Below are 112,882 nucleotides of genomic sequence, written 5' to 3'. Positions count from 1 at the left end.
CGTTACGCCCGTCTTGGTGATAATCGCTTTCCAGCTTTGCGCTTCGTCGCGCATCCGGTCCGCAAACTGTTGAGAGGAACTGGCAACAGGAAGTGTTCCCTGCTCAACGAACTTGCGTTGCACATCTTGATCGTTCACCGCGCGCTTGAACGCTTCGGCTAGCCGATCGACGATTTCCTTGCCCGTTCCCTTGGGCGCAGCAATCCCCCACCAGTTGGACAAAATGAGCCCCGGCGGCAGGCCAACCTCGGCCGTGGTAGGGACTTGCGCCAATGCCGGCAATCGTTGGTCCGCCGCGACGGCCAAGGCGCGAATGCGACCTGCGGAGATCTGCCCCGCCACGATGCCATAGCTCGCGATGAAGAGTTGGACGTCGTTGGCAATGAGCGCCTGGACTCCCGGCTGAGAGCCTTTGTAGGGTACGTGCACCATGCGCGCGGCGAGGTGATCGGACAGCATCAGGGCGGAAATGTGGGGCACCGTTCCGGATCCCGGCGAGCCGTAATTGAGTTTTCCGGGGTTCGCCTTGGCGTAGGCCGCGAATTCGGCAAAGTCCCGCGCCGCCAGGGCTCCGGATACCGTAAGCAGATACGGCTGCTCAACCAGCAAACTGACCGGGCTCAGGGAGGTGAGTGGGTCGAAGCCCATCTTGGGGAAGAGGAACTGATTGATGACGAAATTGTTGGTCGGCGCCATCAAGAGCGTGTAACCGTCGGGCGCGGCATTGACGACCTCCATGGTGCCGATGTTCCCGGCAGCTCCGGACTTGTAGTCGACGATGACAGGTTGCCCGAGATGCTTTTCAAGGGACGGCTGCAAGTTGCGTAACACGAGGTCCCCGCCGCCACCGGGCGGATAGGGGAGAACGATTCTTATCGGACGTTCTGGATAGGCGAACACCGCAGCCGTCGAAAACAGGAGGCCGGCGAACGCCAGCGTCCGGAGGAACCCACTACATGGCTTGCTCATGAGAACCACTCCATGAAGTTGAAGAAACCCTGAGATCACGTCAGGGCGAAGCGTTGTCCCCGGTTCTGCTTGTCGGCCCGGCGGAAAACTTCCCATGCCACGGCCATGTCTATGCTTCCTATGCCAGTCATGAAGGCCAGGATCCGCTCAGGGGCGGACATCCGTCCTGGCTTGTCTCCACTCACGATGTCCTGCATGTCGACCAACCGTGCCTGGTCGATATCCAGGCCCGGCCTATATCGCTGAAACGCCAGTTCGAGATTGCCGCGGTGATCGCAAACGATGCGTTGTGCCGAGGCATACACGGAATCGTCCCAGGAACCGGTGACGTCAAGCGGAATCATCAGCGTGCCGGTCGACAACCAAGCCCCGTGCACAGGATGGGTTTGCAGTTTGGGCACCGACGATATGACGATGTCCATTCCCTCTACCGCCTGCCGGACATCGTCCACGGGCACGAGTGTCCAATTGCCTTCCCCGTGCATTCGCGCGCAAAAGGCAGCCCGCGACTCCGGATGACGCGACGCGACATATACCTCCTCGATGGAGGAAAAGACCGCCGCCAAACAACGCAGCGACCATTCACCCAGCCCTCCGCAACCCACCAAGCCGATACGACGAGGAGCGGGATTGGCGCAGTACTTGGCGGCAAGCGCGGCGCAGGCACCCGTTCGCGCATAAGTGATCCACATCCCTTCCATGATGGCCACGGGCACGCCCGTATCAGGATCGTTAAGAACGATCAATGCGCTCGAATCCACCTGCCCCCTAGCCGCATTGCCGGGAAAAAAGGATACCCACTTCATGCCCAACGCCCCGAGCCCGCCTACCCATGCGGGCATGGCGTGCAAAAAGCTTTGCGGACCGTGAGGATGGAGCGCCACCTTGGCCGGCACGTCGACCTCGCCCCGCGCATCGCAGCAGTACGCCTGCTCGACGATGTCAATGATTTCGCGCAGCGACGGGGCCGCATGACTGACGTCGTCGGCAGACATGAGAAGCAGGCGAATAGCTGTGGGCATGGTTTCCCCCGGTGCGATCCGGCGATGTTTACGAGATCGTATGGAGTGTCCAGTCGAGCGCGTCTCCCGAGATCACTTCGCAGCAATCCGCGCGCACAATGACGTGCTCTTCCGCATTGAGCAATCCTTCCTGCGTTTCAATCTTGGGTTCGGGAGTGATGCTCATGCCTTCTTGGATGACGTGCTCGTCGAAGGCATTGATATAGGGTGGTTCACTGGTCAGGCCGATGCCGTGACCAATCCGTTTGGCGGGATGGTCGGAATAATTCGTCCATTGGGTCGCGGCCAGCAATGACTGCGAAAACTCGAAAATCGAAGCGGTCGTGACGCCCGGGCGGATTCTATCCATCACCTTGAATAGAATTTCCCACATTCCGTCGTGCTCGGCCCGTTGCCGCGGAGACGGCGGACCGAAGACTGCGCGCCGAGTAATGTCCATCTTGTAGCCGTTGACGCTGCAGCCACCGTCCACGTAAAGAATGTCTCCGGATTGGAACACCCCACCTTTACCCGTCGCACCCAGCACCATAGGCGGGGGCGAGTCGAGGTCCGCCCCCAGCTCTGCATAGTGCGCTAGGATCCAGCGTTGCACCTCGCGCTGGGTCACGCCCGGTTGCAATCGCTCGAAGCATCGCTTCCATGCTAAGGAGCCTAGCGAACAGGCAGTCTTGAGCTGCGATATCTCCCATTCGGACTTGATCATCCGGCAAGCCCAGACGACAGGGGAGGAATCGACCCAGCTTATCTGGGGCACCTTCGACCGGAGCGACTCGAAGTCTGCCACGGCCCACCCCAGGAGCGGCTCGGTTCCCAGCTCGATGCCCACCCTTCCGTGCGCCAGGCCCCGCTCGACGAGAACCTCTGCCACTCCCCAATCCGTCGATGCGAGCTTATTAAGCGGCACTTCAGGATAAATGCGCCGGTCCGCGACAACTAGTGTTCGGTTCTGGCGGTACACGCGCGCGAACATGTCGGGACCGCTCCAATTGATCAGGGCTGGCTCGCCACTCGCCGGCAATACGAACGCAGCGGGGCGCCCCGCGCTTGCCTTCTCTCCGGTGAAGTACTGGAAAGAAACGGGATCGGTAACGATCAACCCGTCCATGCCTGCCGCGCTCATGTGCATGCGCGCCCGGCTAATTCGTTCTCCGTATTCTTCCCGCGGCACGCTCATGCATTTCTCCGTTATCAGAAACCGACGGCCGCGCCGTCTTTGCGATGGTCAGAACCAGCGACATAGCCTTGACGCTCCCGCACGATGATCTGCGCGCCCCCGAACGCGAAAGCCGCCTGGGGCGCCTGCTTTCGGACAACGTGCCCTCGCGCCTGCAAGCCCTCGACGACAGATTCGGGCATGGCAGCCTCGACCAGCACCTCCCGCCCGCTCACGACTTGCCATCGGGGCGCATCCGAGGCCGCCTGCGGGTTTTGCCCGAACAACTGAGTACGAACGATCAGCTGGACATGCCCCTGGGCCTGCATCGGCCCGCCCATCACGCCGAAGCTCATGGCGGGTTGACCTGCGCGAAGGACGAAACCCGGGATGATGGTATGTAGGGGGCGCCGGCGCGGGCCGACCTGGTTCGGATGCCCGGCTTGCAGAGAAAAGCCCATTCCCCGGTTCTGCAGGCTGATTCCCGTTCCGGGCACGACGATGCCAGACCCGAATCCTTCGTAGTTGGACTGTATGAACGACACCATCATGCCGGCCTCGTCGGCGGCAGTGAGATAGACCGTGCCGCCCTGCCTAGGCGCGCCTGCACCGAAATCTCCCGCCCGATGCAGATCGATCAGTGCGGCACGGGAATCCAGGTACGCGTCGCTCAGCAACTCAGTGGGCGCTATGCTCATGGACTCGGGATCGCCGACGAAGGCCTCGACGTCCGCGAAGGCCAGCTTCATCGCCTCGATCTGCAAATGCATCGCGTCGACACTGTCGACTGCGTAGCGGCCGAGGTTTAGCCGCTCCAAGATGCCCAGCGCGATCAACGTTGCAATGCCCTGAGTGTTCGGTGGGATCTCATGCGCCTCGATGCCGGCAAAGCGCTGAGACAAAGTCCCGCACCACTCCACGCGGTGGGATGCCAGGTCATCCATGGTCATGGCACCGCCGTGCTGCGCAGCATGTCGGACCAGGGCTTCTCCCAGCTCTCCCTGGTACAGCGCTTTGCCCTGCGTGACGGCGATTTTTTCCAGGCTGTCGGCTAACGGCAGATTGCGGAAGACTTCGCCGGCAGCCGGCGCACGGCCACCCGGCAGAAAAGCGTCAGCAAACCCGGGTTGGTCGGCATAGTTGGGAGCGATTCTTTCCCACAGCGCGGCGATGATGGGACTTACCGCAAACCCGCGCCGGGCGTAGTCGAGCGCCGGTTCGAACAGTTTCTCGAACGGGAGTTTTCCGAACCGATGGTTCAGTTCAACCCAGGACGAGACCGCACCCGGCACGGTGACGCTATCCCATCCGCGGCGAGACATGGCCTGCATGCCTACGAAACGGTCCGGCGTCCATTGGGCAGGAGCTCGTCCGCTCGCGTTCAGCCCGTGAAGCTGGGTACCATCCCAAACGATGGCAAAGGCGTCGCTGCCGAGCCCATTGCCGGTCGGCTCCACGACCGTGGACGCGATGGCCGCCGCTACCGCGGCATCCGCGGCATTGCCTCCTAGCCAAAGCGTGCGCAATCCTGCCTGTGCGGCGAGCGGCTGCGAGGCGCAGACGACGTTCCGGGCCAGCACCGGCGAACGCTGGGACGGGTAGGGCTGGGCGTAGTCGATGGCCATGGCTAAATCCCGCGTCAGGCCATGGCCCGCGACACGGGTGTCACCCAGTGGCCGAAACGCTTGTTGCGGCCACGCACAGTCTCGAAATAGAGGGATTGCAGTTGTCGTGTCAGCGGCCCGGGCGTGCCCCTGCCGATGAGGCGGTTGTCGAGCGCGATCACCGGGGTGATCTCGGCTCCAGTGCCGACGAAAAATGCTTCGTCCGCGGTGTACATCGCGTCCCGTGTGAAGAACTCCTCCCGTACTTCAAGCCTTTGGCTGCGCGCCAATGCGATGATCGAGTCGCGAGTAATGCCATCGAGGATGTAGGTGAGGGGCGGCGTGATCAGCGCTCCGTTGCGAACGATGAAGACGTTTTCCACCGACCCTTCTGCCACGTGCCCCTGCGAGTCGAGCAAAAGCGCTTCATCGTAGCCATCGCGCAGCGCATCGGTCCGGGCCATCTGGAAGAGCATGTAATTGCCGCAGGCCTTCGCCTTGGACATATTGGAATTAATGTGATGGCGCGTGTAGGAAGACGTCTTGACGCGAATGCCTTGCTCGAGCTTTCCTTGTCCGAGGTACTCGCCCCAGTACCAGGTGGCGATCCCCACGCTCACGCGGCAATCGCCGTAACTCAAGCCCATGCCGCCGTAGCCGATATAAGCCACCGGCCTCAAGTAGCACTGCGTGTATCCACTTGCAGCAACCGTTTCGCAGCATGCTTCGATGATCTCGTCGCGACCGTACGGGATGTCCAACCCGATGATCTTGGCCGAGTTGAAGAGGCGATCGATGTGTGCGTCCAGGCGAAAGATGGACGTTCCTGCTTCGCCTTCATAGGCTCGTATGCCTTCGAACACGCCGAATCCATACTGGAAGCTATTGCTGACGAAATGCACCGAGGCCTCGGACCAGTCGACGAGCTTCCCGTCAATCCAGATGGGCGAGCCTTGCGTTTCCATGACCATCTCCTCTTCGAACTCCGGCGCATAGCGGCGGACGCGGCCGAGCAGCCGCCCAAGGGGTGCTCGGTTACTTAATTGGGGAAATCTTCAGGTTGCGCAGCATGCGCTGCAGGGTTCGCCTCATGACCTCCAGATCGGCAGGAGGAATGTCGTGCACCGACCATTCATACTGTGCCGACACCGCTGGAAGCATTTCGTCCAGCAGGTCACGCCCAGCGTCCGTGATGGAAATAATGACCGCCCGGCCGTCGTCGTCGTCTTGCTCTACCGTCACCAAGCCCTGCGCTTCCATCCGGCCGATCGTGCGACTGAGCGTGGACGATTCAATCAGCGTCAGCTCGATCAGGTCGCGCATGCGGGCATGGTTGCGCCGCGTCAGGGCGATCAACACCCGGTAGACGCTCGCCGTCTGATTGAAGGGCTTGAGTGCCTCGGTCAGGCTGATGGCCAGCCGTTCCGACACTTGCCGCAATAGATAGGCCGTTTTTTTCTCGCTGCGCCGATCGCTAATCGCGTCGAGCTCCTCTTCGAGGGGCTCGATCGGCTTGCGCTGGGTGGAACGCGAATTCGAAGCCATGGGAAGTCACGCGTCGTCTAACTATTCATGGCGTATTAACTCACAAATAAACTTGCAAATGCAAGTACTTTTTCATTAAATATTAAGGTTGATTTTGCATCAATAGAAGCGACAGAGGCTTCCCCAGATGTGTGGCATGGCGTCGGGCCCTAGCGATTGGTGAAGGAGACTATCGGCCTACGTCAGCTGATACACGTGAAAGGAACCAGGCCGTCCCTGGAGGCAACGCGCACATGGCCAGTGCCTACGTCGCCACGCTCGCTCGACTAGGAAGACAGCGCACCGCAAGCATTACGCGCGCGTCACGCTCCAGGAAGGACGTTCGTTCAGGGTCTTTACGTCAAAGCCCGCCAACTGCCTATATCGCTGCTCCACGCGTGCCAGCTCGGCAGCGGCGGAAGCGTGATCGCGTGCGCGTGCAAGGTCGCTGACCCGCTTCATCACGTCACCCGCCATGGTACGGTTGGCCTGCTGCACGGCGGCGACGGCTTCCCGGCGATCCCGTTCATATGCCGCCAATGCTGCTTCTGCACTAGGCTGGGTGGCCAAGTGATAGGCCAAGACGCGTGCATCGATGATCGCCTGCGAAGCGCCATTCGAACCAAAGGGATACATCGCATGCGCCGCATCCCCCAATAGGGTGGCCGCTCCGAACGTCCAACGTGGCAGGGGATCGATGTCCGCCATGGGATATTCGTAGGCCGCTTCGGTCCTGCGCACGAGCGCAGGAATATCCAACCACTCGAAGTCCCAGTGTTCGACGTATTTCGCCACGACCTCCGGCGAGATCGGCCGGTTCCAATTGCCCAGTTCTCCGGTTGCGCCCTCCGTGGGGCGCACGATCAACCAGTTCAGGATGCCGGGACCGATGGGATACACCACGCAACGCAAGTGTTCGTCACCCACGATCACCATCGAACGACCGCCGCGAAATGCCGGTCCGGGCCCGGCACCGCGGAACATGGTCCAACCGTTGGTCGCAAGAGGCTGCCCCCCTTGGTACAAGGCGGTACGGACGGCTGAACGAATGCCGTCGGCGCCAACCAGCACGTCGGCCTCGTAGGCGCTTGGCACCCCTTCGGGATCGACGGCCGCGATGCGTACCGTACCGTTCTCCTGGATGACGTGCTGCACGCGACGCCCCGTATGCACGGCCCCGGCGCCCAGCCGGTCGATCACGGCGTTCAATAGCAACTCTTGTAGTTTGCCCCGGTGCACCGAATACTGCGGCCAGCGATAACCCGCGTCCAGCCCCCGAGCCTCGGCATTGATGAGCTGCCCTGCGCTGTCGATATAGGCAAGCTCTGCGGTGGGAATGCCGAACGAGGCGACCCCTTCGCCCAGCCCCAGCTCGTCCAGCTCGCGTACCGCATGCGGCGGCAAATTGATGCCGACTCCCAGCTGCTGGATTTTGCGAGCTGCTTCCAGCACGGTGACATCGGTAAAGCCGGCAGCGTGCAGGCTGAGCGCAGCAGTCAGTCCACCTATGCCAGCGCCCGCGATAACGATCCTCATGGTGCCTTCCTCCTGCATGCCATCACGGCTGGCGCACCAATTTTGCGAGCTCGACGAGTTTTCGCTCGGAGACGTAATAGTCGGCGGCAAACTTGCCGTATTCCGAAGGCGGGCTAAACCAGTAGGTCTGGCCCAGTTTTTCCAGGAGCTTGGTGTATTCGGGGTCGTCCACCGCAGCTTTGAAAGCGGCCGCCAGTTTGTTCACGACGCTTTCGGGCATGCCCTTGGGCCCGATCAATCCATACGGTGCGGAATTGACGATTGCATAGCCGAGGCTGCGGGCCGTAGGCACATCCTTGAGCAATGGCGTGGGCTCAGCATCGAAGGACATCAGCAGGCGCAGCGCTCCCGATTGCACGTGAGGCAACAGGCTCCCGATCGCGTCCAAGGCTGCCACGGTCTGGCCGCCCAGCAGGCTGACAGCTGCTTCGCTGCTGCTCTTGTAGCCGACGTGAGTCAATTCGGTGCCGGACTCGGCGGCGAACGCTTCCGTCAACAAGTGCATGCTGGTACCGGCACCGGCCGTTGCCACAGACACCTTGCCAGGATTGGCCTTGGCGTACTTCACCAAGTCTGCCACCGTGCGGTAGGGTGAATCGGCCTTGACCGCGAGCACGAAGGTATAGCCGCCCAACCCTGCGATCCAAGTAAAGTCCCGGATCGGATCCCAGTCGACCTTTTGCATATAGGGAACCCGGAACAGGCCTGCCGTCGCCGACGCAATGGTGTAGCCATCCGGCTTGTCCTGCCTGGCCATGGTCGAGGCTGCCAAGGTAGCCCCCACGCCCGGCTTGTTTTCCACAATGATGGGTTGGCCCAAATGCCGGGCTGCCAGCTCCGCCAGTTTGCGGAACGTCAAATCGGTCGGTCCACCGGGCCCGAATCCGACGAGCAACCGGATGGGGCGACTGGGATAGTCGTCTGCCGGTGCCGCGCCCACCACGGATGCTCCCATGCACAACGTCAGGCCGAGCGCACAAATCCTCAGCCGGGTCAGTATGCCTCTCATCTCCACGCCTCCTTCGCCTTAAATTATCCGCTTAGCGGTTACTTATGACCGCTTAATGATCATATTGAGCGAAGGAAATCGGCGTTGTCAAGAAAGTGAGAACGCCAAGGAGGGAAAGCTCCGGACCACGGGTAACGTCATGGAGGGATGTCGCGGGCGCGCAATCCAGCAGTACCGCGACGGCGTACAACTAGCTCTCTTGGGCAATGCCAGGATGACGCGGGCCGGGCCTGCCCCGGGCCGCGAGGAGCCTACGCCAATCGATAATCGCCGTCGGCAAAGGCCCGGATCAGGTGATGGGCGATGGCGAACGGCTTGGGTGCCGAAAGTCCGCCTGGATGCGTGCCGTCCAGCATCCTGCGCGCTTCGTCGCGGCTGAACCAGCGCGCATCTTCGAGCTCGGCTTGGTCCACGACCACGGCGGTGTCGCACGCGCGGGCGAAGCAGCCGATCATCAGCGAAGCCGGAAACGGCCAAGGCTGGGAGGCGAAGTACGCGACTTCGGCGCAGGAAACACCGGCCTCTTCCCGGATTTCGCGGCGCACCGCATCTTCGATGGTTTCGCCAGGCTCGAGAAAGCCTGCCAAAGCCGAATACATGCCCGGCGCGAAGCGGGCCTGCCGGCCCAGCAAGCAGCGGTCGCCATCGACGGCAAGCATGATGACCACTGGATCGACGCGGGGAAAATGCTGCGCGCCGCAGGCGTCGCAGTCGCGCCGCCATCCGGCGGAAGAGACTCGGCTCGGCGCGCCGCAGTTAGCGCAATAGCGATGCCGGGCGTGCCAGCTCAATATGGATTTGGCGGCACCGAGTTCGCCCAGTACGTCTGGCGGGAAAAGTCCCCGCGTAGCGATGGAACGTAGGTCCAGCAGCTCGAGACCCGGCCGCTCGCCCGCGGTTTGCGCCGGTACGCCGTCTAGCGACACAGCGAACAGCGCCACGCCGTTTTCATCTTGTCCCATGAAGATCTCGTGTCCTGCGGGACCGAAACCGCTCCAAGCCTGGGCAGGAAAGAAGGGATTTGGTTGGGCGCCGCGCACGTCGAGCAGGGGAACGTCGTCGATGAAGACCATGAAGCGCGTGGCGGGATCACTCCGCAGGCCCTGGATGAGCTGCTGGTCGCCGCGGGATTCGGAGAGGCGATTCAAGGGATTGAAGCCAAAACCCACTGCGGCGGAGCGATCGAATATTTGCATGGGGAACCCAAAGGCGAACGGTCGAGGGCGAGCACGGGACGCTCGGTGACGGTCGATTCTACAGCGCCCCGCTTGCCGGAGATAACGCTCCTCAGCCCACGGCCGCGCCATCGCCCAGCAAATGGCGCAACTTGCGCCGCATGGGCGTTTCGACCGAGGCTTCGTCGCCCAGTGCGCGGCGTGCGAGGACCCGGCTGGAGCCGTCGCGCACGTTCACTTCTTTGACGATTTGTCCGCCTTCGTAAATAAAGGCGACCTCGGCAAGTTCGAGCACGTCGTCCACATCGTGGGTGATCATCAGCACCGGGATCTTCCATTGGCGGGCGACCTCGGCGAGCTCTTTGCGCAGCGCGCCGCGCAGCATCGGGTTCAATGCCGCGAACGGTTCATCGAGGAGCAGCGCATCCGGTTCGCATGCCAGCGCGCGCGCGAGCGCCACGCGTTGCTGCTGGCCGCCCGAGAGCGCAGCGGGACGGCTACCCGCCATGTCGGTGAGGCCGAATCGCTGCATGAGTTCGTCGACGCGTCGTTCGTCTGCGGGCGAGGGGCGACGGCACCAAGAACCCAATCCGAAGCCGATGTTCTGCCGGACCGTCAAATGCGGGAACAAGGCATAGTGCTGGAACAGGTAGCCGATACGGCGCCGTGGCGGTGGCACGTCGATGCCGCGCTCGGCGTCGAACAGGGTCCGGCCGCCGAGGGCGATGCGCCCGGCCGTCGGCTTGCGCAGGCCGGCCACGGCCTGCAGCGTCAACGTCTTGCCCGACCCGGAGGGCCCGTACAGCGCCACGAACGAAGCCTCGGTGGCAAAGCGGGCGGCAAGGTCGAAACGCCTTGCGCCGTCCTGGATCGTCAGCGTGATGTCGACGTCGATCATGGATTTTCGAATCCGTAACGCCTCAGCGCTTCGCGGCCGGGCTCGGAAAACAGGAAATCGATGAAAGACCGGGCCAACCCTGGGGACCGGCTTTCCGGCGTGGCGGCGACGGGATAAAGAACCGGAGCGTGTCCGGCGACCGTCAGCACGACACGCGCCTTGTCTCGCGCGAGTGCGGCATCCGTGCGGTAAACGAAACCCGCGTCGACCTCGCCGCGGCCGACATAGTCCAACACCTGCCTCACGCTGTCTGCGAGGATGAATTTGGCCTCTAGCGGCGTCCAGAGCCCAGCGGCCTCAAGCGCCTGTTTCGTGTAGCCGCCCACCGGCACGGTGGCCGGTTTGCCGACACCGATGCGTTCGACAGCCGGGGAAAGCAGGTCCTGCAACGTGGCCAGGTCGGGCCCGCCGCGCGCCGGAGCGACCAGGACGACGCTGTTGGCGGCGAAGTTGCGCCTCGTGAGGCCATCGACGAGTTTTTCTGCCGCCGCACGGTCCATCGTGGCCTGGTCGGCGCTGGCGAAGACATCCGCCGGCGCGCCCTGGCGCAACTGCTGGAGCAGAATGCCCGATGCGGCAAAGTTGAACCGGACGACGGTTCCGGGATGCTGCTGTTCGAAGCGCCGTCCGATGTCCCGGAATGCGTTGGTCAGGCTCGCCGCGGCCGACACCATGAGCTCGGCCGCAAGCGTCGACGCCGGCAAGCACGCCATGCACAGGAACACGGTGAAACGGCGGATGAACGGCATCGCTCGACCTTAGCGGAAAGACAAATAACGGTTGCAAGCCAAGAGAATGGCAACGGATATGGCTGACGCGATCAACACCAGCAACATCGCCAGCTCGTCCTGGCCCGCCTGGGCCGCATCGTAGATGGCCATGGACAAGGTTTGCGTGCGATTCGGAATAGACCCGGCCACCATTAGCGACGCCCCGAACTCGCCCATGGCCCGGGCGAACGCCAGCAGGGTACCGGCCAAGATCCCAGGCCAGGCGAGCGGCAGGGTCACGCGCAGGAACACCGACCAGCGCGACTGCCCGAGCGTGCTGGCCGCGGCCTCGAGCGTGCGATCGACGCCGGCGAACGCCGCGCCGGCGGACTTGAGCACAAGCGGCAGTGCCACCAATGCCGAGGCCACGACCGCCCCATGCCAGTTGAAGATAAGGGTGTAGCCAAAGCTTTCGTACAGCCATTGCCCCAGCGGGCTGCGCCTGCCGGCGGCAAGCAAGATGCCATAGCCGATGACCGTGGGCGGCAGCACGAGGGGCAGCATGAACAGCGCTTCGATGACGCCGCTGCCGGGAAACGGCTTGCGCGCGAACAGCCAGCCCAGCCCCATGCCTGCCGCCAACGCGAGCAGCGTGGCCAGGGTTGCGACTTTGAGGGACAGAACCAGCGGAAAAGCGTCGAAGCTCTCGAACAGCGCACTCGTCATATTCCAAAGAATATAACGATTCCGGTTGGCGTGAACAGCCCCTGTTTTTTCGCGCACACGTCCGGCGCCGCGGCAAGACGGGCATCGCCCGGAATGGAAACGGCAGCCGAACTAGCAGCGGGGAGGGTTGCCTGGAGGAACAGCGCGCGGCATCAAGGCGCGAGCATCCGGCTCACCGCGTCGATATCGTCCGCGGCGGCGGCATGCGCCGTGGCTTCTATGGAACGGTAACGGCGAATGAGCTCCTTGCCCATTTCGGTCACCACGGTACCGCCGCCCCGTGCGCCGCCCACGGCGCTTTCCACCGCGGGCTCGCGCAGCGCGCGGTTCAATTCGTCCACCAGCAACCAGGCGCGACGGTAGGACATGTTCATTTGCTGGGCAGCAGCAGTGATGGAGCCGGTCTGGAGAATAGCCTCCAGCAAGGCGATCTTTCCCGGACCGATGGCGATGCCGGCATCCCGGTAGACGCGCAGCCGGAACTGGAACCGAGGCGGAGTCGAAGCGGCCATGGCGGGCGTGGACGAACGAACGACGGACATGTCAGGATTGTAGGCTGGGCAAGCCCGTCGTCCAGCACCGCGTGAACGCCCGCACCGGGCCGCGCGGCGGCCCGGCATTCCCTCCCGCAGGTGCGGGCCCGCGCATGGAACCGCCTACTTGGCGGTGGGCATGACGAACTCCGCCCCCTTGCCGATGCTGCTCGGCCAGCGCTGCATGATGCTCTTCTGCCGGGTATAGAACCGCACGCCTTCTTCGCCGTAGGCGTGCATGTCGCCGAACAGCGACCGCTTCCAGCCTCCGAATCCATGCCAGGCCATGGGAACGGGAATCGGCACGTTGATGCCGACCATGCCGACCTGGATGCGCCGGCTGAATTCCCGCGCCACGTTTCCGTCGCTGGTAAAGCAGCTCACGCCATTGCCGTATTCATGGGCGTTGATGAGTTCGACTGCAGCGGCGAAATCCGGCACGCGGACGCAAGAGAGCACGGGTCCGAAGATTTCTTCGCGATAAATCCGCATGTGGGGCTGCACGTGATCGAACAATGTGCCCCCCATCCAGAAGCCCTTCTCACACCCAGGGCCGGCCGAGGCGGGATCGAAGCGGCGGCCGTCTACCAGCAACTGGGCGCCTTCCTCCACGCCTATGCCGATGTAGTCGCTGATGCGGCGGTGGGCGGCGGCATGCACGATGGGGCCCATTTCGGCATCCAGCTCCATGCCATTCTTGACCTTGAGCGCGCGGGTGCGCTCGATCAACCGAGGCATGATGCGATCGGCCACGTCGCCCACCAACACGCCCACCGAGATCGCCATGCAGCGTTCGCCGGCCGAACCGTAGGCCGAGCCGATGAGCGCATCCACGGCCTGGTCCAGGTCCGCGTCCGGCATCACGACCATGTGGTTCTTGGCGCCGCCCAGTGCCTGCACCCGCTTGCCGTATCGCGCGCCGGCCTCGTAAATGCTTTGCGCAATGGGGGTGGAGCCGACGAAAGAGATCGCCGCCACGTCGGGATGCGCGATCAGCGCGTCGACCGCTTCCTTGTCGCCCTGCACGACGTTGAATACGCCGTCCGGCAGGCCCGCTTCTTTCAAGAGTTCCGCCATCATCAGCGAGGGCGAGGGATCCACGGGGCTGGGCTTGAGCACGAAACAGTTGCCGGCCGCGATGGCAACCGGGAACATCCACATCGGCACCATGACCGGAAAGTTGAACGGCGTGATGCCGGCGACTACGCCGAGCGGCTGGCGCAGGGTCCAGTTATCCATGCCGGTCGAGACTTGGTCGGTGAACTGGGTCTTGAGCAGTTGCGGAATGCCGCAGGCAAATTCGACGATGTCGATGCCGCGCGCGACCTCGCCCTGCGCATCGGTGAACACCTTGCCGTGCTCGGCCGTAATGACGCGCGCCAAGTCGTCCTTGTGGCGGTTCAGCAGTTCCAAGAAGCGGAACATGACGCGGGCGCGACGAATGGGCGGAATATCGGCCCAGGCGGGAAACGCGCGCTTGGCGCTGGCGACGGCGGCATCGACGTCCGCGGCGCTGCCCAGGACGACTTGGCCCGTGACGCTTCCGGTCGCGGGATTGTAGACGTCGGCCGTGCGCGTGCCGGCGGGTTGGGCAGGCGCGCCGTCCACCCAATGGACGATGCGGGAGGGGCGCTGGGCAAAAGTAGCGGGATCGATAGGCATGGCAAGCATCCTGACGAGAAAACAGCAAGGCCCTCAGTCTAGGGCCCCCGTTCCGGATGGATAAGCCGTCCAAATCCAATTAAAGTGTTCATTATTTTGAACAATCCATCGTCATGGCATCCGATTCGATTTCTCAGTGGGTGGCGGACATTCATCTGCTGACGATATTGGCGCAGACCCGCAGCTTCACCCAGACCGCCCGCCGCCTGGGCGTGTCCAAGGCCTCGGTCAGCATGCGCATCGGCGCCCTCGAGCGGGCGGCCGGGGTACCCCTGGTGCAGCGGACCACCCGGTCAGTGGTATTGACGGATGCGGGCCGCGAGCTGGTCATGGACGCCGCGCCCGCCTTCGAGCGCATCGATGCAGGATTCACCGCGGTCAAGGATTTGTCCGGCACCCCGCGCGGCACGGTGCGTGTCACGGCACCCGTCGCACTGGGCAGGCAGCACATCGCGCCGCGCCTGTCCGCCTTCATACGGCGCTATCCCGACGTCCGCATCCACCTGGACCTGACGGATCAGTTCGTGAACCTCGCCCAGGAGGGCTACGATCTGGCCATACGCCACACCGGCGTCGCGCCGGAAAGCTACGTGGCTTGGCCGTTGTGCGAGACGCGATCACTGCTGGTGGCCAGTCCCGCTTATCTCAAGCGGCGCGGGACGCCGCTACATCCGCGCGAATTGGCGGCACATGATTGCCTACTGTACCTGCGCCCCGGCGCCGACACCTGGAATTTCGTGCCAGAAGACGGCGAGGCAGGCGAGGCGCTGTCCGTCCCCGTTCAGGGGCCGTTCAAGGCCAACAACAGCGAAGTCTTGCGCGAAGCGGTGCTCGACGGCCTGGGCATCGCGCTATTGCCGGACTTCAGCGCGGCGCCCAGCCTGCGCAGGCTGAGGCAGGTCCTGCCCGGCTGGCGCGTGCAAGGTTTTTTCGGCCATCACATTTATGCGCTCCGGCCGTGGGCGCCCAGGGTCCCGCGAGCCGTCCAATGTTTCGTGGAATACCTGCGCGAGGCACTCGCGCAGGGTTTTCCTTTGGTTCAGCAATCCGGAGCTACTTGAGCGCGCGTTCCTGCGCCGAAGGCAGGAATTTGTCGGTGAAGAGCTTCTCGGCGTCGGGATAAGACTTCAACCCGAAAGCATCGGATACCTGCACGATGTTCATCCGCAGGCGGGCCATGTCCACGCCGCCCAAGCCGTCGGCGCGCGTTGCGGGCGTATCGACGCTGGAAAGGAACATGCGCAGGCGGCGCTCTTCGATCGAACTGTCGATGATGCCATCACGCGCCTTCAGGTACTTGATCGCCTCTTTGGGGTTGGCCAACGTGTCTTTGACCGCGCGGTTGAATGCCCGCAGAAAGGCCGAGACGAGAGCGGGATTTTCGGCGGCGAATTTGGGCGAGGTGACCACCATGTTACCGTACAGGTTTCTTGAGCGAGAAGACCGAAGCCGGCAGCTGCTCGAGCAGCATGTACACGCCGAGGACGGAAGGCGTGGAAGGGTTGTTCGCCATGTACTCGATCATGGCGCTCGTATCAGCGGTGCCCATCTCGTGCGTGCCGCCGATGACCCGCTGGATGGCCGACACGGATCCCGTTCCCGTATCCACGGTCACTTCCAGCCCCTCCTTGGCGAAGTAGCCCTTGCCCTGGGCCATCAACACGATGGCCGACGGGCCGTCGAAGCGCCAGTCGTGGCTGTAGCGGATTTTGGTCAGGGGCTGTGCCTGGGCGGACAACGCGCCGGCCAGGGCGAAGCCTGCGACGAGCACCTTGGCGCCGCAGCGCCGCAACGAGTGAAAAGCGAATGGCTTCATGGCACACCTTCAATCGATTAATGAACGAACCCGCGCGGTACGAAACCTGCACGGCATCTGGCCGGGCCTCCCGGAACGCTTGCTCATCGCGCCCCTTCCTGTCCCGGTGTTCGCCCCGGGTCCATATGCATGTCGAAATCGGCCGCCGCGCCGCTGGCCAGCGCAGCCAGTTGAAACGCATCGAGCCAGGCTGTGCGGTCATGCCTCAGGTCGTCGATCCTCAGCCTGGGGCTTTGCCCGCTCGTATCGATGCTGAGGCGAACCGCGGCAAACTCATTGCTCAGCACGGTAAAGCGCGGGTGGATGTCCGAAGCCATGGGCGCGCTACGCTAGAGCAAATACGCAATGCATTCGAGCGGCTCTGCGCTGCGCAGCAAGTTGATCTTCTTGCGGCGAATGCGCCAGTGCGGACGAGAGCCGATCAGCGTGAACTCGCAGCGCGCCGAATGCATGGTCTGCCTGTGGCGCGCCAGTTCCACCAGCAGCATCATGCAGTGGACTTCGCAATCGTTTCCGTCGCCGGATGCCTTCGCCACCTCGACGTTAGAGATGATCCGATGTACCCGCGAGGCGGGTTCCTGGGCGAAGGCAAAGCCCGAACGCAGCCGCTTGACTCGGCGGCCCATCGCCGCCTTGTCATCGTGAATGATGGAAACGTGGCGGGTGGGATCGATGTCGTCGCGCCCGGCCGGCGCCCAGTACACGGCATCGTCGGTGAACAGGTCCAGCCATTCCTCGAAGCGCTGCGTATCCAGCAGGCGTGCTTCGCGATAAAGAAAACTCTCCACGTCGGCGCGCAGTTCATACGGATTCATGCGCGAGCCTCCTGCTCCGCTGTCATCATGCGCAGCCAATTGCGGTACAACCCGCGGTGCTGCGTCTCGTCGGTGATGTCGCCGGTCAAATAGCCATTCTTCATCTGTTCGGTCTCGAGGCCGCGCGAAAAATTCAGCCATTCCACGGCTGAGCTTTGCAGCCCGTACTGCGTGCGCTCGAAGATCTCCAGGTCGTCGGTGAAAAAGGTGCCAGCGGCGCCGAACTCGAACTCTTGATCGCGCATGCGGCGCAAGTTGACGTCTTCCGGCGCACCCTCGAGCCTGACCACCCGTGTATGGATCTCAGTGCGATCGGCCGCAATCGGCCGGATGGTGCGTATCTGGCTTCGCAACACGATCAAGTTCGGGAAGATGACAAGGTTGAATCCGCCCGAGAGGCTGGCATCCAGCGGCATGGGACCGTAGTCCGTGTGGTCGGTCACGCCGTGGCCATCCATGGCAATGACGCAGCCGCCGCCTTGCTGGTAGATCTCCATGGCCTTGGGCGTAACGGCGCTGATGTGCAAGGCGCCGACGTGATAGGGGTCGACGCCGTTCTCCATCTGCAACTTCCAGTTGCCTTGGTACACGCATTTCTGCGATCCCTCGAAGAGCGCGAGCTTGCCACCTGGCGCAGCGTCCACGTAGGCGTCGAGGAAACGCGCGACACCACCCAGGTGCTCGCGCAGGCTCGGCCCGCTCTGGCTCATGCTGCCGAAGATGAACCCCTGGTAGCAATCCACGCGCGCAACCCGCTGCAGTCCCATCGTCTCTTTATTGAATGAACTGCCATACGCTTCGCGCGAAGGCACGCCTATCAATTCTCCCGAGCTGCGGTATGTCCAGAAATGGTAGGGGCACCGGAAATACTTGCTGTTGCCGAACTCGCTCTCGCACACGGTGGGGCCCCGATGCCGGCAGCGATTGATCACCGCGGCGATCTCGCCGTCCGGCTGGCGCGACACAATGACGGGATGCCGTCCCAATTGCGTGGTCTTGTAGTCGCCCGGTTCGGGAATCTCCGCTTCGTGGGCAAGATATACCCAGGTCGTATCGAATATCCTGGACATCTCCAAGTCGAAGATGCCGGGGTCCGTGTACACCGACCGATGGACGGCGCCAGGGCGTATGAGTTGATCGATGGCTGGTCTCATGGATCAGGAAGCCGAAAGGAGTTGAAGAAAGCGATCGAGATCGCCAAGGCACTCGAGATCGCGCACGGCAGCGACGAGGCCGTCGATCGCGCCGGCGGACATCTCCGGCCTCGCAAATGCGACGTTGCGGGTGAATTTGTCGGCGGTGTCTTCGAACGACAGCGGCCGTGCCGGCTGTCCGCGGGCAACCTCGACCCGTTCGCGGTAGACCGAGCCATCGTGACAGCGGAGGGTGACGATGCCCGGCTCGACGGCGCCTGGTGCCGCCAGCTCAGGATCCACGTCGTGTTCGATGCGCGCCGCCATTCGCAGCACGGCTTCATCGGCCCGGGCCTCGGCGTTGAAATCACCGACGCCGACCGAGCCTTTCACCAAGGCCGTCGCCACGGCGTAGGGAATGCTATTCATGGCCGCAGACGCACTGGGAGGCCGCCGCCTGACATCCAAGGGTTCGCACATGGCGCGCCCCCACGGGCCGACATGCAGCCGCACCCATGCGATGTCGGCGGCCGACAGGCCGTAACGCCGCACCAGGTTGAGCGCCGCTTCGCAAAAGGGATGGCTCACCAACGTCCCTGGCTGGGGCTTGAAGCAGCGCCTCAGCGCTTCGTAGCGGGAGCCGAGGCCATCGGTTAGCGGCGCAAGCTCGAACGCTCCGGGAAAACACGCGTTCAGCAGCCCCGCCCGGCCTCCCAGCGGGTCGCCCAAGGCGGCCAGGCCGGCCAAGCTCATCATGGCGCTTTGCACGCCGCCCTGGTTGCACAGGCCGGCGTACAGGATTTTTCCGTCGCTCTGCGCGGCATGGACCACCATCTCTTCGGTGCCCGCCGCCTGCATCTGCGAAAGGCCGAGCGCGCTGAGCATGCGCGTCGGGTCGAAGCCGAGGACGCTTCCACAGGCTGCAGCAGCCGATACATAGCCGAACAACTGGCTCGCCAGCATCACCGGTAGCCCGGATCCGAAGCCGGGCGCAATGGCGGCCGCGAGCCGGGCCTGGATCTCCGACCCGACGGCGAGTGCAGCCAGTAGTCGCTCCCCTGGTCTATCCACCCTGGCAGCCTGCGCCACGGCAATGGCCGCCGGCGCGAAGCAGACAGTCACGTGGACCTGCGGATAATCGATGATGTCGTCGTAATCGAGCACGCGGGCGTGCGCCGCGTTGACGAAGGCTGCAACCCCCGGCGAGGCCCGGCGGCCCGTCGCCCAGATCAATGCTGGGCCATCGCCGCCCTGGGCGGCATAGCATTCCAGCGCACGGGCGGCCTCGCCTGCGCGCTCGCCGGCAAGGGCGATGCCCAGCAGGTCGAGCAACGCCTGCTTGCACTGCCGGACCACGGCATCGGGCACGTCGCGCGCAGTCAACGCGGCCGCGAAGCGGGCTAACTGGGTCGATACGTCGGATGGGGTGTCGTCGCGCTGCATACGGTCACATTAAAGAGGGTATGCAGCGCAAAGCGATTCGGATTCGTGCAGGCCTGGATCACATTTTCTGAATTAGTGCGACGGGCCAATACGGGCAACGTGCGCGATCGCGATTGGTTCAGCAAAACTAAACTAGTCTCCTGCCGATTGTTTGGTAGGCGGCCGCGGCGCGTACGTATGATGGAGCGGTTGCCCTTCATGGGAGCTTCGAAATGCCTATACCCGCACGTTTCAACGGCGTCGATCACCTAGTGCTGAAAGTCACCGACATCGATAGAACCGTCGCCTTTTACGAATCGGTGCTGGGCCTGCGCGTAGAACGGATCTTCAAGAAAATCCATTTGCACCAGGTTCGGTGCGGCGCGAACCTGATTGACCTCATCGCCCTGCAGCCGGGCGACACCTTGCCGCCGCCTGCCCAACGCGGCATCGAACATTTCTGCCTCAGCATAGAAGCCGACATGGACGCCTTGCTGCAAAGCCTGCGCGACATGGGCGTGCAGGTCATCCGCGGCCCCATGGAGGTCTATGGCGCCAAGGGCTTTGGATCGTCCATCTACATCGCCGACCCCGATGGCTATGAGATCGAACTGAAGGTCGGCTATTCGATCAACCCCGTCACGTTTCCATGACCGCCATGTCCGCCCGATCGACTCATATCACCAGCCGAGGTTTGTCGCTCCACGTCGTCGAATGGGGAGCCGAGGACCTGCCCGCGGTCGTCCTGCTACATGGGCTGCGTGCCTACGGCCATTGGTTCGAGGAGTTCGCGGAAGCCGCGGCCGACCGGTTCCACTTGCTCGCGCTCGACCAACGCGGGCGCGGCGGCTCGGATTGGGCGCCCGCAGGCCGCTATACGACGGACGACTACGTGGCCGACATCGCTGCCCTAATCGAGCAAAAGCAGTTGAAGCGATACGCGCTGGTCGGGCATTCCATGGGGGGCACCAATGCGTTGAACTACGCTGCCGGTTGCCCTGCCGGGCTCGCGGCGCTGGTCATCGTGGACAGCGCACCGGAACTCGATCCGCGCGGCCTTGCTCGCATACGCGAAGAACTGGGCCGCACGCCCGGCTCGTTCGCAACGAAGGACGAAGCGCTGGCATTCCTGGGTCCGCTGCATCGGCGCGCCGGTGCCCGCAGCCTCGCCACGCGCCTTGAATGGATGCTGAGGCAGGACGCGCAAGGCCGCTGGCAATGGCGCATCGACCCCAATATCTTCGATCCGCGCATGACGCCGGACCCGCCCGAGCGCTCGTGGAATGCGATCCGCAACGTTGCGTGTCCGGCCTTGATCGTGCGCGGCAGCGACTCCGATCTCGTAACCGCGGAATGCGCGGACCGCATGGCCGCGGAATTCCGGCAGGCGAGCCGCGCCGAAATCCCGGATGCCGGCCACATGGTGGTGGAAGACAACCCCAAAGCATTCACCGCGGCCGTGCTGCCATTCCTGGAACGCACCCTAGGCGCCGGCCAGCGTTAATCGCTGGCCACCCCGTCAGGCGGCCAACGCATCGGCCAGGCGCGGGGGAAGCACGCCGGGCATCACGATGAAACCGGGCAGGCGCTTGAACGCATGTGCCCATCGCCACAGCGCAGGATAGTCCTCGAGGGCCAGGCCGCAGTCGGCCATCAGCGCAACGCCAGGAAACGCGGCGACGTCGGCGACGGTGGGATGCTCTCCCACCAACCAACGCCGGCCGCACAGCTCACCCTCGTAAACGTGGTCTTCTAGCACACCCAGCGCGCGCCGGCACTCGGCTTCGACGACGCTGCGACCGGACACGGGCGCGGCTTGGATATCGGCCATGCGCAACCTCAGGAGCGGCGCCATCTCACGCCCGGCGAAGCCCAGCCACATCATGACGCGACTGAATGCTTCCGGCTCGACCGGTAACCACCTGCGGGAGACGTCGTACCGCGCGGCAAGGAAACACAGGATCGCCTGCGCATCGTGCAAGCGGAAGTCGCCATCTTCCAGCACAGGCAGCGTGCCAAGCGGGTTGATCGCCAGAAACTCCGGCTCGCGGTGCATGCGGCCGGGATGCACGTCGACTTTGACCGGCTGGTAGGAAACGCCGAGCATGCTCATCAACAGCCGCGCTTTATAGCCCTCGGCTGACAGGATGTAGTCGTACAAGCGGATCATGTTCGTTCCTGTCAGGTCAGGTTGCGCTCCAGCCCGAACTGCAGGCCGGAACGGTCGAGCCAACGGCGATACGCCACTGAACTGGCGTCGGAAGCCGCGGGGACTTCCTGGCGTGGATGGACGGGCAGCTTGCGGGGCCGCTGGTGGACCAAGATCATGCGATCCTGGGCGAAGATTTCGTGATAGAAGTGCAGAATGTGTTCGTCGCTGTTGGTTTCGTCGAAAACCCGCGCGAACGAGTGCACGGTGCAATGTTCTTCGCCGCAAGGCTGCACGAACAGGCCGATCAAGTCCTTCTTGCCGGGCCGGACGAGGCTGTCCTTGTAGATGATCGCGATGCAGGGCGATGCGATGCGGTAGTCGTAATACACCTGGGTCCCCAACCCGGCCGCGGCCGAGGCCTTGGGCTGGAAGAAACTGCAGCCTACTGCCCACAACTCACGCCCGTCTTCCCGGTACTCGACCCGATAAGGCGGGACCTCCGCCGCGTCATATCCCCCGAGCGTGCCGGTGTGCACGAAAGAAAAGTGGGAGAGATCGAAGAAGTTCTCTATTACCCGCTGGGCCGAAGACGGCACGCCTATGCGCCCGCGGTGGATAAAGCGGCGCGGCTCTCCGTCGTCGAACTCGGCAATGGTCAGGATGTCTCGCGTCGGCCGCCCCAGTGATACCCAAACGAACCCATACCGTTGCCGGATGTGCTCCAGAGGTTCGGCGGTTTCATCGCGCTTGTGCCACAGGCAGCGGAACCGGCCATCGCGCTCCCGCATGAGCTCGAGCTCTTCGCCCAGCAGCTGCGTCTGTTCGCTTTTGCCCAGGCCAAGTTCGTCGACATAAGCCACGACATACCAATCGTTCAAGGCCACCGGATCGTCACACACATTCATGGTTCATCCCCCATTTGGGCTCACATGCGGTAGACCGGGAAATCTCATGGCGCAGCGCCACCAGCGCCCGGTTCAGCCCCAGCCGGGCCTCGGCCGACAGAGGCTCCTGGGCGGCCAAGTGCAGCATGCACGTTCCGCCGTGCGTCGGTTGCACGATTCCCACATAGTCCACGCCCAAGCCTGCCGATTGCCACTTGCCATGCAGGATGCTCCCACTCCCTTCCACGTAGCTCTGGAAAAGCGCCGTCTCCGGGCAACTCGATTCCACGCGGGAAAAACGTCCCGTCGCATGCAGGCAGGCCCGCGTCCAAAACCCCGCCAGGCGTTCGCCGCTCACCGGCATGTGCATGCTTCGGACCGGGGTTACGCCCGCGGGCAGGGATGGCGGCTCGACCGACGTATCCTGCCGGGCAACCCAGATGTATCCGTTGCGCTCGACGGCGGGATAAGGCCGCACCCTTGCGGCAGCCGGTGGCGTGCCGCCGGGATGGGCCGGAATGAAATTACATTGCGCATCGCCGCCAAATCGCCAGCCGTGATAAGGGCAGACCAAGCCCTTTTCCGCGACGTCTCCCATAGACAACCGCATGCCGCGATGAGGACACCGGTCGTGCCAGGCGTGGATGCTTCCGTCGGACGAACGCCACACAGCCAACGATAGTTCTTCCAGCATGACCGGGATCACGGACTGGACTGGTACGTCGCGAGAGGCCGCCACCGCGCACCAAGGGTGGGCCTCAGAATGAGGCGCATGATTCATGAAAGTGCCCGTTCCTCAAATCGAATCGTCGAAACCAGCATCCCATAGCCGGCGATTCAGGAAAAACGGATTTCCTGGGCTCTGATTCGGATTTTTCTTTCCGGCGGCGGCATGGCGCAGATTTTGCGTGGGTGAACCCGTCTGCCCACGATGCCAATGCGCCATGTTCGAAACCCTAGATTCCCACGCTGCCGTGCCCCCGCCTCCCGGCATGCCCCACGGATTCGATGCGCCTGGCGGCCGATCCGGCCCGGCGGAACACCTCAGCGGCATTCCCCGCATTACGCTCCGGCAACTGGTGTACTTCGCCGCCGCTGCGCGACTAGGCAGCGCCTTGCGCGCGGCCGAGGAGCTGAGCATTTCCCCGCCTGCCATATCGAGTGCGATCGCCGGGCTGGAGTCCTTACTGGGCGAGCAATTGTTCGTGCGCTGGCATACGGATGGACATCCACAGCTCATGTCCCAGCTCGAAGAAGATACCTTGGACGTCATCTTCGTGCTGGACTTCGAAATCTCGCCGACCCTATCGACGACGGTACTGTGCCCCGGTCCGGTGCGCTGCGTCCTGCCTGCCTCGCATTGGCTCGCGAACGACACCGTGGACCTGGCGCAATTGGAGGACATGCCCTTCATCATGCTGGACATTCCCAAGACCCGGGATTATTTTTTGTCGGTCTTTGCCTCGCTGGGCCTCAAGCCCAACATTGCCCATCGCGTCACTTCCGCGGAAATGGTACGGGGCCTGGTGGCCAGCGGCTTTGGCTACTCCCTGCTGAATTTCGGCAGCCATGAGCGCAAGGACATCGTGTACCGCCCCATACGCGGCTACACGCGCACGTCTCAATTGGTCGCCGTCAGGCAGTACCGGCACCCATCATCGGAGCTCATCGAGGCTTTCGTGGCAAAAGCCGGCGAATTCCTGTCGCAGCACGGGATCAATCCGGATCGCTGACGCCCCAAGGCTAGAAGGGAAACGCGGGCGGCGGCCGCCGCTCGGCCCACGAGGTCGCGTCGTCGTAAGCGCGCGCCATGTCGAGGCAACGCAATTCGCCGTGCATGGGCCCGATGAGCTGCAGCCCCATCGGCAAACCGCGCGCATCGAATCCCGCGGGCAGCCCGATGACCGGGCAGCCAGACATCGTCCCAGGGATGACGACCTCCATCCAGCGGTGGTAGGTGTCCATCGTTCGACCCGCGATCTCGGTGGGCCAGCCCAGGTTGGCGTCGAAGGGAAACACCTGCGCCGAAGGCAAGGCCAGGACATCGTATCGCTGGTGAAGTCCCGCGACGAAGTGGAACCAGCGCGTGCGGAAGGCCTCCGCTTCAGCGATCTTGTCCGGCGTCAGGCGCAAGGCGTTGTCCAGCTCCCACTGCGCTTGCTCGCCCAGCAAGGCGCGCTTGCCCGGAGCGTCGAGAAGCGGACGCAACTGACGATAGATGGTCCACGCCCGCAATACCAGCCATTGCTCGAAAATCGCCTCGACCGGGAAGTCGAGGACGAGCGGCTCGACCACGCAACCCAGCCCTTCGTATACGGACAGTGCCTGCTCGCACACCTCGATGATGCCTGGCTCCATGGGCAGGTGGCCGTCCAAGGATCCCAGCCACCCGATCCGCCTACCCCGCAGCGACGGAGACGGCGCATCGGCATGGTCGGCGAAAACCGCGGCCGACTGGCGCACCGAGAGCGGGGCGCGAGGATCCGGACCGGCCTGGACGGCCAGCAGGCGCGCGAGGTCGCGAGGATTGCGGGCGATCGGGCCAGCCACGCCCAAAGTGCTCCCGAACACGTCGGCCTGCAAGGCGGGAACCCGGCCATAGGAAGGACGCAGCCCGAACACATTGTTAAAGGCAGTGGGGTTGCGCAGGGAACCGGCATGATCGCTGCCATCGGCCACCGGCAACATGCGCAGCGCGACCGCCGCCGCCGCGCCGCCGCTGCTGCCGCCCGCAGAGCGCGTGGTGTCGTACGGGTTGCGGGTCACGCCATATACGCGGTTATAGGTATGCGAACCCAACCCGAATTCCGGCGTATTGGTCTTGCCAATAATGATGGCGCCACTCGCACGCATGCGCTCGACCTGGATACTATCCGCGCCTGCCACGCGATCCCGGTGGGCCAGGGAACCTTCTGTCCACGGCAAGCCACGAACCGGATCCAGGTCTTTTACCGCGATGGGAAAACCATGCATCCATCCACGCGGGCCGCTACGGGCCATTTCGGCATCGGCCTCAGCCGCTTGCGCCTCCAGCTCTTCCCGCGGGCGCAAGGCCACGATGGCATTCACGCCGGCATTGCAGCGTTCGATGCGATCCAGGAAAGCCGTCATGACTTCCCGGCACGACACCTTGCGCGCAGCGATGGCCCGCGCGAGTTCCGTGGCGTCCAGAGAAAGGAGGTTCGAAGACATGGCCAGGACGAAGATATGCGATCACGCCAGCTTAACCGACGCCTCCTGGCGCATGAATCGCGTTTTATGGAGAATGGCTCGCCTTTGCTGACTCAGTCCGCGCAGGCCTCTTCAAAGACGAAGGAAAGGGCCTGCGCGCAAGGCAGCTCCACCTTCAGGGCCAGCAAATCGTCTGCGCGCGTGCGGCCTAGATTGACGGCGGCCACGGGCAGCCCGGCCTGGGCACCGGCGCGTACATACCGATAGCCGGAATGCACCATCAGTGACGATCCCACGACCAGGATCGCGTCAGACACCTGCAAGGCGGCTAATGCGCTGGATATCCGCTCCGCCGGGACGGGTTCGCCGAAAAACACGACGTCGGGCTTGAGTATCCCGCCACATGCCAGGCACGCCGGGACGCGGAAGCCACTGAAATCGACGCTTTCCAGATCGGCGTCGCCATCCGGAGCCATGCGCCCCGACAGGCCCACCCAGCCGGGATTCCGAGCCTCCAGCCGCGCCTGGAACACCTTCCGGGGTTCGCGGCGCCCACATTCCATGCACCGGACGTGATCCAGCCGGCCGTGCAGGTCGACGACGGCACGGCTACCCGCCGCTTGGTGCAAGCCGTCAACGTTTTGCGTGACGAGCCGCTCGACACGTCCCGCGGCTTCGAGCTTGGCCAGTGCCCGGTGCGCATCATTCGGCTCGGCTTTGCCGAAATGTCGCCAGCCCGCCATGCTGCGCGCCCAGTACCGCGAACGGGCGAGGGGGCTGCCCATGAAGGCCTGGAAACTGATGGGCGGTGTCCGTTTCCACTGTCCATCAGCATCCCGGTAGTCCGGAATTCCAGATTCTGTGCTGCATCCAGCGCCAGTGAGCACAAACAAACGTCTATGCCGGCCGACGAACTCGGCAAGCGCGGAAAGTGGTGAAGCAAGCATAGTAGACCCCATTCACCGAACCAAGCATACCCAAGGCGGGGCTGGAACGACATCATCCACCTTGGGCTAGTACCACTGGGCGCGCCATGCGCCAGGACGGGCAAACGGCCTGTGGATAACCTCTAGGGAGCGGGGTTGTGCACAGGCTGTGGGTGCTTTCTGGATAACTGCCTTTTTCGACCGACCCAAAAAACTTGTCCAGTTTTGGGGTACACCGTGTGGACAAGGTTATCCACATGCACAAAAAATGTGCAAATCGTTGAATCGAAAAGGTTTTTTTCAGGCTCACAAGTTATCCACAGGCTCCTATTACCTGCTACCAGTGAGATAGATAGCTTTAGGTAAAACCCAAAACACTTTGCCTACTACGACCTTCGACCCGGCCCCATGTGGCTTCGCTTCCATAGACATCTGTCGTCCGGGCGCCTAGCATCTGCCTTCCGCTTTTCCAGTTTCCCGCATGCGTATCCTCCTGGTTGAAGACGAGCCCGACCTAGCCCGCTGGCTTTCAGGCACCCTGGCGCGCCATGGGGGGTTCGTCGTGGAATGGGCAAATGACGGCGCTATTGCGGAACGACGGCTCCAAATCGAAGACTTCGACGCCGTCGTCCTGGACCTCGGGTTACCCGGCCTGGACGGGCATGGGTTGCTGGCCAAGCTTCGCGCACGGGACGACCGCACACCTGTATTGATATTGACTGCCCGGGATTCACTGAGCGAAAGAGTCAGTACCCTGCACGAGGGGGCCGATGATTTCTTGCCCAAGCCGTTCAACGTGGCCGAGCTAGAGGCTAGGCTCATCGCTTTGATACGCCGCAGCCGGGGCAGGGAACATCCTCGCCTCGCCTGCGGCCCGTTGACGTTCGATACCGCCGCCCAGAAATTCATGCTCGATAACCAGGTGCTTGCGCTGTCGCCACGCGAACATGCCGTGCTGCGGGCATTGATCCAACGTAGCGGCGAACCCGTCACCAAACAGCAAATCCTGGACCGGGTCTTTAGCGACGATCAGGATGTGAATCCCGACGCGGTAGAAGTGCTCATCCACCGGCTGCGCAAGCGCCTGGGCGACAACGGTGTCCGCATCGTGACCCTGCGCGGCCTGGGTTATTGCCTGGAGCCTGCATGACCGGGCATCGAGGCAACCGGGCCAGGCGGCGTAGCCTGAAATCGACGCTGCTGTGGTGGATGCTGCCGGCCTTGGCCATGGTCGCGGCCGGCGGCTTATGGCTATCCGTCCGCCTGCTAGACGATTTGGCCAACGCTGCCTACGATCGTTCGCTCGCGGGCGCGTTGCGTGCGATAGATCTCAATATATCGACGGACAGCGGCGGATTGGCCGTCGAACTGCCGTACCGGTTGCTGCAATTCTTCGAATTGACCGCGAGTGGCAATGTGTATTTCCGGGTCGCGACGGAAGACGGGCTGGCGGAAATCGGCAATCCAGACCTCCCCCTGCCCGACCACCCGCTGCGGTCCGGCAGGGCGGAGTTCTACAACGCGGAGTATTTCGGCGAACCGGTCCGGGTCGGCGCCATGGCGCGTCGGTTGGAGCCTCCGCTCTATGGTGCAAACGAAGGGCAGCGCATCGTCATCCAGGTCGCCGAGAGCGTCCGGTCACGCTTGGGTTTTACCCGTACGGTGATCATGCGGGCCATCGAGCGCGACGCGCTGCAAATCCTGCTCAGCGCTTTGTTACTGACGGCGGGCGTCATCATCGCATTGCGGCCGCTGGTTCGCTTGAGCGAAGAAATCAACGCCCGCGGACCGGAGGACTTGCGACCGGTCGACGACAGCGAGGTACCGTCGGAGGTGCAACCGCTGGTGGCGGCCATCAATCGTCACATAGCCCGTCATGAAGCCCAGGCCAAAGCGCAGCGCCAGTTCCTGGACGATGCCTCGCATCAGCTCCGTACGCCGCTGACCGTGCTCAAGACACAAGTGGATTTCGCGCTGCGTGAATCCGATCCCCAAGCGGTGCGGCAGGCGCTGCAGGCCATGCATACGGGCATAGACCGGTCCATCCGGATGGCCAACCAGATGCTGGCGTTGGCGAGGGTACACGATGCTTCATTGGGGGAAAGCAGTGTGCCCTTCGCCCGGATCGACCTAGTCGAACTGGCGGGCGAATGCGTGCGCAGCCTGCTGCCCGCTGCGCGGGCAAAGCGGCTGGACTACGGTTTCGATACCCGGGCGGAACGCCTGCCGTTCTTCGGATCGGCGTTCTTGCTGCGCGAAGCGCTCGTCAACCTATTGGACAATGCCATTCGCTACAGCCCTGAAGGCAGCGTGGTGACGTTGTCGGTCGGGGTCGAGGACGATTGCGCCGTATTGCGGGTAGAGGATAGCGGGCCGGGGATGTCGGCATCCGACATCGAGCGGGCCGGGGTGCGTTTTCGGCGTGGACAAGCGGGCAAGGACAAGCCCGGGGCGGGATTGGGGCTGGCCATTGCAGAGCGCATCGCCAAGCTTCATAAGGGGCAACTCGTGCTCGAGAATCGCGACCCGGGGCCGGGTTTGCGGGCATCGCTCGTGTTTCCACGGAGCAAGTACCAAAACGGGGTCAGTCCATGACACCTAGGGTTTATCCTCAGTGAAGAGGCCTCGACCAGACGCCCTGCAGGCGTCCCAAGTGTTTCATTGAAAGCTGGTTGAAAGGCATGGGTTCGTACAGTCGGGCTGGTGCGGCAGCCTAGCCGCTCGATCAAGAACAAGGGAGGTGACTGATGAAACCCACAGTCCGACTTCGCGCTGCGGCATGTGCCGCGGTCATGTTTTTTGCGGGATTGGCGGCCCAATCCGTTTCTGCCGCGCCCGATCGGCCCGAATGCATCGCCCCGGCCAAACCCGGCGGCGGTTTCGATTTGACCTGCAAGCTGGCCCAGGCCGCCCTGCAACAGGGCAAGTACCTGGACGCGCCCATGCGCTCGGTGTACATGCCCGGCGGCATCGGCGCCGTCGCTTACAACACCATCATTGCCCAGCGTCCGGCCGAAGCCGGTACCATCGTTGCGTTTTCGGGTGGTTCGCTGCTCAACATCGCCCAAGGCAAATTCGGCCGCTATACCGAATCGGACGTGCGCTGGGTGGCCGGCATCGGCACCGACTACGGTGCAGTCGTGGTGCGCAAGGATGCGCCATGGAAAGACCTCAAGAGCCTGATGGCTGCCATCAAGGCCGACCCCACCAAAGTCGTGTTCGGCGCGGGCGGCACCATAGGCAGCCAGGATTGGATGAAGGCCGCTTTGACTGCGCGGGCCGCCGGCATTGACTACAAGACCATGCGCTTCGTCGCGTTCGAAGGGGGCGGCGAAACGCTGACCGCTCTGCAGGGCGGCCACGTCCAGGTGTATTCGGGCGATGCCGGCGAAGTCGCGTCCATGTTGGACGCGGGCGTTCCCATCCGCATCCTGGCCGTGTTCTCCGAAGAGCGGCTGCCCGGCAAGCTGGCCGACGTCCCGACCGCCAAGGAACAGGGGTTTGACATCCAATGGCCCATCGTCCGCGGCTTCTATGTCGGGCCCAAGGTCTCTGATGCGGATTACCAGTGGTGGGTCGCTACCTTCGACAAAATGCTGGCCACGCCTGAGTTCGCGAAGTTGCGCGAAGAGCGCGGCCTGTTCCCGTTCAGCCTTACCGGCCAGGCCCTGGATGCCTACGTCAAGAAGCAGGTTGCCGAATATCGCAAGCTGGCCAACGAGTTCGAACTGGTGCGTAAATGACGGGTAGCCGTGTCGTATTGAACGACCGGCTGCTCGGCGCGGTGGCACTGCTGTTTGCCGCCGTGATGGTGTGGCAGGGCTACGGCCTTGAAGCACCTTTCGCTTACGAGCCGGTCGGTCCCCGCGCTTTCCCCATGCTCTTGTCGCTGGTCATCGGCCTGTGCGGCCTGTGGCTGGTGGTCAAGGGAGGCAACCCGGTGGAGCCCGCCTCCCCAGGCGTCAAGGGACGGATCGCGGCTGTTGCCATTTCGTTGGCGGCATATGCTTTCTTGTTCCAGTGGCTGGGGGTCGTGATTGCCACTTTCCTGATGAGCTTGCCCGTGGGCCGGGCCTTTGGCGGCACCTGGCTGAAGTCGGGCACGGCCGGGTTGATCCTGGGCATCGGGGTTTTCCTGTTGTTCGATAAGGTACTCGACGTGGTGTTGCCCACCGGGGTGCTGGGAGGATTGTTGTGAGCGAGATCCTCAGCCACTTGGGAACTGGATTCTCCGTCGCGCTGACGCCTCTCAACCTATTGATTGCCGCGATCGGCGCGTTCATCGGGACGATCGTCGGCGTACTGCCGGGATTGGGGCCGATCAACGGCGTGGCCATCCTGATGCCGCTCGCGTTCGCCATGCAGCTGCCGCCCGAAAGCTCGCTCATCTTGCTGGCATCGGTCTACATCGGCTGCGAATACGGCGGCCGGATCAGTTCTATCCTGATCAACGTGCCGGGCGAGGCCTCGGCCATCATGACCGCGCTCGACGGTTATCCCATGGCGCGCCAGGGCAAAGCCGGGGTGGCCTTGTCCATTTCCGCGTGGAGCTCTTTCGTGGGCTCGGCTGTCGCCACCGCCGGCATCGCGGTCGCGGCGCCGCTCCTCGCCAAATGGGCGCTTGCCTTCGGGCCGGCCGAATATTTCGCGCTCATGGTGTTCGCGTTCTGTTGCCTGGCTGGCCTGCTGGGAGAACAACCGGTCAAGGCCTTGTTGGCTGCGGCCGTGGGGTTGGCCTTGTCCACCGTGGGTATCGACGAGAACTCAGGGGTATACCGTTACACCTTCGATTCGCTGCACTTGAGCGACGGCATCCAGTTCGTGGTCGTCGTGATCGGCTTGTTCTCCGTCAGTGAGATGCTATTGCTGCTCGAGCAGTCGGTAACCGGTTCGAGCGCGGTCAGGCCCACGGGCCGCACGCTATTCAACCTGCGCGAAATGGCCATCACTTGGTGGGGAACGGTGCGCGGCGCCTTGATCGGCTTCGTGGTCGGGGTGTTGCCCGGTGCGGGCGCGACGGTGGCTTCGGCCATGGCCTATTCCACCGAGAAGCGCCTGGTCGAGCAATCCGATCCGGAGGGTGCGCAGTTCGGCAACGGCGATATCCGCGGCTTGGCTTCGCCGGAAGCCGCCAACAATGCGTCGGCCACCGGGTCTTTCGTGCCCATGCTCACGCTGGGGGTTCCCGGCTCGGGCACTACGGCGGTCATGATGGGCGTGCTCGCGCTCTATAACATCACGCCGGGACCGGCCCTGTTCGACCAGCGGCCGGAAATCGTCTGGGGCCTGATCGCGTCCTTGTTCATCGGCAACGCCATGCTGCTGGCCATGAACATTCCGATGGTAGGGCTGTTTGCCCGCATGCTGTCGGTACCGACCTGGGCCCTCGTGCCGTTCATCGTCACGGTCAGCGCCATAGGCGTGTACTCCGTGCATTCCACGACCTTCGACCTCGTCATGATGGTGGCCTTGGGCGTGGTGGGCTATCTGCTGCGCAAGATGTCCGTGCCCATGGCGCCGCTCATCTTGGGCTTGGTCCTGGGCAATATGATGGAGCAGAACCTGCGGCGCGCCCTGTCCATCACGAACGGCGATGCCTCCATCCTGTGGGAAAGCCCCGTCAGCATCGGCCTGTGGGTATGTGCCATTGCGGTGCTGACCGTGCCGGTGACGCTGCGCATGCTGGCGCGCCGGCGCCGGAGCGCCGCGGCGGCTACGCCTTCGGCCTGATGTTCTTCCGCGCCCGACGGCTGCCGCGCGGCGCCGTCGTCGTGACCCCTCCCCGGAGGGGTCATATTTCTTGCAGGCGCTCCAAGGCTGCGTCCAGCGTGGTGTCTTTCTTGGCGAAGCAGAAACGCACTAATTGCCGGTTCGAGGAGGGGGCCTGCGGATCAGCGTGGAAGGCTGCGATGGGGATGACGGCCACGCCGTGCTCCGTGGTGAGCCAACGTGCGAATTCGCTTTCCGGCGCATCCGAAATCTCGCTGTAGTCGGCCAATAGGAAGTACGTGCCCGGGCAGGGCAGGGGCTTGAAGCGCGTTTGCCGCAATCCCGCTTCGAGCCGGTCGCGCTTGGCCTGGTAGAAGGCGGGCAGGTCCAGATAATGCCGCGGGTCTTCGAGAAAAGCGGCCAACCCATACTGCATGGGCGTCGATACCGCGAACACCATGAACTGGTGGATCTTGCGGAACTCTTGCGACAAGGGGGCCGGCGCGCAGCAATAGCCGATTTTCCACCCCGTGGTGTGGAAGGTCTTGCCGAACGAGGAAATCAGGAAGCTGCGCGAGGCGAGCGCCGGCCTGCGCGCGACGGATGCGTGTTGCCGGCCGTCGAACACGATGTGTTCGTAGACCTCGTCGGAGATCAGCACGATGCCTGTGCTTGCCAGGATGCGCTCGAGCTCATCGAGGTCGGCGTCGTTGAGCACGGCCCCGGTGGGGTTGTGCGGAAAGTTGATCACGAGGGCCCGCGTGCGTGGCGTGATCGCGCGCTTCACTGCCTCCCAGTCGGGTCGATACCCGGGCGCCTGCGGCGTGGGCGCGAGCAGCTGAACCGCGATGGGCGTGGCGCCGGCCAGCTTGATGGCCGGCACATAGGAGTCGTAGGTCGGCTCGAGCACGATGACTTCATCGCCCGCGCCAGCCGAGGCCAGGATGGCCGTCATCAGGGCCTGCGTCGCGCCGCTCGTGACGGTAATCTCGGTTTCCGGATCGTAGGCCGCGCCGTACAGGCGCTGCGTCTTGGCCGAGATGGCCCTGCGCAATTCAGGAACGCCCGCCATCGGCGCGTATTGGTTATGGCCCGCCGACATGGCCGCGGCGACTTTTTCCAGCAAGCCGGCATCCGGATCAAAGTCCGGAAAGCCCTGGCCCAGGTTGATGGCCCGGGTTTCGGTCGCCAGCCGGCTCATGACCGTGAAAATGGTGACGCCGACGTCCGGGAGTTTGGAGTTGATCATTAGATTGCTCGTACCTTGGATGTACCATTTGCCTTTCGGCCCAGTCTACACTTGCGCATTTCCCGGCGGACATGCCGGTTTCTCCCTTCTCTCCATGCCCGCCCGCCTGCTACTCGGTTTCGTCATCGCGCTCTGCGGTTCGCTTGTCGCCGTCTATCTGAACCTGCCGTTGCCCTGGATGCTGGGCGCGCTGGTGGCAACAGCGGCCACCAAGATCGGGGGCGTGCGGTCCGAGAGCCGCACGGCGTTGCGCTGCGCCGGGCAATGGGTACTGGGCGTCGGCCTGGGCCTGTACTTCACGCCGGCAGTCATCGAGGAAATCGCGCGGAACATCCTCCCGCTCATGGCCGGTGCCATGTTCGCAGTCGTCCTGGGCCTGGCCGGCGCATGGTTTCTCCGGCGCGCGACGGGCGTCGAATTCAGCACGGCGTTTTTCTCCTCGACCATAGGCGGTGCCGCCGAAATGGCGAACCTGTCCGACCGCTACGGGGGCAAGGTGTCGCTCGTCGCGTCGGCGCACAGCCTGCGCATTTTACTGGTGGTCGTGCTGGTGCCATTGGGCTTTCGGCTGTCCGGGGTCAATGGCACCGGTGTTTTTGCGCCGGCGGTGCAACAGGTCGATCCTGCCGGGCTTGCCATTTTGTTCGCGTTGGGCGCAGGCGGGGCATTGCTGGCGCAGCGCTTTCAGATTCCGAATGCGTGGGTATTGGGGCCGATGGCGGTCACCATTTTGCTGACCTCCCAGGAGATGGCTTTGTCGGCCATGCCGTCTTTCCTGATCAATGGTGCGCAGTTAATGATCGGCTGGTCGTTGGGCGATCGTTATCGTCCCGATTTTTTCAAGACCGCGCCCCGCTTCATGATGTTTATCCTGGTATATACCCTTATAGCGATAACCCTAGCTATCGGGGTGGGCGCGATATTGTCACGGCTGAGCGATATTTCCGTGCCTACGCTCATTCTGGGCTTGGCCCCGGGTGGCGTGGCAGAGATGTGCCTCACGGCCAAGGTCTTGCAGCTAGGCGTGCCGCTGGTGACGGCGTTCCAGGTGTTTCGGCTCGCCTGCGTGCTGCTGGTGAGTGGGCCCCTTTATCGAATTCTGCTCAGGCATTTTCCGGCCCTGGCGGCGTGATCGATTTCTGTTGCGGGAGTCTTATGCGTCATTTGCGAGACGCCCGCTAAAGTTATTGATTCAGGTTCAGCGGCCGGGTATGCTGCCATTCGCAGTTGAATTCAAGCAGCACGCAAGTCCCGTCTGCCATTTGCGGATGTCCGCCATTACCGCATTTCAGTTCGTGTCGGCGTTCTTGGTTCATTGCATTGTTTATTGAGATTTAGAGGACGCCGGATATGGCACAGAAGGGCAAGGTCAAATGGTTTAACGCGGACAAGGGATACGGCTTCATCACGCCGGATTCCGGAGGTCCGGACGTGTTCGCTCACTTTTCCGCCATCGTTGGCCGCGGCTATCGCAGCCTGACCGAAGGCCAGGAAGTCGAGTACGAAGTGAAAGACGGTCCCAAGGGCCCGCAGGCCGCGGACATCAAGCCGCTGTAAGCACGACGATCGCTATCGCGCGGCGCAGGCGCGTCGCGTTTTTTCTTCCCCGCCGCGTGGCGGGGCAGTTTTTCTTCTTCTCCGGCTTGGCGCACACCCAGCGCATCGGCCGCATTCCACAGGCAGTGGGCCTGCTGGCGCACTCCTGGCAGGCAGGCGTTGCTCGCCCCACCCTTACTGCTTTGCCAAGGCTTCCTCGTTCACGATATTTTTCGGCGTGCCTGCCACCCAGGCCACGATGTTCTCGAACGCCGCCCGGAAATAGAGCTCGTAGCTATCGGCCTCCACGAAACCGATGTGGGGCGTGCAGATCACGTTCTCCATGCGCAGCAGCGGGTGGCCTTGGAGAATGGGTTCCGACTCGAACACGTCGACGGCTGCCATGCCAGGACGACCGCGATTGAGCGCAAGTACGAGCGCGTCAGATTCGATCAATTCCGCGCGCGAGGTGTTGACCAACAAGGCTTCGGGCCCCATGCGCTGGAGATCCGCCAGGGTCACGATGCCGCGGGTTTCTTCGGTCAGCTTCAGCAGCAGGCAGAGTACGTCGCTGTTTTCGAACAGCGCCTCCTTGCTCGGCGCCGTCTCGATGCCGTCGGCGCGCGCGCGTTCCAGCGTGGATTCCCGGCCCCAGGCCGTGACGGACATGCCGAAGGCCTTGCCGTAGTTCGCGACCAGCTTGCCGATCTTGCCGTAGCCGAACAGGCCCAGCCTGCGGCCGTGGAGACGGCGTCCCAGTCCGAAATTGGGAGGCATGGAGGAGGCCTTCATGCCCGATTGCTGCCATGCGCCATGCTTGAGGTGCGCGGCGTATTGAGGAATGCGCCGCATCGCGGCCATAATGAGCGCCCATGTCAACTCGGCCGGCGCGATCGGCGAGCCGACTCCCTGGGCGACGGCGATCCCGCGCTCCGTACAGGCGGCCACGTCGATGTGCGACCCGACCCGGCCCGTCTGCGAGATGAGCTTCAAGTTGGGGAGCTTGTCGAGCAGCGCCCGGGTAATCGGCGTGCGTTCGCGGATCAACACCAGCGCTTCCGTGTCTCGCAGCCGAACGGCCAATTGGCCTAATCCCTTGACCGTATTGTTATAAACCTTGACTTCGTGGCCTTCTAACAAATTGAAGCAATCGAGCTTGCGTACTGCGTCTTGGTAGTCGTCGAGAATCGTGATGCGCATGGGCTTTCCTTCGATCAGACGCGATCGTAGTCCAGTTGGTCTCGAATGCGTGAGCAGCCAACGGTAACCATCCCTTTCGAGCCGGAAAGGCTTGGAAGGAGGTGCCGGGGTATATTAAGTTAACCGATCCGTCTCTATCGCAGCCGGATCTTTATTTTTCATAACTACTAGCAGGCGCTTCGAAAAGCGTCGAGGAGAATGTCACCCATGAACGCCGTGGCCAAAACAGCGGGATCTCAACATAATCTTGCGACGCTCAATGCACCCGAGTGGGTCCGTCATGAGCGCCTCAAAGCTTGGGTGGCCGAGATTGCCGCGCTGACGCAGCCCGACCGCATCGAATGGTGCGACGGCTCGCAGGAGGAGTACGACCGGCTCTGCGAACAAATGGTGCAAGCCGGCACGCTACGCCGGCTCAATCCCGCCAAACGCCCCAATTCGTACCTTGCGTGGTCTGATCCTTCCGACGTGGCGCGCGTCGAAGACCGGACCTTCATCTGCTCGGAACGCAAGGAAGACGCCGGTCCGACGAACAACTGGGTCGATCCCAAAGAGATGCGGGCCACGCTCAACGGCCTGTTCCAGGGGTGCATGCGCGGCCGCACGATGTACGTCATCCCGTTCTCGATGGGGCCGCTCGGGTCGCCCATCGCGCAGCTTGGCGTCGAGCTCAGCGATTCCCCCTACGTCGTTTGCAACATGCGCATCATGACGCGCATGGGCCGGAAGGTTTACGACGTCATGGGCACCGACGGTGAATTCGTGCCCTGCGTGCATTCGGTGGGCAAGCCGCTCGCGGATGGAGAGGCCGACGTTCCCTGGCCTTGCAATGAGACCAAGTACATCGTGCACTACCCCGAAACGCGCGAAATCTGGTCCTTTGGTTCGGGCTACGGCGGCAACGCGCTATTGGGCAAGAAGTGCCTGGCGCTGCGCATCGCCTCGAAAATGGGCCGCGACCAGGGCTGGCTGGCCGAGCACATGCTGATCCTGGGCGTGACGTCGCCCGAAGGCAAGAAGATGCACGTTGCCGCGGCCTTCCCCTCTGCGTGCGGCAAGACCAACTTCGCGATGCTCATTCCGCCGGCTTCCATGCCGGGCTGGAAGGTCTCGACCATCGGCGATGACATCGCGTGGATCAAGCCCGGCCCCGACGGCAAGCTGCGCGCCATCAATCCCGAAGCAGGCTATTTCGGCGTTGCGCCCGGCACCAACGAGAAGACCAACTACAACTGCATGGCCACCTTGCGCGAGAACGTGATCTTCACCAATGTCGCGCTCACCGACGACGGCGACGTGTGGTGGGAAGGCATGAGTGAGCCGCCTGCGCACTGCATCGACTGGCAAGGCCAGGACTGGACGCCCGAGATCGGCAAGGCCACCGGCCGCAAGGCAGCGCATCCGAATGCCCGCTTCACCGTCGCCGCGGACCAGAACCCGGCCATCGATCCGGATTGGGACAACCCCGCTGGCGTGACCATCGACGCCTTCGTGTTCGGCGGCCGTCGCTCGACCACCGTCCCGCTCGTCACCGAAGCACGCAACTGGGTCGAAGGCGTGTACATGGCGGCGACCATGGGTTCGGAAACGACCGCCGCCGCCACCGGCAAGCAAGGCGTCGTCCGGCGCGATCCGTTCGCCATGTTGCCCTTCTGCGGCTACAACATGAGCGAGTACTTCAATCATTGGCTCGAGCTGGGCGCCAAGTTGCAGGCGGCCGGTGTGGTACTGCCGCGCATCTTCTGCGTGAACTGGTTCCGCACCGACGAAAACGGCAAGTTCGTCTGGCCGGGGTTCGGCGAGAACATGCGTGTGCTCAAGTGGATGCTCGAGCGCATCGAGGGCAAGGCGCAGGGCGTGGATCACGTGTTCGGCGTGTCGCCTTCGTATGAAGACCTGACTTGGGACGGCCTCGACTTCAGCCGCGAGCAATTCCACAAGATCACCGCCATCGACAAGGAGGCGTGGCAGGAGGAGTTCCGGCTGCACGATGAACTCTTCGATCTGCTCAAGCACGGCCTGCCTGCGCAGCTGCTGGAGGTGCGGAAGAAGCTTGCGGAGCGCTTGCACGCCTGAGGGCGCCTTTCGCTCCGTTCCTACCCGGGCCCGCGTCGAGACGCGGGCTTTTTTCATCGGGCGCGGAGCTCGAGCGCCCGGGCATCCCTGTTGCGCCCCCTTTCGAAGCGACGGCCCTGGTTACAGTGTACCGGGCCACCATAATCATTCATGGCTGAACCCATACCGGGGTTTGGGCCGTTCGTTTTCAAGGAGACGATTATCGCTTGGGAGAATCGCATGCAACTCATGCAGGGGGCACGAAACGCGATATTGCTGATGGCTCTGGCCGTTGCTGGTGCGATGCCGGTCCATGCCCGAAACATCATCGATACCGCCGCGACGGCGGGCACCTTTAGCTCATGGTTGAACGCAGTACGGGAGGCGGGTCTGGAACAGGCGTTGAAAGAGCAGGGACCCTACACCGTATTTGCTCCGTCGGACGAAGCTTTCGCCAAATTGCCTGCCGCGCAGCGCGATGCCTTGAAGGACAAGGAAACCCTGGTGAAAGTCGTCAAGCTGCACATGGCGGCCGGGAAAATCCTGCTCAAGGAAGCAAAAGAAGGGACGCAAATCAAGACGGAAGCGGGCGAGATCCTCACTATCCATAGAAAGAACCGGGCAGTGCTGCTTAATGAGGCGGAAGTGCTGGAGCCCGACGTCGAAGTGGATAACGGCGTCATCAACGTCCTTGACTCAGTGCTGTTTCCCTAAGGGCAGCCATTAGGCGGCCTTGGCAACCGGGGATGAAGCACGCCCATATGCATGATAAAATCATGGAAATGGGGCGCCTGGTAGCGCTTGGGATGACGTCGGAGTAGGCAATATACCCCCTATGCTGGGGATTGCGCAGGCGTGCGATCGTCGTTCAGACTGAATATGTTGAGGGGGAGCGACGACGCGGCGCCGTACTCACCCGCTCCCGCATTGCGTCTCTGCCCGTTCTGTCATACGAGGATTCGTTGATCATCCCAGATGAATCGGGGCCGCCTGAGCCTCAGCCTGGAGAGCCGGCGCCGCCGGGTTCCCTCCACCAAGGAGCTTTGCTTGCTCCCAAAGTTGCGATGTTGAGCAAGGCACTGATGAGGGCGGCCGTCTACGAAGCGCGAGGCCGTTTCGGTCTCTCCCAGGTAGAGTGGCAGGTGGTCTCGCTGCTGCATGGCCTGGAGCCGATTTCCATTCGCGAACTGGCCTATGCAGCGTTTGTCGATGCGGCGCAGGTAAGTCGGGCAGTAAGTGCGCTCGGCAAGCGTGGATTGGTGGAAAGGCGCCGGTCGCTGCGGGACAGCCGGGAGGCTGAGTTGCGTTTGACGCCAGCTGGCTCGGCCATTGCGGAGGCGCTCAGGGCAACGTCGGAAGAACGAAACGTTCGTATGCTGCAGGGACTGGCGCCGCATGAGGTCGCGCAGCTCTACGAACTCCTCGACCTGTTGATCGCACGGGCGCGGCGGGAAGAAGGGCGGGGAAGGGACGAACCTCCGGGAGCGATGAGGCCCGACGCATAACGCCAGTCGGCGATGTTTCACGTGAAACATGAGCCCGGAGTTCAGTGGTGTCTGGGCTCGTCTCGGCGGATCGCCGGGGTTCGTGTTGGCAGGGTGTGCCGGTCGTCCTTTAATTCAAGATTGCGCCTGCGGATGAATCTTGCGTGGTGGATAGTCTGCGAACCGGCTTGCGACGCGAAGACGCGTCATTCCTATAGTGGTGTTGGGCAGGGGTTTGTAGGCGCGGTCTTGAAGTCGCTGGCGTAATCCACCGTCCGGGAGTGCCCACCGGGAAGGCCAGGCAGCAGATGGGCGGCCGAAAAACAATCATCGCTTCAGCATCCGTGCTCGGTACTTCTTCACCAGGCGCGCGATGGTGTGTCCCCAAGCCTTGGCGTAAGACCAGTCGCCGCCACGGCATTGCGGCGTAGGTGGCAATGCTCCGGACTGGCCGGGAGGACGGCGAGGAGGAGAATGCCGGGGTTCTCCGGAGAGGCCAACGCATCTGTCGCGGGAAGGGAGAGGGGGGAAGGCGGCGTCCATAGATGGTCCCGCGACGTTTGATCACCTCAAGGTAAATGCCTAGATGGGCCGGGGGGGCTGAGCGGTGGCGAGATCCTGGTGGGTGAATGCTCCATGCCGGTGAAGCAGCACGAGGCTTCCCTGTGCATCGCGCGCCAAAGAAATGGATGAACGCACCGGCCTCGCTTGGTGCCTGGCCTTGGGCTGCGGGTGCCTCTCGGGCATGACTTGGCTTGGCAGGGGGGCGGGAGAGGAATGCTGGCATGTTTCCAGCTGGATGGACAGAGGGGGTGGCGTGGCCTAGGGTCGGTCGATCGGCGGCCTGGGTCGTTTCCGTGGCGAGATCACGAAGCGCGGGCGAGAAGTGGGGCGCAGGCGCATTCGTGGGCAAGCGCGCCCTGTTCGTAGGAGTCTCGAGGGAAACGCGTTGGAGTGGGGCGTTCCGAGCTGCAAGCATCCGGGTTTCGCTTCTGGAATAGGGTGTGGCGGGAGGCCGCGGACCGGCCGGGGTAGGGCCGAACTTGGTCGGGGAAAAGAAAACCTGATCGGGTGGTGAAAGGTAGATCCGGTGTGCGCCAGGCGGCGCAGTAGAGTGCCCGCCGCGCACGCCATACGGCGGCATCGAGCGATGCCGAGTGGCCGCCACACCACTGTTTCACGTGAAACAGTGCCCTAGGGACAATGGTGGCTCGCTTTGCAAGGTAGGGGGTCCTATAATCATGAGTGGTCGCCCCCCGCGACGCGCTCAGTCTTCGCCGCTTGCCCGTAGCGGCCGATCCGGAATCGTCCGGCATCCCTCTGGACCTCACCATGCTGTATCCGACCGAATTTGATGTCATCGTCGTAGGCGGTGGCCACGCAGGCACTGAAGCCGCCCTTGCTTCTGCTCGATCGGGCTGCAAGACGCTGCTGCTTACACATAACATCGAGACCTTGGGCCAAATGTCATGCAATCCCTCGATTGGGGGGATCGGCAAGGGACATTTGGTGAAAGAAGTGGATGCGCTGGGCGGGGCCATGGCCTTGGCCACGGACGAGGCAGGCATTCAATTCCGCATCTTGAATGCGTCGAAGGGCCCGGCCGTCCGGGCCACTCGTGCCCAAGCGGACCGCGTCCTGTATCGGCAGGCGATTCGCCGGCGACTCGAAAACCAGCCGAATCTCTGGCTGTTCCAGCAAGCCGTCGACGACTTGATTTTGGAGGGCGATCGGGTCGTGGGTGCCGTGACCCAGATCGGCATCCGGTTTCGCGCTCGCGCCGTCGTCCTGACGGCTGGCACCTTCCTCAATGGCCGGGTGCACGTTGGTCTTGAGAATTACTCTGCGGGGCGGGCAGGCGATCCGCCCGCCATATCGTTGGCCAAGCGCCTGCAGGAACTGAAGCTAGGGCAGGGACGGCTGAAAACCGGTACGCCCCCGCGCATAGACGGCCGGACCATCGACTTCAGCGTGTTGGAGGAGCAGCCCGGGGACCTGGATCCGGTGCCGGTGTTCTCGTACATGGGGCACGCCAGCATGCATCCGAAGCAGCTTCCGTGCTGGATTACCCATACCAACGAACGCACGCACGAGATCATACGCGGCGGCCTGGATCGTTCGCCCATGTACACGGGGGTGATCGAAGGGGTTGGCCCGCGTTATTGCCCGTCCATCGAGGACAAAATCCACCGATTTGCGGACAAGACTTCGCACCAAGTGTTCTTGGAGCCCGAAGGCCTCACCACCAACGAGTTTTATCCGAACGGGGTCTCGACCAGTCTTCCCTTCGACGTCCAGCTCGAGCTCATCCACTCCTTGCCGGGGCTGGAAAATGCGCACATCCTGCGCCCGGGCTACGCCATTGAATACGACTATTTCGATCCGCGCGGGTTGAAATCCTCGCTCGAGACGCGCGCGATCTCCGGCCTGTTCTTTGCCGGCCAGATCAACGGTACGACGGGCTACGAAGAGGCTGCCGCGCAAGGCCTGCTCGCCGGCATCAACGCGGCATTGAAGGTCAAGGGAGAAGAGCCCTGGGTGCCTAGGCGGGATGAGGCTTACCTCGGCGTGCTCGTGGACGACCTCGTCACTCGGGGCGTAACCGAGCCTTACCGCATGTTCACCTCACGTGCCGAGTACCGCCTGAGCTTGCGCGAGGATAACGCCGATTGGCGCCTGACCGAGACCGGCCGCCGGCTGGGCTTGGTCGACGATGCGCGCTGGGACGCGTTCAACCGCAAGCGCGATGCGGTTGCGAGCGAGATCGAGCGCCTGCGGTCGACCTGGGTGAATCCGAAAATCTTCCCCGCAGCGACGGCCGAGGCACTGCTCGGCAAGGCGATTGAGCGTGAGTACTCACTCTTCGACTTGCTCAAGCGTCCTAACGTTTCCTATGATGCGTTGATGCGAGCGAAGAATGCCGACGATGAATTGCTGGCCGGGCCGGGCGTGACCGATAAGGTCATTGCCGAGCAGGTGGAAATCCAGGTCAAGTACGCCGGCTACATCGCACGCCAGCAAGCAGAGGTCGAAAAGCAAGCCGTGCATGAGAACCAGCGCATTCCGGAAGACATCGACTACGATTCGGTGCGCAGCCTCTCGTTCGAGGTTCGGCAAAAGCTCAAGGCCCACCGGCCGGCAACCATCGGCCAGGCTGCCCGCATCTCAGGCGTCACGCCTGCCGCCATTTCCCTATTGCTGATCCATTTGAAGCGCCGCCAATACGGGCGGATTCCCTCGGACACTGTGAATGCGGATCGGGCGGCATGAACGCAAGCCAGAAACCCACCCGCCCCCAGGAACCCTTCAATGGCGCTGTTTTTGCCGCCCAGCTCGAAGCAGACTGCGCCACGTTGCGCTTTCCGCTGGATCATCGGCGCATTGACCTGCTCCTGAATTACCTCGCGCAGATGGCGCGCTGGAACGCCACCTACAACCTGACGGCCATACGCGATCCCGAGCAGATGCTTTTGCATCACATAACAGATAGCTTGGCCGTGGTTCCGGAGCTAGCGTTCCGTCTCTGCGGGCAGGATGCACGCATCATGGACGTCGGCTCAGGCGGCGGGTTGCCCGGCGTCGTCCTGGCCATTTGCCGGCCGGAATGGCAGGTGTGCTGCGTCGACGCGGTGGAAAAAAAGACGGCCTTCGTGACTCACGTGGCGGGCATGCTGGGCATTCCCAATCTGAGTGCCCGGCACGCCCGGGTGGAAGAGCTCCAGCCTGCCGGCAACGACATCGTCATTTCGCGCGCATTCGCCTCGCTGCAGGATTTCGCCGCGCTGGCCGGGCGGCACGTCAAGCCAGGGGGACGGCTGGTCGCCATGAAAGGTCATCCGCCCGAAGACGAAATGCAATCCGTGAAAGAGCAGGGCGTCTGGCGCGTGGAAGCCGTCACGCCGCTGCAGGTGCCGAGATTGTCGGCGCGCCGGTGTTTGGTATGGATGAACCGCATCGCAGACGATGCGTCGCCCAGCGGCGACTAACCGGCGCGAGGCGTCCGAGAGACGAATTCAACACCCATCATCAGGCAGTCATTCGATGTCTTCCCATTCCACCATGGTCAACCAGGCAGCCCAGGCAGATGAACGATCCGACGAACTGGCCGCCATTTCCGGCGAGGAGTCCCTGGCCGCCAAGAGTCGTCGGGCGACTGCCCGCATTTTCTGCATCGCGAACCAGAAAGGGGGCGTGGGAAAAACGACGACTGCCGTCAATCTGGCAGCCGGGCTCGCGGCCCAGAAGCAGCGCGTGCTGCTGGTCGACCTCGATCCCCAGGGCAACGCCACCATGGGCAGCGGCATCGACAAGCATGACTTGCAGGCCACGCTTTATGAGGTGCTGATCGGCGAGGCGGGCATCGTCGAGGCGACCAAGGCATCGGAAAGTGGGGGCTACGATGTATTGCCTTCCAATCGCGAACTCGCGGGCGCCGAAATCGACCTAGTGGAGCTCGAAGAGCGCGAACGCCAGCTTAAGAACGCGTTGGCGGCGGTTTCTGGTCGCTACGATTTCGTGCTCATCGACTGCCCGCCGACCCTCTCACTGTTGACCTTGAACGGGCTGGCCGCGGCCCATGGCGTCATCATCCCGATGCAATGCGAATATTTCGCGCTCGAAGGGCTGTCGGATCTCGTCAATACCATCAAGCGCGTGCACGCCAACCTCAATCCGGATTTGCGCGTGATCGGTTTGTTGCGGGTCATGTTCGATCCCCGGGTTACCTTGCAGCAGCAGGTGTCGGCGCAGCTGGAAAGTCACTTCGGCGACAAAGTCTTCAAAAGCATCATCCCACGCAACGTGAGGCTGGCCGAAGCGCCGAGCTATGGCATGCCTGGCGTGGTATTCGATCCCGGGTCCAAGGGAGCGCAGGCCTATTTGGCGTTCGGGGCGGAAATGATTGAGCGGATGAAAACGCTGTAGCGTCGGGAAAACATCATGGAAATGAAAGCAGGAAAGGGCGTCAAGAAGCCCAAGGGACTCGGCCGTGGCCTGGATGCGCTGCTGGGCGCCGATATTCCGGCAGTCAGCACGCTGGGCGACAAACCGTCCAAGGACGGCGCATCGAAGGACGGCCCGCCGACCAAATTGCCCGTCTCCCGGCTGCAGGCAGGCAAATATCAGCCGCGTTCGCGCATGGACGAGGGAGCGCTGGCAGAGCTGGCCGAATCGATCCGGACCCAGGGGGTGATGCAGCCCATCCTGGTCCGTGCGATCGAAGGCGAACGCTACGAAATCATCGCTGGCGAGCGTCGCTTCCGGGCGGCCCAGCTGGCGGGGCTGACCGAGGTGCCGGTGTTGGTGCGCGAGGTCAGCGACGAAAACGCGGCCGTGATGGCCCTGATCGAGAACATCCAGCGCGAGGACTTGAATCCGCTGGAGGAAGCGCAGGGAGTACAGCGCCTGATCGGCGAGTTCGGCATGACACACGAGCAGGCCGCGCAGGCCATCGGCCGCTCCCGCTCGGCGACCAGCAACCTCTTGCGCCTGTTGAACCTCGCCGGCCCCGTGCAGACCATGCTGTTGGCGGGCGACCTCGACATGGGCCATGCCCGGGCGCTACTTGCAGTGGACGCAGCGACCCAGATCCAGCTTGCCACCCAGATCGTCGCCAAGCGCTTGTCAGTGCGCGAGGCGGAGAAGCTGGTTGCCCAGACCCTGCAGGAGTCCGCCCGCAGGTCCAGCCGCAAGGCAACCGAGAAATCCCGCGACGTGCTCCGCCTGGAAGAGGCTTTGTCCGATCGCCTCGGTACGCAGGTCGTCTTCAAGATCGGCGCCAAGGAACGTGGCCAGATCATCATCGATTTCCACGGCTGGGACCACCTGAATTCGCTGCTCGAGAAGCAGGGGCTGGCGGACGTGCTCGAGAACAACTAGGGGCCGGGCCTAGCCGCTCGATGCGGCGGGGCGGTTAAAGGCCGCGGCGACGCGCTGGGCATCGGCATGCAGCGCGATGACGGTGAGTCCGGGCTGCGCCGGTGCCGTCGACGCCGGATCGTGCGGCGATACGTCGAAACGCCGGGCATCAGGCGCGTACTGGACGACGTAGCGCCGGCCGTCACCGAGTACGACGGCTCCCTTCACGCGCAGCAGGTCGTCCCCCAGTGCGGCGGCTAATCCGTGTAGACGGATCAATAGCCAGTCGCGCGCAACCGGCTGTCCCAAGGGAATGAAGCAGGCCTGCGCCGCGTGATGGTGGTCATGCGGGCCATCGTGGTCGTGGTGGTGATCGTGGGAGTGGGGGCTCTGGTCGGCCTGGCCGCGCCCGTGCCCTGCATGCTGCGCCGGCTTCCCAGCGACTGGCGAGGCACCGGGTCCGGACGACGCCGTTTCTCCCGTTTGTACTTGGCCGGTATCCGCCGCCCGCAATACGGCCTCAAAGGGCAGGTCCGCGTGATTGGAAACCAGGACTGCGGCGTGCGGGTTCAGCTCGGCGAAGCGGGCGCGCAGCGCCTGCTCCTCGTCGTCGGCAGCGTCGCGGGTCTTGGTCAGGATCAGCACCCCCGCGGCGCGAACCTGGGCTTGCGCTTCGGGATGGCGATCGATGACCGCAGCACCGCCCGGGGCGCCGGCGACCGCGATGACGGGTGCCAGGCGATAGCGCTCCCGCAGCAGGGGATGGTCGTCGAACGCCCGGATCACCGGCGCAGGGTCGGCCAGGCCCGTGGTCTCCACCGCGACCGCCGGGAACGGCGGAATGCGGCGTTGTAGCCGTGCCCAGAACAAATCTTCCAGTGCCTGCTCCAGGCCGGGCAGGCCGGTGCAGCAGACGCAGGCGCCGGAAACCAGCGAGGCTTGGTCGGTGACGCCCAGCAGTGCCCCGTCCAGCCCGACTTCGCCCAGCTCATTGACGATGACGGCCGCTCCGTGCAGTGCGGGTTGGCCGAGCCACGCGCCGAGCAGCGTGGTCTTGCCGCTGCCGAGGAAGCCGGTGAGCAAGTAGACGGGAATGCGCGTGCGGGGAGGCATGGCCGTGGCACCAGGTTCAGGCTTGGTGGCCCAGGCGGGCCGAGACGGCGTCCGCAATTTGCACCACGGGGGCGATGAAACCCCGGATAGCCTTCTTGCTCAGCCGCTGGATCGGCCCCGCGATGCCAATGGCCGCGATCACCTGCCCGCTGTGGTCGCGGACGGGTGCGGCGATGCCTCGCATGCCCACTTCGCTTTCCTCGTCATCCACGGCATACCCGTCGCGGCGCACCTGTTCCAGGATCTTGCGCAATTCCGCCGGGTCGGTCTGGGTATGGGGCGTGCGCGCCACCAAGCCGTCCTTGAGGACGCGCGCCAAGACATCCGGCCCTTGGAAGGCCAGCAGCGCGCGGCCTTCGCTGGTGCAGAAAGCCGGCTTGCGTGCGCCGACATACGAACGCATGCGTATCGCTTGGTGGCTTTCCAGGTTGAACAGGTAAATGATGTTGCTCTGTTCCAGGGTCGCCAGGTGCACGGTTTCGCCCGTGGTTTCGCGCAGCTCGTGAAGGTACGGAAGGGCCTGGGTAGAGATGTCCATGCGCCGCCGCACCAGTGCGCCGAGTGCGAAGAGACCCAGTCCGAGCCGGTAGCGGCCGCTTTCCGGATTCTGTTCGAGCAGGCCTTCGGCAGTCAGCGTGCTCACCAAGCGATGAACCGTGCTCTTGGCCAGTCCCAGCCGCTTCGCGAGCGTGCTGATGCCGATTTCCACTTCCGTTTCGGAAAACGCCTTGAGAACCCGTATCGCCGAAGCGACTGAAGAAAGTCTTCCTTCGGTGCCGCCTTGAGAGTCTTGCATGAGTAACGAAGAAGGTTGCACGAATCCTCCTTTATACCCGAGCGGGATCTCGGGCGGCAGCGTGCGCGTGAGTTACTTCTTGTCCGAGGTTTGCTTGATGTACGGGCTCCAGTGCGCGATTTGGTCCACGACGAATTTATTGAATGTCGCGGCATCCCAGTCGAAGGTTTCCATGGTCTGGCTACGCAGTTCTTTTTGTCCTTCCGGGGACTGCAGTGCCTGCCGCACGGCGCGGTTGAGTTTTTCGACCAGCTGCGCATCCATCCCTGCCGGGCCCGACAGCGAGAACCACGTGGTCCCGGTGAGCTGCGGATAACCGAGCTCCTTGAACGTCGGTACATCGGGGAAATCCGGCAGGCGCTGCGCGGACGTCACGGCCAATGGGCGCAGCTTGCCAGCCTTGATGTTGCCGGCCGCGGTGGTGAGGGTGATGAAGGCGGCCGGCACTTGGTTGGCCGCGACGTCCGCGACTGCCGGGCCCGCGCCCTTGTAGCTGATGTGCACCAGGTTCAGGTTGGTGACCTGGCGGAAGGCCTCGCCGATGAGCGCGCCGTGGGTGCCTTGGCCCGGAGACGCCCAGCTCAGGCCCTCGGGAAGCGAGCGGACATGCTTGATGAATCCGTCCACGTCTTGGATGGGCTGGGCGACGTTGACCGTGAGCACGGTGGGAGGGCCGCCCAACAGCGCAATGTGGGTGAAATCCTTGACCGGATCGAAGTTCGTCACATTCGTCAGGGGCGCGACGACGTGTGACCCGATGCCGGACACCACGAGGGTGTACCCGTCCGGCTCGGCCCGCGCCACCATTTGCGACCCGATGACGCCGCCCGCGCCGCCGCGGTTTTCGACCACGAAGCTCTGTTTGAACGTTTCGGCAAGATGGCGCGAGATCAGCCGGCCCAGGGTATCGGCGCTGCCGCCGGGGGCGTAAGGCACCACGATCTTGACGGGACGGTTGGGCCAATCGTTTTGCGCACAGGCGGGCGCGATGACGCCCATGGCCAGGGTTGCGCAGAGCACGTGCGTAAGGGATCGGATCCTCATTGAAGTGTCTCCTTGGGGTGGGTGCGTTGGCCTGGCGACAGCGCAGGCCGAATTGACATGTTGTTGGAGCGAATGATACCTTTGTTTCCTATCAAGGAACAACGTTCTTTTATACGGAACAACCCGCAATGAGGGGACTCAAATGCTGAAAAAAGAACAGAACGATTTGCTCACCCAAACGGGGCCCGGAACCCCCTTGGGCGAATTGTTCCGCCGTTATTGGCTGCCCGTGCTGCTGAGCCGTGAATTGCCCGAGCCGGGCTGTCCGCCGGTTCGCGTGAAGCTGCTGTCGGAGCGACTGCTCGCCATCCGCGACGAGGAAGGCAACGTCGGCCTGATCGATGAATTCTGTGCCCACCGCGGCGTTTCGCTGTGGTTCGGGCGCTACGACGAGAAAGGGCAGGGCGGGGGCATTCGCTGCCCCTACCACGGCTGGAAGTACGCCGCGGACGGCAGCTGCCTCGATGTCCCTTCGGAGCCGGAGGAGAGCGATTTCCGCCACCGCATCAAGCTCAAGGCGTATCCGCTGGTCGAGCGCGGCGGCATCTACTGGACATATATGGGTCCCCCGGAATTCCAGCCTCCTCTGCCCGAATACGAGTTCGCGATGGTTCCGCCGGAGCATCGTTTCGTCTCCAAGCGCCTCCAGGAAAACAACTGGCTGCAGGCGCTCGAAGGCGGCATCGACTCGAGCCACGTCTCTTGGTTGCACCGCGACAGCCTCAAGTCCGATCCGCTGTTCAAGGGTGCCGCCGGCAACCAGTACAACCTCAAGGACCTGAAGCCGGTATTCGAAGTGGTGGACACCGATACCGGCCTGCTCGTCGGCGTGCGCCGCAATGCGGACGACGATACTTATTACTGGCGCATCACCCCGTGGCTCATGCCGTGCTTCACCATGGTCCCGCCGCGCGGCGACCACCCGGTGCACGGCCACTTCTGGGTGCCCATTGATGACGAGAACTGCTGGGCCTGGAGCTTCGACTACCATGCCGCCCGCCCGCTCACCGAAGCGGAGGTCAAGGCCATGGAAGATGGCAAGGGCATCCATGTGCGCTACGTACCAGGCACGTTCCGCCCCCTGCAGAACAAGGACAACGATTACCTCATGGACCGGGCCGCGCAGAAGGCAGGCAAGACCTTCAGCGGGGTGGAGGGGATCGGCATGCAAGACGCCTCGCTGCAGGAAAGCATGGGGCCCATCCAGGACCGCACCAAGGAGCACCTGACGTCCACCGACATGGGCATCGTCAAGATGCGGCGTGCGCTGCTGAAAGCGGTCAAGGCCTTGGCGGAAGAGGGCGTACCTCCTCCGGGGACGCATCCCTCTGCGCATCATGTGCGTTCGGCTGCCGTCATCCTGCCGCGCGACAAGCCCTTCAAGGAAGCTGCTGCCGATGCGCTGAAAGTGCAGCCCGGCAAACCCCACGCTTCGGTGTAAGGCCATGGAGCACACCGTACGCGCCGCGGTGGCGGTCGAGGCCGGCAAGACCGAGTTGCGTGAACTGGCGGCTCCGCCCACGACGGAAACGAGCGGCCTGCTCAAGGTCGCCGTCACCGGCGTGTGCGGCAGCGACTGGCCTTACTACCAGCAGCTCCCCGCCAGCCGGGGGCCGTTGGTGCTGGGTCACGAAACCGTGGGCTATGTGGCCGAGCTGGGCGACATCGCGCGCGCGAAGTGGGGCGTGCGCGAGGGCGACCTGGTGGCCCTCGAGGAGTACCTGCCCTGCGGTCACTGCGAATTCTGCCGTAGCGGTGAGTTCCGGCTGTGCGATGCGACCGACTGGCGTTTGGGAGGCTTGCGTTATGGCGCGACTGGCTTGTCGGTTGCGCCGGGCCTGTGGGGCGGTTTCAGCCAGTACCAATTCCTGCATTTGAATACGGTGTTTCATCGCGTGCCCGCGGGCGTGTCGCCGCGCCACGCGGCGCTCGCGCTGCCGCTCGCCAATGGGATCGAGTGGACTTATCTGCAGGGCAAGGCCGGGCCCGGCCAGACCGTCGTCATCCAGGGGCCCGGACAGCAGGGGCTGTCATGCGTGGTGGCGGCGCGCGAAGCCGGGGCCGAGTGCATCATCGTGACCGGGTTGTCGAATGAAACCGACAAGCGCCGGCTTGCGCTCGCGCGCGAACTCGGGGCGCACCACACCATCGACATCGAATCGCAGGATCTGCTCGAGACGGTTGCCGACCTCACTGGCGGACACATGGCCGATCTGGTGATCGACTGTGCGGCCGGCGGCACGGAATCCGTGGGCACCGCGGTCCAGCTCGCCCGCAAGCGCGGGCGCGTCATCCTGGGTGGGCAGAAGCGTCGCCGCATTCCCGAGTTCGACAGCGACCGCATCATCGCCCGATTCCTGACCGTCAAGGGCATGCGCGGCCATAGCTATGAGTCGGTGGAGCTTGCGCTCCAGCTCATCGCGGGCAATCGCCACGGCGTCACGAAAATGAGCACGCACAGTTTCGGCCTGGAAGACACCGACCTGGCACTGCGCAGCCTGGCAGGGCAGGGTGTGGACGGCGCGATCCACATGACCATCGATCCCTGGGCCTGAACTGTCGCGCTCCGGCGCGACGGGTAGCGCAGCGGGCGTTTCCGTCAAGGCTCGCCCGTGCGCCCGGCCCGCGCTTGCTCTAGGCCTGCCCTCGCGAACGCGCTTGAAGTAAGCTTGGGCCCAGGCACTGTTCGCACTCGGAGTAGAGACGTGGAATACCGGAAACTTGGCCGTACCGATCTCGAGGTCAGCGTGATCGGTTTGGGAACCATGACTTGGGGGGAGCAAAACAGCGAGGCCGAGGCGCACGAGCAGCTGGACTATGCGTTGGCCCAGGGCGTCAACCTCGTGGATACCGCCGAAATGTATCCTGTGCCGCCCAAGCCCGAGACCCAGGGCCTCACGGAGACCTACATCGGCACCTGGCTTGCCAAGACCGGCCGTCGCAGCGAGATCATCCTGACCAGCAAGGTGATCGGGCCCATGCGCGATGCCAAGCGGCCCGGCCACATCCGCGACGGCAAGACCTACCTGGACCGCAAGAACCTCACCGCTGCGCTCGACGCCAGCCTCAAGCGGCTGCAGACCGACTACATCGACCTTTACCAACTGCACTGGCCCGACCGCACCACCGCGACCTTCGGCAAGCTCGCTTATCCCTGGGTGAAGGACGACTACACGGTGCCGATCGAAGAAACGCTATCGGTACTCCAGGATTTCGTGCGGGCAGGGAAAGTGCGGCACATCGGCGTCTCGAACGAAACGCCGTGGGGCGTGGCGCAGTACCTCAAGCTCTCCGAGACCAAAGGCCTGCCGCGCATCGCGTCGATCCAAAACGCGTATAGCCTGCTCAACCGCGTGTTCGAGATCGGGTTGTCGGAATTCACGCATTGGGAAGACGTGAGCCTGCTGGCCTATTCGCCACTGGCCATGGGCGTGCTGACGGGCAAGTACCTCGACGGGGCGCGGCCCGAGGGCGCGCGGCTGACGCGCTTCACGCGCTTTACCCGCTATGAAGGGCCCGAGGCCGAGTCGGCTGCCCGGCAATACGTGCAGCTGGCGCGCGAACACGGCCTGTCGCCGGCACAGATGGCCCTGGCATGGGTGAATAGCCGGCCCTTCGTCGCCAGCAACCTCATCGGCGCAACGACGATGGAACAGCTCAAGGAAAACATCGCCAGCGCGCAGGTGCAGCTCTCGCCCGAGGTCCTCGAGGGCATCGAGCGCATTCACCGCAGCCAGCCGAATCCCTGCCCCTGAAGGCGCTCACGGCCCCGGCTGCCGCATGCCGCGGCGAGGGGCCTGGCACATATGCGGCGCCCCGGGGGGCGCCGCGATGCGTTGTAAGCCTGCTCAGATCTTGAAGGCTTCGAAGGTTTCGGGCGCGAACAGGTCTTCGGGCTTGAGCAGGGTCTTCGACAAACCGCTTTCGTGGTGATAACGCAGGAAGGTTTCCAGCGTCTTGCGGTTGTTCTCGAACCCGTAGGCCCAGAAGTCTTCGCCCATTTCCTCGACCACTTTCTCCATGTTGCCCAGGAGCCACGGGTGCATGATCTTGAGCGCCGCGGTTTCTTTCAGGTTTTGGTAGGCGATCTGCTGTGCCTGCACGAAGGCCTTGTACAGGGATTGCGCCACCCAGCGGTTGGCCTCGTAGACTTCGCGGCGGATGACCACCGTGTGCATGATGGGGAAGATGCCGGTCTGGCGGAAGTATTCGCGTTCCACCGCCTCGAAGTCGGGGAACAGGCGCTTGACCTTGCCCTTGCCGGTCAGGAAGGTGGACGGCATGCGCGCGGTGTGCAGCGCGTCGATCTCGCCGTCGAGCAGCATTTGCGACAGCGTCTGCGTGGGCCCGATCTGCTCGATCTTGATGTTCGGGGGCAGGTCCAGCTTGAGTTTCTCAGGGCGCCCGGGCTCTTCTTCGCCGCCCGTGACGTAGGTCACGCTGTCGACCGGCACGCCGTAGTGCTCGGCGAGGATGCCGCGGATCCACACCGGGGCGGTCATCTGGTACTCCGGCGTCCCGATGCGCTTGCCGATCAGATCCTTGGGCTCGCGAATGCCGGCGTCCGCATTGACGTAGATGCAGGAGTGGCGGAAGAAGCGAGACGGGAACACCGGAATGGCGATGAACGGCTTCTCCGGCTTGAACAACGACACCGTATACGACGACAGCGACATTTCGGCCACGTCGAACTCGCGGTGGCGGAGCATGCGGAAGAAGGTTTCTTCCACCGGCATGTTCAGGTAGTTCAGGTCGATCCCGTCGGGAACGACGGTGCCGTCCATCAGTGCGCGGGTACGGTCGTAGTCCCAGCAGCCAAGCGAAAGTCTCAGTTTGGACATGGTTTTTCTCGATGCAATGACGGTGGAGGAAATCATTCGATGCGGATGCCGGCCTTCTTGATGACGGCTCCGTAGCGTTCGATGTCGGTGCGGATTTTTTCGGCGAACTGCCCGGGCGTGCCGCCCACCGGCGTCAGGAAACTCGTGCCGAGGGACGTTTGCACTTCGGGCTTTTTCAAAATGGCGTTGACCGCGGCGTTTAGCTTGTCGACGATCTCGCGCGGCGTGCCTGCGGGAGCCAGCATGCCATACCAGATGTCGATGTTGAAGCCGGGGAATCCTTGCTCGGCGCCGGTGGGCAGGTCCGGGGCAAAGGGTGTGCGCTGGTCTGCCGCGACGGCATAGACGCGCATGCGGCCGTCCTTGACGTAGCCCGCGATGTTGGTGAGCGTGATGAAGATCAGGTCCACTTGGCCGCCCAGGACGTTGGGCACGGAGTCCGAGCAGCCCTTGTATGGCACGTGGGTGATGTCCACGCTCGCCTGCTGCTTGAACATCTCTCCGGCCAGGTGCAGCGCCGAACCGGTGTCGCAACCGGCGTACGAAAGCTTGCCCGGATTGCGCTTGGCGTATTCCACCAGGTCTTTCAGCGACGCCGGCCCGAGGTCCGCCCGGGCGCCCAACACGGCGGGCGTCGTCCCGATCTGCACGACCGGCGCGAAGCTCTTGATGGCATCGAACGGCAGCTTGGGCATCAACGTATGGTTGATGGTCATCGTATTGGGAATGATGGCGAGGGTATAGCCGTCGGCCGGCGCTTTCGCGAGCTGGTCGAGCCCGATGTTGCCGCCCGCGCCCGGCTTGTTCTCCACCACGAAGGTTTGGCCCAGTTCGCTGCGCAGATGCGTCGCGATCAGGCGCGCCGCGGTGTCCACGCCGCCGCCGGCGGTAACCGGGACGATGACGCGTACGGGCTTGGCAGGATAGTTGTCCGCCATCGCGGCAGGCGAGGCGGCGGCCACGGCCAGGGAAAATGCGGCAAACAAGGCGCGTGCCGGTAGGGGCATGAGTTATCTCCTTCGTACTTCGTGATGCTTGAGGAAACGCCCGTGCCAGGGCTTGGAGGCGCGGGACGTTCGCGCCCCGGCGCGCTGGGCCGCATCTGATGCCGGTTCCGGCGCCGGGTGCTGCGACCCGGCGAAGCAGGCGGCCATGGAGGCCCCGCGTGCGGCGCTGGGGAGATTCTAAGGCGGCAAAGGGTGCTCAGGCCCCGCAAAGGCCATGATTAATAATGATCGCAGCCATCACTGAACGATATTGCCAAGGCGCCGGGCGTGCCGGCCGCGGGCGGGGCGTGGCAGGGGCGGCTTCAAGGGGAAGCGCTGCGCTACGGCTTCGCTCCCGGATGCCGTCCCTCAGCCTCGGCAGGCGTTGCGGACAATCCCCGTACGTGCTTGCGCAATACCTCCACGAATAGCGACGATGCCGTGCCGAGCGGGCGGCGGGGGTGGGTGACGCAGACGATCTGGCGCGTCATGGCGGGGGCCTCGATGGTGCGTATGCGAAGCGAGGCGCGCCGGGCGTGGCGGCGCACCACCGACAGAGGAAGAATGGCGTATAGGCCGGCGTCCTCGACCAGGTTGAGCATCGCCGTCATCGAGTAGATTTCGAACACGGGCTTGAATACGACGTCCTCCTGGCGTGCATAGTCTTCCAAGATTTCGCGCAGGTTGTGTTCGCGCGGCGTGAACACCAGCGGCAGGGACGCCGCAGCCGATAGCGGCATGGAGGCGGGCACGGTGTCGTCGTCCGGCCCCGCCAGCACGAGCTCTTCGTCGATGATGGGCGCGACGCTCAGCGAGAAGTGCCGGCGCGGTTTGTCCACGATGGCGGCGTCGATCTTGCCGGCCGCGACCCAATCGAAGAGCGGGCCGTTGGTGACCGTGACGTTGACCTTCGGGTAGGTGCGCGAGAATTCGATGAGCGCGTCACTGAGCACGCTTTCGGCGAGCGAGGAAATCATTCCGACCACCACCTCGCCCCCGACCTCGCCCTTGCGCAATGTCATCTGTTCGCGCGCGTGGGTCAGGTCCCGCAGGATGGGCAGGTACAGCTGGTACATGCGCCGCCCCGCGTCGGTGGGTTCCATGCCGCGGGCGCTGCGGACGAACAGTTTCTGCCCGAGTTCTTCTTCCAGCTTGACGATTTGCGCGCTGAGCGCAGGCTGCACCACGTTCATGCGGCGCGCCGCGCCGGTGACGGTGCCTTCCTCGAACAGGCAGATGAAGTACTGGATCTGGCGGAGTTCCAACTCGACCTTCTTTGCCTCGACGGCATAAGGCCCGGCAGGGGATGGGCCGGGGATGAGCCCGATTTTATCGGCATGGCGGGCGGCCCGCCGGCCAAGCTGGGGCCGGCGCCGCCGTCCCGCGGCGAAGGGCTGGCGGGCGACGCGGATGCGCCACGCATCCGGCGCACCGCGCCTACTGGTTTGCCTGAAGGGGGTAAACCCGCTATACTCGTATGGTTTGTCGGAAAGCAGGTCTTTGAGAGGGTGCCCATCGTCCGATGAAAAAAATCGAAGACGATCCGCGCCCCTTCGATGCTCGCACAAACGCTCGAGGAGGGAGGCAGCGGCAGGGGCATCGCCCGGCCCGGGTTGCTCCGCCTTGCGGCGTAGAGAACTCGAGGCAGGCCGACGAGCCCGATCTGTGGGGCTGGGAGGCCAGGGACGCCGAGCGCCTGCGGTCCAACGAACCGGTCGAGCCGATTCGGCTGACCGAGGCAGAAAGGATAGCGTTGCGTCAGCAGGCCGTGCGGGGCTTGCTGCATGCGATAATTGTTCAGGTTGCCGTCAGCTTGGTGGTTGCCGTGCTGGCTTACGCGGTGTCAGGGAGCGCTGCGGGAGGGTCGGCACTGGCTGGCGCCGCGGCATACGCCATTCCCAACGCCTTGTTCGCATTCACGCTGGTTTCGAGTGTGCACAAGCCGGGGGGAGCAAACCCCGCAACGTTTTTCTTCGGCGAGTTCTTCAAGATCGCCATCGCCGCCGTGTTCATCGTCGCGGTTGCGAAGTTCGGTCGCGAATGGCTCGTCTGGCCCGCCTTCCTGGCGGGTTTGGTGTGTGCGCTCAAAAGCCAGTGGCTGGCATTGGCTTTCGGCAAGAAGAATTGACGATGACGGCGCGGGCGGGACACCCCGGCCGGCATCATGAGTATTTCAAAAATCAGGTCGTAGGATAGAACCCCCCGATATGGCTTCCACCACAGCGCCGACCGCGTCCGAGTACATCGTCCACCACCTGGGACACCTGAACAACACCGGACAGAAGCAAACCCTCATTGCCGATTTCTCGGTCGTCAACTTCGACACGCTCTTCTGGTCCATCTCCATGGGCCTGCTGGCCGTGTTCCTGATGTGGCTGGGCGCCCGTCGCGCCACTTCGGGCGTGCCCGGCAAGATGCAGGCGTTCGTCGAAATCTTGGTGGAAATGGTGGACGAGCAGGCCAAGAGCATCGTCCACAACGCTACTTCCCGCCAGTTCGTCGCGCCGCTCGCGCTCACGGTGTTCATGTGGATCATCTTCATGAACGCCCTCGACCTGCTGCCGGTGGACCTGCCGCACTACCTGTTCGGCCTGCTCGGGCTCGATCACGTCATCCACTACCACCGCATCGTGCCGACGGCCGACCTGAACGCCACGATCGGCATGTCGCTCGGCGTGCTGCTGCTGATGCTCTACTACGGCATCAAGATCAAGTCGCCCGGCGGCTTCGTCAAAGAACTGTTCACCGCGCCGTTCCACGCGCACGGCGTCGGTGCCATCATCCTGGCACCGTTCAATTTCCTGCTGAACCTCATCGAATACGCAGCCAAGACGGTTTCGCTCGGCATGCGGTTGTTCGGCAACATGTTCGCCGGCGAGCTGATCTTCATGCTCATCGCGCTGCTGGGCGGCGCCTGGGCCGGGTTCAACGCCACCAGCGTTTTCCTCGGCATCGGGCACGTCATCGCCGGATCGATCTGGGCCATCTTCCACATCCTGATCGTCGTGCTCCAGGCATTCATCTTCATGATGCTCACCCTGGTGTACGTGAGCCAGGCGCACGAAGGACATTGATCCGGAGCGTCCCCGGCCGGGGAGGAACGTGTTCCGCCGCGGCCCTGGGGGTGGAAGGGTGTAGCAAGCGTTTCAGGAATACCGGAGTGCGGCAGGTTCGCCGTGATCCAGTAGCAAGTTAGCAGTATCCGTCGTTCCAATCTTCAACATAATTAGTCGTTTTTCGATTCACATATCAAGGAGTTGTCATGACCAACGTCGCTCTCGTCGCTCTCGCTTGCGGTCTGATCATCGGTCTGGGTGCCATCGGCGCTTGCCTGGGAATCGCGATCGTCGGTGGCAAGTACATCGAGGCTTCGGCTCGTCAGCCTGAACTGATGAACCCCCTGCAAACCAAGCTGTTCCTGCTGGCCGGCCTGATCGACGCGGCCTTCCTGATCGGCGTTGGTATCGCCATGCTGTTCGCCTTCGCGAACCCGTTCGTCGGCTAAGACCTCTATTCGACATGACCGCTCCGTGACGCGGCCACCGCCTCCGTCACGGATGATGTTCTTTTCCGAATAAGGAAACACCGTGAATCTGAACGCGACACTCGTCTTCCAGATGCTCGTGTTCTTCATTCTGGCGTGGTTCACGATGAAGTTCGTGTGGCCGCCTCTGATGAAGTCCATCGAAGAGCGCCGTCTGAAGATCGCCGAAGGCCTTGCCTCGGCCGAGAAAGGCAAGACCGAGCTGCTGCAGGCCGAGGCCCGCATCAGTCAGATCGAAGCTGCCGCCAAGGCCGAGAACCAGGCCCGTCTGGCCCAAGCCGAAAAGCAGGCTGCCGCCCTGATCGAGCAAGCCCGCAAGGAGGCCGAAGCGGAACGCGCCCGTATTCTCGAGCAGGCTCGCCAGGAGGCCCAGCAGGAAGCCCAGCGCGCTCGCGAAAGCCTGCGCGATGCCGTGGCCGAGCTGGCCGTCAAGGGCGCCGAGGAAATCCTCAAGCGCGAAGTCAACGCCCAGGTGCATGCCGAACTGCTCGGCCAGCTCAAGGCGCAGTTGTAAATGAACCCGCGCGGGTGGTACGGCAGCGTGCCGCTCTCGCGTTTGCGAATCACCTCGCTAACCGTATCAGGCATCGAGAGCCACCATGGCTGAACTGTCCACCATCGCCCGGCCATACGCTGAAGCGCTGTTCGGCGTTGCCCGTGCAGATAGCGCAGGCCTTGCCGCCTGGGCCGAGCTTGTCGCCGACATGGCGCAGGTCGCCGCGCACCCGGACGTGCGCAGCGCCATCGCCGATCCCAAGCTCGACAACGCACAGCGAGTCGAATTGTTTACGGCCTTGCTGAAGACGCCGCTGTCGCAGGCCGCGCGCAATTTCGTGACGCTGTTGGTCGAAAACGGCCGCTTGCTGCTGCTGCCCGAGATCGCATCGCAATTCCAGTGGCTCAAGAATCGCCACGAAGGCGCCGCGGATGCCGAGATCACCAGCGCGTTCCCGTTGACCGATGCCCAGGTTGCCGACCTGGTCGCCGGGCTGGAAAAGAAATTCGGCGTGAAGATCAAGCCCACCGTCCGGGTCGACGCTTCGCTGATCGGCGGCGTGCGCGTGTGCGTCGGGGATCAGGTGCTCGATACCTCCGTGCGAGCGCAGCTTGATCGCATGCGCGACGCGCTCGTCGCATAGTTCGGTCGCTGCGCCCTTATCGGCACCGAGAGTAAGGATTCCAGGAGTCAACCATGCAACTCAATCCGTCTGAGATCAGCGAATTGCTCAAGAGCCGCATCGAGGGCCTGAGCAGCTCTGCTGACATTCGCACCCAAGGCACGGTCGTTTCCGTGACCGACGGCATTACCCGCATCCACGGCCTGTCGGACGTGATGCAGGGCGAAATGCTCGAGTTCCCCAACAACACCTACGGCATGGCGCTCAACCTCGAGCGCGACTCTGTCGGCGCCGTGATTCTGGGCGACTACACCCACATTTCCGAAGGCGACACGGTCAAGACGACCGGCCGCATCCTGGAAGTGCCGGTGGGCCCGGAACTCAAGGGCCGCGTGGTCGACGCGCTGGGCCGTCCCATCGACGGCAAGGGCCCGATCAACACCAAGCTCACGGACGTGATCGAGAAGGTCGCCCCGGGCGTCATCGCGCGCAAGTCGGTGTCGCAGCCGGTGCAGACCGGCCTGAAGGCCATCGACTCCATGGTGCCCATCGGCCGCGGCCAGCGCGAGCTGATCATCGGCGACCGCCAGACCGGCAAGACCGCCGTCGCCGTTGACACGATCATCAACCAGAAAGGCAAGGGGATGACGTGTATCTACGTGGCGATCGGTCAGAAGGCGTCCACCATCAACAACGTGGTGCGCAAGCTCGAAGAGCACGGTGCGATGGAGTACACCATCGTGGTCGCGGCCTCGGCTTCCGAATCGGCCGCCATGCAGTACATTGCTGCCTACTCGGGCTGCACGATGGGCGAGTACTTCCGCGATCGCGGTGAAGACGCCTTGATCATCTACGACGACCTGACCAAGCAAGCCTGGGCCTATCGCCAAGTCTCGCTGCTGCTGCGCCGCCCGCCTGGCCGCGAAGCCTACCCCGGCGACGTCTTCTACCTGCACTCGCGCTTGCTCGAACGCGCCGCGCGCGTCAACGAAGAGTACGTCGAGAAGTTCACCAATGGCGCCGTGAAGGGCAAGACCGGATCGCTGACCGCGTTGCCCATCATCGAAACGCAGGCCGGTGACGTGTCCGCCTTCGTTCCGACTAACGTGATCTCGATTACGGACGGCCAGATCTTCCTCGAGACCGACCTGTTCAACGCTGGCATCCGTCCCGCCGTCAATGCGGGTATTTCGGTGTCGCGCGTGGGTGGTGCCGCGCAGACCAAGATCATCAAGAAGCTGTCCGGCGGTATCCGTACCGACTTGGCCCAGTATCGCGAACTGGCTGCGTTCGCGCAGTTCGCCTCCGACCTCGACGAGTCGACCCGTCGCCAGCTCGAGCGCGGCCGCCGCGTGGTGGAACTGCTCAAGCAGCCGCAGTACCAGCCGCAACAGGTCTGGGAACTGGCTGTCTCGCTGTTCGCTGCCAACAACGGTTACCTCGACGACGTCGAAGTCAAGGACGTGCTGACGTTCGAGAAATCCTTGAAGGAATACCTGAAGTCCAAGTATGCCGAGCTCGTCGGCCGCATCGAGGATACGAAGGATTTGTCCAAGGACGACGAGGCTGCGCTGCACGAAGCCATCAAGGATTTCAAGAAGAACGCTATCTGAACCCCCCTTTACGCGCCTAGGGGCCCGAGCGGGGCTCGGCGGCCGGCCTGACCGGTCCCGGCTCCCGCGATAGCAGGGCGGCAGCGGTCAGAGGGAAACAGAGAAGGGAAGATAGATGCCCGGAATCAAGGAAATCCGAACCAAGATCAAGAGCGTGCAAAACACGCGCAAGATCACCAAGGCGATGGAGATGGTCGCCGCATCCAAGATGCGCAAGGCGCAGGACCGGATGCGCGCGGCCCGCCCGTATGCCGACAAGGTGCGCAACATTGCCGCGCACATGGCGCAAGCCAACCCCGACTACGAGCATGCCTACCTGGCCAAGCGGGAAGAGATCAAAGCCGCCGGCCTGATCGTGGTCACGACCGACAAGGGCCTGTGCGGCGCGTTGAACACCAACGTCCTGCGCGCGGTGCTCAATCGCCTGAAGGAATCCGAAGCGAAGGGCATCAAGGTTCAGACGACGGCCATCGGCAACAAGGGCCTGACCTTCCTGACCCGCCTCGGCTCCAATGTCGTCTCCCAGGTGGTGCAGCTCGGCGACGCACCCAATCTCGAGCGGCTGATCGGCGCGATCAAGGTACAGCTCGACGCCTATGCCGAGGGCAAGGTCGACGTGGTGTACCTCGCGTACAACCGCTTCATCAACACGATGAAGCAGGAGCCCGTGGTCGAGCAGCTGCTTCCGCTGTCGGCCGAGCGTTTCGCGCAGACCGAGGAAGAGAAGAAGGCTTACTCGTGGGACTACATCTACGAACCGGACGCCAAGTCGGTCGTGGACGAGCTCCTGCTGCGCTACGTCGAAGCGCTGGTGTATCAAGCCGTTGCCGAAAACATGGCGTCCGAGCAGTCCGCCCGGATGGTGGCCATGAAGGCTGCATCGGACAACGCCAAGAAGGTGATCGACGAACTGCAACTGGTCTACAACAAGACCCGGCAGGCGGCCATCACCAAGGAAATTTCGGAAATCGTGGGCGGTGCGGCGGCCGTATAAGCCGACGCGACGTCTTAAAGAATCAGGAATCGAGGAATCGATATGAGCAACGGAACCATCGTTCAGTGCATCGGTGCCGTGGTGGACATCCAGTTCCCCCGCGACAGCATGCCCAAGATCTACGAGGCCCTCACGCTGGCTGACGAGAGCTCGGCTTTCGCCGAGAAGGGCTTGACCTTCGAAGTGCAGCAGCAGCTGGGTGACGGCGTCGTCCGTACCATCGCCATGGGCTCGTCGGACGGTCTGCGCCGCGGCATGAAGGTCGTCGCCACCGGCGCTCCCATTTCCGTGCCCGTGGGCACCGGCACGCTGGGCCGCATCATGGACGTGCTGGGTCGTCCCATCGACGAAGCCGGCCCCATCAAGTCCGAAGAGCGTCGCGCCATTCACCAGGAAGCGCCGAAGTTCGACGAGCTGTCCCCTTCCGTGGAGCTGCTCGAAACCGGCATCAAGGTTATCGACCTGGTCTGCCCGTTCGCCAAGGGCGGTAAGGTGGGCCTGTTCGGCGGCGCCGGCGTGGGCAAGACCGTGAACATGCTCGAGCTCATCAACAACATCGCCAAGCAGCACAGCGGTTTGTCGGTGTTCGCCGGCGTGGGCGAGCGTACCCGCGAAGGTAACGACTTCTACCATGAAATGGTCGAAGCGGGCGTTATCAACCTGGACAAGATCGAAGAGTCCAAGGTGGCGATGGTGTTCGGCCAGATGAACGAGCCTCCGGGCAACCGCCTGCGCGTGGCGCTGTCCGGCCTGACGATGGCCGAACGGTTCCGTGACGAAGGCCGGGACATCCTGTTCTTCGTGGACAACATTTACCGTTACACCCTGGCCGGTACGGAAGTGTCGGCCCTGCTGGGCCGGATGCCCTCCGCGGTGGGTTACCAGCCGACGCTGGCCGAGGAAATGGGTAAGCTGCAAGAGCGTATCACCTCGACCAAGACCGGCTCGATTACCTCCATCCAGGCCGTGTACGTGCCGGCGGATGACTTGACCGACCCGTCGCCCGCCACCACCTTCTTGCACCTGGACTCGACCGTCGTGTTGTCGCGCGACATCGCCGCGCTGGGTATCTACCCTGCCGTGGACCCGCTCGACTCCACCAGCCGCCAGCTCGACCCGCAGATCGTGGGCGAGGAGCACTACACCGTCGCGCGTGGCGTGCAGCAAACGCTGCAGCGCTACAAGGAGCTGCGCGACATCATCGCCATTCTGGGCATGGATGAGCTGTCGCCCGAAGACAAGCAGACCGTCAGCCGCGCCCGTAAGATCCAGCGTTTCCTGTCGCAGCCGTTCCACGTGGCCGAAGTGTTTACCGGTTCGCCCGGCAAGTACGTGCCGCTGAAGGAAACCATCCGCGGCTTCAAGATGATCGTCGAAGGCGAATGCGACGCACTGCCCGAGCAGGCGTTCTACATGGTCGGCACGATCGACGAAGCGTTCGAGAAGGCCAAGAAGCTGTAATCCTCACCGACGCCCTGACGGCCGCCCGCGCGGCGGCTTCCCGGGGCCGGTATTCGCCTTGGGGCGGCCCGGCGGTTCTTGCCGCGGGGCGGCGCCGAGGGGCCGGATCAGCGGCGCCCCGGGTCTAGAGAGGCGGTTTTAGGATGAGGTGCAGGTGCTGCGCCGGTGCGCGGCACAGGAGAATTGAGTATGGCAACTATTCATGTAGACGTCGTGAGTGCGGAAGCGTCGATCTTCGCCGGCGAGGCGAAGTTTGTGACGCTGCCCGGCGAGGCTGGCGAATTGGGGATCCTGCCCGGCCACACCCCGCTGATTTCCCGCATTCGTCCGGGCGTGGTGAAGATCTCCCGCGCGGACAACGGCGAAGAAGAGCACATCTTCGTCGCCGGCGGTCTGCTCGAGATCCAACCGGGCGTCGTGACCGTGCTGGCCGATACGGCCATCCGCACCCGCGATCTGGACGAAGCCAAGGCCGAGGAGGCGCGCAAGGCAGCGGAAGAAGCCCTGCGCAACGCCAAAGACAAGGCCGAAGTGGCGGTCGTCGAGGCCGAGCTGGCGATGCTGGCTGCCCAACTCGCCGCCATTCGCAAGCTGCGGGGCGGCCGCGGTTAACGCGTTCAACCGGCACATCTTCCGTTGCATGGAAAGCCAGGCCGTTCGGCCTGGCTTTTTTTCTGAGTTGTAACCAATCGGCAAGACCTCGGTTCGCCGGGCCAGGGTTTTTGCATCGCGTATTCCGCGCCGGCAGGGCCGGCGCTGCTTCCTCGCCGCCAACAAATCGAAAACAAACCACGCCCCTGCGCGTGCTGCGGTGCAGGCCATGCTTGCTAGCATGAGCGCTGAGTCGACCAAGACGAGGCGTCGATATGTTGGCTTTCCTTCCGCTCGACTTCTTGCCGGCGGCGTACCGGGCCTGGTTCGTATTGGCCATCGCCATGGTGCTCGCCGCAGCAGTGGCGCTGATCGTTCATCACATCGGCTTCTTGGTGCTGCGGCGCATTACTGCACCACGCCCGTATCTGCATGCGGCGGTGACGGGCGGCGCCATCCCGAGCCGGTTCGTGTTCGCGCTGCTGGCAATCCGGATGGTATTGAGCGGAGCGCCCGGGGAGATGCTCTTTACCCGGGGGCTCTCTTATTTGACGACGGTGTCGTTCATCCTGTGCCTGACCTGGTGGGCGAGCCGCTGTGTCAAGGCACTGAGCGACACGGCCATCCGGCTCAATCCGTATGACGTGGCCGACAATCTGCGCGCGCGCCGTATGTTGACGCAGACCCGGGTGCTGGCGCGCAGCGCCCATGCGGTGATCGTGCTGCTGGGCTTGTCTTTCGTATTGCTGACGCTGCCGGGGGTGAGGCAGATCGGTGCCAGCTTGCTCGCGTCGGCCGGCGTGGCGGGATTGGTCGCGGGCATTGCGGCGCGTCCCGTGCTTGGCAATTTCATTGCGGGGCTGCAGATCGCCTTCACGCAGCCCATACGCATCGACGACGTGCTCATCGTCAACGGGGAGTGGGGCAGGGTGGAGGAAATCACCGGCACATTCGTGGTCGTGCGTATTTGGGACGAACGACGCATGATCGTCCCCCTGCAATGGTTCATCGAGAATCCGTTCGAGAATTGGACGCACCGTACGTCGTCGCTGCTGGGCACGGTTTTCCTTTGGCTGGACTTCTCCGTTCCACTGGCGCCCGTGCGCAAGGAGTTCGAACGTCTATGCAAGGCGTCGCCGCTCTGGGATACGCGCGTGGCGGTGGTCCAGGTTACCGATACCACCGAGCGCGCCATGCAGGTCCGCTTCCTGGTCAGCGCCGCCAATTCCGGACAGGCGTTCGAGTTGCGCTGCTACCTTCGTGAGAGGTTGATCGCCTTCATTTGCGAGCATTACCCGGGCGGATTGCCGCGTGTGCGCGCGCAAGTAGGAGAAGATCGCGACGCCCCGCGCCCCCAAGGCAAGGTGGTTCCGGTGTAGCGCCGGTCAAGTGCACGGGCGCCCTGCCTTTGCACCTTAGGGTACCGCCATCTTACTTGCTTAGATAGCGTCGCCTTCGCTGCGAGCGCCGTCGCTCCTCACGTCGGAAACGTCGGTCCGGGCGCCACCATCCTGCTGGTGCTGCGCGTGGGCACCGCCGGAGCGTCCTTCCCGTTCTGATTCGAGCACTCGCACGTCATGGGCGCGCACGGGCAAGCCCCAGGCCAGCGCCGTAGTGACGAGAATCATGGAAGCGGCGGTGCGTAGGTTCTTGGGCTTGGTCATGCTGCGGTTCCTGCGTCGGACGGGCTCCAGTGTGCCGCAGAAATATTGCAGGAGCGCGGAGTGAAACACCCAATTTGTAGCAGGATATGAATCGCCGGGGGCGTTGAGGCGGCCAGGGATTAACGGCCGGCGCCCGCCGGGCTGAATAGGGGTTTTTGCGTTTGTGTATTGTGCGAATTGAGGGTTCCCGCGCGTCGCTCTAGCCTGAGGCCTCGGACAATATGGGATATGGCCATGAGGGGAACAATCGATTGCGCCGTATTGATGGTGCCTGATCACGTTCAATGGATGCTCGAGCTTACGGAGCGCTGGTCCGCTCCAGAGCGCATCGCCTTGCATTGTGTCTACCTGGAATCCGACCACACATCCCTGTGCTCGGCCGATGCCTTGCAGCGGTTGGCCCTGGCGCTCAAGCGCTACGACGCCTGCCTGCTCCCCGTGACGCTCGGCACGCTGGGCTGGACCCGTACGGCATTGGCCCTGGCGCGCGATTCCTTGCAAACGCCTGTGCTTGGCCTAGTGCGGGACATGAGTGCGGTGGGCTTGCAGGATTTGCTTTCGTTCGGCCTGCACGACTTCGTGCGCTATCCGATCTGCCCGGAAGAGTTCAAGACGCGATTGGCACATGCCGTCCGGTTGGGCGGGGAGCGGGGCTTCTCCAGCGAGGGCATGGCTTCCGGAGAAGACGAGCCGCTCGAATCCATGGATGCTGCGCCTGTGCTCGAGGAAGGCGAGCGCGAAGCTTTCCAGATCGCCAAGGCGCGGGTCGTGACCGAGTTTGAGCGCGGCTACATCGCCGACATGCTTGCGCGCTACCAAGGCAACATTTCCCAGGCCGCGCGCGCCGCCAGCAAGAACCGGCGCGCGTTCTGGCAGCTGATGCGCAAACATGCGATCACGGCCGAGCCGTATCGCAGAAAAGAGAGCGGGTGTCGTCCGTAACGGCGGGGTTGCCTCCGGTCGCCCCCCTGCGCTGTCGAGCATCCGGCCGAAGGGCGCGTGGGGGCCTGGCCGCCCCGGCCTACATGGCGCGCGGGCAGCGTAGGGATGCCCGGACGGCCGGGCTCAAGAACGGCCGGTTGCGAACACCGACGCGAGGAAATCGACGAAGGCCTTGACGTGGGGAGGGGCGGGCCGCCGCGCGGTATACAGCGCGGCGATGGGCGGTCCGGGGCGCTTCCAGTCTGGCAATACCTGGATCAGCCGTTTCTCCGCCAGGGACTGGGCAAGCAGGAAATCCAAGTCTTCGTAAATGCCCAACCCGGCCAACGCGCAGGTCAGGCCGGCGCGGGTGTTGTCCACGATGAGATGGCCTTGGGCCGGCACGCTCGCTTTGTGTTTGCCTTTCACCAATTGCCAATCGTAGGGGCGGCCGGCATCCGGATCCCAGAACTCGATGAGCCGGTGCTGGCGCAGTTCGTCGGGGTGTCGGGGCGGCGGGTAGAGCTGGAGATAGGCGGGGCTGGCAGCCATGATGTAGTTGCCGCGGCCGAGCAGTTTGAACCGAAGGGTCGAGTCGCGCAGCGGACCGACGCGCAACCCGATGTCGGCACCCGATACGGTGGGGTCCACCACGCCTTCGTTGAGCGAAATGCGCAGCGAAATGTCGGGATAAGCGCGCACGAACTCGGGCAAGCGCGGGATGACCCGGGCATTGGCCACCGATTCGGCCATCTCTACGTGCAAATGGCCTTCGGCCCGGCCGCTGCGCGATTGCATTTCCGCATCCAGCGCTTCCAACCCTTCGAGCAGGCGGCCCGCGCGGTTGGCGTAGCGCTGGCCTTCCCGGGTGAGCCAGACGCGGCGCGTAGTGCGGTTCAAGAGGACCGTGCCGAGGTGGCGTTCGAGCTCTTGGATGTGGCCGGTGACGGCCGAGCGCGACACGCCGAGCTTGCGGGCGGCCGCAGTGAAACTTCCGCTTTCGGCGACGGCGAGGAAGGCGCGCAGCGGCGTGAGACGATCCATTGTTCAATGATACCGAATAATCATGTTACGGCGCGCGAGCAATGACGGGCTATACTGAATAAGCCAAAACTGTCCTTCTTGAAAGGAGCGACCCCATGTTCAGCCCGCAATCCGGCGGACCGAGCGCAAGGCGCCCTGTCACGCCCGGTACAGAACCGTTCAGCCATCGCATGCCGCTGTCGCATGCGGCAGGCAATCGCTTTTCTGCCCGCGTTTCCCGCGCTTCCTCGGTCCCCGAACCTTACCGTTAGGTCCGGCCGTGTCTCCCGGCGCATCTGCGCCGCAAACCAGAGGTCTTACGCATCGTAGTGCCCGCTGCCGTTGGCAGGCGCGCGCACGCCTTTTACCGAGGAAGTTCATCATGACGCCGCATACCATTCATACTTCTATGTCACCCGGAGCCGTTGCGGCCCCGGCCGTCAAACGTTTCCAATTCAGCGCCGCCGAAGTGTTGACCGCCGCGGCGCGCGTGCTGCTGCCGTTCCTGGTCATGGCTGGGATATTGTTGCTGGCACGATAACAATCGAACCTGAATCGCGCAGGCACGGCGCTCCTGCCGGGGGGTAAAATCCCTGGCTTCCCTTTGCTGAGGTGTGACGTGTCTGAGCCCACTCTTCGGAACGATGTCTTCTTGCGGGCTCTTGCGCGCCAGGCGACCGAATACACGCCGGTCTGGCTGATGCGCCAGGCCGGCCGCTACCTTCCCGAATACAACGCCACCCGCGCCCGTGCGGGGTCGTTCATGGGCCTGGCCAAGAACCCGGACTACGCAACCGAGGTGACCCTGCAGCCGCTGGATCGCTATCCGCTCGACGCGGCGATTCTCTTCTCCGACATCCTGACGGTGCCCGATGCCATGGGCCTGGGCCTGGATTTCGTTGCCGGGGAAGGGCCGCGGTTCGCCCGGCCCCTGCGCACCGAGGATGACGTCGCCAAGTTGGCGGTGCCGGACATGGCCGATCTCGACTATGTGTTCGCCGCCGTCTCCCAGATCCGCCGCGAGCTGCATGGACGGGTGCCGCTGATCGGTTTCTCGGGCAGCCCTTGGACCCTGGCCTGTTACATGGTGGAGGGTGCGGGATCGAGCGACTACCGCACCGTGAAGTCGATGATGTACAGCCGCCCCGACCTGATGCACCGCATCTTGGCGGTCAATGCCGAGGCCGTGGCGTTGTACCTCAACGCGCAGATCGAGGCCGGCGCCCAGGCCGTGATGATTTTCGACAGCTGGGGTGGGGTACTGGCGGACGGCCTGTTCCAGCAGTTTTCGCTGGATTACACGCGTCGCGTGCTCGGGCGCCTAGTGCGCGAGCGCGAGGGGCGCAGGGTGCCGGCCATCGTGTTTACCAAGGGTGGCGGGATCTGGCTGGAAGAAATTGCGTCCTCGGGCTGTGATGCCGTGGGCCTGGACTGGACCGTCAATCTGGGCGCTGCCCGCCGGGCCGTGGGCGATCGCGTCGCGCTGCAGGGCAACCTGGATCCCATGACGCTATTCGGCGGGCCGGAGGCGATCCGGGCGGAGGTCATCCGCACGCTCGACAGTTATGGGGCCGGGCCCGGGCACGTCTTCAATCTTGGACACGGCATTTCCCAGTTCACCCCGCCTGAGGCAGTAGCCGTGCTCGTGGAGACCGTGCATGCGTATAGCCGCGAGCAGCGGAAAGCCGCTGATGCGGCGCTGTGAATAAGTGTTGCCCCGGGCTAGGGCTAACCCGGCTTGTGCCCAGGCCTAATTCGACTTATGCACAATTTCCCGCCGCCCGGGCACACCACTTGCGAGTTGATATCCACATTGGAATGTCGTTGTAAGCCATTGAAATAAAAGAAGTTTTTGCTCGATTTTTTGCTTGTGCCCGGAGCCGACGCATGGCCATGCCAGTTATCAACGGTTTTTTCTCCCGGTTTTCCCCAAAGTTATCCACAGGCTTTCCGGGGAGAAAAAATGTTGATGGGGGACGGGTTTAGGAAGGTTTCAGAGGTTTTACTTTAAGTTTTCAGCCGTTCGGCTGGCCTCTTGCGCCGGAGCTCCCAGTTGTCCACATCGCCCCCCTTCACATGCCAGTGATTTCGCCCACCGAAACGGAAACGCCGGTTTGGGTCCGCGTTGCGCTGGACGTTCCCCTGCCCGGACTGTTTGACTATCGGTCGCCGCGGCCGGTGGACCCGGGGGTACGGGTCATCGTGCCTTTCGGTCGTCGGGAGATGGTGGGCATCGTCCTGGAAACACCCGGCGCGCCCGCCGTGGACCCTGCGCAGGTCAAGGAAGTGGTGCGCATCCTCGACGACACCCCTCCCTTGCCGGCAGACTGGCTTAAGTTAGCGGCATTTGCCGCGGACTACTACCACCGGCCGGTCGGCGAGGTCATGTTGCCGGCGCTGCCCGGGCCGCTGCGTAAACCGGCGGCCTACCAAGGCAAGCGGGCCGGGGGTGGGCCGGTGGCGCGCCTCGATGCCCGCGCGGCGCGCGCCAAACGGGCAGCCAAGGTCCAAGAGAACGAGGCACAGCAAGATAGTGAGCAAACACTTTCGAAGCGTCCGTCGCTGAACCGGGCGCAGCAGGAAGCCGTCGACGCAGTGGCGGAAATTTCCGGCTTCAAGCCCGTCCTCCTCCATGGGGTGACCGGCAGCGGCAAGACCGAGGTCTATCTTCACGTCGCCGAGCGCGTATTGGCGAGGGGCCGCCAGGTGCTGCTGCTGGTGCCGGAGATCAACCTGACACCGCAACTGGAGAACGTGTTCCGCCGCCGTTTCGAGGCCATTGCGGGCCCGGCCGGCGTGGCGGTGCTGCACAGCGGCCTGGCTGACGGCGAGCGGCTGGAAGCCTGGCTTCGGGCCGTCCGGGGCGAGGCCCGGGTGCTCTTGGGCACGCGCCTGTCATTGTTCACGCCGTTGCCCGAGCTGGGGCTCATCGTAGTAGATGAGGAGCACGATCCCTCGTACAAACAGCAGGAAGGCCTGCGGTATTCCGCGCGCGACCTCGCGATCTGGCGGGCGCGCGATCGGAACGTGCCTATCGTGCTGGGCTCGGCCACGCCCTCATTGGAAACCTGGCACCACGCGCAGAACGGTCGCTATCTGCTACTGAGCCTGCCGCAACGCGCGCTGGCAGCCGAGCCGCCCCGCATCCGGTTGCTGGACACCCGCAATCAGCCGCTGAAACAAGGCCTGGCGCCGCAGCTCGTGCAAGCCGTGGCGCAGCGGCTCGCGCAGGGCGAGCAATCGTTGATCTTCCTGAATCGCCGAGGCTATGCGCCGGTGCTGCACTGCGATGCCTGCGGCTGGGTCAGTGGTTGCCACCGCTGTTCCGCCTATATGGTGTTGCACCGCCATCCGCCCCGTACGCCCGGCGGCCTCGCCCGCCACGAGCTGCGTTGCCACCACTGCGGCTGGCAGCATCGCGTGCCTGCCGCGTGCCCGGACTGCGGGAACCAGGATCTCCAGCCCATGGGGCGGGGGACGCAGCGATTGGAAGAACACCTGGGGGAGCTTTTTCCCGGCGCCCGCATTGCGCGGATCGACGCCGACAGCACGCGGCGCAAGGGCAGTGCTCAGGAGTTATTCGGGCGCATGCATGCGGGCGAAATCGATATCTTGGTCGGCACCCAGATGGTCGCCAAGGGACACGACTTCAAGAACTTGGGGTTCGTCGGCGTGCTCAATGCCGATGCGATGCTGTTCTCGCATGACTTCCGTGCGCCCGAGCGCCTGTTCGCGCAGCTGATGCAGGTGGCCGGCCGTGCGGGGCGCGCCGGCACGCCGGCCGAGGTCTACATCCAGACCGGTTATCCTGAGCAACCGCTCTACCAGGCCCTGGTGCGCCATGACTACCCGGGATTCGCCCGTTACGCGCTCCGGGAGCGCGAGGCCGCAGGCCTGCCACCGTTTGCCTACCAGGCCCTGTTGACGGCAGAGGCCCGCGAACTGGCGCAGGCCCTGGCGTTCCTGGCCTGCGCGCGCCGCCTGGCGGAGGGGCCCGATCCCGAAACCGGGACGGATTTGTCCCAGTCGACGGAGCTGTCCCGGATTACGCTCTATGATCCCGTACCGCTGCGCGTCGTGAGGGTGGCGAACGTCGAACGGGCCCAGCTGCTGGTGGAAAGCAACAGCCGCCCGGCCCTGCAGGGGTTCCTGCGGGCCTGGATGGCCGCGCTGCCCCAGCTTTCGGCCGCTTCCCGGGTGCGTTGGTACCTGGAAGTCGACCCGCTGGAAATCTGATGGCTTTCGGCCGCCGCCTGCCCGCCGCGAGATTCTCCTGCGTCATTCTTACCTGCGCATTTGCGCGCCCTCGATTTACCCGACCTGCATGACTTCTTCTCATTCCGCCGCGACTCGAGCCATGGACCGCGCCGCCGCGCGGCTGAACAAATCGAAATCGGACACGAATGCATCTTTCGCCCTGCCTCCGATCGACGCGGGCATGAACCCGGCGCAGCGCGAAGCGGTGAAGTATCTCGATGGGCCGTGCCTGGTCTTGGCCGGCGCGGGCAGCGGCAAGACGCGGGTCATTACGCAGAAGATCGGCTATCTGCTGCGCGATTGCGGCTACGATGCCCGCAACGTTGCGGCGCTGACCTTCACCAACAAGGCAGCGCGCGAAATGGCCGAACGGGTCAAGGCCATCGCGCCGCCCAATGCGATCAAGGGGCTGACCATCAGCACCTTTCATTCGCTGGGAGTGAGGATCTTGCGCGAGGAGGCCAAGCTCGTCGGGCTCAAGCCCCAGTTCTCCATTCTCGCGGCCGATGACGCGATGGCCATCGTGCAAGACCTCGTCGCCAGCACCGACAAGGGGCACATACGCGCCGTCCTGAGCGCCATTTCCCTATGGAAGAACGCGTTGATCGAACCCGATGAGGCCGAGCGTCGTGCATCGACCGAAAGCGAGCGCGACGCGGCGCGGGTATACCGGAGTTACAACGCCACCTTGCGCTCTTACCAATCAGTCGATTTCGATGACTTGATCCGCCTGCCGGCGCGCCTGCTCGAAACCGATGCCGAGGTGCGCGAACGCTGGCAGTCCCGGCTGCGCTATCTGCTAGTGGATGAATACCAGGATACCAATGCGTGCCAGTACCGGCTGGTGCAGTTGTTGACCGGGCCGCGCGCCATGTTCACCGCCGTGGGCGACGACGACCAAGCCATCTACGCATGGCGCGGCGCGACCATCGAGAACCTGGCCAAGCTCACCACCGACTATCCCAACCTGCGGGTCATCAAGCTCGAGCAAAACTACCGCTCGATGCAGCGCATCCTTGCCGCGGCCAACAACGTGATCGCGCACAATCCCAAGCTATTCGAGAAAAAGCTCTGGTCGGACCTCGGGGTTGGCGATCCGATCACGGTCGTCCCCATGGAAGACGAAGAGGCCGAGGCCGAGTCGGTCGCCATGCGCATTTCGGCGGCGCGGTTCGAGCTCAAGGCGCATTGGCGCGACTTCGCCATCCTGTACCGCAGCAACCACCAGGCGCGCGTGTTCGAACAGGCGTTGCGGAACTTGAAGATTCCCTACATGGTCTCGGGCGGGCAAAGCTTTTTCGACAAGGCCGAGGTGCGCGACATCATGGCGTATCTGCGGCTGATCGCCAATGACGACGATGATCCGGCATTCATCCGCGCCGTGACGACGCCCAAGCGCGGGGTCGGGCAGTCTACGCTCGAAGCGCTCGGCGCCTATGCGGGCGAGCGGGAAATCTCGCTGTTTGCGGCCGTGTTCGAAACCGGGCTCGAGCAGCGCCTCTCGGCGCGCCAACTCGCGCCGCTGCGCGAGTTCTGCGAGTTCATCAACCGCCTGCAGTGGCGGGCTGGGGCCGCCAAGGGCGACGGTGCGCCGACCGGCGAAACCGCCTCCGAAATCCTCGACGACCTGGTCCGCGCCATCGGGTACGAACGCTATCTGTACGACCATTTCGACGAGCGTGGCGCCCAGGCGCGCTGGCAGACGGTGCTCGACCTGCTCGGCTGGCTCAAGCGCAAGGCCGAGGAAGACAAGATGAGCCTGATGGAGCTAGTCCAGCACATTGCGCTCATCACCATGCTGGAGAAGAGCGACGACGAAGACCCCGACGTCGTGCGGCTGTCCACGTTGCATGCGTCCAAAGGGCTGGAATATCCGCACGTCTTCCTGGTCGGTGTCGAAGAAGGGCTGCTGCCCCACCTCGGCAAGGACGATGAAGAAGGCGACCCGGCCAAGGCGGCCGAGTCGTTCGAGGCGCGGGTTCAGGAAGAGCGCCGCTTGATGTACGTCGGCATCACCCGCGCGCGGCGCACCCTGACGCTTACCTGGTGCAAGAAACGCAAACGGGGCCGTGAAGACATCCCGCGCGAGCCGTCGCGGTTCATCAAGGAAATGGGCCTGGAAGACGACAAAGTGGCGGACGAAAATCCCGGCCTCACGGCCAAGCAACGCCTTGACCGCTTGAAGTCCCTGCTCAAGAAGGAATAGGGCGGGGCCAGGCCCCCCCATTTCCCGCATTTCTCCACGGCTCCTCCAGACGACGGGAAGTGTAGCCCCAAAAGGGTAATTACCTATACTTTTAACTTTCTATAGTTCTATACATAGAATGTTTTTCGGGTTCTAATGAGGCCTGTTTTGGAAGCTGCGATCCGGCGCACCCGGGCGCCCCTTTCGGCGACCCGATCGCCCCGGCAGGGCGGCACTTGGAGGAAAGGCTTGTGTCTTACATAGGTACGGATATCGGGGGAACGTTTACCGACCTCGTTCTTCTGTCCGACGGCGGCGAAGTGCGCATCTTCAAGGCGTTGACGACGCCCGAGGACCGCACGCGCGGCGTGTTGGACGCAATGAAATTGGCCGCCGAGGAGCTCGGCATTTCCACCGACGAGCTAGTGGCGGGACTGAAATACTTTTCTCATGGCACGACGGCCGCTACGAACGCGTTCATCGAGCGCAAAGGGGCCAAGACCGGATTGCTTATCACCCGTGGGTTTGAAGACACACTGCGCATCCAGCGCGCCATGGGGGGCTGGATCGGAACGCCACCACACGAGATTTCGCATTTTTCGAAGCGGCGAGTGCCCGATCCCATCGTTCCTCGGGACCTAATCAAGGGCGTGGTCGAACGGGTGGACTATAAGGGCGACGTCATCGTTCCGTTGGATGAAGCGCAGGCCAGGCAAGCAATACGGGAGCTGCGCGCCGCCGGAGTCGAAGCGATCGCGATTAGCCTGTTATGGTCGTTTCGTAATCCGGAGCATGAGCGTCGCTTGGCCGAGCTCGTCGAGGAAGAGGCCCCAGGTACCTTCGTCACGACCTCGTCGCTGCTGGTGCCCATCATCGGGGAATACGAGCGCACGTCCACGACGGCCATCAATGCGTATTTAGGGCCCGTCATTCACCGCTACATCAACGGCTTGGAAAGCGCGATCCGGCGCTTTGGCTTCAAGGGGCCGATTTCTATCATGGAATCGGGAGGGGGCGTGCTTCCGGCGGCCGAGGCGGCGTTCCAGGCTGCCAATCTTCTCACCTCCGGCCCGGCAGGCGGCGTACTCGCGTCGCAAAAGCTTGGGGAGCTGCTGGGCTATCGCAATGTATTGACCGCCGACATGGGGGGTACCAGCTTCGATGTAGGCCTGATCGTGGACGGCCAGCCATTGCTCGAGACCGTACGCGAAGTAGGCCGTTTCCATGTGGCGCTGCCGTCCATCAAAGTCACGGCCATCGGCGCGGGTGGCGGTTCGATTGCGCGCGTCACCGACGGGCACCTCACCGTGGGTCCGGAAAGCGCTGGGTCGATCCCGGGCCCCGCCTGCTATGGGCGCGGCGGCGTCGAACCGACGATCACGGATGCCGATGTGGTGCTGGGCATCATTGATCCGCGTTACTTCCTTGGCGGACGCATGAATCTAAACCTCGAGGCTGCGCGCGAGGCAGTGCGCAAGTATGTCGCCGAGCCACTGGGAATGACCCTGGAAGAGGCGGCGGCCGGCATACGGGAAGTGGCCAACAATCAAATGGCCGATCTTCTGCGGCGGGTGACGCTGCGCGCAGGCTACGACCCGCGCGATTTCGTGTTGATGGCATACGGGGGAGCCGGGCCTACCCATGCGCATCAGTATGCCGAAGTTGCGGGAATCGGGACCATTGTCGTGCCGAATACGGGGCCCGCCCATTCTGCCTATGGCACGGTGACCGGCGATCGCCACCGGTCGTTTTCGCTTGCGATCGCCCAACATGCGCCGGCGCGTTTCAAGCGTGCGTCCGACCATATCGACATCGCGGCGTTGAACGAAGGCTTTGCGCAGATCGAGGCGCGCGCACGCGAAGCGCTGGGTGACGAGGTGACGATTCATCGCTACGTTGGCATGCGCTTCCGGCAGCAGGTTCACGAACTGGGCGTAGAAGTGCCGCCCGGTGTGCTGGGGGCCGCGGAGGTGGACGCATTGGTGGACGCATTCGAGGCCCAGTATGAGCGCATATATGGCAAGAACACGGCACTTCGCAGCTCGGGCGTGGAGTTCACCGTGGTGCGGGTAGAAGGCACCTCGCCGGTCATCAAGCCCGTCCCGCACAAAGTCGACGGAATTGGGCGTTCGAACCGGCCGGTCTCGCAGCGCCAAGTCTATTTCTACGGCCGCGGCTTCTTACCTACGGACATCTATCGAAGCGAAGACGTGGGGCCAGGGCATCGCATCGAAGGCCCGTGCATTATCGAACGCCCCGACACCACCATCGTGGTCGGTCCGGGACAAACGGCCGAGATGGAGCCCTACGGCAACTTCGTGATTTCCATTGCGCGCACTCAATAACGATATCGAGGCAACCATGCATCAGGTCTATGAATACACCGCCAAGGAGGTGGATCCGATCACGTTCGAAGTGATCCGGCACCGTCTGCTGTCGATCACAGACGAGCAGGCGGCAACCTTGGCGTCCGTGTCGGGATCGGCCTTGGTGAACGAGGCCACCGATTTCAATACCGGGCTTTACCGCGCGTTCGGCGAAGTGGTGACCATGGGTAAGACCGTGACGTTCCATGCGGCTTCGCTGTCGTTGATGGTCAAGCACGTGATCGAGGATTGCGAAGACACCGTCGGCATCCATCCGGGCGACATGTTCATCGTCAACCATCCTCACAAAGGAGCGCTGCATTGTCCCGACGTAGGCGTGCTCGCGCCCATCTTCGTCGACGGAAAGCGCATCGGCTGGACTGGCGCTTGCGCGCACCAGCTGGACGTGGGCGGCATGGTGCCGGGCAGTTTCGCGTCGATGGCCAAGGACATTCGCCAGGAAGGCATGTTGATTCCACCCGTCAAGATCATCGATCGCGGCGAACTGCGCAGTGATGTGCTGAACTTCATTACCGGCATGTCGCGTCTTCCCACCAATCTGAGCCTTGATTTGAAAGGATTGATGGCGGCCAACAACATCGGCGTCAAGAGTGTTCTCGATACCATCGAGAAGTACGGGGTGGACACGGTGTTGACGGTGATGGACGGCATGATGGCGCTGTCCGAGACCAAAATGCGCAACCGACTGCGCGAGCTGCCGGACGGCGTGTTTCGTGCCCAGGCTTTTCTGGATCATGACGGCTTTGATAACAAGGTCTACAAGATCCACGTCGAGCTGCGCAAACGGGGCGACAGCATCCAGTTCGACTACACCGGGTCCGATCCGCAGGCGCCGGGATTCGTCAACGCCACGCGAACCGGGCTGCTGGCCGGCGTGTATGCGGGCATCCTGCCCGTAATTGCTTACGACCTGCCATGGAACGAAGGCTTGCTGCGGCCGTTGGAGGTGATTTCGCACGAAGGCTCCATCGTCTCGTGCAAGTTTCCGGCGCCTTGCAGCCAGGGGCCCTTGGGCGCAATGTGGCTCGTGGAGGTGACCACCACAGAAGTCATCTCCAAACTCATGGCCACGCATCCCGACTATCTCGCGGAAGCGCAGGCCGCGCCGGCCAGCGGCCCCGACCTGTTTCACATCCACGGAAAGAACCAGTATGGCGAGCCTGCCACCGCGCCCATACTCGAGGTCATGTTGTCAGGGGGAGGCGCCTATGCGCACCGCGACGGTGTGACCGTCTCGGGCCAGCGCAATATCACGGCGGGACGCGCGCCCAATGTCGAGACCACCGAACTCAAACTGCCGGTGCTCTATATGTACCGGCGCATCGTCACCGATAGCTCTGGACCCGGCCGCAACGTCGGCGGCCAGGCCGCGGGGGCGGCCTTCGTTCTGCACGGGGTAGATGAGGTCGAATCGCTCGTCGCCTGCCACGGCTATGAATCGCCCACGTCGCGGGGCCTGTTCGGAGGCTATCCCAGCGGCTGCAATCATCGCCGTTTCCTGCGGAGCACGAATATCCGGCAATGGATGGCCGAGGGCGTGTTTCCCGATCGTTTGGACGGGCTCGACGGCGAGGAGGTCGAGTTCACCGCCAAGCCACCCGAGTTCGCATTTGGCAAGGACGATGTATACGAATGCAATCCCACGGCGGGAGGTGGCTGGGGCGATCCCTTGCTTCGTCCTGTGTCCGCAGTGGCACGCGACGTGGCGGCGGGCGTGTTCTCGCCGCAGGTGGCTGAGCGCATTTTCGGTGTAGTGGCCGGTGCGCAGGGCGTCGATGAGGTAGCTACCGAGGCGGCCCGTGCGGCGATTCGCCGACGGCGCATGGCGTGGCCCGCGGGCAAGCCATTGGCTGCCCGCCCCGCGGTAGCGGAATCCGAGCCAGTCGCAATCGTCGGCGACGTTGGGCGCATCGTGCGCAGCGGGGGCGCCGCATACTTTGTATGCAACCATTGCGACGGTGCGGTCGCGCCGGCCTCTGAGAACTGGAAAGACTACGCCCGCTGGCATCTCGCCACGCCGGACGAGCTGGGGCCGCGCGTGCGCATTCACCACGATCTTGAAGTGGTCCAGTACGCGTGCCCGCATTGTGCGACCCTGCTCGACGTTGAAGTCCGGCGTAAAGGCGAAGCGTCGTTGTTCGACATACAAGTGGCGGCATAAGAGAGGAGAGGAGGGGCGGTATGGTCGAAAGAAACAGCGGGGGACGCTGGGTGACGTTTCCCAGTGGCAACGACGAAATCCGCGGATATCTGGCCGAGCCAGAAGGCGAGGACGTGCTTGGCGCGGTGGTCTGTGCGCCCGAGAACTTGGGCGTGACAGAGCACCGGCAAGAGGAAACCCGGCGCCTGGCGGCGGAAGGCTTCGTAGTGTTGACGGTGGATCCGTATAGCCGCATCGGTGGTCGCCCGCCTCAGGACTACACCACGGCCGAAGAGCGGCGCAGCAAGGCCTTCATCGCGGCCCGCGATGAACTGATCGTGCCCGATTGCCAGGCGGCGTTGGAATGGTTGCGCACGCTGCCGCGGGTGGCGCCGGACCGCATCGGCGCGCTCGGGTATTGCCTGGGCGGAGGGACGGTGCTCGCGTGGGCGGCGCAAACCCAGGACCTGGCTTGCTCGGTCGTCCTGTATGCATTGCCCATCGTTCCGGCTGCCTATACGCCCGACGGTCGGGAACGCTCGCGCATTGCGTTGGCGCCACATATCCGCAGTCCAATGCAGCTGCATTTCGGCGCAGCAGACGAGGCCATCCCCATGGAGCAGACATTGGCGCTGAAAGCTGCGCTGGAGGCTGAGTCGCCGCATCCGGTGGAGTTTCACATCTATCCGGGCGCGCGCCATGCCTATATGGACAGTACGCTGGACCGCTATTCCCCGGAAGCCGCCGCGCAGACCTATGAACGTTTCGTGGCATTCCTGCACCGCTATTTGGATCCGGGGGCATGACGATGGGCGAAGTCGTATGGGCTGCCGCCGCTGCGCATACGGGGGCGATGATGCGGGCGCCCAAAGGCGATGCCGATGACCTGGCGCGGGCCGAGCGCGTGTTTGCGGGCTTTGGGGCGTTGTCGGCATCGCTCAAGGCTGCCCGTCCCGACGTGATTGTTGTGGCGGCCACAGATCATTTCCTCACTTTCGACTATGCTGCGTTGCCGCTCTTTGCCGTTGGTACCGGCGCCTACTTCCCAGGCCACGGCGAGTTCGGGGTGCCCAAGCGCGACTACGCCGGCGTGGAAGGCTTGGGCGAAGCCATTCATGCGGATTTGGTCGAAGCGGGCTTTGATCCCGCGAGCGCCCGCGACCTGCCGCTCGATCACAGCTTTTCCTGCCCGTTGCAGTTGCTGCTCAAGGGGTGGGATGCGCCCGTGTTGCCCATATACGTGAATTGCACGGTGGAACCGCTTCCCCGGCTCGATCGCTGCCTGGCTTTCGGGCGAGCGTTGGGCGAAGCGTTGCGGCGGCAGACACTTGCTCCGCGCGTGGCCGTCCTGGGCACGGGAGGGCTTAGTCATTGGGTCGGCTTGCCCGAGACCGGCCGCATCAACGAGGCGTTCGACCGCCGTTTTCTCGAAGATTTTTCGGCGGGCCGATTTGACGACATCGCGTCCTGGAACCCGGGCGAGGTGGTGCGCAGTGCGGGAAACGGGGCTGCCGAAATTCGGAACTGGCTGCTAGCAGCCGGCGCGGCGCGCGCTCGTCGGGCGCGCGTACTGGCCTATGAGCCGGTCGCCGCGTGGGTGACCGGCATCGCAGTGGCGGAGCTCGAGCCATGAGCGACATCGCTTTGCCGCGCAAGGAGGAAGGACCATGAGTCGATCGGGATTGGAGCGCTATCTCTTCCGCTTCGACAAAGAACCGGCGCTGCGGGCCGCGTTCGAGGCGGGTGCGGCCGAGGCGTTCGAAGGATACCGCTTGGACGAGGAAGAAAAGCGCGTGCTGTGCGAGCGCGACCTTGCAACGTTGTACGAGTGGGGCGTGCATCCGCTCTTGATACGGAATTTCGCCGGCACGCTGGGCCTGAATTATGTGCAGGCCTATCGGGAGCGCGGCCTCGTTCCCCTTTCATCTAATCGACAGGAGACATCGAAATGAGCGACACCGGAATACGTTCTCGCTGGGTGCTGGCCAATGGCGTGCGGACCCACTATTCGGAGGCCGGCGACGACGGCAAGACACTGGTGGCCCTGCATGGTGGTGGTGCGGGTTCCTCCGGCGCCTCGGGCATGGGCCTGGTTCTGCCGCTGCTGGGCCGGGATTTTCGCGTGCTCGCGCCTGACTCCATCGGTGGGTTTGGCCTAACCGATCCTAGTGCACCAACCCCGTACGGGCTCATTAGCCGTACGGCTCATACCGCGGATTTCGTCGATGCACTGTGCCTTGACAAGTTCAGCCTGCTGGGCAATTCGCAGGGGGCCTGGTCGGGAGCCTACTACGCCATGCTGCATCCGGACCGCGTCGAGAAGCTGATCATCGTGTCGTCGCTAACCATTGCGACGTCGATGGGTATCAAGCAGGAACCTAATGAAGCCATGCGGGCGCTGATGGGCTACGACGGCACGCGTGATGCAATGAAGCGCTTGCTGGAAGCCCTGATCATCGACAAGTCGCGCATCACCGACAAGCTGATCGATGATCGCCAGCAGGCCGCTACGAGGCCGGGCGCGTTCGAGGCCTTCCGTCGCATGGCCGAGGGCATCGAATTGGTGCGCAGCGATCCCGTGCTCAGGCTACAGACGCAATGGCAGGAAGCACTGCCCGCCCTCACGCGGCGCATTCCCACCTTGATCCTGTGGGGAACGGCCGACACCTTCGCATTGCCTGCCACGGGGCGCGCCTTGGCGGAAATGCTGCCCGATGCTCGCTTCGAATGGGTGGAAGGCGCGGGCCACCAGGTGCAGACTGATGCGCCGGACCGTACTGCTGCCATCATCCGGGAGTTTCTCAATGGATAGGCAGACCATGCCTCAATCGCCCGACGCTCCCGAGCGCATGGCTGGCATGGTGCCCGGCGTACGTGCCGGAGGCTTTTTGTTCCTGTCGGCCATACGGGGGCGCGATCCTGCCACAAACCGCATGCCGGACGATCCCTATGAGCAGGCGTGCCAGGCATTGCGCAATCTCGAGGCCGTGCTGGCTGCGTCGGGCGCCACGTTGCGGCATGTGGTCAAAGTGACGCTCTATTTGCACGATTTGGAGAAACGCCAAGCGTTTCATCAGGCATGGATGGCGTTTTTTCCGGAAGACCCGCCGGCGCGGTTGGCCGTTGGGGTGGCGGATGCCAATGCCGCGCCGGGAGGCAATGCGCACTACGTGCTCGACGTCATCGCGTTGGCGCCTTGAGTAGGTGCGCGGCTTGCATTGTCAGCGCGCCGCCTACCCCGGCACAATACGTGTTTGCGTTTTTTGCAGATCTAACGCTTCTAGCAGGTACCCCTTCATGTCGCCAGCACGCCGGCCGGCCGCCCATACCGACACCGCAGCTCCCAGCGCCGCGAGCAATGGTGCACGTGGCGGTCTGCCGATGTATGCTCAGCTCTTTGCGTTGTTTCGCCAACGCATCGAGGACGGTACCTGGCCGCTGAACGAGTGCATTCCGTCTCTTGACGAATTGATGCAGGAATTTGGCGTGGGCCGCGTCACCGTCCGCCATGCCTTGGGCATGCTCGAGGCCGAGGGGTTGATCGGGCGGTATCGCGGCCGGGGCACCTTCGTCATGGCCAGGCCCCAGTCCAATATCTGGTATCGCATTCCCATGAACTGGGACGAAATCACCGGCGCACGGCCCGACATCGACGTGGAATGGCTGGAAACCCACGAGTGTGCCCAACCGCCCGCCTCGGTCCACGCTAACGCGAAGTTGGGTAACACCTACCAGGCGTTGAAGCGACGACTGGTGCGTCACCGCATCCCCTATGGCATAGGCCATACCTATATCGAGAAAACTGTTTACGAAAGCATTGGCGCCGACGTGCTCGCCAAACCCATCCCGTTGAAGGTGCTTGACGCAGGATTACCCGGCGGCATAGGCCATGCCGAACAGACCGTGCGCGCAGGCGTTGCCGACCTCGATACGGCGCGCCTGCTGGACCTGACCTCCGGTGCGCCGGTCATTCGCGTCACGCGCTCGGTTCTCGACCGGGAGGGCGTCCTCGTCTATGAATCACTGGGGATTTTTCGGGGCGACTTCGTCGAGATCCACACCGACCTGAAATAGGTCGTCGTCTCGCGCCGCTAGCGGCACGGCGGCCCGCGTGGGCCTGCTGCAGACGTCTACCCACTCCGCATCGACCAGCTGCGCGAGACGCTGCGGGGAGATGCGCACCGCGCTGTGCGTGGAGCCGGCGGCAGGTAGGACTTCGTCGTAAGCGCGCAGCGAGACGTCGCAATACACCGGCAACGGGCGAGCCAATCCGAAGGGGCACACGCCACCCACCGGATGACCGGTGATGGCCGCCACCTCATCGGCGGGCAGCATCTTGATCCGTCCGCCGAACACGGCTTTGGCTTTCTTGCTGTCTAGCCTCGTGTCGCCGCAGGTCACTACCAACATCTCGCGTCCCCCGACGCGCAGCGACAGGGTCTTGGCGATCTGGCCGGGCTCGACGTCGTGATGCCGGGCTGCCAATTCGACGGTGGCGGTGCTTTGGTCTAGTTCGATGATGGAGAGGTCGGGAGCCTTGGCGGCGAAGAAAGCGCGGACGGATTCGATGCTCATTCGGACGAATATAGCTTACGGGCCCCTGCGCCGGCAGTCGCGAAGAAGTCTGTAGAATGAACATCTAGTCGACCAGCATATATGTTTCTATGACGCCTCCGCCTATCGCCTCCCGCGCGACATCGTCGACCGCCATCGCGAATCTGACGCAAATCGGGACCCCGCTCTACGTCAAGCTCGTCATGTCGTTCAGGAAGCGGATTGAAACCGGAGAGTGGGCGGTCAACCAGCAAATTCCGTCCCTGGACGAATTGGCGCGGGAGGAAGGGGTAGCGCGCGCCACCATCCGCCATGCCATCGGTTTCCTTGAGGCGGAAGGTTTGATCGGTCGCTACAGGGGGCGCGGTACCTTTGTCTTGCGCCGCCCGCAAAGCGGGGTGTTTTACGACATCCCTACGAGTTGGGATGCGCTGGTGAACAACGAGCCGGACATCCAGATCGAATGGCTGGAGAGCAGTACCGTCATGCGCCCGCAGTCGATCAACCATCATGGCGGCACGCTGTCTCCCAATGGCTATCAGCACTTGCGCCGGCTGCAAAAGCACAACCAGATACCGTACTTCGTCGGCGATTCATACGTGGAACGTACGATTTTCCGCAACGTGGGGAAAAAGGCCTTTAATTCCCCGGTACCCATGAGGTTGATACAAAACCACTCCGGTGATCGCATCGGCCGCGTCGAGCAGACCATTCAAGCTAGCAACGCGGATTTCGAAGTCGCTCAATTGCTCGACGTGCCGGTGAATACCGCCATCATGGTCGTGACTCGCTCGGTTTTCGATAAAGAAGAAGTCCTCCTCTACGAATCGCAGGGACTGTTCCGCAGCGATTTCGTGCGGGTGCACATGAGATTGAAGTAAGGGCGGCGAGGCGCGCCCTGGGCAGAGCTTAGGCTATTCGATCGAGATGCCCAGCCGTTTCATGCGTGCTTCCACTTCCGATAGTTCGTCGCCAATCCGCTTTTGCAGCTCAGCCGGCGTGCTGCCCTGCGGCTCGATGCCGAGCGCGGCGAACTTGCTGACTAACTCGGGATCCTTTAAGGCTTGCGTGATCCCCGCATTGAGCTTCTCGATGACGGCTGCGGGCGTGCCGGCCGGCGCCATCAAGCCCACCCAGGTTTCGACCACCAGGTCCGGACCGCCCGATTCCTTGACCGTGGGGACCTGTGGATAGTCGGCCAAGCGTTCTTTCGAGGCGGTGGCCAGCATCTTCATTTTGCCGGCTTTCACCAACGGGAGCCCCGAGCCTATGGTGGCGACGCTGAAACTGATATCTCCATTCGCCACGGCGGTATAGATTTGCGCGCCTTCCTTGTAGTGCACCGGCATCATCTGGGTGCCCGTGGCCTGCGCCAGGATCGCGCCCCCGAAGTGAGCCGGGCTGCCGACGTAAGGCGTGCCATACGTGATCTTCTTGGGGTCTTTGCGGGCAGCCTCGATGAGGTCGCCGATGCTCTGGTAAGGCGCCGAGGACGAGGTATAGAACAGAAACGGCGCGCGGAAGAAGAGCGAGACCGGTTGGAAATCCTTTTGCGGATCGTAGGGGACGGAAGTGAGCAGCTTGGGGTTGGTCGTCATGTGGGCGTCGCCCACGACGACGAGCGTGTAGCCGTCGGGCGCTGCCTGCTTGGCCCCCCCAAGGGCGAGAAAACCGTTCGCCCCGGGCTTGGCTTCGATGACCAGTGGCGTCTCCCAGATCTTGCTCAGCTTGTCGGCCAGCACGCGGGTTGCAACGTCCGGTGTGAGGCCGGCAGGATAGGGGGTCAGCAAACGAATGGGCCGGGAGGGAAAGTTCTCGGCATGCGCGCCGGCGGCGCACCCCAGCGCCAGCGCTACTAAGCTGGCGCGCCAGAAATGATCGAGCTGCAAGGTTGTCTCCTTCGAGCGCGGTGGACGCGTGCGGCGGATGCGAGTCTGCCGTCTTTGCTAATAGATCAGTAAACTATACTACTAGCTATTAGAGGGCGGTAGAGGGTTAACCGCAGGGTGCGGCGGCCGGCGCGTAGGCTGCGTCAGGAAAACGGGAAAATCAGGAAGAACGCAAAAAAGCGCCGGCCCGCCAAATGCGGGCCGGTCGGCGCGGGAGTCCTACTGCACCTTGATGCCACGCTCTTTGATGATGGCGCCCCAGGTGGCGGATTCGCTCGCGATGAACTTGGCCAGTTCTTCGCGGGTCATGGGGTCCGGCGTCAGCCCTGCTTGATGAGCTGGCCGGCCACGTCCGGGTCTTTCAATACCTTTACGATCTCTTCATTCCACCGGTCCAGGATCTTCGCCGGCGTCTTGGCGGGGCCGACGAAAGCGTACCAGTTGGTGGCATTGAAGCCGGGTATGCCCGATTCCGCGATGGTCGGGATGTCCGGCATGAAGGCGGGGCGCTTCAGCCCTGTGGTGGCGATGGCGGTGATCTTGCCGGTCTCGATGTGCGGTTGCGCGGAGGAGGGCGTCGAATAATAGGATGCGACGCGGCCGGCCACGAGGTCCACCATGGCTGGCGCGCCTCCTTTGTACGGGACATGGACGACGTCGATGCCGGCCCGTTGGTTGAGCAGTTCGCCCGCCAGGTGGGACGCCGATCCGGCGCCCGTCGAGGCGTAGCTCAGGCGGGAGGGGTCCTTCTTGGCGAGCGCGATGTATTCACCCAGTGTCTTGATGCCGAGCCCGGCATGGGTCACGAGTACGTTCGGGAAGTTGACCCCCATGGTGATGGGCGCAAGGTCCTTGACCGGATCGTAGGGCAGTTTCATGAGGTGCGGCGCGATTGCCAGCGGGCCGATGGAGCCGAGCAGGATGGTCGAGCCGTCAGGCTCGGCCCGTGCCACTTGGTCGTGGGCGATATTGCCGCCGGCACCGGCCCGGTTTTCCACGACCACCGAAAGTCCAAGGTTCTCGCTCAATTTCTTGGCGATCAGCCGGGCGGCCGTGTCCGCGCCGCCGCCGGGCGCAAAGCCCACCAGCATGGTGATCGATTTGCGGGGAATGTCTTGGGCCTGGGCGGTCGGGGCGAGGCCCCGGGGCGATCGCTGCAGACGTCCAGGCGGTCAATGCACAGGCAATGCGTACCATATTGGCTCCTCCGGAGAGTTGGTCTGGGCCATGGGCTGGCTCTCGTTTCGTGCAGCATACGGAAGGCCCGCGCGCCGTGTCCCGCCCCGGTCGTGAGCGCATGAGAAGGGGTCTTCACGGAGCGTGACGGGCGGGGCGGGCGAGAGGAGCGAGGTTGCGATGCCTTTGCGTTCCGGATGATCCGGGCTTCGGATCGCCACGTGCGCCGTGCGCGGCCGGGGGCCTGAGGTAAGCTTACGGACCGCGTTGCAACTGCCGGGGCTCCCGGCGCCTTGACTTCAGAGCAGAACATGACTGAACGTGCTTCTCCCTTGGCTGGTATTCGCGTCCTCGACCTGACGCGTGTCCTCGCCGGTCCGTGGTGTACCCAGAACTTGGCCGATCTGGGCGCCGAGGTGATCAAGATCGAGCGGCCGGGGAGCGGTGACGACACTCGCAGCTGGGGGCCTCCGTTCCTAAAGGATGCAGAGGGCCGCGAAACCTCCGAGGCGGCCTATTACCTGAGCGTCAATCGCAACAAGCGCTCGGTGGCGCTCGACATTTCGACACCGGAGGGCGCCGCCTTGGTGCGCCAACTCGCGGCTCAATGCGACATCCTGATCGAGAATTTCAAGGTCGGTGGCTTGGCGAAATACGGGCTCGATTACGCCTCGCTCAAGACGGTGAACCCCCGGCTGATCTACTGCTCGATCACGGGTTTCGGTCAGTTCGGCCCCTACGCGCACCGGCCGGGCTACGATTTCATGATCCAGGGGCTGGGGGGCTTCATGAGCATCACGGGCGAGCGCGACGGCTTGCCCGGTGCCGGTCCGCAAAAGGCAGGCGTGGCAGTCGCCGACATCCTGACCGGCATGTACGCCACGGTGGGCATCTTGGCCGCGCTACAGGAGCGCCATCGTAGCGGACTGGGCCAGCACCTGGACATCGCCCTGCTCGACAGTGTCGTGGCCATGCTCGGCAACCAGGCGCTGAACTACCTGACGTCGGGCGTGGCGCCGCGCCGCGCCGGCAACGCCCACCAGAACATCGTGCCGTACCAGGTCTTCGCCGCGTCGGACGGCCACCTTATCGTGGCGGTCGGGAACGACGGCCAGTTCCGCGCTTACTGCGGCGTGATCGAGGCGCCTCACCTGGCCGACGATCCCGATTACGCCACCAATAGCAACCGGGTCATCCATCGCGACAGGCTGGTGCCCATCTTGGCCGAGATCATGGCCAAGAAGCCGCGCGATTACTGGCTGGAGCGCTTGGAGGCCGTGGGCGTGCCCTGCGGCCCCATCAACACCATCGACCAGACGTTCAATGATCCGCAGGTCCAGGCACGAGGGCTGCGCCTGGACCTGCCGCATCCGCTGGCCGGCACCGTGCCTTCGGTCGCGAGCCCGCTGCGGTTGTCCGAGACGCCCGTTCGCTACCGCAATGCCCCGCCCCTGCTGGGACAGGACACGGAAGCGGTCTTGCGGGAATACTTGGGCATGAGCGAGGAGGAGGCGCGGCGCTACGCCCCCGCCGGGCGGGGCTAGTTGACCGCGGCCCCCGACTGCCGAACCACCTTGCCCCATTTCTCGATTTCGGACTGGAGGAAGGTGCGGAAGTCGTCGGGGCTGCGTGCAGCAAGGCTGCATCGTCAGTCCGGGTATCTTGGCGGATGCGCCCGCCGACAGCCCCATTTGGACGGAAGAGGTGTTCGGCCCGCTGGCCGTCGTGCAGCGGGCGCGCGATGCGGAGCATGCCTTGCAGTTGGCCAACGATTCGCCTTTCGGGTTGCAGGGGGCCGTGTTCACGCGCAGCTTGGCGCAGGCTTTCCATTTCGCGGAGGGCTTCGAGGTGGGTTCGCTCTGGATCAACGAGGCGAGTCGGTTCCGGTTGGATCTGTATCCCTTCGGCGGGGCGAAGCAATCCGGCTTTGGGCGTGAAGGCGTGCGCTATGCGATCGAAGAGCTGTCGCAGCTGAAATTCATCGGCATCCGGCCGCTGTGATCGGCTTGACGCAATGAACAACGCCCCGGCGCCGCAAGGCAGCCGGGGCGTTTCTCTCTTGGGAACCGGAGTTCGGTTCCGCGGATGGCTTACTTGGCCGCGTCGACCATATATTGGACGGCGGCCCGGATTTCCGCTTCCGTGGCGTTGGCAGCGCCGCCCTTGGGAGGCATTGCGCCCTTGCCCTGCATGGCGACGGCCACCATGGCGTCCATGCCCGTGGCGATGTACTTGGCCCAGGCTTCCTTGTCGCCGAACTTCGGCGCGCCCGCAACGCCCGCGGCATGGCAGGCGAAACAGGTGGAGTCGTAGAGCTTCTTCCCGTCGGCCGTCGAGCCGGCGGCCGGGGCCGCCGCCTGCGGAGCCGGGGCAGCTTGGGGCGCTGGGGCCGGCGCGGCGGCGGCTTGCGGTGCGGGCGCTGCAGGTTCTGCAGCGGCCTGGTTCTCGGCGGCCGGCGCGGCAGGAGCGGGCTCCGGCGGTTCCTTGAAGTTGGCACCGCTGTTATTGGCCATGTAGACCACGGCGCGCGCGACTTCGAAGTCGTCCAAGTCGGGGTTGCCGCCTTTCGCGGGCATCGCGCCTTTGCCTTCGATGGCCACTTTCAGCATGGCGTCGTACCCCTGCGCGATGAACTTGGCCCACGAGCCGCTGTCGCCGAACTTGGGTGCGCCTGCCACGCCAGCTGCGTGACAGGTAGCGCATACGGCCTTGTAAACGGCCTCGCCGGTCTGGAAGACGCGCGGCGCGTTGGGGTCGCGCAGTTCGAAGCCGCCCACCGGCTTGATGCGGGCCGCGATGGCTTCCGGCGTTTGCGCATCCGACCCGGCGTTGGACTTGGTGCCGCTGGCGACGAAGTTGACGAGCAGCAGGATGACGGTGATGGGGACGAGGAAGGCCAGTATGACCAACGTGATCAGTTGTCGCGGCGTCCTGATCGGCGATGCATGTTCTTCCGTGTGGTTCTGCTGCGCGTTGCTCATTGCCAAGTCCTGCAAGTCTATAGGCCGGGCGCACCCGGCGCATGACGGTTTATCGGATGAATGACTGCTTGCTTTGATACTTGTGAAGCGAGGATGCGCCGCCGCCTGTCTCCCCGGTCGGCTGTCGTCCTGCACATAAACGCCCGATTATAACGGTAGGCAGGTATCTCGGTTCAACGTCGATTTCCGGACCCGGACGCGGCCCTTCGACAAGGGGGACGAAGAGGAAAAGACGAAATCGCCCGAGCAAGGTACAATACATGGCTACGCGCCCGTAGCTCAATGGATAGAGTACTGCTCTCCGAAGGCAGGGGTTGCTGGTTCGATCCCAGCCGGGCGCGCCATTCCCGCTTTTCCTCCCTTGGTTTTCTTCCCCCTTAGTTGATTTTTCCTGCCGGGCCGCAGGCCGCTTCGTTGCGCGGGTCGTCAACGATGCAACGGCGGCGGCCCCGGTGCGCGGGCCGCCGGTTGATCGCCCCTGACCGCGTCGATGCGTTCGCACAAGCGTTCGGTGGCCTCGATCATGCGCGGGCCGGGCCGGTGCATGGTGTCCGGGTCTAACGTCCAGATGTGGTCGGGCGCTGCGCGGAGCGCCGGTCCGAACGCCCGCCATTTCTCTACTTCCTGCTCGGCCGCGGTGCCGGTCTGGCCAATGGCGATGGCCTCCGGACCGGCGTGCAGCACGCTTTCGGAGCTGATCAGTGGGGCGACGGCGGGCAGCTCGGCAAAAACGTTGATGGCTCCGCACAGTCGGAGCGCATCGCTGATGATGCTGCGGCCGCTGATGGTGTACATGGGGCGCGCGCCGACCTGATAGAACACGCGCACCGGCCGTTGGCCCGCGTACCGGGCGGCGAGGGCCCGCAGCCGCTCGCGAAGCTGGGCCGCCGCCGCACGGGCTTCGCCTGACGTGTCCAGGAGCTCGCCCAGGCGTTCGATTTCGTCGGGAATGTCTTCCAGCCGGCGTGGGCTGCTGTAGTAGACGGGGATGCGGAACTGATCCAGGAGCCCGGGCAAGCTCCCCGGGGCGGCGGGGCTGGCATAAGCCCAGGCCACGACCAGGTCTGGCCGCATGGCCAGCAGGCGTTCTGCATCGGGCCGCGTGCCGTCGCCGACGCGGGGCAGGGGCTGCACGGGCGGCGGGTAGTCGCTGTCGCGGTCCACGGCAACCAGCGCCCGGCCGCCCCCCGCGGCAAAGATGAGTTCCGTGGCATGCGGCGCCAGCGACACGACGCGCCGGGCCGGCGCAGGCAGCACCACTTCCCTGCCCGCGGCGTCTTTCGCCATCGCGGCGCCAGCCGCGGCGCCGCCGGCCAGGACTGCTGCCAGGGCGGCGGTCATCCATGCGCAAGGGCCTTTCACGATCTCGTCCTCAAGGCCGGTAGGTCAGTGTCACGAACACGTTCGAGCCCGGCGTGGCGTAGCCGCGCACCAGCTCGTAGTCTTTGTCGGTCACATTGTTCCATCGCAGCTGGACCTGCGTCTTGCGGTCGATGTCATACGACGCGACGAGATTGAGGACGCTATAGCCTCCCAGCCGCGTGACTTCGTTGGAGAACGTCGTGGCATTGAAGGAGTTGTCCATCCGGTAGCCGCTCGCCAGCCATTCGGCGCCCAGGCGCCAGGGGCCGATGCGATGATCGGCCGCGATCTTGAGGGCGGTGCGCGGTCGCCGCGTGAGCATCTGGCCGGTGTTGTCGTCGCGCGGGTCCATCCAGTCGACGCTGCCGCGCACGGTGGTCGCCCCCAGCCGCTGCGTCGCGCTCACCGTGACGCCTTTGATGACGGCGTTCTTGTTGGCGACTTGGGTGTAGCCCTGGTACTGGATCAGGTTTTCAATTTCGTTGCGGTAGGCGAGGACGCTCGCTTCGCCGGCGGCGTGGCGGTAGCGCAGGCCGGCCTCCACGTTGCGTGAGGTTTCGGGGCGCAGGTTTGGATTCCCGTAGACGGGGTAATACAAGTCGTTGAAAGTGGGCAATCGAAAGCCTGTGTTGGCGGCGGCCGTCAGTTGCCAGCCTGGTGCCGCGTCGTAGCCGTATGAGAGCCCGCCCGTGGTGCGGCCGCCGTAGCGGGCTACGTGGTCGTACCGCAGGTTCGCCTGGAGGTGGTGGCGGCCCAGGTCGACGCGATATACCGCCGCCGCCGCGTTGGTAATGCGGCTGTCCTGCGCGTAGGCAATCGTGCCGTCTATGTCTTCGACTCGCCGTTCGGCCGCGAGCGCCAGCGTTTGTCCGGCAGAAAGGGCCAGGTCGTTCTGCCATGCAAACAGGGTCTGGCGAGTGCGGAACCGGCCCCGGCCGGTGTCTCCCGGGCCGTAGATGCTGGTGTTGTCGTCGACGGTGCGCGCCACGCTGAGCCGGCTGCTCCAGGCGTCGTTGATGCGATTGCGGCTGGCCAGGGCATAGCTTTCGATGCGCTGCACGCTGCGGTCGTCGAACGTCGGGCTGCCGTCGTAGCGGCCGTTCAGGCGAGACCGGTAGAACGAAGCTTCCCATTCTTGGCCGTCCCGCCACGCATAGCCTAGTCGGCCTGCGGCGTGGTCCAGCTCGTATCCGTCGCGGTCGGGGTTGTAGACCCCGCCTGGATTATTCGGTTTGGCGGCGCTGTATCCGTCGCTGCGGGCATGGCCGGCGGACAGGGAGTACGTCCAGCGGTCGAGCCGGCCCGCGAGCCCGATGTCGGCCTTGCGTGTGTTCCAGGTGCCGAGCCCGACTGAGCCCCGCGGTTGGAAGGGCCCGTCGGCCCTGGGGCGGCGGGTGATGATATTGACCACGCCGCCGATCGCGTCGGCGCCGTACAGGCCGCTCGCCGGGCCGCGCAGGATTTCAATGCGCTCGACTTCTGCGAGCGAAATCGCGCCGAGGCCCATGACGCCTGCCGTCGATCCGCCCACCCGCTGCCCGTCGATTAGAAACACCGTGTGGCCGCTGGTGGCGCCGCGCAGGAATACGCTGGTCGTTGTCTGCGGCCCGCCGTTCGTGGCGATGTCCACGCCGTGCGTGTGCTGGAGCAGGTCGGCCAGGCTGCTTTGTCCCGCGCGTTCGATGGTGTCGGCATCGATGACGGTGACGTCGCTGAGGGCCTGTGACAGCGGTTGTTCGATGCGCGAGGCAGTGACCGTGACAGGTTCGAGGGCGACTGGCCCGGGAAGCATCTGGGCTTGGGCGTGGGTGGCGCAAAGCAGTGCGCCGGCGGCGCCTGCCAGGCGCCGGGAGCTGAGGCTGGATGACATGGTTTTTCGTTCGTCGTTGACGCGCATCCCCGCACGTCGGCTTGCGATTCGGGAAGCGCCGCGCGCAGGTGCGCGCCCGGGCATGCCATCCAGGCTGATGAACTCGGTTCGCCGCCCACCCGCGGCGCTTCCCCCGTTGTGGTCTCGAAGACCGTGAGCCGGCCGGTATCCGGGCTGGCACCCATGGCCGCATCCCCTTCCCATGCGACCTGCGCCCGAGGATGTGGGCAGGTCGGCACAGTGGGTTTGATGCAGCGTGTCGCGCGGCTGGGCCGCGGACGGGATGCTTACCGTTGCGGGGGCAGCACAGGTTAGATCCCCGGCGAGGGGTCCTCCTGTTTCCCGTTTAACTCTCAAGCACCGGCTCGGGAGCTACTCTAACATGGCCGGGCGCGGAGGCAGCCGGCCCGGGAAGGGGGCGCGTCGTTCGGCTGCCCCGGGGAAGCGGGGCGTTCAGGCGGTGTAGTCGCCGTTGGCTTCGGGCTGGTAGTCGATCCGCACTACGCGCATTTCGCGCCGCTCGCCGTCGGGCGGGGTCCACGAAATGTTGCCTGGAACCCGGACGCCCAGCAGCGCGGCGCCCATGGGCGAAAACACGGAGACCATGCCTTTGCTGGCGTCGGCCTCCTTGGGATAGCACAGGGTGATCAGCCGGGTTCCGTTGCCGTCCTCGACCTCCACCCGCGTATGCATGGTGACGACGTCGGCCGGCACCTCGCGCGGGTCGACCTGGTCCGACTGGTCGAGTATCTCGGCGATGAGCGCCGGGGTGGAGCCGGGCGCGGGTTCGCGCTCCATTTGATTGAGCAGACTGGTGAGGCGAACGTAGTCGAGTTCGTTGATCGTAATGATCGGGGGGCTGCTGGTTTGCATGCCTGTCTCCTGAAAACGTCGTGCCGCAGGGCGGCGCTGAATACGGTGGATTCAGAAAGCCCGGCGATCGGTCACGAAAAGGTGGTGGGGAGGAGGGGATCGCCGGGCTCAGGAGTGAAAGGCCGGGATGGAGCGAAGCAGAATCGGCGCGCACGACAGCACGCGACGCGCGGTGACGCGCGTCGAGCAGGGCTGGTGCGAGGTGGTGGGCGCCGACACGGCGCGCCGGAGCGATTCCATGCGCCTAGGATAGCCCATTACCGCAGGGCCGTTCAAACCCGGTCGTCGAGGGTGGCGAGCCACGTCTCCAGGTCGGCATACACGGGGGCGGCCAGTGCCGGTGCCTCGTTGAGCACTTCGTGGTACGCCTGGTGATACCAGCGCAGCGCCAGCTTGCCGGGCGCCGCGGAGTCCGCGAAGCTGCGGCTGCCGGCGGGCGAGACAATGGCGTCATCCCCGGCCACCATGAGGAGGGTACGGGCCTTGAGGCCGGATGCCTCGGCGATGGACTGGGCGCCGCCCGCCACAATGAAGCGCAGCAGGCGGGCGCTGATGCGGTCGTGCACGAGGGGATCGTTGGCGTAGGCGTCGACGACCCCTTGGTCGTGCGAGAGTTTGGCGATTTTCAACCGCGTGCCGACCCGCAGGTCGGGCGCGAACCGGTTCAACAGGTCGAGCTGCCACCGTTGAGCGGCCGACAGCTCCAATTTAAAGGCGGGCGAGGACAGGACCAGGCCGGCCAGCGGCACTTTGCCGCGGAGCGCGACGCGTGTCGCCACGAGGCCACCCAGGCTGTGTCCGATCAGCAGGGGCGGTGCGCCGGCTTCGCGTTCGTATTCGGCGAGCCGGTGTTCCGCGTCGATGACGAGATCTTCTTCTGTGCGCAGCGTCCCCCGTTTGCCGCCCGAGCGACCATGTCCCCGGTGATCGTGCGCAGCAAGCGACCAACCGCGGGCGGCGAACCAGCGCACCAGGCCTTCGTAGCGGCCGGCGTGTTCGCCCAGGCCGTGCAGCAGGTAGGCAGGCCGGTACCCTTCGGGCCGGGGCGGCACGTCCCAACGGTAAACGGCCAGTTGCGTGCCGTCGGGAGCGGTCGTCATGGAAATCAGCGACAATTCCAGATCCTGTCCGTGTCGGGTTGAGTTCAAAGGCGGATTGTCGCTCAGCCGCTCGCGCCCGGCCGACTGGTCTGGTGTAACAGCTTGTACCCTTTTGTCGCGCCTGGCCGGCGTTTGGCGGCGCATCATGCCGATGGAACCCCCATGTCCATGCCGCTTCGCATCTTCTTCGTCCTGCTCTTGGCCGCGCTCGCGGCATGCTCGCCCAAGTTCGATTGGCGCGAGATGCCGACGGCCGAGGGCGCGGTACGCGTCACTTTTCCTGCGCGGCCGCGGCCCGATCGGCGCGAGGTCGACATCGCCGGGCACACCTTGCCGCTCACCTTCGACATTGCGCCGGTGGACTCCTCGATCTTTGCCGTCGGCTACATCGTCCTTCCCGACTCCATCATGAACGACCCGGCCGAGCTGGCCAGGGTTGCCGATGCGTTCGAAGACGTCTTGCGCGCCAACCTTCGCGGAACGCTGACCTACCGGCGCGAGGTCAGCCTCAAGCAGGCACCTTCCGATACCCGGAAGGTCCTCCGGGCGGTCGAATTGGAAGTGCACGGCACTGCGGCCAACATGCCATCGTGGATGCTGGGGCGGGTCTATGTCTTGGGCAGTCATCTCATCGAGGTCGTCGCGCTCGGCCGGGAGGATGAGTTGCCGCGCGAAGCCGCCGAGACCTTCGTGCAGTCGGTACGGGCCGATTGATGGAGCCGGAGATGGAATGCCGTCCCGGGTGCGGCGCCTGCTGCACCGCGCCGTCCATTACCTCGCCCATACCGGGCATGCCCGAAGGCAAGCCGGCCGGCGTGCGATGCGCGCAGCTGGACGAAGAGAATCGCTGCAGGCTATTCGGGCGGCCCGAGCGGCCGGCGGTGTGCGCCTCCCTCATGCCGGCGCCCGAGATGTGCGGCGAGAGCCGCGAGCATGCCATGCGCTGGCTGGCTTGGCTCGAGGCGCAGACGCAGCCCGGTGGCGCTAGCGCGCCACGGGCGCGCCCAGCAGCCACATGAGAAAAGGCGCCAGCACCAGGAACACCAGCGTCGAGATGAGCACCGCGCCGGCCGAGGTATCGCCCACGTCGGTGTAGCGCCGCGCGTACATATAGCTGACCACGGCGCAGGGCATGCCCATTTGCAGCGCAATGTTGCCGATCATGTCCGCCGGCAATCCAGCCAGCCAGGCGCCGAGCGCCCCGGTGCCCAGGCCGAACGTGAGCCGCATCACGCTGATGATACCGCCGAGCGACAGTCCGGCGGGGGGAATGAGCGCCAGCGCGTGGCCCAATCCCAGCAGCATCAGGGGAACGGTCATGCTCCCCAACAGCTGGGCCGAGTCCATGATCCATTGAGGCGGCGTGAATCCCAGCAGCCGACAAGCGACCGCGAGCACGGAAGCCACCAGGATGGGGCTTTTCCACGGCGCAGGTATGCCCGGCGCGCTCGGCAGCGTGCGCACGCCAACGGTGTGCTGGATGAAGGATGCGACGGCGAAGAACGCGATGGAAGTCGACAGGCCCGCATCGCCGAATGCCAGGTGCGTGATGGGCAGCCCGAGATTGCCCGCGTTCGGGAACGAGGTGGTCTGGAGCAGCTTGCGCACCGGCAGCCGGCAAAGCTTGAGCGCGATCGCACAGGCCACCATGCAGAGACCCAGCGCCAGGACCGTGGCAATGGCCACCTTGCCCATGACCTCGTCGCTCAGCTGGGTCGTGACCAGGGTGTAGAACACCAGTGCCGGGGTCGTGACCGTCGTGGCCAGCACCGTCACGAACTGGGCGGGAAAAGGATGGCCGAGCTTGCCCCAGATCGTGCCCACGCCTATCACCACCATGAGCGGCGCGAGCAGGCTCAGGAGCGAGAAATAAATGTGGAAGACGTTCATGGGCGCGCTCCTCGCGCACCCGGGGGAAGAATGGGAAGCGTCACGGTCGGCTGTCTGAGAGGGATGGCGACTTCACCCCCCGCGGATGGGTGCGGACATGGGTACGAGAGGAGGTAAGGGTTAGCCCGAAGCTCGCAAGAATAGCATAGCGCGGAATGCGCGACTTACGCCGGGCACCATGCGCGCCGACCCAGGGTAAATCCGCAGATCCATTTGTTGACTAGTCTACATTGCGCGCCGAACATGTGGACATGTCTACATCGATTCATCCGGCAAGGCGCGTGGCGCAGCCCGAGTGTCCATGGCTGACGGCGGGCGCAGCCACGCGGCTCGACCTCGACGACTATCCCGTCTCCCTGCTGCAGCGCGTTGCCTCGGCGGCGCAGCAGGACATCACCCGTGTATACGCCAAGGCGCACGGGCTGACGCCCACCGAATGGCGCTTGATCGCGCGCCTGGCGCAGTGGAAGAGCCCGTCCATGCAGCTCAGCGCGTTGTGCCGCATTACCGGCGTAGACAAGGCGCAGGCCGGGCGCGTGCTGCGCGGGCTCGAGCGGCGCGGCCTGGTAGCCATGCGGGATGATGAAACACACGGTCGTCGCCTCGTGGTCGAGATCACCGACGCGGGGCGCACCATTGCGCGGCGGCTTTTTCCCGTGGCGCAGCAAAAACAGATGGCGTTGCTCGAGGTGCTGACGCCCCAGGAAAAGGCCGCGCTCTACAGCGGCTTGCAAAAACTCTTGAAGGCCATGGGTAGGCCGGGCATGGGCACGGCGAAGGAGAGGGAGTGAAGATCGCGCGCATCGACACCTTCCAGGCCGATGGCGGCTATCGGGTGTGCAGTTACCTGAAGTTGACCACAGACGATGGCTTGGTCGGCTGGTCGGAATACTATGACGGCCTGTCCGGCGCGGAGCTGACGCCGCTGATCCACGGCTTCGCGCGCATTGCAGTGGGGATGGACCCGCGCGCCACCGGCATGCTCAGCGAATCGTTGCTGGCCACGACGCGCCTCGCCCCTGGGGGGTTGTCGCACCAGGCGATCGCCGCCATCGAGAATGCGTGCCTGGATGTCCATGCCAAATCGCTCGGCATTCCGGTCTATCGCTTGTTCGGCGGCCCGTTCCGCGACAAGGTCCCTGCGTACTGGACCCACTGCGGCAGCTTTCGCGTGCGCCATGCCGCGTTCTACGAGCGCCTCGGCTACGAACCGGTGCGCTCGCTGCAGGACTTCACGCGGATCGGGCGCGAAGCGGTCGCAGCCGGGTTCAAGGCGCTGAAGACCAATGCCGTGTTTTTCGAACCGGGTGGCCCCGTGATGATGAACGCCGGCTTTCGCATCCAGCCCGGCTTCTTGGACCGAGCCATCAGCGACGGGCAGATCGAGGCCATCGTCGATCAACTTCATGCGTTCCGCGAAGGCGTGGGGCGCGATTTTGGTCTCATGCTCGACGTGGGTTTCAGCCAGCGCACGGAGGGGTTCATCCGGCTCGCGCGCCGGCTCGAGCCCTTGAATTTGTTCTGGCTCGAGCTCGACACGCGCGACGCGGAGGCCTTGGCGCTCATCCGTAACAGTGCCCGCACGCCCATCGCCTCGCTCGAGTCTTTGCACGGGCTGTCCGAGTATCGCCCATTCATCGCCGGCCGGACCGTGGACGTGGCCATCGTGGACCCGATCTGGAATGGCGTTTGGCAATCGGTGCGCATCGCCGCCTTGGCGGACGCATTCGAGACCCACATCGCGCCCCACAACCCCGTAGGCGAGCTGGCCACCTTGATGAGCGCGCACTTGTGCGCGGCGGTGCCCAATGTCCGCATCATGGAGCTGCGGTACGACGAAGCGCCGTGGACCCGCGAGTTCCTGACCCACCCAGTGCGCCTCGAAGATGGATGCGTATGCGTTCCGGACCGGCCCGGGTGGGGATCGGACATAGACGAAGAAGCCCTGCGCGCGCACCCTCCCGCCCCAAATTGATTCAATCACGGAGTGTTTTTCATGCGTCTTCTTTACTGGGCCAATGCGAAGATCGGCCGCACGCAAATCCTGGAACGGCTGGGCGCGGTCGAAGGACTCGAGTTGGTGACGGTCGAAAGCCTCGATGACGTCCTGGCGCGCCTGCCGAGCGCCGATGCCCTGGCGCTATACGACCCCCCGCTCGACCAGGCGCGGCAGCTGGTGCAAGCCCTGGAGGCCCCAACCAGCAAGGTGCGCTGGATGCACGTCCTGACGGCCGGCCGCGAAAAACTGGAACAGGCTGGCCTGCCGCGCCACATTGCCGTGACGTGTGCAGCCGGTGCCAACGCCGTGGCGGTGGCCGAGCATGCCCTGGCCCTGATGCTCGCCTTGTGCCGGCGCCTGCCCGATGCCGTCGAGGCGCGGGCCCGCGGCACGTGGGACCGCAGCATGGCGCGCAGTGCATCGTCGCTCGAAGGCGCCACGTTGGCCATCGTCGGCTACGGCTACGTCGGTCGGCAGATTGCCCGCCGGGCGCGGGCTTTCGACATGCACGTGCTTACCGTGTCACGCGCCGCGCAGCGCGATGAATGGGTGCACGAGGCATTGCCCATGGAGCGCCTGCATGAGGCGTTGGCGCGGGCGGACGTCATCGTCACGAGCATTGCGCTCACGCCCCAGACGCGCCATTTGCTCGGGCGGGCGGAGTTCGCGCAGTGCAAGCGGGGGGCGTTGCTGGTCAACATTGCGCGCGGCGGGGTGATCGACCAAGCTGCGCTCTGCGACGCACTGGCATCCGGACAACTCGGCGGCGCCGGGCTGGACGTGACAGACCCCGAGCCGCTCCCGGATTCCGATCCGCTATGGAAAGCGCCCAACCTGCTGTTGACGCCCCACTATGCGGGCGCTGGTAGCCCGCGCGGCCTGGAGCGCATGGCCGAAGGGCTCGCCGAGAACGCGAGGCGCTTCATGGCGGGCGAGGAATTGATGCACCGAGTATCGAGCTGACAGAAAGATCGGCCCCATGACACCAAAGAGGAGATACGCATGCCAACTCGTCGAGACTTCATCGGAGCGCTCGCGGCAGCGTCCGCGCTTCCGGCGCTTTTCCATTCACGGTTCGCCGCCGCGCAAGGCGCGCCCGCGGTCAAGCAGCTGAGCGTCGTGGTGGGATTCCCCGCAGGAGGCGGGACGGACGTCATTGCGCGCCTGATTGCCGAGAAACTGCGGGGCGCCTATGCCGAGACCGTGATCGTCGAAAACAAGCCGGGCGCCGGCGGCCGCATCGGCGCCGAATACGTGAAAGGGCGACCCGCAGACGGAAGCACGGTGCTGTTCACGCCCGCGTTCCCGATGGTCATCTATCCGCACGTGTACAAGAACATGCCCTACGACACGCTGCGGGATTTCACGCCTATTGCCCTGACTCATCGCGGCGTGGTGGCGTTCGCGGTCGGCCCGGCCGTGCCGCAGAGCGTCAAGACCCTGCAGGATTACGTGGCTTGGGCCCGGGCCAACCCCGAACAAAGCACCTTCGGCGCCCCGCCAGGGTCCACGCAACATTTCGCCGGTGCCCAGTTCGCCAAGTCGGCACAGGTCCCGCTGCGGCTGATCAGCTACAAAGGTGGCGCCCCGGCCCTCGTCGATTGCCTGGGAGGACACATCGCCGCCGTGGTCGCCCCCCTTTCCGAGGCCGCGCCCCAACGCGGAGAGGGCAAGCTGCGTGTGCTCGCCACGACGGGGAGCAAGCGTTCGCCCGCCATGTCGGATGTGCCCACCATGGCCGAGGCAGGGTACGCCGACGTGGTGTTCCAGGATTGGAGCGGCTTCCTCGGTCCGGCGGGCATGGCGAAAGAACAGGTGGCGCGCCTTAACGCCTTGGTCAAGGACGCCGTGTTCTCGCAGAACGTCTCGGAGGCCATGATGAAGCTGGGTTCGCCGCCGGATTCCGTGCCTCCCGACGAGTTTGCCAGGGAAGTCCGGGCGGGCTGGGAGAAGTACCAGCGCATCATCAAAGAGGTCGGATTCGTCGCGCAAGAATGAGCGGGGAAGAGACATTCGGTTGCATCGCCGGTGCGCCGCGGGCGGCGGCGCCCTCTAGAATCGAAGGACCTGCATAGATAAGAAGAGGCCGGCGATGACCGACAGGCCAGACTCGGGCGATACCCCGCTGAAGCGGGTGATGGGGCCGAAGTTGCTGTTGCTGTTCATAGTGGGGGACATTCTCGGAACGGGCGTTTATGCGCTGACCGGGCAGGTTGCGGGAGAAGTGGGCGGCGCCGCATGGGCACCGTTCTTGGCTGCCTTCTTCATCGCGCTGCTGACGGCGTTCTCCTACCTTGAGCTCGTGACGAAGTATCCGCGTGCCGCCGGCGCGGCCCTCTACGTCCACAAGGCATTCGGCCTGCACTTTCTTACCTTCCTCGTGTGCTTCACGGTCATGTGCTCCGGCCTGACCTCGGCCTCGACTGCGTCGCAAGCCTTTGCCGCCAATTTGTTCGCGGCGTTCCACGTCGAGGCTAACCCGCTTTGGGTCACGCTGGGCGCCGTCGGCTTCATGCTGTTGGTCATGCTGGTCAACCTGCGGGGCGTCTCCGAGAGCGTGAAGACGAACGTCGTGCTGACCCTGGTGGAGCTGGGCGGCCTCGTGCTCGTCATCCTGCTCGGTTTCTACGCCATGAGCCGGGGTGGTGCCGATTTCTCGCGCGTCGTGGCGTTCGAAACCCCCGAGGACAAGAGCGTGTTTCTCGCCATCACCTCTGCCACAGCGCTGGCGTTTTACGCCATGGTGGGCTTCGAGGATTCGGTCAACATGGCTGAGGAGACCCACGATCCCCACCGCATCTTCCCCAAAGTGCTGCTGACCGGGTTGGGGTTCACGGCCGTCATCTACGTGTTGGTCTCCATCTGCGCGGTCGCACTGATTCCGGTGGGCGAGCTGGCCTCGAGCTCTACGCCCTTGGTGCTCGTCGTCAAGCGGGCGGCCCCCGGATTACCCACCGAAACCATCATGCCCATCATCTCCATGTTTGCGGTGGCGAACTCGGCGCTGATCAACATGATGATGGCCAGCCGCCTGTTGTATGGCATGTCGCGCCAAGGCGTGCTGCCGGGCTTTCTCTCGCACGTACACGAGCGCACCCAAACCCCGTGGTCTGCTATTGTCTTCACCACGGTGCTCGCGATCGGCTTGATCGTGCTCGTCACCGCCGCCAGCGACTCGGAGGCCATCCGCGCGCTGGGCGGCACGACCGCGCTGTTATTGCTCGCGGTGTTCGCGTTCGTCAACGTGGCCGTGCTGGTGCTCCGGCGCGACCGCGTCGAGCATGCGCATTTCCGCACCTCGGCCCCCGTTGCCGCGTTGGGCGCCTTGGTATGTCTCTTCATGGTCACGCCCTTCACCGGTCGCGACACTATTCAATACGAAGTGGCCGGTTGGCTGCTCGTGCTCGGCGTCTTGATGTGGGGCCTGAATCTGCTCGTGCATCGGAAGGCGCCTGCGCACCTGGATCCCGAGCGATTGCGTTAGGTGCAGCGCCTGCCGTTCCGGCTCAGTGGCGGCCTTGCGAGCGCACTTGCAGCGGACCGCCTGGCACCACTTACCCTTGCAGCTCCTGCAAGGGGCGCCGGAATTGCACTGCCTCGGCCATGTGCGCGCTCTCGATCGCCGTCGAGCCGGCGAGGTCGGCCAGCGTGCGCGCGACCTTCAATACGCGGTGCGCCGTGCGTGCCGACCAGGCGAACTGTTTCATCGCCTGTTTCCATAAGGTGCTTGCGGCTCGATCGGGACGGCAATGCGTTTCCACCTGCCCCGGCGCCAGGGCGGCATTGGTGCAGCCTTGGCGCCGGTACTGGATGTCGAGCGCGGCTTGGACGCGCCGCCGCACGGCCTCGGATGGTTCTCCCGGCGGCAGGTCGGCCCAATCGTCGGCGGGGGCGGGGACTTCCACTTGCAGGTCGATGCGGTCGAGCAAGGGGCCGGAGAGGCGTGCGCGGTAGGCGGCGACCTGGTCAGGCGTGCAACGGCAGGCGCGCAGGTTGCTGCCGTACCATCCGCAGCGGCACGGGTTCATGGCGGCAACCAGCTGGAAGCGGGCGGGGTAGTCGGTGCGATGCAGCGTGCGCGCGATGGAAACCCGCCCGGTTTCCAAGGGCTCGCGCAGGGTCTCGAGCACGTGTCGGCCGAACTCGGGCAGTTCGTCCAGGAAAAGAACGCCCAGGTGCGCGAACGTGATTTCGCCCGGCCGCGGCCGCGTTCCGCCGCCTACCAGCGCGGGCGCCGAGATGGAGTGATGCGGGGCGCGGAAAGGCCGCTGCCCGAAAGGCGGGGGCGGCCCCGTCCTCAGGCTGGCGATGGCCGCGGCTTCGAGCGCTTCGTCATCGCGCAGCGGCGGAAGCAGCCCAGGGAGGCGCTGGGCGAGCATGCTCTTGCCCGAGCCGGGCGGGCCCAGCATCAGCAAGTTGTGTCCGCCCCCCGCAGCCACTTCCAGTGCCCGGCGGGCGCTGTATTGCCCGCGCACGTCAGACAAGCAGAGCGGTGCCGGGACGGGCGCGTCATCCGGGGTCGCGGCGACTTTCAGGTCGGCTTTTTCCTCCAGTTGCGCGACGACATCTTGCAGCGTGGCGGCGCCGTAGATGTTCAATCCGGGCACGCGTGCCGCCAGGCGCGCGCTTGCGGCGGGAAGCATGAGCTCGGCGCCCGGCTGGCGGCGCGATACAGACAACGCGATGGCCAATGCCCCAGCGACGGGAACCAAGGCCCCGCTGAGCGAGAGTTCGCCCGCCAGCACCCAACGCGCAAGCGGTGGCATGCCGTTGCCGCTCTTGCGGCGCGCCAGCGCCGGCATGGCGATCTGGCCGGAGGCGAGCAACACGCCTATTGCGATCGGCAGATCGAAACGACCAGACTCCTTGGGCAGGTCGGCGGGAGCGAGATTGACCGTGACCCGGCCCGCCGGGAACTCATAGCCCGAACTAAGCAGCGCCGCCCGCACGCGTTCCCGGCTTTCCCGGACTTCGGTATCGGCCAGGCCGACCATGGTGAACGAAGGCAGCCCGGGCGCGAGATGGACCTCGACGCGGACCGGCGGTGCGTCGATGCCTGTGAGTGCGCAACTGGCGAGGACGGCGAGAGTCATGGCGATGGTGCGGTGAAATGCCTGCAGTATCCCTGCAAACCCCGCATGGCCAAAGGGGCGACTAGGATCATTTGACCCTCGGCGTACCGAAGAACGCGACGCTGAAGGATGGACTAGCGGTATCGCGACAGGCGTGGCGCGATGCGGCCAGGCTCTTGATGGCGAAACCCACGCCGGCGTGAACAGGCCGCCATGAAAACTTGCAGCGTGCGTGCCGAAGCCGGTCGTCGTGTGTCGGGTTCAGGGGCATCCTGGCCTCTTGGTCACCAGGTAGCAGGCTTCTGGATGTGCGCCCCATTGTTGTCAGTGACTATCTCCGGCAACTGGCTTGCTTGCACCACGCCGGGACGAATTTGCTTGAGAAAGTCGCAATGATCACGAAGGTGAACGCTTGGGTACTTCTGGGGATTCAGGATGCCAACGCGCTTACCCAGCTCTGCCCGCACCAACTTGATCGGTTCAACGAGGTCGGAGTCGTTTGAGATGACAACGGCGACGTCATACCGATCCAGATGGGCATCGTGCAGCAGGTGACTCGCCAGGTTGACGTCCGAGCCCTTCTCTTCAGTTCTGAGGACTCTTACCCAGGGATTCGCGCCTCGCTGCGGATTGGCGAGGCGAGCCATGACTGCGTGCGAAAGATAATGCCCGTAAGTGACCTGGACGGTTGGAAGCGTTGCCAATGCTCGGAGGTAAGCCTGCTGGCGAGCGGGTTGTTGAGGATCGTTGGGACGCGCCGATACAAGGGCGGTGAAATACTTGATGGCGGTGATGTCGTTGCGGGGAAGGTAGCGTCGGCAAAGAAGTTCAAGGTCCAACCATTTGTAGCCAGGGCCGCGGCCTTTCATCGTGCCGTAGTAGAGGTTGAACGCATCGACGTAGACGCTTGTTCGTAGTCTTGCGTCCGTCATGGGCACCCCGCAAAAGCAGAGGCCCCCATGCGGGGGCCTCGCACCCTGCTGTCGAAACAGCAGGGGGGATAGGGATGCTGGGAGCCTTGCGGCTCCCGCGCCCAGCGGCCGAAGCTGCTGGGGGGATCCAGGCGGGTAATGCTAACAAGTTGACAGGGCTCTGTAAATGAGCAAGCCCTGCCTTTCGTCGTATACCCAGGCGTAGCATGGGGGGTGAGCGCGCAACTGGCGAGGACGGCGAGAGTCATGGCGGTGGTGCGGTGAAATGCCTGCAGTATCCCGGCTAAAGCCGGCTGGTCCCAAGGGCAGCTAGGACCGTTTGATCCGCGCCGGGGTGCCGCGCCGCTTATCTCTTATGATTGTGGCCATCATGACCACACTTGATTTGCACGAAAGCGGAGCCCGGCTCCTGGAGGGGCCCGCCGGAAAAATGGAAGTCATATTCGACCTTCCCGACGGGGAGGCCGAGGGCATCGCCGTCGTAGCCCATCCGCAGCCCTTGTTGGGCGGCAGCGCTCGACACAAGATCCCGCACTTTTTGGCGCGGGCGTTGCGCGAGGCGGGCTGGGTCGCGGCACGCCCCAATTTTCGCGGCGTCGGCAATAGCGAGGGCGCACACGACGAAGGGCGTGGCGAAACGGACGACATGCTCGCGTTGTGCGCGATGCTGCGCGCGGCTTATCCGGGCAAGCGCCTGGCCCTGGTGGGGTTTTCCTTCGGTGCGTTCGTGCTTGCCAAGGCGGCGCGCACGCTGGCCGATCGCGGCGAGCCGGCGTGGCGTACGTGCCTGGCGGGCATGCCTTACGGAAAGATCCATGGGCGAGGGCCCTACGAGCCGCCGATGCAGATTCCCGATGCGCTGGTGGTACATGGCGAACGGGATGAGCGCGTGCCGCTTTCTGCCATTTTCGATTGGGCGCGGCCCCAAGGGCAGCCGGTGGTGGTGATTCCGGATGCGGACCATTTTTTCTCGGGCAAGCTACCGGTGCTGCGATCGGCGGTGTTGGGGCACCTGGCGGCCTGAGGCTGAAGCGGTGGCCGCCGGTCGTTCAGTTCAGTTGGTAACTCAAATCACAAATCCGAATCACAAATCTGGAGCAGGCCAGGGGTTTAATGCCCAAGGCTTTACGCCTTGGAGGAGACCCCATGAAGAAGATTCCATTGCCGCGCAGGACGACACTGGCGGCGTCTATCGTGTGTGCCCTTGCGACCACGGGATGCGGAGACGGCAGCGTCGATGGGCCGGGCAGTTCACCGTCCGCGTCCATCGCATGCGCTGAGCTGCCCGCACGCTTTGTTTCCGGACAGACCGAGCGTGTCGAGATCGCCTCGGCCACGGAGGTGCCCGCGCAGGGCGACAAGCCGGCCTACTGCGACGTTCGGGGAACAATAAAAGGGAACGTCAAGTTTGCCGTCTACCTGCCGCGCGATTGGAACGGAAGATTCCAGATGGTGGGCAACGGCGGCAAGGCCGGGAGCATTTCCCTTGCCGACATGGAAACAGCCATGAAGGCCGGGTATGCGTCGGCGTCCACCGATACGGGGCATGATGCGAGCATGCCGGCGCAGTCGGGAGCCCGGTTCGGATTCGACCAGGAGTTTGGCGATGAGATGGAAATCGACTTCGGGTACCGTGCCGTTCACTTGACGGCAGTGGTGTCGAAGGAAATCGTCGCGGCACATTATGGACGCGAGATTGCCTATTCCTACTGGAACGGATGCTCCACCGGCGGCCGGCAAGGCATGATGGAGGCGCAGCGCTATCCGGACGATTTCGACGGCTATCTGGTCGGCGCGCCGGTCTATGACTACACGCGGCAGCAGCTGTCCGCGCCCGCGCTTCTCCAGCATTTGTACAAGAGCGGCATACCCGGCCCTTCGGAGCTGCCCTATGGCAAGCTCAAGCTGCTCAACGACATCGTCTACCAGGGCAATGGCGAGGACTTCGAGGGATGCGACGCCATCGACGGCCTCGAAGACGGCATCATCCGGAATCCTCTTGCGTGCACCTTCGATCCTGAGCGCCATTTGCCACGCTGCGCCGATGGCGACGACGGCGACGCGTGCTTTACCCCGGGCGAGCTGGCAGCGATCCAGGGGGTGTACGCAGGCCGTCCGGACGTGAACGTCCTGCCGTTGCCTCCGGGAACGGAGTTTACCGATGGCGGCTGGGGCACGTGGTTCATCGCCAGCGGGGCAGGCGTACCCCAGCTGCACACCATCATGGCCGACGCTTTCCAATACCTGCTTTTCGAGCCTGATCGGCCCGAATTCGACTATCTACGCGATCTGGATTGGTCGAAGGACCCGTTGCTGATGGACAAGGCCAAGCAGACGTACAACGCTACCGACGCGGATCTGCGGGCATTCGCGGCCGCTGGCAAGAAAATAATCATGTATCACGGCTGGGGCGATCCTGGCGTGAACCCACGCGGAACGCTCCAATATCGGCAGAACGTCGAGGCCGTGTTCGGGAATGCGGAAAAAGTCGACGAGTTCTACAAACTCTACATGGTCCCGGCGCTGGGTCATTGCCGTGGGGGACAGGGACACAACGCCATCGATTGGATGACGGCGCTCTCGGCCTGGGTGGAGGAAGGCAAGGCGCCGGAAGCGATCGTGGGGACGCGGCCGTCAGACGGGTCGACCCGGCCGCAATGCCCGTACCCGCTCGAGGCGGTCTATGACGGCGTAGGCGATCCCAACCAGGCGTCCAGCTTCTCATGCCAGAAGGTGGCAAGCCAGGTGAAGGCGCGGATCGAGTGAGGCGGTGAAGTGCGGTTGCGGCGGGGCAGGCAAGTGCGAGTCTTGGTCTGCGCCGCCGTCGTCCGTGCCGACGTCATGGGCGGGAAGGTGCGGCTTGGGGTGGTTGGCTATGCGCGCGCGCCTTTCCCGAACAGCGATGCGATGCAGGTCCTCAGCCAGCGGTGGCCGGGATCGTTGTTCCACCGCTTATGCCAGAACTGCCGGATGGTCAGCGGCGCAATCTTGAAAGGCAGCGGCAGGGCGGCGAGCTCGTTGGGCGCTGCGAGCGCAGCGGCGACCGAAGCGGATGTCACGGCAAGGAACGGGCTGTCGCGCAGGATCATGGGCACCGACAGATAGTGCTGGACTTCCGCTGCGACCCGGCGCCGGCTGGCCAATTTACCCAGCGCCTTGACGATGAACCGGTCTCCCATCGCGGGCGCGCGGACGACCACATGCGGTGCGGATAGAAATCCTTCCACGGTGAGTCCTTGGCGCACGACCGGGTTGCGCACGGAGGCCAGGCACACCAGAACATCGTCTTCTAGCCTTTGCTGCACGAAATCGCGGTCGCCCAGCGGCAGCATGCCCAGCGCCAGGTCCGCGCGCCCAGTCTCGAGTTCAGTTCCGTATTGATCGCGCGGCGCCTGGCGGCAGCTCAATCGCACGCCCGGTGCCCGTTCGTGCAGCCACGCGGTGAGCTTGGGCAGGAACATCAGCTCGCCGACATCGGTCATGAGCAGCCGAAATTCTCGTTCTGCCGATCTTGCATCGAAATCGCGCGCCTCCTCCAGCGCGCTGCGGATGAGTCCTAATGCGTTGCCTACGGGCTGGGCGAGGGCGGTCGCCAGGCTCGTCGGTTCCATGCCTTGCCGGGTCCGGACGAAGAGCGGGTCATTCAGCTGTTGGCGCAGGCGGTTGAGTGCGGCGCTGGTGGCCGACTGCGTCAGGCCCAGACGCGAGCCGGCTAAGGTGATGCTGCGTTCCTGCATGACGGCCATGAAAACCCGCAGCAAGTTCAGATCGAGCCGGCTCGCCATTACATCTATATCGTCAATAGTGGCCATGATCAGAATTTGTTTGAGTAATTCTCATGGGACCAATAGCATGTTTTCTCACCCGCTAGAAGTACTCGACAAAAGATAGGAGACATGGGGATGCGAGGCTGGGTCTATATGGCGATTGCGGCCGTCTGTCTGGCCGCGCAGGGCGGCGCGGCATACGGCGCCGATGAGTTTCCGACGCGAACGGTGTCGATCTACGTGGCCAACGCGCCAGGCAGCCAGGCAGATTTGCTCGCCAGGATCCTGGCGCAAGGCATGAGTTCCCGCTTGGGCAAGAACGTCATCGTTGAAAACCGTCCGGGCGTAGGCGGGTTGATTGCCGCACGGGCCACGGCGCAAGCCGAGCCCGACGGGTACACGGTCATGCTGGGAAGTTCGGGTGTAATGGCCATTAACCCGCACGTGTATGCGAGTGTTCCCTACGATGCCAGGAAGGATTTCGTCGGCCTGGCATTCGTGGCGTCTTCGCCGAACGTATTTCTGGTATCCGCCCAGAGCGAGGTTGCCGACCTGCGCGAGTTCGTCGGGATGGTCGGCAAGGCCGGACGCCCCGTCAACTATGGCTCGCTCGGTCCCGGCGCGACCACGAACATCGTGTCCCAGCTTTTCGGCCGCGAGGCGTCGCTGCCCATGACCGAGATTGCCTATAAGGGCGAGACCATCATCATCAATGACCTGGTCGCGGGCCGGCTCGACTTCTCGGTGCTGCCCATTTCTTCGACGCTGTCCTACATCCGATCGGGCAAGCTCAAGGCGTTGGCGGTCACCTCTGACAAGCGCACGAATCTGCTGCCGGAGCTGCCGACCACGGCCGAAGCTGGATATGGCTCAGTGCGGATGACGCAATGGTATGGCCTCTTTGCCCCGGCCCAGACACCGGAAGGCGTGGTGGCGAAGTTGGTCACCGCGGCCGAGGCCGCACTGGCTGATCCGGATACCCAGCGGCGGATCGCCCAGCTGGGCGTGGAGCCGGGGTCCCTGGACAGGCCGGCCTTCCTGCGGTTTTTCGCGTCCCAATACGAAGACTACGGAACGATAGTGAGGAGACTCGGGATCAAGATCGACTGAGCGGAGGTACACATGTTCTTGCGCAACACTTGGTACATGGCGGGATGGGCGGGCGAAATCGACGCCGGCATGCTGGCCCGGCGCATTGCCGATACGCCGGTCGTCCTCTATAGGCGGGAGGACGGCACCCCGGTTGCCTTGCATGACCGCTGTCCGCACCGCTTTGCGCCGCTTAGCCTTGGTCGGGTCACGGGGGATGCCATCGAATGCGGTTATCACGGCCTGCGGTTCGACGGCACTGGTAAATGCGTAGGCAATCCGCATGGCGACGGCAAGATTCCCCAGGCGGCCCAGGTACGGACATTTCCCGTGGTCGAGAAGTACACGCTGCTGTGGATATGGCTGGGTGAGCCCTCGCGGGCGGATGCCTCGCAGATTCCGGATTTTTCTTTCTTGGAAGATCCTGCACGGCGCCGCGTGGACGGCTATCTCCACGTCCGAGCCAACTACCAGCTCGAGACAGACAATTTGCTCGACCTCAGCCACACGCAATTCGTCCACGCCAACTTCCACTTCAGCGAGGCGATACTGAAGGGCAAGCACGAAGTCGTGCAAAGCGGGAACACGGTACACAGCAACTTGTGGTGTCCCAATGGCGCGCCGTCTCCTTGGTTCGCGAAACGCATTCCTGGCTACGATGGCCGGTCTCCGGTCGACCAATGGATGGACATGCGTTGGGATCCGCCTTGCGTGCTGCGCCTGGACACTGGCATCACGCCGGCTGGTCGTCCGCGGGAAGAGGGCGGGCAGAGCTTTACCGCGCACATCCTGACGCCTGAGACCGAGACCACGACGCACTACTTTTTTGCGCACAGCAGAAACTTTCGCACCGACGATGCGGAGATGGACGAAGCGATTGCGCATTGGCAGCGCGTGGGCTTCGGCGAACAAGACAAGCCCATGCTCGAGGCCGTGCAGCGGGCCATGGGGACCACCGACCTGATGAGTTTGAAGCCTATTCTGCTGCCCATCGACACGGCGGCGGTCCGGGCCCGCCGTATCGTCAAGCGGTTGTTGGACGCGGAGCAGCAGGCAGGCGCCGGGGTTGCGCATGCGGAGGGGGCGCTGCAGTCGGCTTGACGCAGCCGCCGGGGGCGGCCCGTCGGCTTGGCCGCACGCCGAAGATTAGGCGTAGTGCGGGCGCAGAGTTGTGCTAATTTTTCGGCTCTGCCGCCGTCTTCCGCATACATGAACATACGCACGCAAAGCCTGGGTTTCGTCGTTGGTACGCTCAATCGCCGCATCGTTTGGCGCCTGGCGCAACTGACCGCTCCGCACGGCGTCATGCCGGGCCAATTTCCGGTGCTGCGGTGCCTCCGGGACGTGAAGGTTTCGACGCAAATGGAGCTGGCCCGCATGGTGGGCGTCGAACAGCCGTCGATGGCGGCGACGCTTTCGCGCATGGAGAAAAACGGGCTGATCGAGCGCGTGTCGGATGAGCAGGACGCCCGGCGCCGCCTCGTATCGTTGACCGAGCGCGGAAAGCAGATGCTGGCCGTGATGACCGAGTCGGCCGTCGAGGTCTACAAAGACGCCTGTGTCGGCCTGACCGAGGCCGAAGTCGCGGAATTCCTGCGGATAGGCGCGAAGATGATCGAGAACCTGCAGGACGAAAAATGACTTTCCCTGCCCCGGCGGCAACCTTGGGCTGGCAGTCACTGGGTCGGGCCGCGGCTCGTTGATGCCTGGCGTGCGTGTGTCTGGAACCGAATGTGCGCGGGGTGGACGCTGGCGAGAGGTGTCGCGCCAGACCGATTCAATGGGCCTGGTCCGCCGGGAAGGCGGCCTTTCTGAATGCACGCGGTGAAGTCCCATACCGTTGCCGGAACGTCCGGCTGAAATGGGTGATGTCGTTGAACCCCCAGAAGTAGGCGATCTCCCCGATGGAGCGCGCACGCAGCGAGGGGCTGGCCAGATCGGCGCGGCAGCGTTCCAGGCGTGTCTGCCAGATCCACTTCATGAGCGGCACTTCTTCGTCTTCAAAGAGTTCATACACGTAGCGCGTCGACAGGTTGACCGCGGCGGCGATGCGCGACGCATTCATTTCGTGGTCCTGCAGGTGGTCCCGGACGTAATCCTTGATGCGTTGTTTGTGCAGTGCGCGCAGGCGCGATGGGGGGACGCTGGTTCCCGATTCTGAGCCGGCCAGGCACGCGACGACCAGGAACGGCAGTGCATCGGCCAGGCGGTCCGCTTCCATGTCCGACAGGCGATCGGCCTGCACGACCAATTGGTCCATGGTGTGGCGCAGCACTGCGCCTGCGCCGTCCGTGGTGCATATGCGGCGCGCTGTGTGCAGTTCGATTTCCGGCATGATGGCGCGCAGCGCGCCGTGCTCGATGTAGAGGGAATGGGCCAGCACGTTTCCCGCTTCGATGAAGAACGGCTGGGCAGGATCGATGATGAACAGGTCGTCCGGTTCGATGCGGGTCTCGCGACCGTTCTGGTGGACGATGGCGACTCCCTCGCGGTGCAGCGATATGACAAGGCGCGAGCGCTGCCCCATGCCGTGCGGTGAACACGTCGTATGGGGCGTGAACCGGAGCGCCGCGAAGCGCAGGCGTTGGCCACTGTACCCTTTGACCTGCGTGCTGAAAGGGTGATAGGCGTTGCCTTTCACGGACAGGCCAACGGCGAACGCCTCTTCCATCTGCTTGCGGAAGAGTGCGGTGCCTGCGCGCTGCTTTTCACCATCGATGATGAACTGAAAGGCGGCCATGGAACGTTAACCTCCCTGCCCTATGAGTGGACAAAGAAACCCATGGAGTTTCGGTTGGTGTTGCCGGCCGCGTCAATTGGACCTTTTCCGTAGCCGTCCGGGAATGGGGGCGCCAACGCAACGAGCAGATGGCGCGGCCCTGGGCAACGGCGGCGCGCCAGTCCGCGCGTCGCGCAGGAGAGATCAATCCACGTCCCAGCCGCCCAGGCCTATGCCGGTGTACCAGTTGGACACGGCCTTGTAGTAAAGGCAACGGAAGGGGGCTGATCCCGCGACACCGTGCGCGACCAGCCAAGTGCGGATTTCTTCCGCGCCGTTTCCCGCCTCGTGCACATGGTCGGTGGCATGGCGGAGGAGGGCTTCGGGGTCGTTTGCTGCAAGTAGCGCCAGGAAGCGCCGGTCGAAGTCCTCGTTCAGCAAGCCCATGCGAGGTGTTGCGATGTCGTGGCTGAGCCCACCCGTCGCGAGCACGGCAACCCTTTCGGCTCCGTTGAACCGCCGCAGTGCATCGCCGATCATCGTGCCCCAGGCATAGGCCCTGTCCATCGTCGGAAGCGGTGGCTGGACGCAGTTGACGAGCACAGGCACCACGGGAACCTCGCCTGCAATGCCAGCCAGGTGCAAGGGAGTGATCACGCCGTGATCCAGGGTCAGGTCCATGGAGAGGGCGGGGTCGAAACCAGCTTGCAAGGCCTCTCCGACGAGATGGGCGCCGAGTTCCTGGTGTCCTGGGAGCACCTGCCGGTCCACTTTCAGCCAATGTTCCACAGGGGTCGGGTACGACGTCGCCGCGCCGATGCAGAATGCGGGAAGGTTATCGAGGAAGAAGTTGTGCAGGTGATCGTCGGATACGACCACGATCACGTCCGGATCGGCCCTGCGTATGGCCTGTCCCACCTGCAGGAAGGCCGCGAAGATCGCTTCCCGGTCCGTATCGGGAATGGCATCGGGAAAATTGAGCATGACCGGCGTATGGCTGAC

At 64.0% G+C, this 112,882-nt stretch carries 107 protein-coding genes, 1 tRNA gene, 2 pseudogenes and 1 riboswitch (2 of these 111 cut by a window edge); of the genes and pseudogenes, 61 read left to right on the top strand and 49 right to left on the bottom strand.

Translation table 11 applies throughout. The features are described 5' to 3' along the window. The 14 genes from Q0319_RS04035 to Q0319_RS03970 all read right to left on the bottom strand — a co-directional run. Positions 1-969: the 5' portion of a tripartite tricarboxylate transporter substrate binding protein gene (locus tag Q0319_RS04035; protein WP_299451116.1), read on the bottom strand. Its footprint begins 9 nt before the window's first position; the window shows 969 of its 978 coding nt (coding positions 1-969); it begins with the start codon at positions 967-969; the stop codon falls past the left edge of the window. A gap of 35 nt (positions 970-1,004) precedes the next feature. Beyond that, entirely contained in the window at positions 1,005-1,991 is a 987-nt protein-coding gene (locus Q0319_RS04030) for an ornithine cyclodeaminase family protein (protein ID WP_299451114.1), read from the bottom strand. A gap of 28 nt (positions 1,992-2,019) precedes the next feature. Then, the gene (locus tag Q0319_RS04025; protein ID WP_299451111.1) at positions 2,020-3,165 is read right to left on the bottom strand and encodes a Xaa-Pro peptidase family protein; all 1,146 of its coding nucleotides are present in this window, start codon (positions 3,163-3,165) and stop codon (positions 2,020-2,022) included. Positions 3,166-3,179: 14 nt separating this feature from the next. Beyond that, on the bottom strand, positions 3,180-4,769 hold the full coding sequence (locus tag Q0319_RS04020) for a gamma-glutamyltransferase family protein (protein WP_299451108.1): 1,590 nt from the start codon (positions 4,767-4,769) through the stop codon (positions 3,180-3,182). 14 nt (positions 4,770-4,783) lie between these two features. Further along, a complete protein-coding gene (locus tag Q0319_RS04015; protein WP_299451105.1) occupies positions 4,784-5,713 on the bottom strand; it encodes a branched-chain amino acid transaminase in 930 nt (309 codons plus the stop codon). Between the two features lie 70 nt (positions 5,714-5,783). Beyond that, the gene (locus tag Q0319_RS04010) at positions 5,784-6,293 is read right to left on the bottom strand and encodes a MarR family transcriptional regulator (protein ID WP_299451102.1); all 510 of its coding nucleotides are present in this window, start codon (positions 6,291-6,293) and stop codon (positions 5,784-5,786) included. A 291-nt stretch (positions 6,294-6,584) separates the two neighbouring features. Beyond that, positions 6,585-7,808, bottom strand: a complete 1,224-nt coding sequence (locus Q0319_RS04005; RefSeq protein WP_296466646.1) for an FAD-dependent monooxygenase — start codon at positions 7,806-7,808, stop codon at positions 6,585-6,587. 22 nt (positions 7,809-7,830) lie between these two features. Beyond that, complete coding sequence (locus tag Q0319_RS04000) at positions 7,831-8,817, bottom strand: tripartite tricarboxylate transporter substrate binding protein (protein WP_296466649.1); 987 nt, start codon at positions 8,815-8,817, stop codon at positions 7,831-7,833. A gap of 251 nt (positions 8,818-9,068) precedes the next feature. Beyond that, positions 9,069-10,013, bottom strand: coding sequence for an NAD(+) diphosphatase (gene nudC, locus Q0319_RS03995; RefSeq protein ID WP_296466652.1), 945 nt, complete (start codon positions 10,011-10,013; stop codon positions 9,069-9,071). Positions 10,014-10,104: 91 nt separating this feature from the next. Next, complete coding sequence (locus Q0319_RS03990) at positions 10,105-10,890, bottom strand: ATP-binding cassette domain-containing protein (protein ID WP_296466655.1); 786 nt, start codon at positions 10,888-10,890, stop codon at positions 10,105-10,107. Then, positions 10,887-11,639: a molybdate ABC transporter substrate-binding protein gene (gene modA / locus Q0319_RS03985; RefSeq protein WP_296466657.1), complete on the bottom strand. Its 753-nt coding sequence runs from the start codon at positions 11,637-11,639 to the stop codon at positions 10,887-10,889. The genes Q0319_RS03990 and modA overlap by 4 nt, the downstream gene beginning before the upstream one ends. Before the next feature lie 9 nt (positions 11,640-11,648). Beyond that, positions 11,649-12,326 (bottom strand): molybdate ABC transporter permease subunit, encoded by a 678-nt coding sequence (gene modB, locus Q0319_RS03980; RefSeq protein ID WP_296466660.1) that lies wholly within the window; start codon positions 12,324-12,326, stop codon positions 11,649-11,651. Positions 12,327-12,478: 152 nt separating this feature from the next. Next, the gene (locus Q0319_RS03975) at positions 12,479-12,868 is read right to left on the bottom strand and encodes a winged helix-turn-helix domain-containing protein (RefSeq protein ID WP_296466662.1); all 390 of its coding nucleotides are present in this window, start codon (positions 12,866-12,868) and stop codon (positions 12,479-12,481) included. 114 nt (positions 12,869-12,982) lie between these two features. Continuing rightward, positions 12,983-14,521, bottom strand: coding sequence for a CoA-acylating methylmalonate-semialdehyde dehydrogenase (locus Q0319_RS03970; RefSeq protein ID WP_299451094.1), 1,539 nt, complete (start codon positions 14,519-14,521; stop codon positions 12,983-12,985). A gap of 113 nt (positions 14,522-14,634) precedes the next feature. Here Q0319_RS03970 and Q0319_RS03965 point away from each other — a divergent pair, with 113 nt between their 5' ends. Then, complete coding sequence (locus tag Q0319_RS03965; RefSeq protein ID WP_296466669.1) at positions 14,635-15,582, top strand: LysR family transcriptional regulator; 948 nt, start codon at positions 14,635-14,637, stop codon at positions 15,580-15,582. On the opposite strand, the gene Q0319_RS03960 is transcribed toward Q0319_RS03965, so the two are convergent. From Q0319_RS03960 to Q0319_RS03935, 6 genes are all read right to left on the bottom strand, one after another. Continuing rightward, complete coding sequence (locus Q0319_RS03960; RefSeq protein WP_299451091.1) at positions 15,575-15,934, bottom strand: ABC transporter substrate-binding protein; 360 nt, start codon at positions 15,932-15,934, stop codon at positions 15,575-15,577. The two genes, Q0319_RS03965 and Q0319_RS03960, sit on opposite strands and share 8 nt — an antisense overlap. 1 nt (position 15,935) lies before the next feature. Then, entirely contained in the window at positions 15,936-16,337 is a 402-nt protein-coding gene (locus Q0319_RS03955) for an ABC transporter substrate-binding protein (protein WP_299451088.1), read from the bottom strand. Between the two features lie 83 nt (positions 16,338-16,420). Next, positions 16,421-16,654, bottom strand: coding sequence for a hypothetical protein (locus Q0319_RS03950; protein WP_299451085.1), 234 nt, complete (start codon positions 16,652-16,654; stop codon positions 16,421-16,423). A gap of 12 nt (positions 16,655-16,666) precedes the next feature. Next, positions 16,667-17,152 (bottom strand): aromatic-ring-hydroxylating dioxygenase subunit beta, encoded by a 486-nt coding sequence (locus tag Q0319_RS03945; protein WP_299451082.1) that lies wholly within the window; start codon positions 17,150-17,152, stop codon positions 16,667-16,669. Continuing rightward, a complete protein-coding gene (locus Q0319_RS03940; RefSeq protein ID WP_299451079.1) occupies positions 17,149-18,306 on the bottom strand; it encodes a Rieske 2Fe-2S domain-containing protein in 1,158 nt (385 codons plus the stop codon). Before Q0319_RS03940 ends, Q0319_RS03945 begins: the two co-directional genes overlap by 4 nt. Positions 18,307-18,309: 3 nt before the next feature. Continuing rightward, on the bottom strand, positions 18,310-19,728 hold the full coding sequence (locus tag Q0319_RS03935; RefSeq protein WP_299451076.1) for an MmgE/PrpD family protein: 1,419 nt from the start codon (positions 19,726-19,728) through the stop codon (positions 18,310-18,312). A gap of 212 nt (positions 19,729-19,940) precedes the next feature. On the opposite strand from Q0319_RS03935, the gene Q0319_RS03930 reads away from it, so the two are divergent. Continuing rightward, entirely contained in the window at positions 19,941-20,360 is a 420-nt protein-coding gene (locus Q0319_RS03930; RefSeq protein WP_296466687.1) for a VOC family protein, read from the top strand. A 5-nt stretch (positions 20,361-20,365) separates the two neighbouring features. Continuing rightward, the gene (locus Q0319_RS03925; protein WP_299451072.1) at positions 20,366-21,211 is read left to right on the top strand and encodes an alpha/beta hydrolase; all 846 of its coding nucleotides are present in this window, start codon (positions 20,366-20,368) and stop codon (positions 21,209-21,211) included. Positions 21,212-21,226: 15 nt separating this feature from the next. Here the strand turns inward: Q0319_RS03925 and Q0319_RS03920 are convergent, their stop codons facing one another. Genes Q0319_RS03920 through Q0319_RS03910 form a run of 3 tightly spaced genes read right to left on the bottom strand, consistent with a single transcriptional unit; the run spans position 21,227 to position 23,524 of the window. Further along, positions 21,227-21,877, bottom strand: coding sequence for a glutathione S-transferase family protein (locus Q0319_RS03920; RefSeq protein ID WP_299451069.1), 651 nt, complete (start codon positions 21,875-21,877; stop codon positions 21,227-21,229). An 11-nt stretch (positions 21,878-21,888) separates the two neighbouring features. Next, positions 21,889-22,764 (bottom strand): aromatic ring-hydroxylating dioxygenase subunit alpha, encoded by an 876-nt coding sequence (locus Q0319_RS03915; protein WP_299451066.1) that lies wholly within the window; start codon positions 22,762-22,764, stop codon positions 21,889-21,891. Further along, positions 22,751-23,524, bottom strand: a complete 774-nt coding sequence (locus tag Q0319_RS03910; RefSeq protein ID WP_299451063.1) for a Rieske (2Fe-2S) protein — start codon at positions 23,522-23,524, stop codon at positions 22,751-22,753. The genes Q0319_RS03915 and Q0319_RS03910 overlap by 14 nt, the downstream gene beginning before the upstream one ends. 163 nt (positions 23,525-23,687) lie before the next feature. Between Q0319_RS03910 and Q0319_RS03905 the strand changes: the two genes are divergently transcribed. After that, on the top strand, positions 23,688-24,476 hold the full coding sequence (locus Q0319_RS03905; RefSeq protein WP_299451060.1) for a LysR family transcriptional regulator: 789 nt from the start codon (positions 23,688-23,690) through the stop codon (positions 24,474-24,476). Positions 24,477-24,486: 10 nt separating this feature from the next. Here the strand turns inward: Q0319_RS03905 and Q0319_RS03900 are convergent, their stop codons facing one another. Together Q0319_RS03900 and Q0319_RS03895 are read right to left on the bottom strand one after the other, a co-directional pair. After that, on the bottom strand, positions 24,487-25,935 hold the full coding sequence (locus Q0319_RS03900; RefSeq protein WP_299451056.1) for an amidase: 1,449 nt from the start codon (positions 25,933-25,935) through the stop codon (positions 24,487-24,489). Positions 25,936-26,027: 92 nt separating this feature from the next. Beyond that, positions 26,028-26,873: an NAD-dependent protein deacetylase gene (locus tag Q0319_RS03895; RefSeq protein ID WP_296468966.1), complete on the bottom strand. Its 846-nt coding sequence runs from the start codon at positions 26,871-26,873 to the stop codon at positions 26,028-26,030. Between the two features lie 448 nt (positions 26,874-27,321). Here Q0319_RS03895 and Q0319_RS03890 point away from each other — a divergent pair, with 448 nt between their 5' ends. The 5 genes from Q0319_RS03890 to Q0319_RS03870 all read left to right on the top strand — a co-directional run bounded on the left by Q0319_RS03890 (position 27,322) and on the right by Q0319_RS03870 (position 32,570). After that, positions 27,322-27,990, top strand: a complete 669-nt coding sequence (locus tag Q0319_RS03890; RefSeq protein ID WP_296468964.1) for a response regulator — start codon at positions 27,322-27,324, stop codon at positions 27,988-27,990. Next, positions 27,987-29,435, top strand: coding sequence for a sensor histidine kinase (locus tag Q0319_RS03885; protein ID WP_299451052.1), 1,449 nt, complete (start codon positions 27,987-27,989; stop codon positions 29,433-29,435). Before Q0319_RS03890 ends, Q0319_RS03885 begins: the two co-directional genes overlap by 4 nt. A 152-nt stretch (positions 29,436-29,587) precedes the next feature. Further along, a complete protein-coding gene (locus Q0319_RS03880; protein ID WP_296468962.1) occupies positions 29,588-30,583 on the top strand; it encodes a tripartite tricarboxylate transporter substrate binding protein in 996 nt (331 codons plus the stop codon). Between the two features lie 17 nt (positions 30,584-30,600). Beyond that, complete coding sequence (locus Q0319_RS03875; RefSeq protein WP_299451158.1) at positions 30,601-31,038, top strand: tripartite tricarboxylate transporter TctB family protein; 438 nt, start codon at positions 30,601-30,603, stop codon at positions 31,036-31,038. Continuing rightward, positions 31,035-32,570, top strand: coding sequence for a tripartite tricarboxylate transporter permease (locus tag Q0319_RS03870; RefSeq protein ID WP_296468961.1), 1,536 nt, complete (start codon positions 31,035-31,037; stop codon positions 32,568-32,570). The genes Q0319_RS03875 and Q0319_RS03870 overlap by 4 nt, the downstream gene beginning before the upstream one ends. Before the next feature lie 61 nt (positions 32,571-32,631). Here Q0319_RS03870 and Q0319_RS03865 read toward each other — a convergent pair whose 3' ends face one another. Beyond that, positions 32,632-33,798 (bottom strand): pyridoxal phosphate-dependent aminotransferase, encoded by a 1,167-nt coding sequence (locus Q0319_RS03865; RefSeq protein WP_296468959.1) that lies wholly within the window; start codon positions 33,796-33,798, stop codon positions 32,632-32,634. Here Q0319_RS03865 and Q0319_RS03860 point away from each other — a divergent pair. Together Q0319_RS03860 and Q0319_RS03855 are read left to right on the top strand one after the other, a co-directional pair. Further along, complete coding sequence (locus Q0319_RS03860) at positions 33,791-34,930, top strand: AbrB family transcriptional regulator (RefSeq protein ID WP_299451047.1); 1,140 nt, start codon at positions 33,791-33,793, stop codon at positions 34,928-34,930. The genes Q0319_RS03865 and Q0319_RS03860 overlap by 8 nt on opposite strands. Positions 34,931-35,148: 218 nt before the next feature. Next, positions 35,149-35,355 carry a cold-shock protein gene (locus Q0319_RS03855; RefSeq protein ID WP_296470304.1) on the top strand — a complete coding sequence of 69 codons (207 nt, stop codon included), beginning with the start codon at positions 35,149-35,151 and terminating at the stop codon, positions 35,353-35,355. Positions 35,356-35,529: 174 nt separating this feature from the next. On the opposite strand, the gene Q0319_RS03850 is transcribed toward Q0319_RS03855, so the two are convergent. Continuing rightward, entirely contained in the window at positions 35,530-36,534 is a 1,005-nt protein-coding gene (locus Q0319_RS03850) for a D-2-hydroxyacid dehydrogenase family protein (protein ID WP_296470300.1), read from the bottom strand. A gap of 207 nt (positions 36,535-36,741) precedes the next feature. Here Q0319_RS03850 and Q0319_RS03845 point away from each other — a divergent pair, with 207 nt between their 5' ends. The 7 genes from Q0319_RS03845 (at position 36,742) to Q0319_RS03815 (ending at position 45,950) form a co-directional block, all read left to right on the top strand. After that, complete coding sequence (locus tag Q0319_RS03845) at positions 36,742-38,610, top strand: phosphoenolpyruvate carboxykinase (GTP) (protein ID WP_296470297.1); 1,869 nt, start codon at positions 36,742-36,744, stop codon at positions 38,608-38,610. A 219-nt stretch (positions 38,611-38,829) separates the two neighbouring features. Continuing rightward, positions 38,830-39,303 carry a fasciclin domain-containing protein gene (locus Q0319_RS03840; RefSeq protein WP_299451041.1) on the top strand — a complete coding sequence of 158 codons (474 nt, stop codon included), beginning with the start codon at positions 38,830-38,832 and terminating at the stop codon, positions 39,301-39,303. A 329-nt stretch (positions 39,304-39,632) separates the two neighbouring features. Then, on the top strand, positions 39,633-40,094 hold the full coding sequence (locus tag Q0319_RS03835) for a MarR family transcriptional regulator (protein ID WP_299451038.1): 462 nt from the start codon (positions 39,633-39,635) through the stop codon (positions 40,092-40,094). A 1,311-nt stretch (positions 40,095-41,405) separates the two neighbouring features. After that, positions 41,406-43,343, top strand: a complete 1,938-nt coding sequence (gene mnmG / locus Q0319_RS03830; RefSeq protein ID WP_299451157.1) for a tRNA uridine-5-carboxymethylaminomethyl(34) synthesis enzyme MnmG — start codon at positions 41,406-41,408, stop codon at positions 43,341-43,343. Further along, the gene (gene rsmG, locus Q0319_RS03825) at positions 43,340-44,059 is read left to right on the top strand and encodes a 16S rRNA (guanine(527)-N(7))-methyltransferase RsmG (protein ID WP_299451035.1); all 720 of its coding nucleotides are present in this window, start codon (positions 43,340-43,342) and stop codon (positions 44,057-44,059) included. Before mnmG ends, rsmG begins: the two co-directional genes overlap by 4 nt. Positions 44,060-44,114: 55 nt before the next feature. Next, a complete protein-coding gene (locus tag Q0319_RS03820; RefSeq protein WP_299451032.1) occupies positions 44,115-44,996 on the top strand; it encodes an AAA family ATPase in 882 nt (293 codons plus the stop codon). A gap of 21 nt (positions 44,997-45,017) precedes the next feature. Then, complete coding sequence (locus Q0319_RS03815) at positions 45,018-45,950, top strand: ParB/RepB/Spo0J family partition protein (RefSeq protein WP_296470977.1); 933 nt, start codon at positions 45,018-45,020, stop codon at positions 45,948-45,950. A gap of 9 nt (positions 45,951-45,959) precedes the next feature. Here Q0319_RS03815 and Q0319_RS03810 read toward each other — a convergent pair whose 3' ends face one another. The 3 genes from Q0319_RS03810 to Q0319_RS03800 are packed head-to-tail and all read right to left on the bottom strand — an operon-like array spanning position 45,960 to position 48,882. After that, on the bottom strand, positions 45,960-47,042 hold the full coding sequence (locus tag Q0319_RS03810) for a CobW family GTP-binding protein (protein WP_299451027.1): 1,083 nt from the start codon (positions 47,040-47,042) through the stop codon (positions 45,960-45,962). A 16-nt stretch (positions 47,043-47,058) separates the two neighbouring features. Then, positions 47,059-47,859 (bottom strand): IclR family transcriptional regulator, encoded by an 801-nt coding sequence (locus Q0319_RS03805; RefSeq protein WP_296469181.1) that lies wholly within the window; start codon positions 47,857-47,859, stop codon positions 47,059-47,061. A 51-nt stretch (positions 47,860-47,910) separates the two neighbouring features. After that, positions 47,911-48,882 carry a tripartite tricarboxylate transporter substrate binding protein gene (locus Q0319_RS03800; RefSeq protein ID WP_296469179.1) on the bottom strand — a complete coding sequence of 324 codons (972 nt, stop codon included), beginning with the start codon at positions 48,880-48,882 and terminating at the stop codon, positions 47,911-47,913. Between the two features lie 142 nt (positions 48,883-49,024). Here Q0319_RS03800 and Q0319_RS03795 point away from each other — a divergent pair, with 142 nt between their 5' ends. The 3 genes from Q0319_RS03795 (at position 49,025) to Q0319_RS03785 (ending at position 52,637) form a co-directional block, all read left to right on the top strand. Then, positions 49,025-50,323 carry a Rieske 2Fe-2S domain-containing protein gene (locus Q0319_RS03795; protein WP_296469177.1) on the top strand — a complete coding sequence of 433 codons (1,299 nt, stop codon included), beginning with the start codon at positions 49,025-49,027 and terminating at the stop codon, positions 50,321-50,323. 4 nt (positions 50,324-50,327) lie between these two features. Beyond that, positions 50,328-51,437, top strand: coding sequence for a zinc-binding dehydrogenase (locus Q0319_RS03790; RefSeq protein ID WP_296469175.1), 1,110 nt, complete (start codon positions 50,328-50,330; stop codon positions 51,435-51,437). Positions 51,438-51,587: 150 nt separating this feature from the next. After that, positions 51,588-52,637: an NADP(H)-dependent aldo-keto reductase gene (locus Q0319_RS03785; protein ID WP_296469173.1), complete on the top strand. Its 1,050-nt coding sequence runs from the start codon at positions 51,588-51,590 to the stop codon at positions 52,635-52,637. 93 nt (positions 52,638-52,730) lie between these two features. On the opposite strand, the gene Q0319_RS03780 is transcribed toward Q0319_RS03785, so the two are convergent. From Q0319_RS03780 to Q0319_RS03770, 3 genes are all read right to left on the bottom strand, one after another. Further along, the gene (locus Q0319_RS03780; protein ID WP_296469172.1) at positions 52,731-53,723 is read right to left on the bottom strand and encodes an ABC transporter substrate-binding protein; all 993 of its coding nucleotides are present in this window, start codon (positions 53,721-53,723) and stop codon (positions 52,731-52,733) included. A gap of 32 nt (positions 53,724-53,755) precedes the next feature. Continuing rightward, complete coding sequence (locus tag Q0319_RS03775; protein ID WP_296469170.1) at positions 53,756-54,730, bottom strand: tripartite tricarboxylate transporter substrate binding protein; 975 nt, start codon at positions 54,728-54,730, stop codon at positions 53,756-53,758. A 320-nt stretch (positions 54,731-55,050) separates the two neighbouring features. Beyond that, a complete protein-coding gene (locus tag Q0319_RS03770) occupies positions 55,051-55,974 on the bottom strand; it encodes a LysR family transcriptional regulator (RefSeq protein ID WP_299451020.1) in 924 nt (307 codons plus the stop codon). Between the two features lie 257 nt (positions 55,975-56,231). Between Q0319_RS03770 and Q0319_RS03765 the strand changes: the two genes are divergently transcribed. From Q0319_RS03765 to Q0319_RS03720, 10 genes are all read left to right on the top strand, one after another. Next, a complete protein-coding gene (locus Q0319_RS03765; RefSeq protein WP_296468204.1) occupies positions 56,232-56,837 on the top strand; it encodes an ATP synthase subunit I in 606 nt (201 codons plus the stop codon). Positions 56,838-56,916: 79 nt separating this feature from the next. After that, a complete protein-coding gene (atpB, locus tag Q0319_RS03760) occupies positions 56,917-57,783 on the top strand; it encodes a F0F1 ATP synthase subunit A (protein WP_296468206.1) in 867 nt (288 codons plus the stop codon). Between the two features lie 188 nt (positions 57,784-57,971). After that, positions 57,972-58,214 carry a F0F1 ATP synthase subunit C gene (atpE, locus tag Q0319_RS03755; RefSeq protein WP_087782618.1) on the top strand — a complete coding sequence of 81 codons (243 nt, stop codon included), beginning with the start codon at positions 57,972-57,974 and terminating at the stop codon, positions 58,212-58,214. An 82-nt stretch (positions 58,215-58,296) separates the two neighbouring features. Next, on the top strand, positions 58,297-58,767 hold the full coding sequence (locus Q0319_RS03750) for a F0F1 ATP synthase subunit B (protein ID WP_296468213.1): 471 nt from the start codon (positions 58,297-58,299) through the stop codon (positions 58,765-58,767). A gap of 85 nt (positions 58,768-58,852) precedes the next feature. Next, positions 58,853-59,392, top strand: coding sequence for a F0F1 ATP synthase subunit delta (locus Q0319_RS03745; RefSeq protein ID WP_296468215.1), 540 nt, complete (start codon positions 58,853-58,855; stop codon positions 59,390-59,392). Between the two features lie 53 nt (positions 59,393-59,445). Continuing rightward, positions 59,446-60,984 (top strand): F0F1 ATP synthase subunit alpha, encoded by a 1,539-nt coding sequence (atpA, locus tag Q0319_RS03740; RefSeq protein ID WP_296468216.1) that lies wholly within the window; start codon positions 59,446-59,448, stop codon positions 60,982-60,984. Between the two features lie 115 nt (positions 60,985-61,099). Further along, positions 61,100-61,978 (top strand): F0F1 ATP synthase subunit gamma, encoded by an 879-nt coding sequence (gene atpG, locus Q0319_RS03735; RefSeq protein ID WP_299451014.1) that lies wholly within the window; start codon positions 61,100-61,102, stop codon positions 61,976-61,978. Positions 61,979-62,020: 42 nt separating this feature from the next. Beyond that, positions 62,021-63,439 carry a F0F1 ATP synthase subunit beta gene (gene atpD / locus Q0319_RS03730; RefSeq protein WP_296468220.1) on the top strand — a complete coding sequence of 473 codons (1,419 nt, stop codon included), beginning with the start codon at positions 62,021-62,023 and terminating at the stop codon, positions 63,437-63,439. 189 nt (positions 63,440-63,628) lie between these two features. Next, the gene (locus Q0319_RS03725) at positions 63,629-64,051 is read left to right on the top strand and encodes a F0F1 ATP synthase subunit epsilon (protein WP_296468222.1); all 423 of its coding nucleotides are present in this window, start codon (positions 63,629-63,631) and stop codon (positions 64,049-64,051) included. Between the two features lie 254 nt (positions 64,052-64,305). Further along, the gene (locus Q0319_RS03720) at positions 64,306-65,409 is read left to right on the top strand and encodes a mechanosensitive ion channel domain-containing protein (RefSeq protein ID WP_299451011.1); all 1,104 of its coding nucleotides are present in this window, start codon (positions 64,306-64,308) and stop codon (positions 65,407-65,409) included. A 60-nt stretch (positions 65,410-65,469) separates the two neighbouring features. Here the strand turns inward: Q0319_RS03720 and Q0319_RS03715 are convergent, their stop codons facing one another. Continuing rightward, complete coding sequence (locus Q0319_RS03715; RefSeq protein ID WP_296468226.1) at positions 65,470-65,694, bottom strand: hypothetical protein; 225 nt, start codon at positions 65,692-65,694, stop codon at positions 65,470-65,472. Positions 65,695-65,928: 234 nt separating this feature from the next. On the opposite strand from Q0319_RS03715, the gene Q0319_RS03710 reads away from it, so the two are divergent. Continuing rightward, on the top strand, positions 65,929-66,636 hold the full coding sequence (locus Q0319_RS03710) for a helix-turn-helix domain-containing protein (protein ID WP_296468229.1): 708 nt from the start codon (positions 65,929-65,931) through the stop codon (positions 66,634-66,636). A gap of 123 nt (positions 66,637-66,759) precedes the next feature. On the opposite strand, the gene Q0319_RS03705 is transcribed toward Q0319_RS03710, so the two are convergent. Next, on the bottom strand, positions 66,760-67,659 hold the full coding sequence (locus tag Q0319_RS03705; RefSeq protein ID WP_299451007.1) for a LysR family transcriptional regulator: 900 nt from the start codon (positions 67,657-67,659) through the stop codon (positions 66,760-66,762). A gap of 361 nt (positions 67,660-68,020) precedes the next feature. Here Q0319_RS03705 and Q0319_RS03700 point away from each other — a divergent pair, with 361 nt between their 5' ends. The 12 genes from Q0319_RS03700 (at position 68,021) to Q0319_RS03645 (ending at position 82,681) form a co-directional block, all read left to right on the top strand. Further along, positions 68,021-68,179 carry a hypothetical protein gene (locus Q0319_RS03700; RefSeq protein ID WP_296469547.1) on the top strand — a complete coding sequence of 53 codons (159 nt, stop codon included), beginning with the start codon at positions 68,021-68,023 and terminating at the stop codon, positions 68,177-68,179. Positions 68,180-68,257: 78 nt separating this feature from the next. Further along, positions 68,258-69,343: a uroporphyrinogen decarboxylase gene (gene hemE / locus Q0319_RS03695; RefSeq protein ID WP_296469548.1), complete on the top strand. Its 1,086-nt coding sequence runs from the start codon at positions 68,258-68,260 to the stop codon at positions 69,341-69,343. 371 nt (positions 69,344-69,714) lie between these two features. Then, positions 69,715-71,874: a primosomal protein N' gene (locus tag Q0319_RS03690; RefSeq protein WP_296469549.1), complete on the top strand. Its 2,160-nt coding sequence runs from the start codon at positions 69,715-69,717 to the stop codon at positions 71,872-71,874. 202 nt (positions 71,875-72,076) lie between these two features. After that, entirely contained in the window at positions 72,077-74,101 is a 2,025-nt protein-coding gene (locus tag Q0319_RS03685) for a UvrD-helicase domain-containing protein (protein WP_296469550.1), read from the top strand. Positions 74,102-74,331: 230 nt separating this feature from the next. After that, entirely contained in the window at positions 74,332-76,425 is a 2,094-nt protein-coding gene (locus tag Q0319_RS03680; protein ID WP_299451002.1) for a hydantoinase/oxoprolinase family protein, read from the top strand. 16 nt (positions 76,426-76,441) lie between these two features. Further along, on the top strand, positions 76,442-78,628 hold the full coding sequence (locus Q0319_RS03675; protein ID WP_299451000.1) for a hydantoinase B/oxoprolinase family protein: 2,187 nt from the start codon (positions 76,442-76,444) through the stop codon (positions 78,626-78,628). Between the two features lie 20 nt (positions 78,629-78,648). Continuing rightward, positions 78,649-79,413 carry a dienelactone hydrolase family protein gene (locus Q0319_RS03670; RefSeq protein ID WP_299450997.1) on the top strand — a complete coding sequence of 255 codons (765 nt, stop codon included), beginning with the start codon at positions 78,649-78,651 and terminating at the stop codon, positions 79,411-79,413. Next, positions 79,410-80,240, top strand: a complete 831-nt coding sequence (locus Q0319_RS03665; RefSeq protein ID WP_299450994.1) for a hypothetical protein — start codon at positions 79,410-79,412, stop codon at positions 80,238-80,240. The genes Q0319_RS03670 and Q0319_RS03665 overlap by 4 nt, the downstream gene beginning before the upstream one ends. Before the next feature lie 34 nt (positions 80,241-80,274). Further along, positions 80,275-80,559 (top strand): hypothetical protein, encoded by a 285-nt coding sequence (locus Q0319_RS03660; protein WP_299450991.1) that lies wholly within the window; start codon positions 80,275-80,277, stop codon positions 80,557-80,559. Next, the gene (locus tag Q0319_RS03655; protein WP_299450988.1) at positions 80,556-81,419 is read left to right on the top strand and encodes an alpha/beta hydrolase; all 864 of its coding nucleotides are present in this window, start codon (positions 80,556-80,558) and stop codon (positions 81,417-81,419) included. Before Q0319_RS03660 ends, Q0319_RS03655 begins: the two co-directional genes overlap by 4 nt. 7 nt (positions 81,420-81,426) lie before the next feature. Further along, positions 81,427-81,807 carry a RidA family protein gene (locus Q0319_RS03650; protein WP_299450984.1) on the top strand — a complete coding sequence of 127 codons (381 nt, stop codon included), beginning with the start codon at positions 81,427-81,429 and terminating at the stop codon, positions 81,805-81,807. A gap of 181 nt (positions 81,808-81,988) precedes the next feature. Beyond that, the gene (locus tag Q0319_RS03645) at positions 81,989-82,681 is read left to right on the top strand and encodes a GntR family transcriptional regulator (protein WP_299450980.1); all 693 of its coding nucleotides are present in this window, start codon (positions 81,989-81,991) and stop codon (positions 82,679-82,681) included. 48 nt (positions 82,682-82,729) lie between these two features. On the opposite strand, the pseudogene Q0319_RS03640 reads toward Q0319_RS03645, so the two are convergent. Beyond that, positions 82,730-83,182, bottom strand: a pseudogene (locus tag Q0319_RS03640) (YbaK/EbsC family protein); the annotation flags it as partial. 89 nt (positions 83,183-83,271) lie between these two features. On the opposite strand from Q0319_RS03640, the gene Q0319_RS03635 reads away from it, so the two are divergent. Continuing rightward, positions 83,272-84,042, top strand: a complete 771-nt coding sequence (locus Q0319_RS03635) for a GntR family transcriptional regulator (protein WP_299450977.1) — start codon at positions 83,272-83,274, stop codon at positions 84,040-84,042. A 33-nt stretch (positions 84,043-84,075) separates the two neighbouring features. Here Q0319_RS03635 and Q0319_RS03630 read toward each other — a convergent pair whose 3' ends face one another. Then, the gene (locus tag Q0319_RS03630) at positions 84,076-85,050 is read right to left on the bottom strand and encodes a tripartite tricarboxylate transporter substrate binding protein (protein ID WP_299450974.1); all 975 of its coding nucleotides are present in this window, start codon (positions 85,048-85,050) and stop codon (positions 84,076-84,078) included. Between the two features lie 219 nt (positions 85,051-85,269). Then, positions 85,270-86,210: pseudogene (locus Q0319_RS03625) on the bottom strand (tripartite tricarboxylate transporter substrate binding protein). 327 nt (positions 86,211-86,537) lie between these two features. Between Q0319_RS03625 and Q0319_RS03620 the strand changes: the two are divergent. Next, complete coding sequence (locus tag Q0319_RS03620; RefSeq protein ID WP_299450971.1) at positions 86,538-87,770, top strand: CaiB/BaiF CoA-transferase family protein; 1,233 nt, start codon at positions 86,538-86,540, stop codon at positions 87,768-87,770. A 37-nt stretch (positions 87,771-87,807) separates the two neighbouring features. Next, positions 87,808-88,227 (top strand): aldehyde dehydrogenase family protein, encoded by a 420-nt coding sequence (locus Q0319_RS03615; RefSeq protein ID WP_299451156.1) that lies wholly within the window; start codon positions 87,808-87,810, stop codon positions 88,225-88,227. 89 nt (positions 88,228-88,316) lie between these two features. Here the strand turns inward: Q0319_RS03615 and Q0319_RS03610 are convergent, their stop codons facing one another. Beyond that, on the bottom strand, positions 88,317-89,207 hold the full coding sequence (locus tag Q0319_RS03610) for a c-type cytochrome (RefSeq protein ID WP_296468590.1): 891 nt from the start codon (positions 89,205-89,207) through the stop codon (positions 88,317-88,319). Positions 89,208-89,475: 268 nt separating this feature from the next. Between Q0319_RS03610 and Q0319_RS03605 the strand changes: the two genes are divergently transcribed. Beyond that, positions 89,476-89,551 (top strand) — tRNA-Arg (locus tag Q0319_RS03605). 82 nt (positions 89,552-89,633) lie between these two features. Here the strand turns inward: Q0319_RS03605 and Q0319_RS03600 are convergent. The 3 genes from Q0319_RS03600 to rnk form a co-directional block, all read right to left on the bottom strand. Next, complete coding sequence (locus Q0319_RS03600; RefSeq protein WP_296468592.1) at positions 89,634-90,569, bottom strand: cobalamin-binding protein; 936 nt, start codon at positions 90,567-90,569, stop codon at positions 89,634-89,636. 10 nt (positions 90,570-90,579) lie between these two features. Beyond that, complete coding sequence (locus Q0319_RS03595) at positions 90,580-92,439, bottom strand: TonB-dependent receptor (protein ID WP_299450967.1); 1,860 nt, start codon at positions 92,437-92,439, stop codon at positions 90,580-90,582. Positions 92,440-92,581: 142 nt separating this feature from the next. Then, positions 92,582-92,819, bottom strand: a riboswitch (cobalamin riboswitch). A gap of 73 nt (positions 92,820-92,892) precedes the next feature. Next, complete coding sequence (rnk, locus tag Q0319_RS03590; protein ID WP_296468594.1) at positions 92,893-93,312, bottom strand: nucleoside diphosphate kinase regulator; 420 nt, start codon at positions 93,310-93,312, stop codon at positions 92,893-92,895. 127 nt (positions 93,313-93,439) lie between these two features. Between rnk and Q0319_RS03585 the strand changes: the two genes are divergently transcribed. Then, the gene (locus Q0319_RS03585) at positions 93,440-93,565 is read left to right on the top strand and encodes a hypothetical protein (RefSeq protein WP_296468596.1); all 126 of its coding nucleotides are present in this window, start codon (positions 93,440-93,442) and stop codon (positions 93,563-93,565) included. Positions 93,566-93,584: 19 nt separating this feature from the next. On the opposite strand, the gene Q0319_RS03580 is transcribed toward Q0319_RS03585, so the two are convergent. Continuing rightward, positions 93,585-94,412 carry an alpha/beta hydrolase gene (locus tag Q0319_RS03580; RefSeq protein ID WP_296468598.1) on the bottom strand — a complete coding sequence of 276 codons (828 nt, stop codon included), beginning with the start codon at positions 94,410-94,412 and terminating at the stop codon, positions 93,585-93,587. 162 nt (positions 94,413-94,574) lie between these two features. On the opposite strand from Q0319_RS03580, the gene Q0319_RS03575 reads away from it, so the two are divergent. Both Q0319_RS03575 and Q0319_RS03570 read left to right on the top strand, forming a co-directional pair. Continuing rightward, positions 94,575-95,126: a hypothetical protein gene (locus Q0319_RS03575; RefSeq protein ID WP_299450962.1), complete on the top strand. Its 552-nt coding sequence runs from the start codon at positions 94,575-94,577 to the stop codon at positions 95,124-95,126. 11 nt (positions 95,127-95,137) lie between these two features. Further along, positions 95,138-95,431: a YkgJ family cysteine cluster protein gene (locus Q0319_RS03570; protein WP_296468602.1), complete on the top strand. Its 294-nt coding sequence runs from the start codon at positions 95,138-95,140 to the stop codon at positions 95,429-95,431. On the opposite strand, the gene Q0319_RS03565 is transcribed toward Q0319_RS03570, so the two are convergent. Next, the gene (locus Q0319_RS03565; RefSeq protein WP_296468604.1) at positions 95,397-96,302 is read right to left on the bottom strand and encodes an AEC family transporter; all 906 of its coding nucleotides are present in this window, start codon (positions 96,300-96,302) and stop codon (positions 95,397-95,399) included. The genes Q0319_RS03570 and Q0319_RS03565 overlap by 35 nt on opposite strands. A 251-nt stretch (positions 96,303-96,553) precedes the next feature. Here Q0319_RS03565 and Q0319_RS03560 point away from each other — a divergent pair, with 251 nt between their 5' ends. From Q0319_RS03560 to Q0319_RS03540, 5 genes are all read left to right on the top strand, one after another. Continuing rightward, complete coding sequence (locus Q0319_RS03560) at positions 96,554-97,093, top strand: MarR family winged helix-turn-helix transcriptional regulator (protein ID WP_296468606.1); 540 nt, start codon at positions 96,554-96,556, stop codon at positions 97,091-97,093. Further along, complete coding sequence (locus Q0319_RS03555) at positions 97,090-98,277, top strand: mandelate racemase/muconate lactonizing enzyme family protein (RefSeq protein ID WP_299450957.1); 1,188 nt, start codon at positions 97,090-97,092, stop codon at positions 98,275-98,277. The genes Q0319_RS03560 and Q0319_RS03555 overlap by 4 nt, the downstream gene beginning before the upstream one ends. A 21-nt stretch (positions 98,278-98,298) precedes the next feature. Next, the gene (locus Q0319_RS03550; RefSeq protein WP_299450954.1) at positions 98,299-99,264 is read left to right on the top strand and encodes a D-2-hydroxyacid dehydrogenase; all 966 of its coding nucleotides are present in this window, start codon (positions 98,299-98,301) and stop codon (positions 99,262-99,264) included. A gap of 39 nt (positions 99,265-99,303) precedes the next feature. After that, on the top strand, positions 99,304-100,299 hold the full coding sequence (locus Q0319_RS03545; protein WP_299450951.1) for a tripartite tricarboxylate transporter substrate-binding protein: 996 nt from the start codon (positions 99,304-99,306) through the stop codon (positions 100,297-100,299). A gap of 94 nt (positions 100,300-100,393) precedes the next feature. Beyond that, positions 100,394-101,785, top strand: coding sequence for an APC family permease (locus Q0319_RS03540; protein ID WP_299450948.1), 1,392 nt, complete (start codon positions 100,394-100,396; stop codon positions 101,783-101,785). Between the two features lie 70 nt (positions 101,786-101,855). Here the strand turns inward: Q0319_RS03540 and Q0319_RS03535 are convergent, their stop codons facing one another. Then, on the bottom strand, positions 101,856-103,394 hold the full coding sequence (locus Q0319_RS03535) for a YifB family Mg chelatase-like AAA ATPase (protein ID WP_296463187.1): 1,539 nt from the start codon (positions 103,392-103,394) through the stop codon (positions 101,856-101,858). A 263-nt stretch (positions 103,395-103,657) separates the two neighbouring features. Then, on the bottom strand, positions 103,658-104,305 hold the full coding sequence (locus Q0319_RS03530; RefSeq protein WP_299450945.1) for an NYN domain-containing protein: 648 nt from the start codon (positions 104,303-104,305) through the stop codon (positions 103,658-103,660). 370 nt (positions 104,306-104,675) lie between these two features. On the opposite strand from Q0319_RS03530, the gene Q0319_RS03525 reads away from it, so the two are divergent. Further along, positions 104,676-105,329, top strand: a complete 654-nt coding sequence (locus Q0319_RS03525) for an alpha/beta fold hydrolase (protein WP_296463182.1) — start codon at positions 104,676-104,678, stop codon at positions 105,327-105,329. Positions 105,330-105,451: 122 nt separating this feature from the next. Then, on the top strand, positions 105,452-107,071 hold the full coding sequence (locus Q0319_RS03520; RefSeq protein ID WP_299450942.1) for a tannase/feruloyl esterase family alpha/beta hydrolase: 1,620 nt from the start codon (positions 105,452-105,454) through the stop codon (positions 107,069-107,071). A 107-nt stretch (positions 107,072-107,178) separates the two neighbouring features. On the opposite strand, the gene Q0319_RS03515 is transcribed toward Q0319_RS03520, so the two are convergent. After that, positions 107,179-108,117, bottom strand: coding sequence for a LysR family transcriptional regulator (locus Q0319_RS03515; RefSeq protein WP_299450940.1), 939 nt, complete (start codon positions 108,115-108,117; stop codon positions 107,179-107,181). 90 nt (positions 108,118-108,207) lie between these two features. Here Q0319_RS03515 and Q0319_RS03510 point away from each other — a divergent pair, with 90 nt between their 5' ends. The 3 genes from Q0319_RS03510 (at position 108,208) to Q0319_RS03500 (ending at position 110,802) form a co-directional block, all read left to right on the top strand. Then, entirely contained in the window at positions 108,208-109,182 is a 975-nt protein-coding gene (locus Q0319_RS03510; RefSeq protein WP_299450938.1) for a tripartite tricarboxylate transporter substrate binding protein, read from the top strand. A 12-nt stretch (positions 109,183-109,194) separates the two neighbouring features. Then, the gene (locus Q0319_RS03505; protein WP_299450935.1) at positions 109,195-110,262 is read left to right on the top strand and encodes an aromatic ring-hydroxylating dioxygenase subunit alpha; all 1,068 of its coding nucleotides are present in this window, start codon (positions 109,195-109,197) and stop codon (positions 110,260-110,262) included. A 108-nt stretch (positions 110,263-110,370) separates the two neighbouring features. Further along, complete coding sequence (locus Q0319_RS03500; RefSeq protein ID WP_296463171.1) at positions 110,371-110,802, top strand: MarR family transcriptional regulator; 432 nt, start codon at positions 110,371-110,373, stop codon at positions 110,800-110,802. Between the two features lie 136 nt (positions 110,803-110,938). On the opposite strand, the gene Q0319_RS03495 is transcribed toward Q0319_RS03500, so the two are convergent. Beyond that, entirely contained in the window at positions 110,939-111,901 is a 963-nt protein-coding gene (locus tag Q0319_RS03495) for a helix-turn-helix domain-containing protein (RefSeq protein ID WP_296463169.1), read from the bottom strand. 183 nt (positions 111,902-112,084) lie between these two features. Continuing rightward, on the bottom strand, positions 112,085-112,882 hold the 3' portion of the coding sequence (locus Q0319_RS03490; protein ID WP_296463168.1) for a 2,3-dihydroxyphenylpropionate 1,2-dioxygenase. 27 nt of this gene lie beyond the right edge of the window; only the last 798 of its 825 coding nucleotides appear in the window; the start codon falls outside the window, past its right edge; its stop codon occupies positions 112,085-112,087.

It is taken from the genome of uncultured Pigmentiphaga sp., from assembly GCF_937950555.1.
In the GTDB taxonomy this organism is placed as follows: domain Bacteria; phylum Pseudomonadota; class Gammaproteobacteria; order Burkholderiales; family Burkholderiaceae_B; genus Pigmentiphaga.
This window is presented reverse-complemented; position numbering and strand designations above follow the sequence as displayed.

Bases quoted from the DNA above. Each gene is read 5' to 3' on its own strand.
- Q0319_RS04030 (WP_299451114.1), bottom strand. From the start codon at position 1,991: ATGCCCACAGCTATTCGCCTGCTTCTCATGTCTGCCGACGACGTCAGT.
- Q0319_RS04025 (WP_299451111.1), bottom strand. From the start codon at position 3,165: ATGAGCGTGCCGCGGGAAGAATACGGAGAACGAATTAGCCGGGCGCGC.
- Q0319_RS04020 (WP_299451108.1), bottom strand. From the start codon at position 4,769: ATGGCCATCGACTACGCCCAGCCCTACCCGTCCCAGCGTTCGCCGGTG.
- Q0319_RS04015 (WP_299451105.1), bottom strand. From the start codon at position 5,713: ATGGAAACGCAAGGCTCGCCCATCTGGATTGACGGGAAGCTCGTCGAC.
- Q0319_RS04010 (WP_299451102.1), bottom strand. From the start codon at position 6,293: ATGGCTTCGAATTCGCGTTCCACCCAGCGCAAGCCGATCGAGCCCCTC.
- Q0319_RS04005 (WP_296466646.1), bottom strand. From the start codon at position 7,808: ATGAGGATCGTTATCGCGGGCGCTGGCATAGGTGGACTGACTGCTGCG.
- Q0319_RS04000 (WP_296466649.1), bottom strand. From the start codon at position 8,817: ATGAGAGGCATACTGACCCGGCTGAGGATTTGTGCGCTCGGCCTGACG.
- nudC (WP_296466652.1), bottom strand. From the start codon at position 10,013: ATGCAAATATTCGATCGCTCCGCCGCAGTGGGTTTTGGCTTCAATCCC.
- Q0319_RS03990 (WP_296466655.1), bottom strand. From the start codon at position 10,890: ATGATCGACGTCGACATCACGCTGACGATCCAGGACGGCGCAAGGCGT.
- modA (WP_296466657.1), bottom strand. From the start codon at position 11,639: ATGCCGTTCATCCGCCGTTTCACCGTGTTCCTGTGCATGGCGTGCTTG.
- modB (WP_296466660.1), bottom strand. From the start codon at position 12,326: ATGACGAGTGCGCTGTTCGAGAGCTTCGACGCTTTTCCGCTGGTTCTG.
- Q0319_RS03975 (WP_296466662.1), bottom strand. From the start codon at position 12,868: ATGTCCGTCGTTCGTTCGTCCACGCCCGCCATGGCCGCTTCGACTCCG.
- Q0319_RS03970 (WP_299451094.1), bottom strand. From the start codon at position 14,521: ATGCCTATCGATCCCGCTACTTTTGCCCAGCGCCCCTCCCGCATCGTC.
- Q0319_RS03965 (WP_296466669.1), top strand. From the start codon at position 14,635: ATGGCATCCGATTCGATTTCTCAGTGGGTGGCGGACATTCATCTGCTG.
- Q0319_RS03960 (WP_299451091.1), bottom strand. From the start codon at position 15,934: ATGGTGGTCACCTCGCCCAAATTCGCCGCCGAAAATCCCGCTCTCGTC.
- Q0319_RS03955 (WP_299451088.1), bottom strand. From the start codon at position 16,337: ATGAAGCCATTCGCTTTTCACTCGTTGCGGCGCTGCGGCGCCAAGGTG.
- Q0319_RS03950 (WP_299451085.1), bottom strand. From the start codon at position 16,654: ATGGCTTCGGACATCCACCCGCGCTTTACCGTGCTGAGCAATGAGTTT.
- Q0319_RS03945 (WP_299451082.1), bottom strand. From the start codon at position 17,152: ATGAATCCGTATGAACTGCGCGCCGACGTGGAGAGTTTTCTTTATCGC.
- Q0319_RS03940 (WP_299451079.1), bottom strand. From the start codon at position 18,306: ATGAGACCAGCCATCGATCAACTCATACGCCCTGGCGCCGTCCATCGG.
- Q0319_RS03935 (WP_299451076.1), bottom strand. From the start codon at position 19,728: ATGCAGCGCGACGACACCCCATCCGACGTATCGACCCAGTTAGCCCGC.
- Q0319_RS03930 (WP_296466687.1), top strand. From the start codon at position 19,941: ATGCCTATACCCGCACGTTTCAACGGCGTCGATCACCTAGTGCTGAAA.
- Q0319_RS03925 (WP_299451072.1), top strand. From the start codon at position 20,366: ATGTCCGCCCGATCGACTCATATCACCAGCCGAGGTTTGTCGCTCCAC.
- Q0319_RS03920 (WP_299451069.1), bottom strand. From the start codon at position 21,877: ATGATCCGCTTGTACGACTACATCCTGTCAGCCGAGGGCTATAAAGCG.
- Q0319_RS03915 (WP_299451066.1), bottom strand. From the start codon at position 22,764: ATGAATGTGTGTGACGATCCGGTGGCCTTGAACGATTGGTATGTCGTG.
- Q0319_RS03910 (WP_299451063.1), bottom strand. From the start codon at position 23,524: ATGAATCATGCGCCTCATTCTGAGGCCCACCCTTGGTGCGCGGTGGCG.
- Q0319_RS03905 (WP_299451060.1), top strand. From the start codon at position 23,688: ATGTTCGAAACCCTAGATTCCCACGCTGCCGTGCCCCCGCCTCCCGGC.
- Q0319_RS03900 (WP_299451056.1), bottom strand. From the start codon at position 25,935: ATGTCTTCGAACCTCCTTTCTCTGGACGCCACGGAACTCGCGCGGGCC.
- Q0319_RS03895 (WP_296468966.1), bottom strand. From the start codon at position 26,873: ATGGGGTCTACTATGCTTGCTTCACCACTTTCCGCGCTTGCCGAGTTC.
- Q0319_RS03890 (WP_296468964.1), top strand. From the start codon at position 27,322: ATGCGTATCCTCCTGGTTGAAGACGAGCCCGACCTAGCCCGCTGGCTT.
- Q0319_RS03885 (WP_299451052.1), top strand. From the start codon at position 27,987: ATGACCGGGCATCGAGGCAACCGGGCCAGGCGGCGTAGCCTGAAATCG.
- Q0319_RS03880 (WP_296468962.1), top strand. From the start codon at position 29,588: ATGAAACCCACAGTCCGACTTCGCGCTGCGGCATGTGCCGCGGTCATG.
- Q0319_RS03865 (WP_296468959.1), bottom strand. From the start codon at position 33,798: ATGATCAACTCCAAACTCCCGGACGTCGGCGTCACCATTTTCACGGTC.
- Q0319_RS03855 (WP_296470304.1), top strand. From the start codon at position 35,149: ATGGCACAGAAGGGCAAGGTCAAATGGTTTAACGCGGACAAGGGATAC.
- Q0319_RS03850 (WP_296470300.1), bottom strand. From the start codon at position 36,534: ATGCGCATCACGATTCTCGACGACTACCAAGACGCAGTACGCAAGCTC.
- Q0319_RS03845 (WP_296470297.1), top strand. From the start codon at position 36,742: ATGAACGCCGTGGCCAAAACAGCGGGATCTCAACATAATCTTGCGACG.
- Q0319_RS03840 (WP_299451041.1), top strand. From the start codon at position 38,830: ATGCAACTCATGCAGGGGGCACGAAACGCGATATTGCTGATGGCTCTG.
- mnmG (WP_299451157.1), top strand. From the start codon at position 41,406: ATGCTGTATCCGACCGAATTTGATGTCATCGTCGTAGGCGGTGGCCAC.
- rsmG (WP_299451035.1), top strand. From the start codon at position 43,340: ATGAACGCAAGCCAGAAACCCACCCGCCCCCAGGAACCCTTCAATGGC.
- Q0319_RS03820 (WP_299451032.1), top strand. From the start codon at position 44,115: ATGTCTTCCCATTCCACCATGGTCAACCAGGCAGCCCAGGCAGATGAA.
- Q0319_RS03815 (WP_296470977.1), top strand. From the start codon at position 45,018: ATGAAAGCAGGAAAGGGCGTCAAGAAGCCCAAGGGACTCGGCCGTGGC.
- Q0319_RS03810 (WP_299451027.1), bottom strand. From the start codon at position 47,042: ATGCCTCCCCGCACGCGCATTCCCGTCTACTTGCTCACCGGCTTCCTC.
- Q0319_RS03800 (WP_296469179.1), bottom strand. From the start codon at position 48,882: ATGAGGATCCGATCCCTTACGCACGTGCTCTGCGCAACCCTGGCCATG.
- Q0319_RS03795 (WP_296469177.1), top strand. From the start codon at position 49,025: ATGCTGAAAAAAGAACAGAACGATTTGCTCACCCAAACGGGGCCCGGA.
- Q0319_RS03790 (WP_296469175.1), top strand. From the start codon at position 50,328: ATGGAGCACACCGTACGCGCCGCGGTGGCGGTCGAGGCCGGCAAGACC.
- Q0319_RS03780 (WP_296469172.1), bottom strand. From the start codon at position 53,723: ATGTCCAAACTGAGACTTTCGCTTGGCTGCTGGGACTACGACCGTACC.
- Q0319_RS03775 (WP_296469170.1), bottom strand. From the start codon at position 54,730: ATGCCCCTACCGGCACGCGCCTTGTTTGCCGCATTTTCCCTGGCCGTG.
- Q0319_RS03765 (WP_296468204.1), top strand. From the start codon at position 56,232: ATGAAAAAAATCGAAGACGATCCGCGCCCCTTCGATGCTCGCACAAAC.
- atpB (WP_296468206.1), top strand. From the start codon at position 56,917: ATGGCTTCCACCACAGCGCCGACCGCGTCCGAGTACATCGTCCACCAC.
- atpE (WP_087782618.1), top strand. From the start codon at position 57,972: ATGACCAACGTCGCTCTCGTCGCTCTCGCTTGCGGTCTGATCATCGGT.
- Q0319_RS03745 (WP_296468215.1), top strand. From the start codon at position 58,853: ATGGCTGAACTGTCCACCATCGCCCGGCCATACGCTGAAGCGCTGTTC.
- atpA (WP_296468216.1), top strand. From the start codon at position 59,446: ATGCAACTCAATCCGTCTGAGATCAGCGAATTGCTCAAGAGCCGCATC.
- atpG (WP_299451014.1), top strand. From the start codon at position 61,100: ATGCCCGGAATCAAGGAAATCCGAACCAAGATCAAGAGCGTGCAAAAC.
- atpD (WP_296468220.1), top strand. From the start codon at position 62,021: ATGAGCAACGGAACCATCGTTCAGTGCATCGGTGCCGTGGTGGACATC.
- Q0319_RS03725 (WP_296468222.1), top strand. From the start codon at position 63,629: ATGGCAACTATTCATGTAGACGTCGTGAGTGCGGAAGCGTCGATCTTC.
- Q0319_RS03720 (WP_299451011.1), top strand. From the start codon at position 64,306: ATGTTGGCTTTCCTTCCGCTCGACTTCTTGCCGGCGGCGTACCGGGCC.
- Q0319_RS03715 (WP_296468226.1), bottom strand. From the start codon at position 65,694: ATGACCAAGCCCAAGAACCTACGCACCGCCGCTTCCATGATTCTCGTC.
- Q0319_RS03710 (WP_296468229.1), top strand. From the start codon at position 65,929: ATGAGGGGAACAATCGATTGCGCCGTATTGATGGTGCCTGATCACGTT.
- Q0319_RS03705 (WP_299451007.1), bottom strand. From the start codon at position 67,659: ATGGATCGTCTCACGCCGCTGCGCGCCTTCCTCGCCGTCGCCGAAAGC.
- Q0319_RS03700 (WP_296469547.1), top strand. From the start codon at position 68,021: ATGACGCCGCATACCATTCATACTTCTATGTCACCCGGAGCCGTTGCG.
- Q0319_RS03690 (WP_296469549.1), top strand. From the start codon at position 69,715: ATGCCAGTGATTTCGCCCACCGAAACGGAAACGCCGGTTTGGGTCCGC.
- Q0319_RS03685 (WP_296469550.1), top strand. From the start codon at position 72,077: ATGAACCCGGCGCAGCGCGAAGCGGTGAAGTATCTCGATGGGCCGTGC.
- Q0319_RS03675 (WP_299451000.1), top strand. From the start codon at position 76,442: ATGCATCAGGTCTATGAATACACCGCCAAGGAGGTGGATCCGATCACG.
- Q0319_RS03670 (WP_299450997.1), top strand. From the start codon at position 78,649: ATGGTCGAAAGAAACAGCGGGGGACGCTGGGTGACGTTTCCCAGTGGC.
- Q0319_RS03665 (WP_299450994.1), top strand. From the start codon at position 79,410: ATGACGATGGGCGAAGTCGTATGGGCTGCCGCCGCTGCGCATACGGGG.
- Q0319_RS03660 (WP_299450991.1), top strand. From the start codon at position 80,275: ATGAGTCGATCGGGATTGGAGCGCTATCTCTTCCGCTTCGACAAAGAA.
- Q0319_RS03655 (WP_299450988.1), top strand. From the start codon at position 80,556: ATGAGCGACACCGGAATACGTTCTCGCTGGGTGCTGGCCAATGGCGTG.
- Q0319_RS03650 (WP_299450984.1), top strand. From the start codon at position 81,427: ATGCCTCAATCGCCCGACGCTCCCGAGCGCATGGCTGGCATGGTGCCC.
- Q0319_RS03645 (WP_299450980.1), top strand. From the start codon at position 81,989: ATGTATGCTCAGCTCTTTGCGTTGTTTCGCCAACGCATCGAGGACGGT.
- Q0319_RS03635 (WP_299450977.1), top strand. From the start codon at position 83,272: ATGACGCCTCCGCCTATCGCCTCCCGCGCGACATCGTCGACCGCCATC.
- Q0319_RS03620 (WP_299450971.1), top strand. From the start codon at position 86,538: ATGACTGAACGTGCTTCTCCCTTGGCTGGTATTCGCGTCCTCGACCTG.
- Q0319_RS03610 (WP_296468590.1), bottom strand. From the start codon at position 89,207: ATGAGCAACGCGCAGCAGAACCACACGGAAGAACATGCATCGCCGATC.
- Q0319_RS03595 (WP_299450967.1), bottom strand. From the start codon at position 92,439: ATGTCATCCAGCCTCAGCTCCCGGCGCCTGGCAGGCGCCGCCGGCGCA.
- rnk (WP_296468594.1), bottom strand. From the start codon at position 93,312: ATGCAAACCAGCAGCCCCCCGATCATTACGATCAACGAACTCGACTAC.
- Q0319_RS03585 (WP_296468596.1), top strand. From the start codon at position 93,440: ATGGAGCGAAGCAGAATCGGCGCGCACGACAGCACGCGACGCGCGGTG.
- Q0319_RS03580 (WP_296468598.1), bottom strand. From the start codon at position 94,412: ATGACGACCGCTCCCGACGGCACGCAACTGGCCGTTTACCGTTGGGAC.
- Q0319_RS03575 (WP_299450962.1), top strand. From the start codon at position 94,575: ATGTCCATGCCGCTTCGCATCTTCTTCGTCCTGCTCTTGGCCGCGCTC.
- Q0319_RS03570 (WP_296468602.1), top strand. From the start codon at position 95,138: ATGGAATGCCGTCCCGGGTGCGGCGCCTGCTGCACCGCGCCGTCCATT.
- Q0319_RS03565 (WP_296468604.1), bottom strand. From the start codon at position 96,302: ATGAACGTCTTCCACATTTATTTCTCGCTCCTGAGCCTGCTCGCGCCG.
- Q0319_RS03560 (WP_296468606.1), top strand. From the start codon at position 96,554: ATGTCTACATCGATTCATCCGGCAAGGCGCGTGGCGCAGCCCGAGTGT.
- Q0319_RS03550 (WP_299450954.1), top strand. From the start codon at position 98,299: ATGCGTCTTCTTTACTGGGCCAATGCGAAGATCGGCCGCACGCAAATC.
- Q0319_RS03545 (WP_299450951.1), top strand. From the start codon at position 99,304: ATGCCAACTCGTCGAGACTTCATCGGAGCGCTCGCGGCAGCGTCCGCG.
- Q0319_RS03540 (WP_299450948.1), top strand. From the start codon at position 100,394: ATGACCGACAGGCCAGACTCGGGCGATACCCCGCTGAAGCGGGTGATG.
- Q0319_RS03535 (WP_296463187.1), bottom strand. From the start codon at position 103,394: ATGACTCTCGCCGTCCTCGCCAGTTGCGCACTCACAGGCATCGACGCA.
- Q0319_RS03530 (WP_299450945.1), bottom strand. From the start codon at position 104,305: ATGACGGACGCAAGACTACGAACAAGCGTCTACGTCGATGCGTTCAAC.
- Q0319_RS03525 (WP_296463182.1), top strand. From the start codon at position 104,676: ATGACCACACTTGATTTGCACGAAAGCGGAGCCCGGCTCCTGGAGGGG.
- Q0319_RS03520 (WP_299450942.1), top strand. From the start codon at position 105,452: ATGAAGAAGATTCCATTGCCGCGCAGGACGACACTGGCGGCGTCTATC.
- Q0319_RS03515 (WP_299450940.1), bottom strand. From the start codon at position 108,117: ATGGCCACTATTGACGATATAGATGTAATGGCGAGCCGGCTCGATCTG.
- Q0319_RS03510 (WP_299450938.1), top strand. From the start codon at position 108,208: ATGCGAGGCTGGGTCTATATGGCGATTGCGGCCGTCTGTCTGGCCGCG.
- Q0319_RS03505 (WP_299450935.1), top strand. From the start codon at position 109,195: ATGTTCTTGCGCAACACTTGGTACATGGCGGGATGGGCGGGCGAAATC.
- Q0319_RS03500 (WP_296463171.1), top strand. From the start codon at position 110,371: ATGAACATACGCACGCAAAGCCTGGGTTTCGTCGTTGGTACGCTCAAT.
- Q0319_RS03495 (WP_296463169.1), bottom strand. From the start codon at position 111,901: ATGGCCGCCTTTCAGTTCATCATCGATGGTGAAAAGCAGCGCGCAGGC.